The 106,343-nt window shown below is 63.2% G+C and carries 88 protein-coding genes; 56 read left to right on the top strand and 32 right to left on the bottom strand.

Going from position 1 to position 106,343, the window contains the following annotated elements; translation table 11 throughout:
- Positions 1-322, bottom strand: a 322-nt coding sequence (locus IYX23_RS04240) for a transposase (protein ID WP_196398825.1), incomplete at its 3' end; no start/stop codon positions are given.
- Positions 323-545: 223 nt separating this feature from the next.
- Positions 546-2,561, bottom strand: a complete 2,016-nt coding sequence (gene parE / locus IYX23_RS04245) for a DNA topoisomerase IV subunit B (protein ID WP_196392049.1) — start codon at positions 2,559-2,561, stop codon at positions 546-548.
- A gap of 193 nt (positions 2,562-2,754) precedes the next feature.
- On the opposite strand from parE, the gene IYX23_RS04250 reads away from it, so the two are divergent.
- From IYX23_RS04250 to IYX23_RS04280, 6 genes are all read left to right on the top strand, one after another.
- On the top strand, positions 2,755-4,305 hold the full coding sequence (locus IYX23_RS04250; RefSeq protein ID WP_196392050.1) for an alpha/beta hydrolase: 1,551 nt from the start codon (positions 2,755-2,757) through the stop codon (positions 4,303-4,305).
- Positions 4,302-4,787, top strand: a complete 486-nt coding sequence (locus IYX23_RS04255) for a DUF6790 family protein (RefSeq protein WP_196392051.1) — start codon at positions 4,302-4,304, stop codon at positions 4,785-4,787. Before IYX23_RS04250 ends, IYX23_RS04255 begins: the two co-directional genes overlap by 4 nt.
- 61 nt (positions 4,788-4,848) lie before the next feature.
- Positions 4,849-5,592, top strand: coding sequence for an MBL fold metallo-hydrolase (locus tag IYX23_RS04260; RefSeq protein WP_196392052.1), 744 nt, complete (start codon positions 4,849-4,851; stop codon positions 5,590-5,592).
- 611 nt (positions 5,593-6,203) lie between these two features.
- Positions 6,204-7,184 carry an ABC transporter substrate-binding protein gene (locus IYX23_RS04270; RefSeq protein ID WP_196392053.1) on the top strand — a complete coding sequence of 327 codons (981 nt, stop codon included), beginning with the start codon at positions 6,204-6,206 and terminating at the stop codon, positions 7,182-7,184.
- Complete coding sequence (locus tag IYX23_RS04275; protein ID WP_196392054.1) at positions 7,181-7,936, top strand: ABC transporter permease; 756 nt, start codon at positions 7,181-7,183, stop codon at positions 7,934-7,936. Before IYX23_RS04270 ends, IYX23_RS04275 begins: the two co-directional genes overlap by 4 nt.
- Positions 7,878-8,642 carry an ATP-binding cassette domain-containing protein gene (locus IYX23_RS04280; protein WP_196392055.1) on the top strand — a complete coding sequence of 255 codons (765 nt, stop codon included), beginning with the start codon at positions 7,878-7,880 and terminating at the stop codon, positions 8,640-8,642. Before IYX23_RS04275 ends, IYX23_RS04280 begins: the two co-directional genes overlap by 59 nt.
- 18 nt (positions 8,643-8,660) lie before the next feature.
- On the opposite strand, the gene IYX23_RS04285 is transcribed toward IYX23_RS04280, so the two are convergent.
- Positions 8,661-9,338, bottom strand: a complete 678-nt coding sequence (locus tag IYX23_RS04285; RefSeq protein ID WP_196392056.1) for an SDR family oxidoreductase — start codon at positions 9,336-9,338, stop codon at positions 8,661-8,663.
- Positions 9,339-9,467: 129 nt separating this feature from the next.
- On the opposite strand from IYX23_RS04285, the gene IYX23_RS04290 reads away from it, so the two are divergent.
- Both IYX23_RS04290 and IYX23_RS04295 read left to right on the top strand, forming a co-directional pair.
- Entirely contained in the window at positions 9,468-10,628 is a 1,161-nt protein-coding gene (locus IYX23_RS04290) for a DUF898 family protein (protein ID WP_196392057.1), read from the top strand.
- A gap of 4 nt (positions 10,629-10,632) precedes the next feature.
- Positions 10,633-11,697 (top strand): M48 family metallopeptidase, encoded by a 1,065-nt coding sequence (locus tag IYX23_RS04295; RefSeq protein WP_196392058.1) that lies wholly within the window; start codon positions 10,633-10,635, stop codon positions 11,695-11,697.
- Positions 11,698-11,703: 6 nt separating this feature from the next.
- On the opposite strand, the gene rpoH is transcribed toward IYX23_RS04295, so the two are convergent.
- Both rpoH and IYX23_RS04305 read right to left on the bottom strand, forming a co-directional pair.
- Positions 11,704-12,591, bottom strand: a complete 888-nt coding sequence (rpoH, locus tag IYX23_RS04300) for an RNA polymerase sigma factor RpoH (protein WP_124737539.1) — start codon at positions 12,589-12,591, stop codon at positions 11,704-11,706.
- Positions 12,592-12,845: 254 nt separating this feature from the next.
- A complete protein-coding gene (locus IYX23_RS04305; RefSeq protein ID WP_196392059.1) occupies positions 12,846-14,366 on the bottom strand; it encodes a helicase HerA-like domain-containing protein in 1,521 nt (506 codons plus the stop codon).
- Between the two features lie 165 nt (positions 14,367-14,531).
- On the opposite strand from IYX23_RS04305, the gene IYX23_RS04310 reads away from it, so the two are divergent.
- From IYX23_RS04310 to yidD, 15 genes are all read left to right on the top strand, one after another.
- Entirely contained in the window at positions 14,532-14,885 is a 354-nt protein-coding gene (locus tag IYX23_RS04310; RefSeq protein ID WP_196392060.1) for a hypothetical protein, read from the top strand.
- 71 nt (positions 14,886-14,956) lie between these two features.
- Positions 14,957-15,604: an SCO family protein gene (locus tag IYX23_RS04315; RefSeq protein ID WP_196392061.1), complete on the top strand. Its 648-nt coding sequence runs from the start codon at positions 14,957-14,959 to the stop codon at positions 15,602-15,604.
- A gap of 116 nt (positions 15,605-15,720) precedes the next feature.
- The gene (locus IYX23_RS04320) at positions 15,721-16,488 is read left to right on the top strand and encodes a SprT family zinc-dependent metalloprotease (RefSeq protein WP_196392120.1); all 768 of its coding nucleotides are present in this window, start codon (positions 15,721-15,723) and stop codon (positions 16,486-16,488) included.
- On the top strand, positions 16,485-17,012 hold the full coding sequence (locus IYX23_RS04325; protein ID WP_196392062.1) for a DUF3280 domain-containing protein: 528 nt from the start codon (positions 16,485-16,487) through the stop codon (positions 17,010-17,012). Before IYX23_RS04320 ends, IYX23_RS04325 begins: the two co-directional genes overlap by 4 nt.
- Positions 17,013-17,081: 69 nt before the next feature.
- Positions 17,082-18,020, top strand: a complete 939-nt coding sequence (locus IYX23_RS04330) for a bifunctional enoyl-CoA hydratase/phosphate acetyltransferase (RefSeq protein WP_196392121.1) — start codon at positions 17,082-17,084, stop codon at positions 18,018-18,020.
- A 211-nt stretch (positions 18,021-18,231) separates the two neighbouring features.
- Positions 18,232-19,311: a phenylalanine--tRNA ligase subunit alpha gene (gene pheS / locus IYX23_RS04335; RefSeq protein ID WP_196392063.1), complete on the top strand. Its 1,080-nt coding sequence runs from the start codon at positions 18,232-18,234 to the stop codon at positions 19,309-19,311.
- A gap of 3 nt (positions 19,312-19,314) precedes the next feature.
- On the top strand, positions 19,315-19,551 hold the full coding sequence (locus tag IYX23_RS04340) for a DUF4160 domain-containing protein (protein ID WP_196392064.1): 237 nt from the start codon (positions 19,315-19,317) through the stop codon (positions 19,549-19,551).
- On the top strand, positions 19,532-19,807 hold the full coding sequence (locus IYX23_RS04345; protein ID WP_348643627.1) for a DUF2442 domain-containing protein: 276 nt from the start codon (positions 19,532-19,534) through the stop codon (positions 19,805-19,807). Before IYX23_RS04340 ends, IYX23_RS04345 begins: the two co-directional genes overlap by 20 nt.
- Positions 19,808-20,052: 245 nt before the next feature.
- The gene (gene pheT / locus IYX23_RS04350) at positions 20,053-22,467 is read left to right on the top strand and encodes a phenylalanine--tRNA ligase subunit beta (protein WP_196392066.1); all 2,415 of its coding nucleotides are present in this window, start codon (positions 20,053-20,055) and stop codon (positions 22,465-22,467) included.
- An 86-nt stretch (positions 22,468-22,553) separates the two neighbouring features.
- Positions 22,554-22,850, top strand: coding sequence for a hypothetical protein (locus tag IYX23_RS04355; RefSeq protein WP_246716469.1), 297 nt, complete (start codon positions 22,554-22,556; stop codon positions 22,848-22,850).
- A 500-nt stretch (positions 22,851-23,350) separates the two neighbouring features.
- Positions 23,351-23,866, top strand: a complete 516-nt coding sequence (gene rplJ, locus IYX23_RS04360) for a 50S ribosomal protein L10 (protein ID WP_014892374.1) — start codon at positions 23,351-23,353, stop codon at positions 23,864-23,866.
- 42 nt (positions 23,867-23,908) lie between these two features.
- Positions 23,909-24,286, top strand: coding sequence for a 50S ribosomal protein L7/L12 (rplL, locus tag IYX23_RS04365; protein WP_029648694.1), 378 nt, complete (start codon positions 23,909-23,911; stop codon positions 24,284-24,286).
- A gap of 177 nt (positions 24,287-24,463) precedes the next feature.
- Positions 24,464-28,600: a DNA-directed RNA polymerase subunit beta gene (rpoB, locus tag IYX23_RS04370; RefSeq protein WP_196392068.1), complete on the top strand. Its 4,137-nt coding sequence runs from the start codon at positions 24,464-24,466 to the stop codon at positions 28,598-28,600.
- 157 nt (positions 28,601-28,757) lie between these two features.
- Positions 28,758-32,939 (top strand): DNA-directed RNA polymerase subunit beta', encoded by a 4,182-nt coding sequence (gene rpoC / locus IYX23_RS04375; protein WP_196392069.1) that lies wholly within the window; start codon positions 28,758-28,760, stop codon positions 32,937-32,939.
- 382 nt (positions 32,940-33,321) lie between these two features.
- Positions 33,322-33,678 carry a membrane protein insertion efficiency factor YidD gene (yidD, locus tag IYX23_RS04380; RefSeq protein WP_196392070.1) on the top strand — a complete coding sequence of 119 codons (357 nt, stop codon included), beginning with the start codon at positions 33,322-33,324 and terminating at the stop codon, positions 33,676-33,678.
- Here yidD and IYX23_RS04385 read toward each other — a convergent pair.
- The 3 genes from IYX23_RS04385 to IYX23_RS04395 form a co-directional block, all read right to left on the bottom strand.
- The gene (locus tag IYX23_RS04385) at positions 33,675-34,244 is read right to left on the bottom strand and encodes a L,D-transpeptidase (RefSeq protein WP_124737527.1); all 570 of its coding nucleotides are present in this window, start codon (positions 34,242-34,244) and stop codon (positions 33,675-33,677) included. The two genes, yidD and IYX23_RS04385, sit on opposite strands and share 4 nt — an antisense overlap.
- Before the next feature lie 103 nt (positions 34,245-34,347).
- Positions 34,348-35,019 (bottom strand): phosphoribosyltransferase family protein, encoded by a 672-nt coding sequence (locus IYX23_RS04390; RefSeq protein ID WP_196392071.1) that lies wholly within the window; start codon positions 35,017-35,019, stop codon positions 34,348-34,350.
- A 7-nt stretch (positions 35,020-35,026) separates the two neighbouring features.
- The gene (locus IYX23_RS04395) at positions 35,027-36,076 is read right to left on the bottom strand and encodes a hypothetical protein (RefSeq protein ID WP_246716470.1); all 1,050 of its coding nucleotides are present in this window, start codon (positions 36,074-36,076) and stop codon (positions 35,027-35,029) included.
- Positions 36,077-36,382: 306 nt separating this feature from the next.
- Between IYX23_RS04395 and IYX23_RS04400 the strand changes: the two genes are divergently transcribed.
- The 3 genes from IYX23_RS04400 to IYX23_RS04410 are packed head-to-tail and all read left to right on the top strand — an operon-like array spanning position 36,383 to position 38,996.
- Complete coding sequence (locus IYX23_RS04400; protein WP_196392072.1) at positions 36,383-37,027, top strand: alpha/beta family hydrolase; 645 nt, start codon at positions 36,383-36,385, stop codon at positions 37,025-37,027.
- Between the two features lie 47 nt (positions 37,028-37,074).
- Complete coding sequence (locus tag IYX23_RS04405; RefSeq protein WP_196392073.1) at positions 37,075-38,100, top strand: ribose-phosphate pyrophosphokinase; 1,026 nt, start codon at positions 37,075-37,077, stop codon at positions 38,098-38,100.
- Positions 38,101-38,153: 53 nt separating this feature from the next.
- Positions 38,154-38,996: a GNAT family N-acetyltransferase gene (locus IYX23_RS04410; protein ID WP_196392074.1), complete on the top strand. Its 843-nt coding sequence runs from the start codon at positions 38,154-38,156 to the stop codon at positions 38,994-38,996.
- Here the strand turns inward: IYX23_RS04410 and IYX23_RS04415 are convergent.
- Both IYX23_RS04415 and IYX23_RS04420 read right to left on the bottom strand, forming a co-directional pair.
- Positions 38,966-39,703 (bottom strand): SOS response-associated peptidase, encoded by a 738-nt coding sequence (locus IYX23_RS04415; RefSeq protein ID WP_196392075.1) that lies wholly within the window; start codon positions 39,701-39,703, stop codon positions 38,966-38,968. The two genes, IYX23_RS04410 and IYX23_RS04415, sit on opposite strands and share 31 nt — an antisense overlap.
- An 18-nt stretch (positions 39,704-39,721) precedes the next feature.
- Positions 39,722-40,006 carry a hypothetical protein gene (locus IYX23_RS04420; RefSeq protein ID WP_109026154.1) on the bottom strand — a complete coding sequence of 95 codons (285 nt, stop codon included), beginning with the start codon at positions 40,004-40,006 and terminating at the stop codon, positions 39,722-39,724.
- Between the two features lie 402 nt (positions 40,007-40,408).
- Between IYX23_RS04420 and IYX23_RS04425 the strand changes: the two genes are divergently transcribed.
- From IYX23_RS04425 to IYX23_RS04435, 3 genes are read left to right on the top strand one after another with little or no spacing between them, the layout of a single operon-like run.
- On the top strand, positions 40,409-40,648 hold the full coding sequence (locus IYX23_RS04425; RefSeq protein WP_246716471.1) for a hypothetical protein: 240 nt from the start codon (positions 40,409-40,411) through the stop codon (positions 40,646-40,648).
- Positions 40,649-40,680: 32 nt separating this feature from the next.
- Positions 40,681-40,986, top strand: a complete 306-nt coding sequence (locus IYX23_RS04430) for an antibiotic biosynthesis monooxygenase (protein WP_246716472.1) — start codon at positions 40,681-40,683, stop codon at positions 40,984-40,986.
- Positions 40,987-41,015: 29 nt separating this feature from the next.
- Positions 41,016-41,573, top strand: coding sequence for a peroxiredoxin (locus IYX23_RS04435; RefSeq protein ID WP_196392079.1), 558 nt, complete (start codon positions 41,016-41,018; stop codon positions 41,571-41,573).
- Here the strand turns inward: IYX23_RS04435 and IYX23_RS04440 are convergent.
- Both IYX23_RS04440 and IYX23_RS04445 read right to left on the bottom strand, forming a co-directional pair.
- Positions 41,557-42,462, bottom strand: coding sequence for an arginine deiminase-related protein (locus tag IYX23_RS04440; protein ID WP_246716473.1), 906 nt, complete (start codon positions 42,460-42,462; stop codon positions 41,557-41,559). The genes IYX23_RS04435 and IYX23_RS04440 overlap by 17 nt on opposite strands.
- Before the next feature lie 32 nt (positions 42,463-42,494).
- Positions 42,495-43,562 carry an ornithine cyclodeaminase gene (locus tag IYX23_RS04445; RefSeq protein WP_196392081.1) on the bottom strand — a complete coding sequence of 356 codons (1,068 nt, stop codon included), beginning with the start codon at positions 43,560-43,562 and terminating at the stop codon, positions 42,495-42,497.
- A 133-nt stretch (positions 43,563-43,695) separates the two neighbouring features.
- Here IYX23_RS04445 and IYX23_RS04450 point away from each other — a divergent pair, with 133 nt between their 5' ends.
- The gene (locus IYX23_RS04450) at positions 43,696-44,112 is read left to right on the top strand and encodes an Lrp/AsnC family transcriptional regulator (RefSeq protein ID WP_036241384.1); all 417 of its coding nucleotides are present in this window, start codon (positions 43,696-43,698) and stop codon (positions 44,110-44,112) included.
- 60 nt (positions 44,113-44,172) lie between these two features.
- Here the strand turns inward: IYX23_RS04450 and IYX23_RS04455 are convergent, their stop codons facing one another.
- Positions 44,173-45,612, bottom strand: coding sequence for an ATP-binding protein (locus IYX23_RS04455; RefSeq protein WP_196392082.1), 1,440 nt, complete (start codon positions 45,610-45,612; stop codon positions 44,173-44,175).
- Positions 45,609-46,334, bottom strand: coding sequence for a response regulator transcription factor (locus IYX23_RS04460; protein WP_196392083.1), 726 nt, complete (start codon positions 46,332-46,334; stop codon positions 45,609-45,611). The genes IYX23_RS04455 and IYX23_RS04460 overlap by 4 nt, the downstream gene beginning before the upstream one ends.
- Positions 46,335-46,597: 263 nt before the next feature.
- On the opposite strand from IYX23_RS04460, the gene IYX23_RS04465 reads away from it, so the two are divergent.
- The 8 genes from IYX23_RS04465 to IYX23_RS04500 all read left to right on the top strand — a co-directional run bounded on the left by IYX23_RS04465 (position 46,598) and on the right by IYX23_RS04500 (position 57,511).
- Complete coding sequence (locus tag IYX23_RS04465; RefSeq protein ID WP_210330486.1) at positions 46,598-48,418, top strand: SulP family inorganic anion transporter; 1,821 nt, start codon at positions 46,598-46,600, stop codon at positions 48,416-48,418.
- Between the two features lie 60 nt (positions 48,419-48,478).
- Positions 48,479-50,476 (top strand): hydrogenase 4 subunit B, encoded by a 1,998-nt coding sequence (gene hyfB, locus IYX23_RS04470; RefSeq protein WP_196392125.1) that lies wholly within the window; start codon positions 48,479-48,481, stop codon positions 50,474-50,476.
- On the top strand, positions 50,473-51,426 hold the full coding sequence (locus IYX23_RS04475) for an NADH-quinone oxidoreductase subunit H (protein ID WP_196392084.1): 954 nt from the start codon (positions 50,473-50,475) through the stop codon (positions 51,424-51,426). Before hyfB ends, IYX23_RS04475 begins: the two co-directional genes overlap by 4 nt.
- Positions 51,426-52,088 (top strand): hydrogenase-4 component E, encoded by a 663-nt coding sequence (locus IYX23_RS04480; protein WP_196392085.1) that lies wholly within the window; start codon positions 51,426-51,428, stop codon positions 52,086-52,088. The genes IYX23_RS04475 and IYX23_RS04480 overlap by 1 nt, the downstream gene beginning before the upstream one ends.
- A complete protein-coding gene (locus tag IYX23_RS04485; RefSeq protein WP_196392086.1) occupies positions 52,085-53,533 on the top strand; it encodes a hydrogenase 4 subunit F in 1,449 nt (482 codons plus the stop codon). Before IYX23_RS04480 ends, IYX23_RS04485 begins: the two co-directional genes overlap by 4 nt.
- 17 nt (positions 53,534-53,550) lie before the next feature.
- Entirely contained in the window at positions 53,551-55,068 is a 1,518-nt protein-coding gene (locus tag IYX23_RS04490; RefSeq protein ID WP_246716474.1) for an NADH-quinone oxidoreductase subunit C, read from the top strand.
- A gap of 12 nt (positions 55,069-55,080) precedes the next feature.
- Positions 55,081-55,596: an NADH-quinone oxidoreductase subunit B family protein gene (locus tag IYX23_RS04495; protein WP_196392088.1), complete on the top strand. Its 516-nt coding sequence runs from the start codon at positions 55,081-55,083 to the stop codon at positions 55,594-55,596.
- A 322-nt stretch (positions 55,597-55,918) separates the two neighbouring features.
- Complete coding sequence (locus IYX23_RS04500) at positions 55,919-57,511, top strand: hypothetical protein (RefSeq protein WP_246716475.1); 1,593 nt, start codon at positions 55,919-55,921, stop codon at positions 57,509-57,511.
- Positions 57,512-57,550: 39 nt separating this feature from the next.
- On the opposite strand, the gene IYX23_RS20115 is transcribed toward IYX23_RS04500, so the two are convergent.
- The 3 genes from IYX23_RS20115 to IYX23_RS04510 all read right to left on the bottom strand — a co-directional run bounded on the left by IYX23_RS20115 (position 57,551) and on the right by IYX23_RS04510 (position 61,539).
- Positions 57,551-57,823, bottom strand: a complete 273-nt coding sequence (locus tag IYX23_RS20115) for a hypothetical protein (RefSeq protein WP_246716477.1) — start codon at positions 57,821-57,823, stop codon at positions 57,551-57,553.
- A gap of 98 nt (positions 57,824-57,921) precedes the next feature.
- Entirely contained in the window at positions 57,922-58,575 is a 654-nt protein-coding gene (locus tag IYX23_RS20120; RefSeq protein WP_246716478.1) for an HAD family hydrolase, read from the bottom strand.
- 681 nt (positions 58,576-59,256) lie between these two features.
- Positions 59,257-61,539, bottom strand: a complete 2,283-nt coding sequence (locus tag IYX23_RS04510; protein ID WP_196392090.1) for a PAS domain-containing protein — start codon at positions 61,537-61,539, stop codon at positions 59,257-59,259.
- Positions 61,540-61,701: 162 nt separating this feature from the next.
- On the opposite strand from IYX23_RS04510, the gene IYX23_RS04515 reads away from it, so the two are divergent.
- Positions 61,702-62,472, top strand: a complete 771-nt coding sequence (locus IYX23_RS04515; protein ID WP_348643628.1) for a hypothetical protein — start codon at positions 61,702-61,704, stop codon at positions 62,470-62,472.
- Between the two features lie 121 nt (positions 62,473-62,593).
- Positions 62,594-63,424 (top strand): SAM-dependent methyltransferase, encoded by an 831-nt coding sequence (locus IYX23_RS04520; protein ID WP_196392092.1) that lies wholly within the window; start codon positions 62,594-62,596, stop codon positions 63,422-63,424.
- Positions 63,425-63,802: 378 nt separating this feature from the next.
- Here IYX23_RS04520 and IYX23_RS04525 read toward each other — a convergent pair whose 3' ends face one another.
- Together IYX23_RS04525 and IYX23_RS04530 are read right to left on the bottom strand one after the other, a co-directional pair.
- The gene (locus tag IYX23_RS04525) at positions 63,803-65,179 is read right to left on the bottom strand and encodes a tryptophanase (protein WP_196392093.1); all 1,377 of its coding nucleotides are present in this window, start codon (positions 65,177-65,179) and stop codon (positions 63,803-63,805) included.
- A 317-nt stretch (positions 65,180-65,496) separates the two neighbouring features.
- Complete coding sequence (locus IYX23_RS04530; protein ID WP_196392094.1) at positions 65,497-66,840, bottom strand: hypothetical protein; 1,344 nt, start codon at positions 66,838-66,840, stop codon at positions 65,497-65,499.
- Between the two features lie 364 nt (positions 66,841-67,204).
- Here IYX23_RS04530 and IYX23_RS04535 point away from each other — a divergent pair, with 364 nt between their 5' ends.
- Positions 67,205-68,008, top strand: a complete 804-nt coding sequence (locus tag IYX23_RS04535) for a lytic murein transglycosylase (protein WP_196392095.1) — start codon at positions 67,205-67,207, stop codon at positions 68,006-68,008.
- 73 nt (positions 68,009-68,081) lie between these two features.
- On the opposite strand, the gene IYX23_RS04540 is transcribed toward IYX23_RS04535, so the two are convergent.
- Entirely contained in the window at positions 68,082-68,831 is a 750-nt protein-coding gene (locus IYX23_RS04540; protein WP_196392096.1) for a hypothetical protein, read from the bottom strand.
- A 462-nt stretch (positions 68,832-69,293) separates the two neighbouring features.
- Between IYX23_RS04540 and IYX23_RS04545 the strand changes: the two genes are divergently transcribed.
- The 9 genes from IYX23_RS04545 to IYX23_RS04585 all read left to right on the top strand — a co-directional run bounded on the left by IYX23_RS04545 (position 69,294) and on the right by IYX23_RS04585 (position 84,823).
- Entirely contained in the window at positions 69,294-70,061 is a 768-nt protein-coding gene (locus tag IYX23_RS04545) for a Bax inhibitor-1/YccA family protein (RefSeq protein ID WP_196392097.1), read from the top strand.
- A gap of 122 nt (positions 70,062-70,183) precedes the next feature.
- Positions 70,184-70,912: a cytochrome c biogenesis protein CcdA gene (locus IYX23_RS04550; protein ID WP_124737499.1), complete on the top strand. Its 729-nt coding sequence runs from the start codon at positions 70,184-70,186 to the stop codon at positions 70,910-70,912.
- Complete coding sequence (locus tag IYX23_RS04555) at positions 70,870-72,087, top strand: heparan-alpha-glucosaminide N-acetyltransferase domain-containing protein (RefSeq protein ID WP_246716479.1); 1,218 nt, start codon at positions 70,870-70,872, stop codon at positions 72,085-72,087. The genes IYX23_RS04550 and IYX23_RS04555 overlap by 43 nt, the downstream gene beginning before the upstream one ends.
- Before the next feature lie 152 nt (positions 72,088-72,239).
- Positions 72,240-74,834, top strand: coding sequence for an MMPL family transporter (locus IYX23_RS04560; RefSeq protein WP_196392098.1), 2,595 nt, complete (start codon positions 72,240-72,242; stop codon positions 74,832-74,834).
- 67 nt (positions 74,835-74,901) lie between these two features.
- Complete coding sequence (locus IYX23_RS04565; RefSeq protein WP_196392099.1) at positions 74,902-75,468, top strand: DUF2147 domain-containing protein; 567 nt, start codon at positions 74,902-74,904, stop codon at positions 75,466-75,468.
- A 280-nt stretch (positions 75,469-75,748) separates the two neighbouring features.
- Entirely contained in the window at positions 75,749-77,308 is a 1,560-nt protein-coding gene (locus IYX23_RS04570; RefSeq protein WP_196392100.1) for an efflux transporter outer membrane subunit, read from the top strand.
- Positions 77,305-78,579, top strand: a complete 1,275-nt coding sequence (locus IYX23_RS04575; RefSeq protein WP_196392101.1) for an efflux RND transporter periplasmic adaptor subunit — start codon at positions 77,305-77,307, stop codon at positions 78,577-78,579. The genes IYX23_RS04570 and IYX23_RS04575 overlap by 4 nt, the downstream gene beginning before the upstream one ends.
- Positions 78,576-81,716, top strand: coding sequence for an efflux RND transporter permease subunit (locus tag IYX23_RS04580; protein ID WP_196392102.1), 3,141 nt, complete (start codon positions 78,576-78,578; stop codon positions 81,714-81,716). The genes IYX23_RS04575 and IYX23_RS04580 overlap by 4 nt, the downstream gene beginning before the upstream one ends.
- Complete coding sequence (locus tag IYX23_RS04585) at positions 81,713-84,823, top strand: efflux RND transporter permease subunit (protein ID WP_196392103.1); 3,111 nt, start codon at positions 81,713-81,715, stop codon at positions 84,821-84,823. The genes IYX23_RS04580 and IYX23_RS04585 overlap by 4 nt, the downstream gene beginning before the upstream one ends.
- A gap of 1 nt (position 84,824) precedes the next feature.
- Here IYX23_RS04585 and IYX23_RS04590 read toward each other — a convergent pair whose 3' ends face one another.
- The 6 genes from IYX23_RS04590 to IYX23_RS04615 form a co-directional block, all read right to left on the bottom strand.
- A complete protein-coding gene (locus tag IYX23_RS04590; RefSeq protein ID WP_196392104.1) occupies positions 84,825-85,112 on the bottom strand; it encodes a hypothetical protein in 288 nt (95 codons plus the stop codon).
- 147 nt (positions 85,113-85,259) lie between these two features.
- Positions 85,260-85,985, bottom strand: coding sequence for a 5,6-dimethylbenzimidazole synthase (gene bluB / locus IYX23_RS04595; RefSeq protein ID WP_196392105.1), 726 nt, complete (start codon positions 85,983-85,985; stop codon positions 85,260-85,262).
- Entirely contained in the window at positions 85,975-87,003 is a 1,029-nt protein-coding gene (gene cobD / locus IYX23_RS04600) for a threonine-phosphate decarboxylase CobD (RefSeq protein WP_348643629.1), read from the bottom strand. Before cobD ends, bluB begins: the two co-directional genes overlap by 11 nt.
- Positions 87,000-88,457 carry a cobyric acid synthase gene (locus IYX23_RS04605; protein WP_196392107.1) on the bottom strand — a complete coding sequence of 486 codons (1,458 nt, stop codon included), beginning with the start codon at positions 88,455-88,457 and terminating at the stop codon, positions 87,000-87,002. Before IYX23_RS04605 ends, cobD begins: the two co-directional genes overlap by 4 nt.
- Positions 88,454-89,269 carry a cobalt-precorrin-6A reductase gene (locus IYX23_RS04610; protein WP_348643630.1) on the bottom strand — a complete coding sequence of 272 codons (816 nt, stop codon included), beginning with the start codon at positions 89,267-89,269 and terminating at the stop codon, positions 88,454-88,456. The genes IYX23_RS04605 and IYX23_RS04610 overlap by 4 nt, the downstream gene beginning before the upstream one ends.
- Positions 89,270-89,443: 174 nt before the next feature.
- Positions 89,444-92,959, bottom strand: a complete 3,516-nt coding sequence (locus tag IYX23_RS04615; RefSeq protein ID WP_196392108.1) for an indolepyruvate ferredoxin oxidoreductase family protein — start codon at positions 92,957-92,959, stop codon at positions 89,444-89,446.
- Positions 92,960-93,163: 204 nt separating this feature from the next.
- Between IYX23_RS04615 and IYX23_RS04620 the strand changes: the two genes are divergently transcribed.
- From IYX23_RS04620 to IYX23_RS04630, 3 genes are all read left to right on the top strand, one after another.
- Complete coding sequence (locus IYX23_RS04620; RefSeq protein ID WP_196392109.1) at positions 93,164-93,877, top strand: DUF1007 family protein; 714 nt, start codon at positions 93,164-93,166, stop codon at positions 93,875-93,877.
- A gap of 14 nt (positions 93,878-93,891) precedes the next feature.
- On the top strand, positions 93,892-94,878 hold the full coding sequence (locus IYX23_RS04625; RefSeq protein WP_348643631.1) for a high frequency lysogenization protein HflD: 987 nt from the start codon (positions 93,892-93,894) through the stop codon (positions 94,876-94,878).
- A 146-nt stretch (positions 94,879-95,024) separates the two neighbouring features.
- A complete protein-coding gene (locus IYX23_RS04630) occupies positions 95,025-96,785 on the top strand; it encodes an AMP-binding protein (protein ID WP_196392111.1) in 1,761 nt (586 codons plus the stop codon).
- Positions 96,786-96,793: 8 nt separating this feature from the next.
- Here the strand turns inward: IYX23_RS04630 and IYX23_RS04635 are convergent, their stop codons facing one another.
- The 4 genes from IYX23_RS04635 to IYX23_RS04650 are packed head-to-tail and all read right to left on the bottom strand — an operon-like array spanning position 96,794 to position 100,189.
- Positions 96,794-98,065 carry an adenosylmethionine--8-amino-7-oxononanoate transaminase gene (locus IYX23_RS04635; RefSeq protein WP_196392112.1) on the bottom strand — a complete coding sequence of 424 codons (1,272 nt, stop codon included), beginning with the start codon at positions 98,063-98,065 and terminating at the stop codon, positions 96,794-96,796.
- Positions 98,062-98,697, bottom strand: a complete 636-nt coding sequence (gene bioD, locus IYX23_RS04640; protein WP_196392113.1) for a dethiobiotin synthase — start codon at positions 98,695-98,697, stop codon at positions 98,062-98,064. Before bioD ends, IYX23_RS04635 begins: the two co-directional genes overlap by 4 nt.
- On the bottom strand, positions 98,694-99,827 hold the full coding sequence (locus tag IYX23_RS04645) for an 8-amino-7-oxononanoate synthase (RefSeq protein ID WP_196392114.1): 1,134 nt from the start codon (positions 99,825-99,827) through the stop codon (positions 98,694-98,696). Before IYX23_RS04645 ends, bioD begins: the two co-directional genes overlap by 4 nt.
- A gap of 17 nt (positions 99,828-99,844) precedes the next feature.
- Positions 99,845-100,189 (bottom strand): ClpX C4-type zinc finger protein, encoded by a 345-nt coding sequence (locus IYX23_RS04650; RefSeq protein WP_196392115.1) that lies wholly within the window; start codon positions 100,187-100,189, stop codon positions 99,845-99,847.
- Positions 100,190-100,341: 152 nt separating this feature from the next.
- Here IYX23_RS04650 and IYX23_RS04655 point away from each other — a divergent pair, with 152 nt between their 5' ends.
- From IYX23_RS04655 to IYX23_RS04665, 3 genes are read left to right on the top strand one after another with little or no spacing between them, the layout of a single operon-like run.
- A complete protein-coding gene (locus IYX23_RS04655; protein WP_196392116.1) occupies positions 100,342-100,827 on the top strand; it encodes an isoprenylcysteine carboxylmethyltransferase family protein in 486 nt (161 codons plus the stop codon).
- Positions 100,828-100,865: 38 nt separating this feature from the next.
- Positions 100,866-103,619, top strand: a complete 2,754-nt coding sequence (locus IYX23_RS04660) for a heavy metal translocating P-type ATPase (protein WP_196392117.1) — start codon at positions 100,866-100,868, stop codon at positions 103,617-103,619.
- Between the two features lie 43 nt (positions 103,620-103,662).
- Positions 103,663-104,550, top strand: a complete 888-nt coding sequence (locus IYX23_RS04665) for an NAD(P)-dependent oxidoreductase (RefSeq protein ID WP_196392118.1) — start codon at positions 103,663-103,665, stop codon at positions 104,548-104,550.
- A gap of 2 nt (positions 104,551-104,552) precedes the next feature.
- Here the strand turns inward: IYX23_RS04665 and IYX23_RS04670 are convergent, their stop codons facing one another.
- Positions 104,553-105,509 carry a nickel/cobalt efflux transporter gene (locus IYX23_RS04670; RefSeq protein ID WP_196392119.1) on the bottom strand — a complete coding sequence of 319 codons (957 nt, stop codon included), beginning with the start codon at positions 105,507-105,509 and terminating at the stop codon, positions 104,553-104,555.
- Between the two features lie 436 nt (positions 105,510-105,945).
- Positions 105,946-106,343: methane monooxygenase/ammonia monooxygenase subunit B (locus IYX23_RS04675; protein ID WP_246716480.1), on the bottom strand; the 398-nt coding region annotated here is incomplete at its 5' end.

The raw sequence follows: 106,343 nt of genomic DNA on the forward strand, positions 1-106,343 counted from the left end.
CTTGCGCGAAGCGGGCGATGACCGCGGCGTCGATCGGATCGGTCTTGGCGCGCCGACCAAGCGCCTGCGCAAAGTGACGCACCTGCGCCGGATTGACGACGACGATGGGCAGAGAGGCGGCGGCAAGCGCCGCAGCGACCACGGTCTCGAAGCCGCCGGTGGCTTCGAGCGCGATCAACGCGGGCGACAGCCCTTTTAGCCGTTCGACGAGCTGCGCAACGCCTTCGCCATTACGCGCCACCATAAAGGCCGCGCCTTGCGGAAGCGCATGCACATCAAGCCGGTCTTTGGAAACATCGATCCCGACATATACAGCGTCCATCATGTCCCGTCCTTGCCTAAGCGGGCTTCGCTTCGCGCGGCCCAAGCGACTGTTCGGGTTCGATGGAACGGCAGACGGGCGGCCAAGCTGAGGAACGGGCTCGATCGCCCGAGGATGAGCCGGCGTCCCGTCCGCCACCGCAGCGGCAATGTTAGCCGATCCGGCACGGTTTAAGTTACAAGGATGAGGGTGAGGAAACAATTCTTCACCCGATCGCCCTGAGCTAGATGTCCACGAGTTCCGTCGCGAACGCGGCGCGCTCCTGGATGAAGGCGAAGCGCGCTTCCGGCCTGTTGCCCATCAGCCGCTCGACGCAGTCCGCGGTCTCCTCGCGGTCTTCCGGCTCCACGACGACTTTGAGAAGCGTGCGCTTGCTCGGGTCCATCGTCGTTTCCTTGAGCTGAGCCGCACTCATCTCGCCCAGCCCCTTGAAGCGGCCGGTCTCGATTTTTCCCTTCCCGGTCAGTTCCTTGGCGATCAATTCCTCGCGATGTTCATTGTCGCGCGCATAGACGGTCTTCGCGCCTTGCGTCAGCTTGTAGAGCGGCGGCTGCGCCAGATAGAGATGGCCGTTCTCGATGAGGCGCGGCATCTGCCGATAGAAGAAGGTGATGAGCAGCGAGGCGATGTGCGCGCCGTCGACGTCGGCGTCGGTCATCACGATCACCTTCTCGTAGCGCAGATCCTCATCGCGGTAATGCGCGCCCAGTCCGCAGCCGAGCGCCTGGGTGAGATCGGCGAGCTGCTGATTGGCGAGGAGCTTGTCCTTCGTCGCCGAGGCGACGTTCAAAATCTTGCCACGCAGCGGCAAAATGGCCTGCGTCGTGCGGTTGCGCGCCTCCTTCGCCGAGCCGCCGGCGGAGTCGCCTTCGACGATGAACAGCTCCGAGCCCTGCGCCGAATTATTCGTGCAGTCGACGAGCTTGCCGGGCAGCCGCAGCTTGCGGGTCGCGGTCTTGCGGGCGATGTCCTTCTCGGCGCGGCGGCGCAGGCGCTCCTCGGCGCGCTCCACGGCGAAATCCAACAGCTTATTGGCCTGCGAGGGGGCGCCGGCGAGCCAATGGTCGAAGGCGTCGCGCACCGCGCTCTCGACGATGCGCGCCGCCTCGGCGCTCATCAGCCGGCTTTTGTTCTGGCCCTGGAATTCCGGCTCGCGCATGAAGACCGAGATCATCGCGGCCGACTGGCCCATGAGATCGTCGGCGCCGATGTCCTTGGCGCGCTTCGCCTGTCCGACCCGCTCGGCGTGATCCTTGAGCGCCTTTAGGAGCGCGGCGCGAAACCCCGCCTCATGCGTGCCGCCGTCCGGCGTCGGAATCGTGTTGCAATAGGAGTGGACGAAGCCGTCATCCTCGGCGAACCAGGAGACCGCCCATTCGAGCGAACCGTGCCCGCCTTCGCGCGTGATCTTGCCGACAAAGGGCTGGTCGGTGACAAGCGCCTTGCCGTGGATCTCGCGCGCCAGATAATCCTTCAGGCCGCCGGGAAAGCGCAGCACCGCCTCATGCGGCGTATCGGCGCCAGGCTCGATCAGCGAAGGATCGCAGCGCCAGCGGATTTCGACGCCGCCGAAGAGATAGGCCTTGGAGCGCGACATGCGGAAGAGCCGCGCCGGCTTCCAATGCGCGCCGGCGCCGAAAATCTGCGCGTCGGGCTTGAAGCGCACCTTGGTGCCGCGCCGATTGTTGACGCGGCCAAGCGTCTCGAGCTTGCCGAGCGGCAAGCCGCGCGAAAACTCCTGGCGGTAAAGTTGGCCGGCGATCGCCACTTCGACTTCAAGCTTTTCGGCCAACGCATTGACGACGGAAACGCCGACGCCGTGCAGGCCGCCCGAGGTCTGATAGGCGCCTGAATCGAACTTGCCGCCCGCGTGGAGCGTGGTCATCACCACTTCCAGCGCCGACTTCTTGGGAAATTTCGGATGGGACTCGACCGGAATGCCGCGGCCATTGTCGATGACCGTGAGCCAGCCCTCCGTTTCGAGCGTCACTTCGATGAAGGTCGCATGGCCGGCCACGGCCTCGTCCATGGCGTTATCGAGCACCTCGGCGAAGAGGTGATGCATCGCCGCCTCATCGGTGCCGCCGATATACATGCCGGGGCGCCGGCGGACGGGCTCGAGCCCCTCCAGCACTTCGATGGAGGCGGCGGAATATTCCGCCGGCCCGCGCTTCGGGGCGGGTTTCGACGCGGGCGCCTTGCGCGGCGCGCCGCTGAACAGATCGGGTTTTGAAGCCATGAGCGATCTTAGCGCGATTCGCGACAAGGTGGGTCGGTTCGGCGCACGCGCATTCGCGTGGCCGACATAGGGAATTCACAAAAAAGGCAGACGAGGCTTGCGCTTGTCGCACAGGCGGCACTGAGGCATGCTCGGACCCGGCTAAATACTCACTTAAGGATTTTTGCTCAACCGAAAAAATTGGAGCTCATCCATGGCGCACGACGAAGCATTAGCCGTGTACGAGGTCACCCCTCCACCTGCCGCCGTAGCTTTCACGCCCGCTTTCTTCGTCGAAAGCACAGCGCCCGACAATATCGACGACAAGGAAAGCGCTCCGTCAACTCCTGAAAATTGCGAATCTTCGGACATCGAAAAGATCGTCAAGGTATTGGCCAAACAGGAGAAGCCTAAACTCCTGATTACCGTCCACGGCTTCAACACGCCGCGAAAGAAAGTTCTTGAAACTTTCAAAGAATCTTTCATCGCGTTGAACGACGACGATGAGCTCAAAAACCGCGGCCTCGTTTGCATCGGTTATCGTTGGCCGTCGGAAGCGATGGGAACCCCTTGGCGAAGCGGTTTGAACGCCGCGCCATTATTCCTCCTTGGCATTCTCTTCGTCTCGCTCGCCGCCGTATATCTCGTGAACTTCTCTTTCGAAATTTGCGACTGGTGGAAGCTCACGCGCGTCGTCGTGACGGCCGTGACGGCGGCGATGGCCGTCATTCCCCTCACCCTTTTTGGCTTGCGGCTCATCGTCTATTTTCGTGACGGCTTCCGGGCGACGAATTACGGCGTGCCGGACCTCGTCAATCTTATCCGAGACATCGACGACAGACTTCCCAAACGGCCGAACGATGACCCCGACGATCTTATCGGAAGGGTTGAGCTGTCTTTTATCGGCCATAGCATGGGCGGCTTCGTCGTCACCAACGCCGTGCGCATTCTCTCCGACGTGTTTTCCCCACTCGCGATCGCCGCCATGCGCCATGGCCCGGAGACGCTCGGAAGCGACGAGGAGCGCAGGCAGCGCGAGCTCAGATCGAAAATTGGAAAGAATTTTGTGTTACGCCGCCTCGTTCTCGTCTCGCCCGATATTCCCTCGGAGGTGCTGCTGTCGGGTCGAAGCAATGCGCTGCATTCGTCGCTGATCCGCTTTCAGGAGGCCCATCTTTTTTCCAACGAAGGCGACGAAGTTTTGCGCGACATTTCGACGGCGGCGAATTTCTTCTCGCTGCCGACGAAGAGCCGCAGGTTCGGCTATCGGCTCGGCAATGTCGGCGTGCTGACCGGCTGGGGACTTTCCGAACAGCTGACGCTCGGCAATCTGCGCGTCGGCGCGTGCACCCTTTACGAGCTTTACGCTGAACTCGACGCCGTGCAGTCGGAAGAGTCATTCGCTCAACGGCTGACCTATTTCGACTGCACCGACAGCATCGACGCCGAGGGCCGTGGGGTGGTGACCGACGCCGCGCCTGGCGTATCGCCGAACTTATCCTGGCTTGGACATCTGCGCCTGCTGTGGGTCTATGTCAGAGGCGAGGTTGACGTCCACTCCGGCTATTTCCTGAAGCCCAGCCTCGTGCGCGCGCTGATTTATCGCTTCGCCGCCATCGGCTATGGCGACGCGGAGAAGCTTTACGGCGGTCTCGGAGCGCTAAGCGCGGAATGTGAAAAATATCAGATCAAGGCGCTGAAGCCGGGCCAGCGCAGCGTCGCGGCCGCTGCGGCGGAAGACGCGAAAGCAGCCGCCTCGCCATGATCGGCCTCATCGTCGCCCTCTTGAGCGTGCTGCTGCCGCTGGCGCATCTCGCGCTCAGCAAGACGCCGATGACTCGCGCGCGCGTGGTTCGCGTGCTGCTGCTTTACGCGCTGGTTCTCGACGTCGGCGTCATCGGCCTGCCGCTCGGCTTCGTCCCGCATGTCTTCTTCCCCGATCAGACGGCGCGCAGCATCGGCTGGGCGCCGGGCAGCCCGTTCCAGTTCGAAGTCGGCGTTCACGACGGCGCCTGGGGCGTTCTGGGTTTTCTCTGCATTTGGATCCGCGGCGCCTTTTGGCTCGCCACCGGACTTGGATGGTCGTTGTTCATGCTCGGGGCGACCTATGGGCACATCGAGCAAACGCTTCGCGCCGGCGATTATGCGCCCTACAACTTTTTGACGATTTTCTCCGACGGCTTTATCGCGTTCTGGCTGCTCCTGCTGCTCTATCTCCGCCATCGCTGGAACGCGGAGAAAGCCTAGGCGCAGATGGATGGCCGCGCCGATTCGCGCATGCGGCGACTGAATGCCGTCAGAGGGTGAGATGGAAACGAAGGTCGATGAAATCGCCGAGCGCATCTATCGCCTGTCGACGTTCGTGCCGGAGATCGCGGCGCCGGCCGGTTTCACCTTCAACCAGTTCCTCATCGACGCCGACGAGCCGCTGCTGTTTCACTGCGGGCCACGTGCGCTGTTTGCGAGCGTATCGAAGGCCTTGGGCGCGATCATGCCGATCGGACGGCTGCGCTGGATTTCCTTCGGCCATGTCGAAGCCGATGAATGCGGCGCGATGAATCTCTGGCTCGCCGCCGCGCCGCAGGCGCAGGTCGTTCACGGCCAGACCGCCTGCATGGTGTCGCTGAACGATCTCGCCGACCGGCCGCCGCGCGCTCTAGGCAATGGCGAGATCATGGACATCGGCGGAAGGCGCGTGCGCTACATTGATACGCCGCATGTGCCGCATGCGTGGGAATCGGGGCTGATCTATGAGGAGACGACCCACACGCTCTTTTGCGGCGATCTCCTCACGCAAATCGGTCAGGGGCCGGCCATCACGCGCGACAGCGTGCTCGAAGCGGCGATGACGGCGGAGAACGCCTTTCAGGCCACGTCGCTGACGCCGATGACCGGCCCGACGATCCGCCTGCTCGCGGCGCTGGAGCCCCGCCGTGTCGCGGTGATGCACGGCTCCAGTTTCGAAGGCGACTGCGCCGCCCTGCTCTCGCAGCTCGCGGATTTTTATGACGCGGCGCTTGCAGCGAAAAGTTCGCGCTCACCCTCCCCTTGAGGGGGAGGGTCGCATTGCGCAGCAATGCGGGGTGGGGTGATACTGGGATGAATCCGTCAACAGGCGCGCGTCGAGCCGTCCGCTTAACGACGATCCTTTACGATGCGGCTCCACCCCACCCCGGCGCTGCGCACCGACCCTCCCCCTCAAGGGGAGGGTGGGTAAAGCGCCGTATGGATCGTGTCCAACACGCCATCGATATTGTCGAAGACGTCTGCGTTCCAGAAACGAAGAACACGGTAGCCCTCGTTGTCCAGCCAAGCCGTGCGCGCAGCGAGACGAAATCGACGACATACGGGCCGATGGGCGCCTGACGACGAAAATGCGTCTTGACGAGCGGCACGCGGTCGAGCGCGCGCCACAGGCGATCTTCGGCGCTGGTCGCATTGGCGCGAAGTCGTTTTGCGTTGGCGCGACGAAAGCCGCTAAGCCCGTCATTAGTTTTCATCGAGCCTCATTCTTACGCTTCTTTGGGCAAAGGGCGTAACCTCACCCTCCCCTTGAGGGGGAGGGTCGCATTGCGAAGCAATGCGGGGTGGGGTGAAGGCGCAAACGCATCGACGCCATGTCCATCCTGGGGTAAGACATTCAGCCAAAACTGTAAGGAAAACATGCAACGCTTCTTCGTCGCTCTCGCCGCCGGTCTCGCCAGCGTCTGCCTCCTCGCCGCGCCGGCGCAGGCTGAAAAACTGCGCATCGCGCTGCAGAAAACCGGCACGCTCGGCTGGGAACTTGCCGTCGCTAAGGCGTTCGGCCTCGACAAGGAGGCGAAGCTCGACATCGACGCCACCGAACTCGCCTCGACCGACGCCGGCAAGATCGCCATCCAGGGCGGCGGCGCCGACCTCATCCTCTCCGATTGGCTGTGGGTCGCCCGCCAGCGCGCGCAGGGCGCGAAGCTGACCTTTTATCCGCATTCGTCGGCGATCGGCGCGGTGATGACCAAGAACCCCGCGATCAAAAGCGTCAAGGATCTCGCCGGCAAGACGCTTGGCGTCGCCGGCGGGCCGCTCGACAAGAGCTGGCTCATGCTTAAGGCCTATGCGCTGAAGAACGGCGTCGATCTCGACAAGTCCGCAACCGTGCTCTACGGCGCGCCGCCGCTCATCGCCGAAAAGGCGCTGCAAGGCGAGATCGACGCGGCGCTCGAATTCTGGAATTTCGCCGCCGATCTTGAAGCGCAAGGCTTCACACGCGCCGTCGAACTCGCCGATGTCGAACGCGCGCTCGGCGCCACGGGCGACGTCGTCGTGACCGGCTATGTCTTCGACGAAGGCTTCGCAGGCAAGAACAGGGACGCGCTCGCGCGCTTCTTCGCGATGAGCAGGAAAGCTAAGGAGCTGATCGCCACGTCTGACAAGGCCTGGGCCGCCGCCGCGCAGCGGCTTCGCGGCAAGGACGCCAGGACGCTCGAGATTTACCGCAAGCGCTATGTCGCCGGCGCGCCGAAACGCTCGATTGCGCAGGAGGAGACCGACGCGCGCACGCTCTATGGCGCGCTCGCCGCGCTGGGCGGCGAAAAGCTCGTCGGCCCGAGCCAGACGCTTGATCCGGGGACCTTCTACAAGGGCGCCGAGGTCAAGCCGCATTGATCCGTTTCATCTCGCTTGCGGCTCTGCTTCTGCTTTGGCAAATCGGCGCATGGCTTTCCGATCCGCGCCGAATTCCGGGACCGATGGCCGTTTTCGAGAAGATTTATGAAGAGGCGGTCTCCGGCGCGCTGTTCTCCAATCTCGCGGTCACGCTGGCGCGCGTCGTCGCCGCCTTCGCGCTCGCCATGAGTTTCGGCGCGGCGATCGGCTATGTCATGGGTCGCAACAAGCTCGCCGACCGGCTGCTCGATCCCTGGCTGGTCACGCTGCTCAATCTGCCGGCGCTGGTCGTCATCGTCCTCGCCTATGTCTGGGCCGGCCTCACCGAAGTCGCCGCGATCGGCGCCGTCGCGCTCAACAAGCTGCCTAACGCCATCGTCGTCGTGCGCGAAGGCGCACGGGCGCTTGATCCGCATCTTGAGGACATGGCGGAGGTCTTCCGATTTTCGCCCGCCGCGCGTCTGAAGCATCTCATCCTGCCGCAGCTCGCGCCCTATCTTGCGGCGGCGACGCGCTCCGGCCTGTCGCTCGTCTGGAAAATCGTTCTCGTCGTCGAACTGCTGGGGCGCTCAAACGGCGTCGGTTTCGAAATCAACATGGCCTTTCAGCTCTTTGACATGAAGCTTCTGCTTGCTTACGCGCTTCCCTTCGTCGCGCTGATGCTCGGCGTCGAAACGATTCTGGTGCAGCCTCTTGAACGACACGTCTCCCGCTGGCGGCGCGGCGTCTCTCGACGTCTCGATCGCGTCTAAGGATTATCATTCCGCCAGCGGTCGGCCGCTTCGCGCGCTGGAGGGGCTGCGGCTGACGCTGCCCGCGGGACAGGCGGGCGCGGTCGTCGGCCCTTCCGGCTGCGGCAAGACGACTCTGCTGCGCCTCATCGCCGGACTCGACAAGGACTATTTCGGAACGATCGTCCTGCCCGAACACGGCCGACTTGGCATGGTCTTTCAGGAGCCGCGATTGCTGCCCTGGCGCAGCGTCATAGACAATATCCGCGTCGCCGCGCCGCAAGCGCCCGAAGACGACATCGCCGCGCTTCTCGACGAACTCGGTCTCGCCGAGCACGCGGCGCATTTCCCGCGCGAACTTTCGCTCGGCCTCGCGCGGCGCGTCGCGCTTGCGCGGGCGCTCGCCGTCAAGCCGGACCTGCTGCTGCTGGACGAACCGCTGGTTTCGCTTGACGCGGCGCTTGCCCGAGATCTGCGCGAGATGATCGCAAGGCTCATCGACGAGCGGCGCATCACCACGCTGATCGTGACGCACGATCTGCGCGAGGCGATTGCGCTTGGAGACAGACTGTTCCTGTTGTCGGCGCGTCCCGCGCATGTCGTCGCCACGATCGATGTGCCGGCGCCGCGAAGGACGTTGGCGAAAGAGACGGCGGAAAGGCTTGAAGCGCAGGCGAGAGACGCGCTTGCCGCGGCGCACGCCGGGTCGCAGCCGGGACATCCTTAGCGCTCGAGCGTGTCCTGCTCACCAGGGAATATCTTCGCCGCGGTAGTCGAGATAGCGGCGCGTGTCGGCGAGCGTCAGCGATTCGGCGACACGAATGATTCCGGCCACGCTGTCGCGCACGTCGAGCGTGGCGTCCGCCCCGCCCATGTCGGTGCGCACCCAACCGGGGTGCATCGCGACGACGATGACGCCTTCCGCCTTCAGATCGGCGGCGAGACATTGCGCGATCTTGTTCAGCCCCGCTTTAGATACGCGGTAGGCGACATTGAATGTCCCCTCGAGCGACATCGAACCGAGTATGCTCGACATCATGACGATGCGGGGACGAGCGCCGCGCTTTACAAGCGGCAGAAAGGCCTGGACGACGCGTAGCGGACCCAGCGTATTGACCGAGAGAAGATCGAGCGCGCCCTCGAAATCCATGTCGGTGGAGGATTGACGCTGCGGCCCATAGGCGCCGGCGTTGACGACGAGCGCATCGATCGGATCGGAAACCCGCGCGGCGGCGGCCTCGATCTCGGCCTCATTGCGAACGTCGAACTGCAGGATCGCCGCCTCGGGCGCGGCCGCTTTCAGCGCCGCCACGCCCGCCGCGCTGCGCGCGCTCGCGGTCACGCGCTCCCCTCGCGCTGAAAGCTGACGCGCAGCCTCCAATCCAATGCCGCGGCTCGCGCCGGCGATGAGCCAATGGGACATGTCCTGTTCCTATGCGTTTGCATAAAATATTTTTGCTGCTTGGGAATATAGCGTCGACGCGCTGCGGGACAGGCTTGCCCAGACGTCATGTGGCGGTGCAGTATTCGCCCGTTCAAGGGGGCCTTTTTCATGAACGACATGACAATTGAGGCGTCGCGGCGCGCGCCTGAACTGAGCGACATTGTTTTCACTGGCCGAGACGACGAATTTCGCGACCTTCTGCGCAAAGGCGCGCTTCTCGAGATCGTGACCTTCGGCTTCTACCGCTTTTGGCTGGCGACCAAAATCCGCCAGCATCTGTGGTCGCATACAATGCTGGACGGCGACGCCTTCGCCTATCTTGGCACGGCGCGCGAATTGCTCATCGGCTTCCTATTCGCCATCGCGATTCTGGCGCCGATCTATCTCGCCTCCTTCCTGCTCGGCGTCGAAGCCGAACGCGCACAATCATTCGCATCGTCCGTGTTCGGCGTTTTCTTTCTGACTTTTTGGCAGTTTGCGATCTATCGGGCGCGGCGCTATCGCCTGCATCGCACGGCCTGGCGCGGGCTGCGCTTTCACATGGACGGCTCCGGCGTTTCCTATGCGCTGCGCGCCATGGGCTGGGGCTTTGTCAGCGTCGTCACGCTCGGGTTAGCGCTGCCGTGGATGCAGGCTGCATTGGAACGCTACAAGATGCGCCATACCTATTACGGCGATCTTCGTGGGGATTTCATTGCAACCGGCGGCCGTTTCTTCAAACAGGGCTGGCTGCTTTGGATCGGCGCCGCCTTCACGGCGGCTGCTTACTTCGTCGGGCCTGTCCTCTATGAACTCACGAAGCAAGGCGCTTGGTTCCTGTTGATGCTGCCGACCCTTCCAGCCTTGGTCTTCATATATGCGCGGTTTAAGGCCCTGCAGTGGAAGTGGTGGCTGGAAGGCGTGCGCATCGGCGACGTGCGGGCGGCCTCGACCCTGCAGCGCCACGCGCTGACTAGAAATTATTGGATTTTCGTCGGCCTTTTCTTCGCTTCGCTGCTGGCGGCGGGGATCGGCGCGGCGCTCGCCATCGCCTTCCTGCCCAAAATCCTCGGCGTCGTCTTGGCTGTATTCTTCTATCTAGCGCTGATCGTGCAATATTCGATTCTGTGGCGGACTTACTTCATCCAGCGGGTGTGGCGGATCGTCGTCAATTCGCTGACGATTCATAATCTGCACACGGCGCAAGAAGTCGCGATGCGGCTCGACGCGTCATCGCCCACCGCGCTCGGCGAAGGCTTCGCAGATAGTCTCGACGTCGCCGGGTTCTGACGGCGTGAACGAAAAATTCGAGGCGATCTATTTCGACGGCTTGGTCAATAAAAAGCGCCGAGTCACGCTAACCTTCAGCGACGCGCTGGAAATATGCGAGGACGGCGCGGCTCTCTCGGCATGGTCGTACACAGACGTGCGCCGCATCCCCGCGCCAGCCGACGTGATGCGGCTACGGGCGATTGGCGCCGCGCAATTGGCGCATCTCGACATCCGCGATGACGACACTCAGCGCGAGGTCGAACGCCATTGTCCGAAGCTCGCGGATGACGCGGCGCACGACGGTTCGACGCTTAAAATTGTCGGCTGGTCGCTCGCCGCGACTGCTTCGATCATCGGCCTCGTTTGGTTCGGCGTTCCCTTCGCCGCGGACCGCTTGGCGCCGCTCGTGCCCATTTCATGGGAAAACCGTATTGGCGAAGTGGCCGAACGGCAGATGCGCCAAATGTTCGACGGCAAGAGCTGCACAACGCCCAAGGGCTCGGCCGCGCTCGTGAAGCTCTCCAAACGCTTGCAGGACGCGTCCGGCCTTCGCGTGACGGCGACCATCGAGGCGCTCTCCGAAAAAACGCCAAACGCCTTCGCCCTTCCAGGGGGTAAGGTGTTCGTCCTTGCGGGACTATTGGAGAAGGCGCAGTCGCAAGATGAAATCTTGGGCGTGTTGGCGCATGAACTCGGTCATTTGCAGAACCGCGATCATCTGCGCCGCATCATCGCCGATGGCGGAACCGCCTATCTCTTCGGCCTGCTGTTTGGCGACGTGGCCGGCGGCGGCGCGGTGGTTTTCGCCGGCAAGACCTTGCTCAACGCCGCCAATTCGCGGGAAGCAGAGGCGCGGGCCGACGCGTTCGCGGCGCAGACGCTCGCCCGCCTCGGCCGGCCCGCGAAACCGATGGGCGAATTGCTGCTGCGCGTGACGGGCAAGGAGAAAGACGGCTTCCTCACCATCCTCCACGATCACCCCTTGAGCGAAGACAGACTCGCCAAGCTGTCGGCCGCGGACAAAGCCACGGCCGATCCCGTGCTCACAGACGACGAATGGAAGGCGCTGAAGACGATCTGCGACTAGCCCTATCTACGGCGCCGCGGGCGCGGGCGCCGCTTCGATCCGCGCGACGCCGTCGCGCACCGCCGCCTGCACCTTCTCGAAGGCGCGCACCTCGATCTGGCGCACGCGCTCACGTGACACGCCGAATTCCTCGGAGAGCGTTTCGAGCGTGACAGGATCGTCGGACAGTCGGCGCGCCTCGAAGATGCGCCGCTCGCGCGGATTGAGCACGTCAAGCGCGCCGCGCAGCGCCTTCAGGCGATTGTCGCTTTCTTCGTGAGCGACGAGCAGATGCTCCTGATCGACGCTATCGTCGACGAGCCAGTCCTGCCATTCGCCTTCGCCCTCCTCGCGCAAAGGCGTGTTGAGCGACGCGTCGCCGCCCATGCGGCGATTCATGTCAATGACGTCCTGCTTGGACACGCCAAGCCGATGCGCGATCTTTTCGACGTTCTCGGGCTTCAAGTCGCCTTCTTCGAAGGCCGAGATGCGGCTCTTGGCCTTGCGAAGGTTAAAGAAGAGCTTCTTCTGGCTCGCGGTGGTGCCCATTTTGACGAGCGACCAGGAGCGCAAAATATACTCTTGGATGGAGGCGCGGATCCACCACATTGCATAGGTCGCAAGGCGGAAGCCGCGCTCGGGCTCGAAGCGCTTGACGGCCTGCATGAGGCCGACATTGCCTTCGGAAACGATTTCCCCGATCGGCAAGCCGTAGCCGCGATAGCCCATGGCGATCTTCGCCACGAGACGCAGATGCGACGTGATCAGCTCCTGCGCGGCTTTCGCGTCTTCATGTTCGCGCCAGCGCTTGGCAAGCATATATTCCTGCTGCGGCTCCAACATTGGAAACCGCCTAATTTCAGATAGATAGCGGGCTAGGCCGTCTTCTGAGACGATTGGCAAGGCATTCGCCATAAGTCCCTCCTGACGAACCCCCTGAGTATGGCGGGTCCGCGAAGCGCGGCCACAAAACGCCGGCCGCGACAGGGGGACATTATAGGGCGCCCCTAGTGGGCTGGAAAATGACAATTGCGTGAAGGGACGCTAAAGCACGGATTAAGATTCAGCAATGTGAATGACGCGTTTTCAGAGGCTCGGCCGCGCAAGTTTGCCGCGCAAGATTGGCGAAGATTCTGCCCGTTATGATTTCGCGATCTTCTGGCGAGAATTCACTTCGACATGCCGCCCAGCACGCCGCGCAGAATTTGGCGCGCGATCTGTGTCCCGGCGGAACGCGCCGCCGATTGGATCGCGGCGCGCGCCGCGAGTTCGGCGGGCGACATGCGTTTCTTGTCGCCCTTGCCAAAAATGCCGCCCCATATGCCGCCCAGCGTGCCGAGCAGACCGCCGCCCGCGCCGCTTTCAGCCTCACCCTTGCCCTTCGCGCGCGCCTGCAGCATTTCGAATGCGGACTCGCGATCGACCATCGTGTCGTATTTTCCACCATAGGCGCTCGCGGCCATGACGGCCTTCCGCTCCTGCGGCGATATCGGTCCCACGCGGGCGGAGGGCGGCGCGATCAACGTGCGTTCGACGACTTCCGGCGTTCCCTTGGCGTCGAGCATCGACACCAGCGCTTCGCCGACGCCAAGCTGCATGATCGCTTCGGCTTCCTCGATGGCGTGATTGTCGCGAAAGGTCTCGGCGGCGGCGCGCACCGCCTTCTGATCGCGGGGCGTAAATGCGCGCAGCACATGTTGAATGCGGTTGCCGAGCTGGCCCAGAACCGTATCCGGCACGTCGAGCGGATTTTGCGTGACGAAATAGACGCCGACGCCTTTCGAGCGGATAAGACGCACGACCTGCTCGATCGCGGACAGCAGCGCCTTCGGCGCGTCGCTGAACAGAAGATGCGCCTCGTCGAAGAAGAACACGAGCTTCGGCTTATCGAGATCGCCCACTTCCGGCAGGGCTTCGAACAGCTCCGAGAGCATCCACAGAAGGAAGGTGGCGTAGAGCCGCGGCGCGCGCATCAACTTGTCCGCGGCGAGGATATTGATCACGCCGCGGCCGTCGCGATCGACTCGCAGGAAATCCATGATGTCGAGCGCCGGCTCGCCAAAAAATTTGTCGCCGCCCTGCGTCTCCAAGACCAACAGCTGCCGCTGAATGGCGCCGACGCTCGCGGGCGCCACATTTCCGTATTTCTGCTTATATGTCGCGGCGTTCTCCGCAACATGCGCGAGCATCGCCCGCAGATCCTTCAAATCGAGCAGCAACATGCCCTGCTCGTCCGCAACCCTGAAAACGACATTCAGAACGCCCTCTTGGACGTCGTTCAAATCGAGCAGGCGCGACAGCAGCAGCGGCCCCATTTCCGAAATGGAGGCGCGAACAGGGTGTCCCTGTTCGCCGAAGACATCCCAAAAGGCGACGGGAAATCGGTCGGGCTCGTAAGCAACGCCAATCTCCTTGGCGCGCGCGACGAACGCCGACTTGCCTTCGCCCGCCTGCGACAGTCCCGCGAGATCGCCTTTGACGTCGGCGAGAAAGACGCAGGTCCCGGCGTTCGAGAAGCCTTCGGCGAGCAGCTGCAGCGAAACGGTTTTGCCGCCGCCTGTTGCGCCCGCGATCAAGCCATGACGGTTGCCAAGCGCGAGCAGAAGGTAGTGGTAAGCGCGCGGCTTTCCGTCCTTCATGCTTGCGCCGACGAGGATTTTGCCTGCAACGGCGCTCGGAGTTTCGCTCATAGTTAAAGCGCTTTCACAGTCAGGAATCGCAATTGCGCGAAGCTACACCATCGGCGCGGGACGCGCATGTCCAGCCCCTTCGGCGCCGCACAGGCGGCGACAGCGCTTGGCGAATGCAAAAGGGCGAGATAAGTTCCCGCCGGGAGAAGCTCCGGAGAAGGTCCAATGAAGCTACGCTGGGCGATGATCGGCGTCGTCGCCGCCGCCGGCGTCGCGCAGGCGGTCGGCGCGACGAAGCCGCGAACGGCGCCGGCGAAGCTGGCGCAAACCGTCGATCTGGAGAACCAGCGTCCCGTGCCGCTGAAAAGCTTCGAGATCGTCATGGCGGCGACAGACAAGACGACGCCGGAAGCCATCGTCGGGAAGCTTGATCAGCCGCTGGCCGCCGGAGGCCGCACGCGGTTTCCCATCACGGGCGCCAGAGGTTGCCGCTTTGAGGCGCGCTGGACGTTCGACGATGCGAAAGACTCAGGCGACGTCGACTTATGCAATGACGCCCATATAGTTTTCGCGGATTAATCCTATTCGCGGTCCGCTCAGCGGACCCGCTGCGGCGCGCGCCGCCCATGACAACAATCAGGAAACGCACGATGGCCAACGGATCGAAGGGTGGCGCAAAGGGAGTCAAGCGCGGCGTAAAGGGCGCACAAACCGCCAGCGGACCAGGAATTTCGAGGCCGCTGCTGATCGGCGTCGGCGCTGTCTTCGCGCTCATGTTCGGCGCCTTTGTCTATTTCACCAGCGGCAAGCCGACGACGTCGACGGATAACATCGGCGGACCTTTTCAGCTCACCGCGCATACCGGGCAGCAGGTGACAGAGCAGGATTTTCTGGGCCGGCCCTTCCTCGTCTTCTTCGGCTATACGCACTGTCCCGACATTTGTCACACCACGCTCTTCGAGATGTCGGAGATCTTGCGGGCGATGGGGCCGGATGCGAAGGTCGGCGCGCTGTTCGTCACCGTCGATCCGGAGCGAGACACGCCCGAGGCTCTCAAAGATTATCTCTCCAATTTCGATCCGCGTATCATCGGCGTCACCGGTCCGCGCGCGTCGCTCGATCCCGTATTGCGCGAATATCGCATCTTCTCTAAGCGCGCGCCCGGCAAGGACGAGGACTATTCCGTCGACCACACCACTGTCGTCTATCTGATGGACAAGAACGGCCGCTTTGTGAGCCCGTTCAACGTGGCGCGACGCCCTGCCGAAGCCGCACGTGAGCTTGAACGCCATCTGTAGCGCGCGCCGTCGCCTGCGTCGGAGAGCGCTCGAAAAAGCAACGCAAGGGAAATATTTTCATCAGCTGCAATTTTGGAACTCGCGACTCATATGGCCTTTGCGCTAGCATGAGCGTTATGCTTCGACTCCTGCGCGAAGGACCGGCGCCAACTGGCGGCGCGTCGATTCTCACATTGGTCCACGCCGGCGAAACAATTCTCGTCGCTTTGCGTCGGTCACAGAATGCGCGGCGATTCACTTTGCGCGTGCGCTTCGCCGCACGCGATGCGGTGTTGACGATGCCGAAGCGGGCGTCGTTGCGCGATGCGCGAGATTTCGCTCAGCGCCACGCCGCTTGGATCGCTGCGCGTCTCGACAGGCTTCCTGCAACCATTCCCTTTGCGCATGGTTCGGTCGCGCCTCTTCGCGGCGTCGATCATATGATCGCACATTATCCGGACCGCCGCGGGGTCACCTGGATCGAGCCAAGAGACGATGCCGAGGCTCCCTTCGCGCTTTGCGTCGCCGGCCAGACCGAACATGTGCACCGCCGCGTTCAGGATCACCTGAAGCGGGAGGCGCGACGCGACCTCGAAGAGGCGGTCGCCCGCCATACCGGCGCACTCAGTCTGCCGCCCCGCGGCGTCGGCCTGCGCGATCCGATCAGCCGATGGGGATCGTGTTCGGCCTCCGGCTCGCTGAACTTTTCCTGGCGGCTGATCATGGCGCCGCCGTTCGTCCTCGATTACCTCGCCGCCCATGAGGTCGCGCATCTCGTGCATCTCGATCATTCGTCGCGATTTTGGAAGCTGACGCGGCGGCTCTGCGCCGACACGGATCACGCCGAAGCCTGGCTCTCCGCCCATGGCGCGCACCTTCACAAATATGGAGCCAAAGCGCGATGATCGACCGCCGCCGCCTGCTCGGACTCGCCCTGCTCTTGCCCCTGCCGCTGTCGCAAGCCGCGACGGCGCTGGCCGAAGAGCCGCGCAAACGCCTGCTCGTTCTCGATTTCGAGCTGGTCGACACGTCAAACGAGCCTGTCGACCAAAGCGCCGAACATGCAAAAAGACTGGCGCGGGCGCGTGACGACATCGGGGCGGGACTCGCCGCGCGGGGCGTCTATGACGTCGTCGACCGGGCTCTCATTGCGGCGGATCTCGACGCGATCTTGAAACAAACCTACATTCGCACCTGCAACGGCTGCGAATTGTCGCTTGCCCGCAAGGCCGGCGCCGATCTCGTTCTGACGGGCGTCGTCAATAAGGTCAGCACGCTGATCCTCAGCATGGGCGTTTCAATCGCGCGCGTTTCGACGGGCGAACTGATCTATCATCAGGGGTTCGATTTTCGCGGCGACAATGATCAATCCTGGGCGCGCGCGACGAAATTCTTCGTCGATCGTATCGCCCGCGATCCGCTGAATTGAGCCAAGGAGGCCCGTATGAGCCAGAGCGCTGGCTGTGAACCGACGGCGGCGTCGCGCCCACCCTGGTCGATGGTGGCGCAAGCCCGCGCGCGCGGCGCCTTGCTCGACGCGCTCGTGCGGCGGGCGCAGGCGCTGCCGCCCATCCGCATGGGCGTTATCCACCCTTGCGACGCGCGCTCGGTCGAAGGCGCGATCGCCGCGCGCGACAAAGGGCTGATCGTCCCCACCTTCATCGGACCGCGCACAAAAATCGAGGCGGCCGCGCGCGCGAGCGGCGTCTCGCTCGAAGGCGTCGAAATCGTTGACGCGCCACACAGCCACGCCGCCGCCGATCAGGCGGTGGAGCTGGTTCGTCGCGGCCGGCTGCACGCGCTGATGAAAGGCGCGCTGCATACGGACGAACTGATGACCGCGGTCATACGCGACGGCGCCGGCCTGCGCACGGACCGGCGGATCAGCCATGTCTTTGTGATCGACGCGCCGTACTACCACAAGTTGCTGCTCGTCACCGACGCGGCGATCAATATCGCGCCGACGCTCGACACCAAGCGCGACATCGTGCGCAACGCCATCGATCTCGCGCATGCGATCGGCATCGAGCGTCCCAAGGTGGCGCTGCTTTCGGCCGTGGAGACGGTCGAGGGGAAAATCCCCTCGACCATCGAGGCGGCGGCGCTGTGCAAGATGGCCGACCGCGGCCAGATCGCCGGCGCCGAGCTTGACGGACCGCTGGCCTTCGACAACGCCATCTCGCGCGAAGCGGCCGAAGCCAAGCACATAGAGTCCGAGGTCGCCGGCGACGCGGACATTCTGGTCGCGCCCGATCTCGAGGCGGGCAATATCCTGGCGAAGCAGCTCGTCTTCCTCGGCGGCGCCGATACGGCGGGGCTGGTCCTCGGCGCGCGCGTCCCGATCGTGCTGACGAGCCGCGCCGACGACGTCGATTCGCGCGTCGTCTCTTCGGCGCTGGCGCAGATTTTCACGCATCGGCCGCGCGCCGCGCCTTAGCGTTCTCGACAGAACGCCCCCCGCGTGGCAGAACGCGGCGCAAGATTTCCCGAAAAGGGCGGCTGACCTTCGCCCACATGCTTCGAGACGGCTCCTGCGGAGCCTCCCCAGCATGAGGGCGCAAGCGGCGCGCTTTACGTTTCCTCATCCTGAGGAGCCCGCGGAGCGGGCGTCTCGAAGGACGAGGAAAACGTCCACATTAGAAACCAATATGACCGACCTCGCCAAACTCGAAGAAGACACGCTGCGCCAGATCGACGAGGCCGCCGACGAGGCGGCGCTCGAAGCCGTGCGCCTCTCCTCGCTCGGCAAGAAGGGCGCAATTTCGGCGCTGCTCGCAACGCTCGGAAAAATGTCGCCCGAGGAGCGCAAGACCGAGGGCGCGAAGATCAATGCGCTAAAAGACAAGGCGGCCGAGGCGATCGCCGCGCGACGCGAACGGCTTGCTGAAGCGGCTTTGGAAGCGCGCCTTACGGCCGAGACGCTCGATATGACGCTGCCCGCGCCGGCAAGTCCGCTGGAGCGCGGTCGCATCCACCCGATTTCGCAGGTCACCGACGAACTCTCCATCATCTTTGCCGACATGGGCTTCGCGGTCGCCGAGGGGCCGGACATCGAGAGCGACGACTATAATTTCACCAAGCTCAACTTCCCCGAGGGGCATCCCGCGCGGGAGATGCAGGACACGTTCTTTCTGACCGCCGAGTCAGGCGAAAAGCGGCTGCTGCGCACCCATACGAGCCCGGTGCAGGTGCGCACCATGCTGTCGCAGGCGCCGCCGATCCGGGTCATCTGCCCGGGCCGGGTCTATCGCTGCGACTTCGACCAGACGCATACGCCGATGTTCCATCAGATCGAAGGACTCGTCATCGATGAGACGACGCATCTTGGGCATCTCAAATGGACGCTCGAAGAATTCCTAAGGAGCTTCTTCGAAGTGAAGGGCGTAAAGCTGCGCTTTCGTCCCTCCTTCTTCCCCTTCACCGAACCGTCGATGGAGGTCGACGTTCAGTGCCGGCGCCAGGGCGGCGAAATCCGCTTCGGCGAGGGCGAGGACTGGATGGAGATTTTGGGCTGCGGCATGGTGCATCCCAATGTGCTCAGAAATTGCGGCATCGATCCCGACCGCTATCAGGGCTTCGCTTTCGGCGTCGGCGTCGACCGGCTGGCGATGCTGAAATATGGCATGTCGGATCTGCGCGCCTTCTTCGACGCCGATACGCGCTGGCTGGAGCACTATGGATTCAGGCCGCTCGACTTCCCGACGCTCGCGGGCGGGTTGAGCAGCTAGAATATGCCGACGGTGCTGAGGTGGAAGGGATACCGCTTCTTCTTCTATTCTGCGGATGGTTGGGAGCCGGCGCACGTCCATGTGACGAAAGACGCGAAGGAAGCGAAAATCTGGCTTGAGAACGTTAGCGTCGCCGTGAACATGGGCTTCACCGCCCAGGATCTGAATGAGATCGTCAAGAAGACGCGCGAGGAGCGTGGGTCCTTTCTGAGGTCGTGGAATGACTACTTTGCAAATTGAAGTCGAAGACGCCCGTCCTACCGAGGCGTCATGCGACGACAGCTTCCTCACCGTCACGCTGGCCGACGGTCGCATATTGCGCGCGCCGCTGTGGTGGTACCCACGTCTTGCTCAGGCTTCGCCGGAGGCGCGTCGTTCCGTGGAGCTGTCTCCTTTGGGGATGCACTGGCCGCAGATCGACGAAGATATCAGCGTCGCGAGCATGCTGCGCGGGCAGAAGGCGCCAGGCGCGGTCTCGCCGGAAAGGGCGCTCTGACCACGTTCAAGAACGGGCGCTCAACCTGCTGACGCCGGCAAGTTGAACAGCTAGCGATAATCTCTCCGCGTCATGGCCGGGCTTGTCCCGGCCATCCACGCAAAGATCACCAGTAATAGAGACGCGAAACGAATGACGCCGCTCACTTTCATTATTCCGCAGCCTCACGGCGTGGATGCCCGCGACAAGCGCGGGCATGACGAGCCCTTGGCGCCGGCGCTCGACAACTTCAAAGTTCTCAACAAATGAAATTTACCCTCTCCTGGCTCAAGGAACATCTCGACACGTCGGCCTCGCTCAGCGAGATCGTCGAGACGCTGACGCGCATCGGCCTCGAGGTCGAATATGTGCACGACCCCGCCGCGCAGCTCAAAGACTTCACCATCGCGAAGGTGATCGAGGCGAAACCGCATCCAAACGCCGATCGTTTGCGCGTCTGCATGGTCGACACGGGGAGCGGCGCGCCGGTGCAGGTCGTCTGCGGCGCGCCCAACGCCCGCATCGGCATGAAGAGCGTCTTTTCGGCGCCGGGGACATATATTCCAGGAAAGAAGATCACGCTCGGCAAGGGCGTCATCCGCGGCGTCGAGTCGCTCGGCATGCTGTGCTCTGCGGCCGAACTCGAACTTTCCAACGACCATGAAGGGATCATCGATCTGCCCGACGACGCGCCCGTCGGCGCCGTCTATGCGCAATGGGCGGGGCTCGACGATCCGATCATCGAGATCAATCTGACGCCCAATCGCCCCGACGCCGCCGGCGTTTACGGCATTGCGCGCGACCTCGCCGCGGCGGGCCTCGGCGTTCTCAAGAACAAGGACATTGCGCCAATCGAGGGCAAGTTCCCCTGCCCCGTCCGCGTGACTCTGGACTTTTCGGAAGAGCACAAGCATCTCGCGCCATTCTTCGGCCTCCGCCTCGTGCGCGGCGTCAAGAACGGACAAAGCCCCGCCTGGCTGCAGGCGCGCTTACGCGAGATCGGCCTTCGTCCGATCAACGCGCTGGTCGACGTCACCAATTTTTTGACACTCGATCGCGCGCGGCCGCTGCACGTCTTCGACGCGAAAAAGGTGAAGGGCGATCTCGTCGTGCGCCTTGCGCGAAAAGGCGAGAGCCTGCACGCGCTCGACGGGCGGACATACGAACTCGACGAGAGCATGGTCGTCATCTGCGACGAGGCCGGACCGGAATCGCTTGCGGGCGTCATGGGCGGCGAGGCTTCCGGCTGCGATGAATCGACGACTGACGTGCTGATCGAGACGGCGCTGTGGGACCCGATGAATATCGCGCATACCGGCCGCAAGCTCGGCATTGTCACGGACGCGCGCTACCGGTTCGAGCGCGGCGTCGATCCGGCTTTTGCGCTGCCGGGGATCGAGCTTGCGACGCAGCTTGTGCTGGAATTCTGCGGCGGCGAGCCGTCCGAACTCACGCTCGCGGGCGAACTGCCGCTGCTCTCGCGCGCGATCAATTTCCCCTGGAGCGAAACCAAGCGGCTCACGGGCCTCGACGCGCCGCGTGAAGACGCCGCGAAGATTCTCGAGCGCCTCGGCTTCAGCGTCGAGAGCGCCGGCGCCGACGTCGCCCATGTCGCCGCGCCGAGCTGGCGTCCGGATATCGAGGGCAAGGCGGACATCGTCGAAGAAATCGTTCGCCTGATCGGCGTCGACAATGTGCCCTCAAGGCCGCTGCCGCGCGCCGAGGGAGTCGCGCCGCCCGTGCTGACCATGATGCAGAAGCGCGCCCGCAACGCGCGCCGTACGCTCGCCGGTCAGGGCCTCGTCGAGGCGGTGACCTGGTCCTTCGTCTCCAAGGAGCAGGCGGAGGCGTTTGGCGGCGGCAAGCCGTCGCTGGCGCTCGCCAATCCGATCGCCGCTGATCTTTCCGACATGCGGCCGAGCCTGTTGCCGGGCCTCGTGGCGGCCGCCGGCCGCAACGCCGCGCGCGGACTTGGCGATCAGAACCTGTTCGAAGCCGGCCAGATCTTCTTCGATGCGACGGAGACCGGCCAGCGCCTCGCGGCGGCGGGCGTGCGGCGCGGATTGGCGGGCGCCGGGCGCCACTGGTCAGCGCCGGCGCGGGAGGCCGGCGCTTTCGACGCCAAGGCCGACGCCATGGCGCTGCTGAATGCGCTCGGCGTCGCGACCGGCGGTCTGCAGATCGTTTCCGGCGGCCCGCCATGGTTCCATCCCGGACGCTCGGCGACGCTGCAATTCGGACCCAAGAACATCGTCGGCCATTTCGGCGAATTGCATCCGCGGGCGCTGAAAATCATGGACGTCGAGGGACCCATCGCGGCTTTCGAGATTATTCTCGACGCGCTCCCCGCGCCCAAGGCGAAGCCGACGAAGATCAAGCCGAAGCTGGACATTTCAGATCTGCAGCCGGTTTCGCGCGATTTCGCCTTTATCGTCGATCGCACAGCGGCGGCCGGCGATCTGGCAAAGGCGGCGCAGGGCGCCGATCGGACTCTGATCGCCGGTGTCGCTGTCTTCGACATCTATGAAGGCAAGGGCGTTCCCGAGGGCAAAAAATCCATCGGTGTGGCCGTCACGCTGCAGCCGCGCGAAAAGACCCTGACCGACGCGGAGATCGAAGCGGTGGCCCAGAAGATCGTGGCGGAAGCGCAAAAAAAATGCGGCGCGGCGCTGAGAGGATGAGGGGCCGTCGTCTCCAGCGACATGAAGGGAGCCGTGACGCGGCCGCTGGATGGCTTTTCCGCGAAGCCCCTCGCCCCGGCTTGACCTTGGCGATTGCGGCATTCCTTGCTGTCCTCGCCACCCCCGCCCTCGCCGCGCCGCGAAGCATCGACGAGTGCGAAGCGATCAAGGAAGCTGACGCCTACAACCGCTGCCTCGCCTCCTTCGGGCCGACGCGCGGCCAGCATGGGGCGACCTACCCCGGCGTCGCCGCCGAAGGCGGCCACAGCGGGAAAGCTTCGAACCGCAGCGCCTCTCGCCCGCCGTCTCGCTCTGGCGCCGCGCGGCTTTCCGCCAGCCGGGGCGGCCGCGTTCGGATGGAGTTCACGCCGGGGCGGCGGTAACGCCGCTGAATGGGGCGACAAACATGGTTTTTCCCCTTGGCAAACTGCTCCACTCCCCTTAAATAGACGATCCGGGGCTGGCCAATCGACCTGCGGCCCCCTTTTCAGTTTTGAGCTTCCGCCTCGACTCAAGTCCTTCCAGGGCTTAGGAAAAGGCGGTGGATAGGCCGGCGGACCCGGGGGTTCTCCCTCGTGTCCCGTCCGGCCATGTCCTGTCCGAGACTGCCGGCGCACGCAAGGGGCTTCAACCCTGTAGCGGCTCAATCGGCCCAAGGAAAGGCGGAGCGATCCGTCTTCTCGAAGGCGGCCTGCACAGACGGGGAAACCGGAATTTTAGAGGCCGCAAACGGGGTTCCCGCGTGCGTCCTTCGAATTTGGTTCGCGCCCCTTCAACCGCCGCGGCGTTGCGCCGTGACGGGGACAGGATCTACGGCGCCGCTCGCCTCAAGCGAGCGGCATGTCGCAACCGGCGGGATTTCCCGCCAGTAGAGAGAGCAACCGTGGACAGAGCGGAGAAAAAGGAAGCGGTCGCGGCGTTACGCGAAGTCTTTTCGAAGACCGGCGTCGTCGTCGTCGCTCACTACTCCGGCCTGACCGTGGCCCAGTTGCAAAACCTGCGCAAGCAGGCCCGCAATGCTGGCGCGACGGTCCAGGTCGCGAAGAACCGCCTCGCCAAGATCGCTCTCGATGGCGCCGACGTCGCCTCCATCGCGCCCCTGCTCAAGGGGCCGACCCTGATCGCCTATTCGGACGATCCGGTGGCGGCGCCGAAAGTCGCCGTGGCCTTCGCTAAGGACAACAACAAGTTTGTGATCCTCGGCGGCGCCATGGGCAAGACTGCTCTGAATCCGGACAGCGTCAAGTCGCTTGCGACGATGCCGTCCCTCGACGAACTGCGCGCCAAGCTCGTGGGCCTCATCCAGGCGCCCGCGACCAAGGTCGCCCAGCTCTCGACCGCGCCAGCCGCCAAGCTCGCGCGCGTCTTCGGAGCCTACGCCAATCGAGACGCGGCCTAAGAGGCCGAGAACCAGACAAACCAAATTCAAAGGACGCAACAAATGGCAAATCTTGAAAAAATCGTCGAAGACCTCTCGGCGCTGACCGTCCTCGAGGCGGCTGAACTCGCGAAGCTCCTCGAAGAGAAGTGGGGCGTTTCCGCCGCCGCCGCCGTCGCCGTCGCCGCCGCTCCTGGCGCCGCCGCCGCCGCGCCGGTCGCGGAAGAGAAGACCGAGTTCAACGTGATCCTGGCCGCGGCCGGCGAGAAGAAGATCGAGGTCATTAAGGAGGTCCGCGCGATCACCGGCCTCGGCCTGAAAGAAGCCAAGGACCTGGTCGAAGGCGCGCCCAAGCCCGTCAAGGAAGGCGCGACGAAGGACGAGGCCGAGAAGATCAAGGCCGCCCTCGAAAAGGTCGGCGCCAAGGTCGAACTCAAGTAACACCTCTGCCGCCTTTGGCGGCGTTGCGATCGTCGCAGCCCCGGCGCGCCGGGGCTGCGACCAATAGACAAAAGGCGCTCACGGACGCGGGAACCCGCCGCAAGACGAGCGCCTGACGGGCAAGGACCTCTCGCAGCGGGACGGTCGGCCAACGAAGAAAGAGGCTCGAAAAGCGACATGGCTCAGACGTCGGCGAGAAAGTTCACCGGTCGCAAGCGCATCCGCAAATTCTTCGGACATATCCGCGAAGCGGCGGAAATGCCGAATCTGATCGAGGTCCAAAAGGCCTCCTATGATCAGTTCCTCCTTGTCGACGAGCCGAAAGGCGGCCGTCCTGACGAGGGGCTGCAGTCCGTCTTCAAGTCCGTCTTTCCGATCTCCGACTTCTCGCAGGTCTCCCTGCTCGAATTCGTGCGCTACGAGTTCGAACAGCCGAAATATGACGTCGACGAATGCCGCCAGCGCGGCATGACCTACGCTGCGCCGCTCAAAGTGACGCTGCGCCTCATCGTGTTCGACGTCGATCCCGATACGCAGGCGAAGTCGGTCAAGGACATCAAGGAGCAGGACGTCTACATGGGCGACATGCCCTTCATGACGTCGAACGGCACCTTCGTCGTCAACGGCACCGAGCGCGTCATCGTCTCGCAGATGCATCGCTCGCCGGGCGTGTTCTTCGACCACGACAAGGGCAAGAGCCATTCTTCGGGCAAGCTGCTGTTCGCCGCCCGCATCATTCCCTATCGCGGATCCTGGCTCGACATTGAGTTCGACGCCAAGGACATTGTCTATGCGCGCATCGACCGCCGCCGCAAGATTCCGGTGACGTCGCTCCTGTTCGCGCTCGGCCTCGACGGCGAAGAGATTCTGTCGACCTTCTACAAAACCATCATGTACACGCAGGACGGCGAGAACTGGCGCATGCCGTTCGACGCCGAGCGCATCAAGGGCGTGAAGGCTGTCGCCGATATGGTCGACGCCGACACGGGCCAGGTGATTCTCGAAGCCGGTAAGAAACTCGCGGTGCGCGCCGCGCGCCAACTCGCCGAAAAGGGCGTGAAGGCGATTCGCGTCGCGCCCGAAGAGCTCTACGGCCAATATCTCGCGCAGGACCTCTTCGACCCCGCCACCGGCGAGATCTTCGCCGAAGCGGGCGAGGAGATCACTGTGAAGACGCTGCCGCTGCTGATCGAAAAAGGCTTCGACGAGCTGCCGGTGCTCGACATCGACCACATCAATATCGGTCCGTACATCCGCAATACGCTCGCCGTCGACAAGAACTCGATCCGCGAAGAGGCGCTGTTCGACATCTACCGTGTCATGCGCCCGGGCGAGCCGCCGACGATGGACACGGCGGAAAACATGTTCCACTCGCTGTTCTTCGATCCCGAGCGCTATGATCTCTCGGCCGTGGGCCGCGTGAAGATGAACATGCGCCTCGATCTCGACGCGCCGGACACGACGCGGACGCTGCGGCGCGAGGATATCCTCGCGGTCGTCAAGGCGCTCGTCGATCTGCGCGATGGTCGCGGCGAAATCGACGACATCGACCATCTCGGCAACCGCCGGGTGCGCTCGGTCGGCGAGCTGATGGAGAATCAGTATCGCCTCGGCCTGCTGCGCATGGAGCGCGCCATCAAGGAGCGCATGTCGTCGGTCGATATCGACACGGTCATGCCGCAGGACCTGATCAACGCCAAGCCGGCGGCGGCGGCCGTGCGCGAATTCTTCGGTTCGTCGCAGCTGTCGCAGTTCATGGACCAGACCAATCCGCTGTCGGAGATCACGCATAAGCGTCGTCTCTCGGCGCTTGGCCCGGGCGGACTCACCCGTGAAAGAGCGGGCTTCGAGGTGCGCGACGTGCACCCGACGCATTACGGCCGCATCTGTCCGATCGAGACGCCGGAAGGTCCGAACATCGGCCTGATCAATTCGCTCGCGACCTTCGCCCGCGTCAACAAATACGGCTTCATCGAAGCGCCGTATCGCCGCGTGCGCGACAGCAAGGTGACCGGCGAAGTCGCCTATCTGTCGGCGATGGAGGAGGCGAAATATCACGTCGCTCAGGCGAACGCGCAAGTCGACGAGGACGGCAATCTGACGGAAGACCTCGTGCTCTGCCGCCACGCCGGCGACGTCATGCTCGTGCCGCGCGAGAAGGTCGACGCGATGGACGTGTCGCCCAAGCAGCTCGTGTCGGTGGCCGCGGCGCTCATTCCGTTCCTTGAGAACGATGACGCCAACCGCGCGCTGATGGGTTCGAACATGCAGCGTCAGGCCGTGCCGCTCGTCAAGGCCGATGCGCCGCTCGTCGGCACCGGCATGGAGGCGATCGTTGCGCGCGATTCCGGCGCCGCCATCTCGGCGCGCCGCACCGGCGTGGTCGACCAGATCGACGCGACCCGTATCGTCATCCGCGCGACCGAAGAGCTTGATCCGGGCAAGCCCGGCGTCGACATCTATCGGCTGATGAAGTTCCAGCGCTCGAACCAGTCGACCTGCATCAACCAGAAGCCGCTCGTTCGCGTCGGCGATCTTGTGGTGAAGGGCGACATCATCGCCGACGGTCCGTCGACCGACCTTGGCGATCTGGCGCTCGGGCGCAATGTGCTCGTCGCCTTCATGCCTTGGAACGGCTACAACTTCGAGGATTCGATCCTCCTGAACGAGCGCATCGTCAAGGACGACGTGTTCACCTCCATTCACATCGATGAATTCGAGGTGATGGCGCGCGACACGAAGCTCGGTCCGGAAGAAATCACCCGCGATATTCCCAACGTCTCGGAAGAGACGCTGAAGAATCTCGACGAGGCGGGGATCGTCTATATCGGCGCCGAAGTGCAGGCGGGCGACATTCTCGTCGGCAAGATCACGCCCAAGGGCGAAAGCCCGATGACGCCGGAAGAGAAGCTCCTGCGCGCCATCTTCGGCGAAAAGGCCTCCGACGTGCGCGACACGTCGCTGCGCGTGCCGCCGGGCGTTCAAGGAACGATCGTCGAAGTGCGCGTGTTCAACCGCCACGGCGTCGAGAAGGACGAGCGCGCCCAGGCGATCGAACGCGAGGAGATCGAGCGTCTTGCCAAGGACCGCGACGACGAACTCGCGATCCTGGACCGCAACGTCTATACGCGTCTGTGTGAAACGCTGATCGGCAAGGTCGGCATCGCCGGCCCGAAGTCCTTCAAGAAGGGCGAGAAGCTGACTCAGGCGATCCTCGACGAATATCCCCGCTCGCAGTGGTGGACCTTCGTCGTCGAGGACGACGCGCTGATGGCGTCGATCGAAGCCGTGCGCAAGCAATATGACGAGTCGAAGAAGGGGCTTGAGAACCGCTTCCTCGACAAGGTCGAGAAACTGCAGCGCGGCGACGAACTGCCGCCCGGCGTGATGAAGATGGTCAAGGTCTTCGTCGCGGTGAAGCGCAAGATTCAGCCCGGCGACAAAATGGCCGGCCGTCACGGCAACAAGGGCGTCGTTTCGCGCATCGTGCCGCAGGAAGACATGCCGTTCCTCGAGGACGGCACGCCTGTCGACATTGTGCTCAATCCGCTCGGCGTGCCGAGCCGGATGAACGTCGGACAGATCCTCGAGACGCATCTCGGCTGGGCCTGCGCCGGTCTCGGCAAGCAGGTCGGCCAGGCCGTTGACGCGTATTATCGCAGCAAAGACGTCAAGCCTTTGCGCAAAGCGTTGACGGAAATCTACGGCGACGATCCGGAACTCGCCTCGCTCAGCGAGACGAGCCTTGTGGAAGTCGGCAAGGATCTGAAGCGCGGGGTTCCGATCGCGACGCCGGTGTTCGACGGCGCGCGCGAGAAGGACATCGTCGAAATGTTGGAGAAGGCGGGACTGGCCTCGTCAGGTCAGGTGCGGCTCTTCGACGGACGCACCGGCGAGACCTTCGACCGTAAGGTGACCGTCGGCTACATCTACATGCTGAAGCTGCACCATCTCGTCGACGATAAGATCCACGCGCGCTCCATCGGCCCCTACTCGCTCGTCACTCAGCAGCCGCTGGGCGGCAAGGCGCAGTTCGGCGGTCAGCGCTTCGGCGAAATGGAGGTCTGGGCGCTCGAAGCCTATGGCGCCGCGTACACGCTGCAGGAGATGCTGACCGTGAAGTCGGACGACGTCGCCGGCCGCACCAAGGTCTATGAGTCGATCGTGCGCGGCGACGACACCTTCGAATCGGGCATTCCGGAGAGCTTCAACGTGCTCATCAAGGAGATGCGTTCGCTGGCGCTGAACGTCGAACTGACCAACGCGGAGCCGGAAGAGGAAGCGCCGCCCACGGCGGCCGAGGCGGCGGAGTAATCCCTGCCGATGAAGCTGCAGAACGTCATTGCGAGCGAAGCGAAGCAATCCCCGATTGCTTCGCCGTTTCGCGTCTTGCGGTGACGGTCTGAATGAGGATTTCACGGCGCGCGGAAAAAGGCTCGAAGCCGCATTCGCAGCGCCCTAGGAGAAGACCATGAATCAGCAAGAGGTCATGAATCTCTTCAATCCGGTCGTGGCGACGCAGGCCTTCGACCAGATTCAGATTTCGATCGCAAGCCCGGAGAAGATTCTTTCCTGGTCTTACGGCGAGATCAAAAAGCCCGAGACGATCAACTACCGCACGTTCAAGCCCGAGCGCGACGGTCTGTTCTGCGCGCGCATCTTCGGTCCGATCAAGGACTATGAGTGCCTGTGCGGCAAATATAAGCGGATGAAATACAAGGGCGTCATTTGCGAGAAGTGCGGCGTCGAGGTCACCCTCGCGCGCGTGCGGCGCGACCGCATGGGCCACATCTCGCTCGCCGCGCCCGTCGCTCACATCTGGTTTCTGAAGTCGCTGCCCTCGCGCATCGGCCTGTTGCTCGACATGACGCTCAAGGATCTTGAGCGAATCCTCTATTTCGAGTCGTATATCGTCCTCGACGCCGGCCTGACGCCGCTCAAAGAGCGTCAGTTGCTGTCGGAAGACGAATATATGCGCGCGCAAGACGAATATGGCCAGGACACGTTCACGGCCATGATCGGCGCGGAAGCGATCCGCAAACTTCTTGAGTCGATGGACCTGGAAGCGATCGCCGCGTCGCTGCGCATCGAGATCTCCGAAGCGAAGACCGAGCTCAAGCCCAAGAAGCTGGCCAAGCGCCTCAAGATCATCGAGGCTTTCCTGCAGTCGGGCAATCGTCCCGAATGGATGATCCTCAAGGAAGTTCCGGTCATTCCGCCGGATCTGCGTCCGCTCGTGCCGCTGGACGGCGGCCGTTTCGCGACCTCGGATTTGAACGATCTCTACCGCCGCGTCATCAACCGCAACAATCGTCTGAAGCGGCTGATCGAATTGCGCGCGCCCGACATCATCATCCGCAATGAGAAGCGGATGTTGCAGGAGGCCGTCGACGCGCTGTTCGACAACGGCCGCCGCGGACGGGTGATCACGGGCGCCAACAAGCGTCCGCTGAAGTCGCTCGCCGACATGCTGAAGGGCAAGCAGGGCCGCTTCCGTCAGAACCTGCTCGGCAAGCGCGTCGACTATTCCGGCCGCTCGGTGATCGTCGTCGGTCCGGAGCTGAAGCTGCATCAGTGCGGCCTGCCCAAGAAGATGGCGCTCGAGCTGTTCAAGCCCTTCATCTATTCGCGTCTCGACGCCAAGGGCTATTCGGCGACCGTGAAGCAGGCGAAGAAGCTCGTCGAAAAGGAAAAGCCGGAAGTCTGGGACATCCTCGACGAGGTCATTCGCGAGCATCCGGTGCTGCTGAATCGCGCGCCGACTCTGCACCGTCTCGGCATTCAGGCGTTCGAGCCGGTGCTGATCGAGGGCAAGGCGATCCAGCTGCATCCGCTCGTCTGCGCCGCTTTCAACGCCGACTTCGACGGCGACCAGATGGCCGTGCACGTGCCGCTGTCGCTCGAAGCGCAGCTCGAAGCGCGCGTGCTGATGATGTCGACGAACAACATTTTGCACCCGGCCAATGGTCAGCCGATCATCGTGCCGTCGCAGGATATCGTTCTCGGCCTCTATTATCTCACGCTCGAGCGCGACGGCGAACCCGGACAGGGCATGGCTTTCTCGAGCCAGGGCGAGATCGAGCACGCGATCGCCGCCAAGGCGGTCACGCTCCACACCAAGATCAAGGGCCGCGCCTGGACCTATGATGAGAGGGGCAAGCGCGTATCGAAGATTTTCGACACGACGCCCGGCCGCATGATGCTCGGCCAGCTCATGCCGAGACACGACAAGATTCCCTTCGACGTCGTCAACAGACTGATGACCAAGAAGGAAATCTCGAACATGATCGACACCGTCTACCGCAACTGCGGTCAGAAGGAGACGGTCATCTTCTGCGATCGCATCATGTCGCTTGGCTTCCGCGAAGCCTTCAAGGCGGGAATCTCCTTCGGCAAGGACGACATGGTCGTGCCGGAAAACAAGGAGGCGATCGTCTCCGAGACGCGCGCGGCGGCCAAGGAATATGAGCAGCAATATAACGACGGCCTGATCACCCAGGGCGAAAAATACAACAAGGTCGTCGACGCCTGGATGAAGTGCACCGACAAGCTTGCCGAGGAGATGATGCAGCGCATCTCGTCGGTGAGCAAAGACGAGCATGGCCGCGACATGCCGATCAACTCGATCTATATGATGTCGCATTCCGGCGCGCGCGGCTCGCCGCAGCAGATGAAGCAGCTCGCGGCGATGCGCGGACTGATGGCCAAGCCCTCGGGCGAGATCATCGAGAGCCCGATCATCTCGAACTTCAAGGAAGGCCTCACCGTCCTTGAATACTTCAACTCCACGCACGGCGCCCGCAAGGGTCTCGCCGACACGGCGTTGAAGACCGCGAACTCGGGCTATCTCACGCGCCGCCTCGTTGACGTCGCGCAGGATTCCATCATCTCGTCGACCGACTGCGGCTCCCAGAACGGCATCCGCATGCGCGCGATCATCGACGCGGGACAGGTCGTCGCCTCGCTGACATCACGCATCCTCGGCCGCACCGCGGCGGAGCCTCTAATGTCGCAGGACGGCAAGACCGTGATCGTGCCGGCCGGCGAGATGATTCAGGAGCAGCACATCGAGGCGATCAACGCCGCCGGCATTCAGGAGGTGAAGATCCGCTCGGTCCTGACCTGCGAGGCCAAGAACGGCGTCTGCGGCAAGTGCTATGGACGCGATCTCGCGCGCGGCACGCCCGTCAACATGGGCGAAGCCGTCGGCGTCATCGCGGCGCAGTCGATCGGCGAACCCGGCACGCAGCTCACCATGCGCACCTTCCACATCGGGGGCGCGGCGCAGCTGGCTGACCAGTCGTTCATCGAGTCGAACTTCGAGGGCAAGGTGCATGTGCGCAATCGCCATCTCGCCCGCAACTCGGACGGCGACCTCATCGTCATGGCGCGTAACGTCGCCATCGTGATCCTCGGCCCGAATGGCGAGGAGCGGGCGGTGAACCGCCTCCTCTATGGCGCCAAAATGAAGGTCGACGAGGGCGACAAGGTGAAGCGCGGCCAGCGACTGGCCGAGTGGGACCCTTACACGCGTCCGATCATCAGCGAAGTCGACGGCGTCATCGGCTTCGAGGAACTCGTCGAAGGGCAATCGATGTCGGAGACGGTCGACGAATCGACCGGCATCACCAAGCGCATGGTCATGGACTACCGCCTCAACCTGCGTTCGGCCAGCCTGAAGCCGTCGATCGTCATCAAGGGCCCCGACGGCAAGATCGTCAAACTGGCTCGTGGCGGCGACGCTCGCTATTTGCTGCCCGTCGACTCGATCATCGCCGTCGAACCCGGCGGCACGGTGAAGGCCGGCGACATTGTCGCGCGTATTTCGGTGGAGAGCGCCAAGACCCGCGACATCACCGGCGGTCTGCCGCGCGTCGCGGAGCTTTTCGAGGCGCGCCGTCCGAAGGATCACGCGATCATCGCGGAAATCTCCGGCACGGTCGCCTTCGGCAAGGACTACAAGAACAAGCAGCGCATCACCATCACGCCGACCGAGGAAGGCGCGGATCCGGTCGAATATCTGATCCCGAAGGGCAAGCATATCCATCTTCAGGATGGCGACGTCGTCGAGAAGGGCGATTACATCGTCGACGGCAATCCGGCGCCGCACGACATTCTGGCGATCAAGGGCGTGGAGGAGCTTGCGGCTTACCTCGTCAACGAGATCCAGGAGGTCTACCGGCTGCAGGGCGTCAACATCAACGACAAGCACATCGAAGTGATCGTGCGTCAGATGTTGCAGAAGATCGACATCGTCGATCCGGGCGACACCGGCTTCCTCGAAGGCGAGCAGGTCGACAAGCTGGAGCTCGAGGAAGCGAACGCCAAGGCGCTCGAGAATGGCGGCAAGCCTGCGACGGGCACGCCGGTGCTTCTCGGTATCACCAAGGCCTCGCTGCAGACGCGCTCCTTCTTCTCGGCCGCCTCCTTCCAGGAGACGACCCGCGTCCTCACCGAGGCCGCCGTCAACGGCAAGATCGACCCGCTCGTCGGGCTCAAGGAAAACGTCATCGTCGGCCGGCTCATTCCGGCCGGCACCGGCGCTGCGATGTCCAAGTTCCGCGCCGTGGCGGGCGGGCGCGACGAGCTCATCATCGAGCAGCGCGGCGCCGAAGCGGCCGAGCCTGCGCCGGCGCTGCCGCCTGCGGAATGAGATCGCCTACACACTGAGACCGAAAAGGCCGCCCTCCGGGCGGCCTTTTTTGTGGGACGCACTGGGGTTTACATTGAGAGTTCCCGCCCTGCGACCCAGGGCGATAAAGTGGAGGGCTCCTCATCCTGAGGAGCGTGCGCAGCACGCGTCTCGAAGGACGAGGAAGCCCGTTTTCGCATATTTTTCTCACCCTCGTCCTTCGAGACGCCGCCTTCGATCTCGGGCCTGCCCGAGATCGACATTAAATCCGCAAGTCGGGTAAACCCGACTTGCGGGCGGCTCCTCAGGATGAGGGTGAGGAAGACAATCCTTCACCCGATTCCCCTGGCCTGCGACCGCTCCACCCTTCCGATCGTGTGGCCGACGCCATAGATTGCTGTCCGTGTCCTCCCTGCTGTCCTCCTCTCTGTCCCTCCCCGCTCGCGCGGCGCGCGCGCTGATTTTCGTCTACCGCGTCACCTTCTCGGCCTTTGCGGGACGCTTCTGCCGCTATGCGCCCACCTGCTCCGAATACGCCGACGAAGCCATCGCGAAACATGGCTTTTGGGCTGGCGGCTGGATGGGGTTCGCGCGCATCTGCCGCTGCCGTCCGGGCGGCGGCGCGGGATTCGACCCCGTGCCCAAGACACTGCGCGCCGACGCCAGCCCGCTCACGCCCTGGCGCTATGGCGTCTGGCGCCAGCGCCCGGTTTGCGAAGCGATCGAGTCTGAGCGCGAGACAGACTCCAGCTCACTTTAATTGAGCACGACGACTTTCGTCCCGACCTTAACGCGACTGTAGAGATCGACGACGTCCTTGTTGGTCATGCGGATGCAGCCCGATGACACGGCGGCGCCGATCGTGTCCGGCTCGTTGGAGCCATGGATGCGATATTGGCTCGAGCCGAGATAGAGCGCGCGCGCGCCAAGCGGATTTTCCATGCCGCCGGCCATATGGCGCGGCAAATCCGGTCGGCGCTTGAGCATCTGCGGCGGCGGACTCCAGTCCGGCCACTCGCGCTTGCGCGAAATCGTTTTCACGCCGGACCAGGTGAAGCCCATTCGGCCAACGCCGACGCCATATTCAATCGCGCGTCGATCGCCGAGCACGTAATAGAGCCGACGGTCCTTGGTCGAGATGACGACCGTGCCGCGCTTGAATTCCGGATGACGCCAATAGACGGCCTGCCGCGGTATCGCCTGCTCGCGAAACACATTGAGGAAGTCGGCGAGCGGACCGCGATTGATCGGGCTGTCGAACGCCTGCGCCGGGGCCGCCGTGAAGAGAAGCGCGGCAAAAATGATCGATCCGCTGTTTTGGCGCATGGTTGATCTCCCAAAAGCCGCGGAGAGAGCTTTTTGGGCGATTACGGCTGATTTCGGGTCGACGACATCGACGACATAGGTCAGATACGTTCGGTTCGGCCGCTCAGATCCTCGCGTTCGACGCGTCCCCGGCCTTCTTTGCGCATCGATTGAGGATCTCGATCACTTCATCATCGCTGATCTGGCGAAAATCACGGTAGAAAAAGCCGATCGCGCCGAATGCGCGATGCGTCTCAAGACAAACGATCTCATCGACTTCAGCGCCAAGAGACTCCAGCGCATCTGGAGGCGCGACCGGCACAGCCAGCACAAGCTTCTTCGGCGCGCGGGCGCGGACGGCGCGCAGCGCCGCGCGCGTCGTCGCGCCGGTGGCGACGCCGTCGTCGACGACAATGGCGATACGCCCTTTCGCCTCCGGTCGCTCGCGGCGGCCAAGATAGAGCTGCCGGCGCCGCTCGATCTCCTCCAGCTCACGCGCGCACACCCTCTCAAACTCTTGTTCGCTCACATCCGCCATGGCGATCACGTCCTCATTGCGCACGATGATCGGCGCGCCGCCATCCGCCACGGCGCCCATCGCCAGCTCCGGCTGGAAGGGCACGCCAATTTTCCTGACGAGCACGAGATCGAGAGGCGCCTTCAACAAAACCGCGATCGGCTCTGCGACGGGCGCTCCGCCGCGCGGCAGAGCGAAGACGACAACATCCTCGCCCTTGAATTTCTCAAGCTCGGCGGCAAGGCGATGGCCAGCGTCGGTTCGGTCGTAAAAAGTCATGGCGCCCTCACCTTCGATTGTCGGCGGCGAGCGCCGATTGCGCAAGATCGAGATAGCGCGTCGCCAGCGGCTCCCACTTCCTTGGCTCACGTGGAGAATCATCGAGAAGATGCGCCACAGACTGCCGCGCGCGCAGCACCGCGCGCCAAGCCGCGTAAAGCGACACCAGGCGTCGCGGGGGGTCGCAGGAGAGGCGCTGCGCCACTTTATCGACGAGTTCGACGCCCAGCGTGTTCGCGCCAAGCAGCGCACATTCGACGCCAAGATAGGCAAGCTCGTCGAAGGGATCGACTTGGCGCAGTTCGGCGTTGAACTCCAGACAGTCGAATATGGCGATGGGGTCGCGAAAGCAGATATGCTCCGGGCGCAAGTCGCCATGCCCGTCGACGACCCGGCCCTGAAAGGCGCGCTGCTGCAATTCTGATCGGCTGGCCGCCAGTCTTGCGTCGAGAAGGTCGAGCAGAACGGGCGTGCGCCCATGGTCGAGCGCGAAATCCCGCCGCGTCAGAACGTCTCGATTCTTTTCCTGCTCGCGAAAAAACCGCAGCGCATAATCCTCGGCGCTGATCGAGGAGCGTTCCACGCCGCGATAAAAATTCCCCAATGTGTCGCAAAGCGCGTCCATCTGCGCCGCGCTCAAGCGATCTTCGGCGATCAGCCGGTCGAGCATCGCGTCGCGCGGCAGGCGGCGCATCTCGACAAGCCAGTCGATGACCGCGCCATTGCCGCCAAGCGCAATGCCGCCTTCCGCGCTATAAGTCAGCGGCGCGACGCCCAAATACACATCGGCCGCGAGCCGGCGATTGAGACGCACCTCCTCGCGACAATTATGTTCGCGAGCATCGATCGTCGAGAAGTCGAGGAAGGGATAGCGAACCGGCTTCTTGAGCTTGTAGACCTTTTCGCCTGCCAGAAAGACATAGGACATATGCGTTTCCAGCACGGCCACCGACGCCGGCGCATGCGAATAGGCTCCGGGCGTACTGAGAAATCGAACCTTCTCGGCAGTTGCGGGCGAGCCCGTGTCGCCAATGGCGCTCGCTCCGCTATCGGGCATCGACTCCATCGCCGCGGTCGATTTGCTGCGGGCCGCGGCCTTCGACCAAGCCGTGGCAGGCTGTCCCACGTTCAAAGCGAACTTCGAGCTTTTCGATCATGCGCATGATCCTCTCTTGCGCTCGGATGGCCGCTCAAGGCCCTGAAAATCGATCTGCCGCTGCGTTAGCATGAACCTCCCTCTCACAAGCGAGCGTCCTTAAGGGAATATGGCGAGGGCTGAGCGGTTTCTCCAGAAGAAGATTCATACTGCGGCGCCATGTAGGACGCCATGTAGGCTGAAACGTCCAATCCGCACGAGGTCCCTATGACGCGCGACTTTACGACCGCCGACGTCGCAATCGGCCCCCATCGATTGGAGGGTTCGCTGTACCTGCCTCAATCGCCACTGGGACTTGTCATTTTTGCGCATGGCAGCGGCTCCTCGCGCTTTAGTCCGCGCAACAGATATGTCGCCGAGCGACTCGTCGCGCAGGGATTCGCCTGTTTGTTGTTCGACCTCCTCACCGCCGAGGAAGGCGAATTCCGGCGCAACGTCTTCGACATTGAACTGCTCGGCGCGCGCGTCGGCGAGGCGATCGCCTGGACGGCAGAAAGTGACGCCGCTCGCTTGCCCATCGGGCTGTTCGGGGCGAGCACGGGCGCCGCCGCCGCGCTCGTCGCCGCGGCCGACGAACCACGCGTCGCCGCCGTCGTCTCGCGCGGCGGTCGGCCTGATCTTGCAGGCGACGCGCTGCGGCGGGTTCAAGCGCCGACATTGCTGATCGTCGGCGGATTGGACTATGGCGTGATTGAACTCAATCGCAGCGCGCAGCAGCTGCTCAGATGCCACAACCGTCTCGACATCGTCCCCGGCGCCACCCATCTCTTCGAGGAGCCCGGCACATTGGAAAGCGCCGTCGAGCGCGCGACCAAATGGTTTGTCGAGAATCTTAGCGCGCCTCAGGCGTGACCCAGGAATAACACATGCCAAATTTTTCTTAAGCAGAAGGTTTGAAAATGATGACGATGGCGCTGACCGAACCGCCGAGCGAAGCGGAGAGCAGCCTCGCGCTATTCGCGCTCGGCGCCAGCATATCCGTTGGCGAAGACGTCGCACAATTGCTTGGCGCTGAGCTCGCGCCGCTGGAAGACCGCGAGTTCGAAGACGGCGAATATAAGATCAGGCCGCTCGAAAATGTGCGCGGCCGCGACTGCTACGTCGTTTTCACCCTAAATGGCGACGAGGTCGCGAGCAGCGCCGACAAGCTGTGCAAACTGCTGTTCTTCATCGGCGCGCTGAAGGACGCGGGCGCTCAGCGCGTCACCGCCGTCACGCCCTATCTGTGCTTCGCGCGCAAGGACCGGCGCACCAAGCCCCGCGATCCGGTCACCACGCGCTATGTCGCGCAGCTGTTTGAAGCGCTTGGAACAGACCGCGTGGTCTGCGTCGACGTACATAACATCGCCGCTTTTCAGAACGCCTTTCGTTGCGAGACGATTCACCTTGACGCTCAGGCGCTGTTTGCGCGTCATGTCCTGGCCAATATCGGGGACAGGCCTGTCGCCGTCGTCTCTCCCGATCTTGGCGGCGAGAAGCGCGCGGAGATTTTTCGGCTGCGGCTTGAACGCATGCTGAAGCGGCCGGTCGCCAAGGCTTTCATGGATAAATACCGAAGCGAAGGCCATGTCGTTGGCGATATTTTCGCGGGCGACGTCAAGGATCGCACCGCGATCATCATCGATGACCTGATCGCCGGCGGCGGCACGGTGGCGCGCACCGCTGCGGCCTGCCGCGGCAATGGCGCGGCGCGCGTCTGGGTCGCGGCGACGCACGGCGTCTTTTCGCAAAAGGCTGCGTCCGCGCTAAAGAACGCGCCGATCGATCAGCTCATCATCACCGATACAGCGCCGCGGCAACCGTCCATGGCGGCCGAGCTTGGCGACCGGTTGATTGTGGTCAGCGTCGCCGGTCTCCTGGCCGAAGCGATCAGACGCCTGCACGCAAATGGTTCGATCACGCAGCTTCTGGAGGACGGGCCCTAGCCGCCGGGCGCGCTTTGGTTGCGTCCTGCAGCGACTCGCGCCACAAGCCTCGCATGAACTTGGAAGACATCGTCATTCGCCGAATGTCCAAGAGCGAACTTGATCGCGCGCTCGATTGGGCCGCGGCCGAGGGCTGGAATCCCGGACTTTACGACGCGGAGAGTTTCTACGCCGTCGATCCGACAGGATTCTTCATCGCCGAACGCGCGGGCGAGCCTCTGGGCTGCGTCTCGGCCGTCGTCTATGACGAGTCCTTCGGCTATGTCGGGCTCTTCATCGTTCGTCCGGCTCATCGTGGACAGGGCGTCGGCCTTCGGCTCTTGAACGTCGCACTGCGGCATGTGCAGGGGCGCAATGTCGGGCTCGACGCCGCGATCGACCTTCAGCAGACTTATGCGCGATACGGATTCAAATTTGCCTATCGCAACATACGTCATCGATGCGTCGGCGGCGGCGAAGCGCCTCCCGACGTGACTGAATTGGCCGACGTCCCCTTCGACGAGATCGTGCGCTATGACCAAACGGTCTTTCCGACGTCGCGGCCGAATTTTCTTTCGCGCTGGATCGCTCAGCCGCAGAGCGCGGCGCTTGCAATGGTGAAGCAAGGCCGGCTCGCCGGCTATGGCGTGCTGCGCGCGTGTCGCGACGGCTACAAGATCGGGCCGCTGTTCGCGGATGATTTGCAAATCGCCGACGCGCTGTTTCAAGGCTTATGCGCGCGAGCCGCGCGTGCGCCGGTGTTTCTCGATACGCCCGAAGCAAACGCCGCCGCCATCGCGCTGGCGCAGCGACGCCGGATGACCGCCGTGTTCGACACCGCGCGCATGTATACGGAAGGAACGCCGCCGGGACGCATCGAGCGCTGCTACGGCGTCACGACCTTCGAGCTCGGGTAATCACCGGACAGGGCGCCGAGGCGATCGATAAGATCAGAGGCTGTGACGCTCGGCGCAATCAGCGTCGGATCGTCGTCGGCTTCGCCCGATCGGTTGACGCGCGGCGACACAATCCATTCCCGCAGAGCCTCGTCGGGCGGCGCGCCGAGCAACGCCCCGGGATCCTCGCCCGACATCCATGCATTCGCGTCGCGCCAGTCGAGAATGACCGGCATGCGATCATGGAAACGGCGCATCCAGCCATTCGCTGGACCGACGATGATCGTCGCTGAGTCGATCTTCGCATCGCTCTCGACGTCGCGACAGCTCTCGCACAGGCCGGCGAAGGCGAGCGGGCGGCCGTCGGGCGCCGTGAAATAATGCGGAGTCCTGGCGCCTTTCGCTCCGGTCCATTCATAGAAGCCCGACGCCGGGATGATGCAGCGCCGCGATGCGAAGGCCGAACGGAACATCGGCTTTTCGGCGACCGTCTCGGCGCGCGCATTGAAGGTTGCAGGCAGTTCGCGCAGGGGCTTCTTCCACCAGGAGGGCGCGAAGCCCCAGCGCATCTGGACAAGTTCGTTTCCCGCCGGCGTCGGCCGGATGACCTCGATCATCGTCGTCGGCGCCACATTGTAGCGGGGCTGCAGATTGCGCGGCTGGCCGATCAAATCGGCAAGCCGCTGGAGTTCCTCCCAGGAGAGATGCTGCGTGAAGCGCCCGCACATAGGCGAGACCGTCCTGTCTCAGTAGTAGTGCCGGTGACGGCGGTAATAATATGGGCGCGGCGCCGTCGCGGCGCCAATGATCGCGCCGCCTGCTGCGCCGACCGCCGCCGTGGCGAGCGTCGGGCCGGCGAGTCCGCCTGAGGCAAGCGCGCCGATGCCGGCGCCGCCCAGACCGCCGATGACGCCGCCGCCGAGCGCGCGTTCCGCGGGCGTGTAGCAGCCATAAAGCGGCATTGAGGCCGTCAGAAGCGTCGCAAGGACGAGGGCTTTCTTGACCCGGCGGGGCGTGGCGATGCTGTGCATTTTCATTCCCTTGTTCACACTCTTCTCGCTGCGTTGGCGCTGAAGCCAAGCCTTCGCGGCGCATCGCCGAATGAACCCAGATTTGCGCCAGAACGATGGCCCTGTCGTGAAGCCACCGGCCAGAACGAGGCCTCGATAAGGCCACAGCCGGAGCGCTCGATGACGACGCGCAGCACTTGTTTCGTCTTCCTTCTAATTGGAATATTTCGCAAATAAGAACGCTGCAAAGAGCACTTTCTGAAAGACTTCCGATGAATGATCAATTGTATTGACGCAGGAAGTCGCCTGTTAAATCTTTATACCATGCACGCGGCGCCGCTGAGACTTTCAGCATCGAACCCTCGAGCAAAAATCAGGCGCGCAACCCCACGCGTGATGTTCCGTGCCCTCAAGGAGAGAATGATGTGCGATCTGGCGCGAGAGAGAAAACGCATTGATTCGATCCTCGCCGACGCGATGAACCAAAACTCGGTTCGACTGTCGATCGATGAAGTCGAACTCGCCGGCTATGGGCTCGCGGCGCTGCGCAGCCACTATGCGCTTTCCTGTCCGGATGAATGCATGCGCAAGAGATGTGACGAATTTGCCGCGCTCATCGCGCTGACGCGTCGCGCGCAGCAGCATGCGCTACATGCGCCATGAAATATTCGGCAACAGGAAAGAAGGAGCGCGCGATGTTCATGGCCTCGAACCAGTTCAAGGTCGTCAAGGGCTGCGAGGAAACATTCGAAACGGCTTGGCGAGAGACAAGCGTCCGGCTGCGGGAAGCGGCCGGTCTCATCGGATTTCAATTCCATCGAGGGAAGGAGAGCGGTCCGCACGTGCTCTATTTCTCGGTGACCATGTGGGAGACGGAAGAGCGCTTCCTCGATTGGCGACGCGCCGAACTCTATGGCCCGCCGAACGGCGGCGCTGGACCGCGCTGCGCCTCGAGGCTGGAGGAATTCGACGCGACTGTCTCCAGAAGCAATCCGCAATAGGCGCCGACGGCGTTTTCTAGGAGAAAGACATGTTGGGAATTGGGGACAGCATACCGCCTTTCATTGTGACTGGCGTCAAGCCGGGATTTAACGAGATCGAAGAAAACGGCGAGACAGCCTTCGAAACGCTCAGCGAGACGAGCTTCCCAGGCATGTGGAAAATCATCTTCTTCTATCCGAAGGACTTTACCTTCGTTTGTCCGACGGAAATCGCGGCCTTCGCGCGCTTGTCGAAGGATTTCGCCGAGCGCGACGCCGTCGTTCTCGGCGGCTCCACGGACAATGAGTTCGTGAAGCTCGCTTGGCGACGCGACCACCGTGATCTGAAGAGCTTGCCAATCTGGCAGTTCGCGGACTCGAAGGGCGATCTGATCGATGGGCTCGGCGTGCGCGCGCCTTCAGGCGTCGCCTATCGCGCCACCTTCGTCGTCGATCCTGGCAATGTCATTCAACATGTCTATGCGACGAATCTCGACGTCGGCCGCGCGCCGGACGATACGCTGCGCGTCCTTGACGCCTTGCAGACCGGCGCGCTCTGCCCCTGCAGCCGGCTGGTCGGCGGCGAAACGCTTATCCCTGCGGCGTAACCGCGGACGCGGCGCCCGGCAACTGCAGCGTCAGACATTTCGCGGCGCCGCCCGCCTTCATGAATTCCGAAAGCGGCGTCACGACGGGCGTGAATCCCGCGTCAGTCAGGCGCGAACGAAGATCGTCGGAACAGGCGTTGAGGAACACGCGCCCGGCGACTTCGACAGCGTTGCAGGCGAAAGCGAGCGCGTCTTTCTCGCCGACTTCGATCCGCTTCTCCGCTGGCGCGATGGCGCGGATCGCTTCCCGCGACGCGATGTCAAAGGCATCCGGGTAATACATCAGCCAACCGCCGCTCAGTGGGCAGAAGCAGGTGTCGAGATGATAAAAGCGCGGGTCTACGAGCCTCAGCGCGACGGCGCGTCGGCCGAAGATTTTTTCAAGATGTTTGGGCGCCGCTTCGCCTGAGCGCCAGCCATAGCCGCACCAGACAATGTCCCGCGCGTGATCGAGAAGCGCGTCGCCGGCGCCCTCGAACGGGACGTTCTCCGGCCAGGGCGCGATCGAGTAGCCTTGCGCTTCGAACCATTCGCAAAACAGACGCTCTTCGGGCCGCCGTTCCTTGGCGTTGAAACGACTCACGACGGCCGTGTCGCCGATCGCAAGTCCGGCATTGGCGGTGAAGACCATGTCCGGCAGGCCGGGCGTCGGCGCGACGAAGGCGATATCGCTATGCGCCGCCAGCTTGCCGCGCAAGTTCTCCCATTGCGCCTTCGCGCGCGGAAGCGCCGCTTGCCCAATCTGATTCTCCATCCACGGGTTGATGATGTAATCGACGCCGAAATAGTCGGGCGCGCACATCAGTAGCGCGCGACGCGCAGGCGCAGCCGCGCGCGCCTCCCTCCGCGGCGCGTCGCTCAACACAGCGGACTCAGCGTCGACGTTCATCAGCAAACTCTCTTGCATTGCACGTCCGTCGATCATGCGGGCTGTTCCGTCCTTACGAGAGTTGCGACGTCTTCCTGTTCCGCCTCGAGCGGATGCAGCAATGAGAACAAATCCTTCGGGTCTGCAGGTTCAGCGATCAGCTCGATCTCGCGGCCGACGCCCGTCTCCCGCGCAAGGTCGCGCAGCAGGCGCAACACCGAAAAATCCTCGATGGCGAAACCGACGCTGTCGAAGATCGTGATCGCGTCTTTGGAGGTGCGCCCGGGCCGATGACCGCCGAGAATTTCCCGCAGTTCCGTCACCGGATGCTCTGGGCCGAGTTGCTGAATTTCGCCCTCGCTGCGCGTCTGCGGCGCATATTCGACGAATATTTCGGCGCGCAGCAGCAGGTCGCGCGCCAGTTCGGTCTTGCCTGGACAGTCGCCGCCGACCGCATTGATATGGGTCCCAGGCCCAACCATATCGTCGGCCAGTATCGTGGCGAATTTCTTATCCGCCGTGATCGTCGTGATGATGTCTGCGCCGGATGCGGCGCTGCGCGCGTTGGCGCATCGAATGATCGTCAGGCCAAAGTCGGCCATGTTGCGCTCGAACTTCTCGACGGCGTCAGGGTCGACATCGAAGACGCGAAGCCGGTCAACGCCAAGAACGGCATGAAAGGCGCATGCCTGAAACTCCGATTGAGCGCCAAGGCCGATCAGCGCCATCGTCTTGCTGTCAGGCCGGGCGAGATGCGCCGCCGCCAGCGCCGAAGTGGCGCCGGTTCGGAAGGCGGTGGCGAGCGTCATATCGGCGAGGAGCGTCGGATAGCCGGTCTCGACGTCGGCGAGCGCGCCGAAGGCGACGACGGTCTGCAGATTGAATTGCGTGTTGCCGGGATGACCGTTGACGAATTTAAAGCCGAAGGCCTCGCCGTCGCTCGTCGGCATCAGTTCGAGGACGCCGCGCGCCGAATGGCTCGCGTAGCGCGGCGACTTCTCGAATGCGTCCCAGCGGATAAAGTCCCGACGCAGATAGTCGACGAGCCGCAACCAAAAGCGTCGCGCGCCCACCTCTCCAACAATGCGGGCGATATCTCGCGCGCTGAGAAACGTCACCATACCTTCTCCAATCAGTGCATGGCGGAGAGACTAGAACGCGGCTCCGCTAATCAAAATCGCCATAAATTGGCAAAAAAGCTGGAGTTTTGTCATTTCGGTCATAGATAGTGACCGTTTCGACAGAGATATGAGCATGGACGATCTCGACCATCGACTGATCGCGCTGCTGCGGACCGACGCGCGCGCTTCTTTATCCCAGCTCGCCAAGGCGCTCGGCGTCTCGCGCGGGACAGTCCAGAACCGACTCGACAAGCTCATCGCGTCCGACGTGATCCTGGGCTTTACGGTTCGGCTGAAAAATCCTTCCGCATCCGATCGCATCCGGGCGATCATGATGGTCGAAGTCTCCGGCAAGAATTCCCGTCGCGTCGCTCAGGCGCTGCGCGGGCTCCCGCAGATCCACACGCTGTACAGCACCAACGGGCCGTTCGACCTCATCGCGGAAATCGAGTGCGCCAATCTCGAGGAGTTCGATCGGGTGCTGTCGGGCGTGAGAATGATCGAGGGCATCGCGCGAAGCGAGACGAGCCTGCTGCTTGCGCCCGCATGAACGCCCTCTGGCGCATCGCGCACGCATTGGGGCGCGTCAAGGCGAACGGTTCGATATCGTTCAGAAGAGCGCCGGCGTCGCCTTGGAGCCCGTCGGAACCGGCTTTTCGTCTCCTTCCACTGCGCGAGGCAGACAGACGCGCGCGATCAGCCCGTTCGGCTCCCGATCGAGCAGCGACACGGATCCGCCGTGGTTCTCGACGAGCGAGCGCACAATCGATAGGCCGAGTCCAAATCCGCTGTGCGCGTCGAGCGTTCGTCCCGGCTGACCGCGAACGAAGGGCTCAAATGCAGTGTTCTTGCCGTCCGCTGACATTCCCGGTCCGTCGTCGACGACGTCCACCTCGATGAGCTCTCCCGGGCCGTCCGCGATGTAGATGTCCACGGTCTTCGCGTGATGCGTCGCGTTTTCGACGAGATTGGTGAAAATGCGCTGCACGTCGCAAATCGATCCGAAGACCATCTGGTGGCCATCGCCATGGTAGGTCACATGATGACCAAGGTCGCAGAACTCGTCGGCGACGGTTTGCAGAACGCTGTCGAGATCGACCAGGGAACAGTCGGACGTGTCGTCTCCTTCGGCGCGCAAATACTGCAGATTCTTGAACAGCATGGCGTCCATGAGATCGACGTCGCGCATCATCCGTTGCTGAAGGCTTTGATCTGACACGAATTCCGTTTTCAGCTTCAAGCGCGTGATGATCGTTCGCAGATCGTGACTGACCGCCGCAAGCACATGGGCTCTCGCGGCGATCATCTTGCTGATGCGCGCCTGCATACGATTGAGCGAACGGGTCAATTCGCGAACTTCCTGGGGACCTCGCTCCGGGAGCTGCGCCTTCGTATCGACATCGTTTGGAATCTGCTCAGCATATTTTGCCAGTCGTCGTAGCGGCGCCATGATTGCGTTCAGCGCCCAGAACACGAAGATCGCCGTGAATATGATAAAGGACAGCGCCGTTCGCGCCCCCTGAGTCAGAATAAACGGTTCGTCATCGGCATGTTGCCACAGCCATCGCCATATCGAACCGGGAGATTTTTGATGCTCGGCGATCGAGACCGTCGCATAGCCGCCCTTATGCAATTCGACGGCGAGGACGCCGTAATCTTCGGGCGTTGAACTGTCGACCTTGAACACGTCTGCGCCGTTCCACAACAGTGAGTCGATGTGGCGGATTTCATTGTCAAAGGCGAGATCGCCGCCGCCCGTCGAAGATGTCGCCGCCGGAGGGCGCGACTCCTGAATCTCGATACTGGCGTAGGGAACGGCGTGAGAGAGCGCTGAAATGACATTGGCTCTCTCCGGAAGCGGCGCGACGTCCAGAGCGAGGATTATGCTCGCGATGAAGTCTCCTTGGTCGACGATGTGCCGCCTGCCGAACACATGAAACATGCCGATGACGATGGTCTGGAACGCCACGATCGACACGAAAATCAGCAGCGTGATTTGCACGGCCAGTTTGTTGAGCCGGAAACGCCAGGGAAGGCGAGCAGGATTCATGCGCGCGCCACGTGAGTGGAGAAAATATAGCCCTCGGAGCGAACCGTCTGGATGAACGCGGGCTTTCTTGGATCCGCTTCTATTTTCTGTCGAAGCCGGCTGATCAGAACGTCGATGCTGCGCTCGAAGGGCCCGGTCGTCGGGCCATGCGTCATGTTGATCAATTGCTCGCGCGTCAACACCCGATTAGGATTTTCGCACAAAGCGTGCAGCAGATCGAATTCGGCGCCGGTCATGGCCACCTTTATGCCGCATGGCGCCACGACCTCTCGAGCGAGCACATCGACGCGCCAGCCGGAGAAAAGATACGCTTGCCGTGCGGCGCGCCCGTCGACGGCGTTCGCGTTCGGGGTTTCAGTTCGCCTCAAAACGGCGCGGATGCGCGCCAGCAGCTCGCGCGAATTGAAAGGCTTGACGATGTAATCGTCGGCCCCGAGCTCCAGACCCAATATCTTGTCGATGTCCTCCGACTGCGCCGTCAGTATGATTATAGGGATGCGTCTCTCGGATCGCACCCGCCGGCAGATCGACAAGCCGTCTTCGCCGGGCAGATTAAGATCAAGGATCAGCAGGTCATAGGCGCCGGCGCTGAACGCAGCGTCCATTGCCTGGGCGTTTGCGGCTACCTTCGTCTGAATGTCGTGCGCCGCGAGATAGAGGGAGATGAACTCGCCGATTTCGGCGTCATCCTCGACGATCAGAATTGAAACGGGAGGGGTCAAGGGAGGCGCAATCGCTTTCGTTGGAGCTCGCCGGAAACTAATAATGCAGTGTTTCTAGAGTGTTTCCATCACAAAAAAGACCCCGCCCCGCGACGCTTCAGTAGCTCTGGTCTGATCTCGTCGGATTTTGGAAATAAATCAGAAACAATCTCTGTGGCCTGAAAAACTGGAGAAACACCACAGCCACTGGCCTGTCCTATGTTGCGGCCGCGCTAACCGGTCGGCGCCAAGGTTTCGACTGCGCGCGACTGCAAGGACAACATATGAAAAGCAAGGCTCAGGCTGTCACCCACGACCTCGAAGCGAGCGCGGCAGACGCGAACGCCTCTCAGCGCGCCGGATCGTCGGCGCAGGACGGATGGCTGGGCTTAGGCGGATCAGACGGAGATTTCGCCGGCGCGACAGGACCAAGTCACATCGCCGTGGACGAGAATCATGCACAAGGGACGCTTCCAACAAGGTTCACGCCGAAGACCGGCCTCGCCGGATTGGCCCAAAATTGGCGCGCGGACGTTCTGTCCGGCTTTCTGGTGTTTCTTATCGCGCTGCCGCTATGCCTTGGCATTTCGATGGCGTCGGGCTTTCCGCCGCAGGCGGGCATCATCACCGCCGTCGTGGGCGGCCTGCTGGTGTCGCGCATCAACGGATCTTTCGTCACCATCACCGGCCCGGCGGCGGGCCTCATCGTGGTCATTCTGGATTCGGTGCAGGCGCTCGGCGGCGGCGACGCGAAAGCCGGTTACCACTACACCTTGGCGGCCATTGTTTGCGCCAGCGTCATTCAGATGCTGATGGGCGTCATGAAGGCCGGCAAGATGAGCGCCTTTTTTCCGTCCTCGGCCGTGCATGGCATGTTGGCGGCGATCGGCATCATCATCATGGCCAAGCAGATTCACGTCATGCTCGGCGTGAAGCCGGACGCGCAGACTCTGTTCGAGACGATTGGCGCAATCCCCGCAAGCATTCGCGACATGAATCCGGAAGTCGCCATCATCGGCGGCCTTGGGCTTTTGATCTTGATCGCCTGGTCGCTGGTGAAGAGTCGCCGACTAAAAATGATCCCGGCGCCACTCGTCGTCGTGATCATCGGCATGGCGCTCGCGCAATATTACGATCTCGACGATGAACATATCTATCTCTTCCTGCCCGACACGCCGTTCCTGCCGCATCACGAATTCACGATCGGTCCGAAATTCCTTGTCTCCATTCCGCAGAACTTCCTGTCCGGCTTCGCCTTCCCCGACTTTTCGCTGATTCGCTCCAGCGTATTCTGGCAGCAGGTCTTCGCCATCTGTCTCGTTGGCAGCCTGGAAAGCCTGCTCAGCGCGGCGGCGGTCGATAAGCTCGACCCCTATAAGCGCACCTCAGATCTCAACCGCGACCTCGCGGCGGTCGGCTTCGGCAATATTATATGCGGCCTGATTGGCGGCATGCCGATGATCGCTGAAATCGTCCGCAGCTCCGCCAATGTGAATAACGGCGCGCACACAGGGTGGGCGAATTTCTTCCACGGGTTGTTCCTGCTGATCTTCGTCGCCCTTTTCCCGAGGGTCATTCACGAGATCCCGCTCGCCTCGCTTGCTGCGCTGCTGGTGTTCACCGGCTACCGACTTGCCTCGCCGCTCGAGTTCAAGAAGACGTTGGCGATCGGCTGGGACCAGCTCACCGTTTTCGTGATTACCATCATCGGTGTTCTGGCGACCGATCTCTTGATCGGCGTCGCCATCGGCATCGCCGCCGAGTTCCTGTTCCACTTCTGGCGCAGCGTCAATTGGGGGCAGGTCTTCAAGCTGCATCGCGACGTCTTGGAGAGCGAACCCGGCGTCTATCATGTCAGGATCGGCGGCGCGGCCTTTTTCGCCAATTACCTCGCGCTCAAGGGCGATCTCGCCAAGCTTCCAAAGGGCAAGACGGTCATCTTTGATCTCTCAGACTCCTGGTGCGTCGATCATACGGTGATGGAGAACCTTCATCACTTTTGCGAGGACTATAAAGCAAACGACGGCCACGCAGAGATTTGCGGACTGGATCAACACGTCGCGACGTCGAAGCATCCTCTCGCCCCGCGCAAGCGCACCGCCTGATCCGTAAAGTTCACGCAAGGCGCCGCTGACGACCGCCGCGCCGATTCGAAGGTGACACGTATGCCGCTCTATCTGGCGCTGACCTGTGTCAGCGCCCTGCTCGCCGTCAGCGTCTACGCCATCCTCGACAGGCGGAACCATGACGTCAGCCGCAACGTCTATCGCCTTTGCATCGGCCTCTGCGGCGTCCTCTTCCTTGCAGCGGTCATGCCCAGGGGCGCTCATGTCGTTTCGACGGCTTTGCCGCTCGGACTGCCGTGGATCGGCATGCATTTTCGCATCGACGTCCTGACCGCCTTTTTTCTCGCTGTCGTCAATCTGGGCGGCGCGGCGGCGAGCGCCTATGCGATCGGCTATGGCGCGCATGAGAAAGAGCCGATGCGCGTGCTGCCGTTCTACCCAGCTTTTCTCGCTGGCATGAACCTCGTCGTGCTGGCCGACGACGCCTTCACCTTTCTCGTCGCTTGGGAGTTCATGTCGCTTGCGTCATGGGCGCTCGTGCTGACGCACCATCATGAGGAGGAGAACAGGCGCGCCGGCTTCGTCTATTTGTTGATGGCGAGCTTCGGCGGTTTTGCGCTGTTGATGGCGTTTGGCGTTCTCGGGGGCGTCGGCGGCGCCTATGACTTCGCCTCGATTCGCGAGTCGACCAAGGCGGGATGGACGTCGGGCCTCGTCCTGGCCCTCGCCATTGTCGGTATGGGGTCCAAAGCCGGACTCGCGCCCTTACATATCTGGCTGCCGCTCGCCCATCCGGCGGCGCCGAGCCACGTATCGGCCCTGATGAGCGGCGTTATGACGAAAGTCGCCGTCTACGGCTTCATTCGTGTCGTGTTCGATTTGCTCGGACCGCCGGCCTTCTGGTGGTCGGTCGAGCCCATGACTTTTGGCGCAGCGAGCGCCCTCATCGGCGTTCTGTTCGCGACGATACAGAGCGATCTGAAGAAGCTGCTCGCCTACAGCACCATCGAAAACATCGGCGTCATCTTCATCGCGCTCGGACTTGCCCTGGCGTTCAAGGCCAATGGCATGGCGCTGCCGGCCGCCCTCGCCTTCACTGCCGCGCTCTTTCACGTTTTCAATCATTCGCTGTTCAAGAGCCTGCTGTTCTTTGGCGCCGGCGCGGTGCTGAACGCGAGCGGCGAAAGAAGCATCGAGCGCCTCGGCGGTCTTATTCACTCCATGCCGAAAACGGCGTTCCTTTTTCTCGGCGGCTGCGTCGCCATCGCCGCCCTGCCGCCGCTGAACGGCTTCGTCTCGGAGTGGCTGGTCTTTCAGGCGATCCTGCTGAGCCCGTCGCTGCCGCAATGGACCGTGAAGCTCCTCGTTCCGGCGGTCGGCGTAGCGCTGGCGCTGAGCGCAGCGCTCGGCGCCGGCTGTTACATACGCGCCTATGGGATAGCTTTTCTGGGACGGCCCCGCAGCGAAGCGGCGCGCCAGGCGCATGATCCAGATCGCTGGTCGCTCGCGACCATGGCGGTTTTGCTGACGCTGTGCCTCATCGCCGGTCTGCTGCCGGGCCTCCTCATCGACACGATCTCACCCGTGGCGAAAGATTTTGTCGGCGGCCGCATGCCGACCCAGGCTGAACTCTCCTGGCTCTCGATCGCGCCCGTCGCCGAAAGCCGCAGCTCCTACAATGGGCTTCTGGTCTTCCTGTTCATTCTTTTCTCCGCCTGTTCGGCGAGATGGGTCATCCACAAATTCGGCACGGCGCGGTCGCGGCGCGCGCCGGCCTGGGATTGCGGCTACTTCGAAACCAGCCCCACGACGCAATACACAGGCAGCAGCTTCGCGCAGCCGATCCGGCGCACCCTTGGCGTCATCGCCTTTTCGGTGCGGGAGCGCCTCGACATGCCGGTGCCTGGCGATACGCGAGCCGCGCGCTTGAGCGTCGAAATCAAGGATCGGATCTTCGACTATCTCTATGCGCCCCTCACGCGCGCGGTTGAGTCCTGCGCCGCCGGGCTGAACATCCTCAGTCTCCTGACGATCCAGGAATATCTCGCGCTGGTATTCGCGGCGCTCGTCTTCCTCCTGGTGCTGGTGGCGATATGACGCTTCTTTTCAACCTTATGGCGCAGAGCGTCCAAATGCTTTTGGTGCTGGCGCTGGCGCCGCTGCTTATCGGCTACGTTCGAAAGCTGAAGGCGCGTCTCTTGCGCCGCAAAGGACCGCCGATCATTCAACCCTGGCTCGATCTCATTCGGCTGCTGCGCAAGGAAGTCGTCCTCGCCGAAAACGCGTCGTGGCTGTATCGCGCGGCGCCCTATCTGATCTTTGCGATGATCTGGGTCTCCGCAGCGCTCGTGCCGACATTCGCCACGGGACTGACGTTCAGCTGGTCGGCCGATCTCATCGCCATCATCGCCCTGCTCGGCAGCGCCCGTTTTTTCCTTGCGCTCGCGGGCATGGACATTGGAACGAGTTTTGGCGGCATCGGCTCGAGCCGCGAGGCGATGTTCGGCTCGCTCGCGGAGCCGGCGATGATGATGATCGTCTTCACCGTCTCCTTCGTCGCCGGAACGACGCAGCTTTCCGAAATCGCCGCTTATATGGCCGGAAATCTGGAATTGCGCGCCTCCGTCGGCATGGCGCTCGTCGCGCTCCTTATCGTCGCCATTGCGGAGAATGGCCGGATTCCCGTCGACAATCCGGCGACCCATCTCGAGTTGACGATGGTGCATGAGGCGATGGTTCTCGAATATTCCGGGCGCTATCTCGCGCTCATCGAACTCGCCTCCGCGCTCAAACTGCTCCTTTATCTCTCGCTCATCGCCTGCGTTTTTTTCCCCGTTGGACTCGCGTCGCATGATGCGGGCGCGGAGGCGATGATGATCGGCCTTTGCGCATACGTCCTCAAGCTGGCGATCGGCGGCGGCGCGCTCGCGCTATTTGAAACATCCACGGCCAAGATGCGCATCTTCCGCGTGCCGGACTTTCTCGGCGCGGGGCTGATGCTTGGCCTCCTCGCGACGCTGCTGGTTTTCGTGACACGGAGCCTCTGATGGAGCTTTTGACAATCGACATCGCCCATGTGCTCGCGGGCGCGCTCCTCCTGACGAGCTTCATGCTGCTGTATCAGGACCGACTGTCGGGGCTCATCAATATCTACACGCTTCACGCCGTCATTCTGTCGCTGTCGGTCGCCTGGCAGGCCTATTACCAGGATGCGCCGCACCTCTATCTCACGGCCGCCATCGCAGCGATCTTCAAGGCGCTGATCATTCCCTTCAGCCTTCGCCACATCATCAAGCGCTTGCGCATCCACCGCACCGTGGAGGTCGTTGGCGGCGTCGGCATAACCATGCTCATCGGCATATTTCTCGTGGCGCTGTCGCTCGTCGTCATGCTGCCGGCGACCGCCTCCGCCGATCCGCTGTCGCGCGAAGACATTGCATTCGCCTTGGCGATCGTGCTGCTGGGGCTGTTGATGATGGTGACCCGACGCAACGCCGTGAGCCAGATTATCGGTTTCATGTCGCTGGAAAATGGTCTGGTTCTGGCGGCGGCAGGGGCGAACGGCATGCCGCTCGTCGTCGAGATCAGCGTCGCCTTTTCCATTCTCATCGCCTTCATCGTGATCGGCATCTTCCTGTTTCGCATTCGCGAGCGATTCGACAACGTCGACCTTTCTGAACTCGATCGCGTGCGCGGAGGACGTTCATGAGTTCCGATCTTTTCATGGTCTCGAACGCGCTTGTCGGCATTCCCGCCGTCGCGGCCATCGCCGTTGCGCTTGAACCGGCCTACCGACGCTCGGCGATCATCAATCTCTGCGCCTCCGGCGCGACGTTTCTCTTCGCGCTTGTGCTTTTCGTCGTCGAACCCGAACGCGGCGGCTATCTCTTCGTCGACGACCTCAACATCGTCTTTATTGTGCTCTCGACCTTCATCGGCTTCACCACGAGCGTCTACAGCGCGAGCTATATCGACCATGAGATCGAAACTGGCCGGTTGACCACGAGAAACGTCCGCTTCTATCACGCGATGTATCAGTCGCTGATGTGCGCGATGAATCTGGCGCTGCTCGCCAGCAACATCGGCCTCATGTGGGTCGCGGTCGAAGTCGCGACGCTGACAACCGTGTTGATGGTCGGCATGTACCGCACGCCGCACGCTCTCGAGGCGGCTTGGAAATATTTCATCCTCGGCAGCGTCGGGATCGCGCTGGCGCTCTTTGGCACGATCCTCATTTACATGGCGGCCGAGCCAGTGCTGGGACAGGGCTATGACGCCATGGTCTGGACGACGCTGATGTCGCAAGCGCCGCAGTTCAATCCGCGGATGCTCAACGTCGCCTTCGTGTTTCTGATGCTCGGCTACGGCACCAAGGTTGGGTTGGCGCCGATGCACGCCTGGCTTCCGGATGCGCATGCGGAAGGCCCGACGCCGATCTCGGCGGTCTTGTCCGGCCTCCTTCTGAATGTCGCGCTTTATGCGGTGCTACGGTTCAAGATGCTGCTGACGGCCAATGCGGCGGCGATTACGCCAGGCCCGCTGATGATCACCCTCGGCCTCGCATCTCTCATCATGGCGGCTTTCATGCTTTACCGCCGCGGCGACATCAAGCGGCTGTTCGCCTACTCCTCCATCGAGCACATGGGCATTATCGCCTTCGCGTTTGGCATGGGCGGACCGCTCGCCAACTTCGCCGGTCTGCTGCACATGACGATGCACAGCCTGACGAAGTCCGCGATCTTCTTCTCGGTCGGCCACATCGCGCAGGTCAAGGGCACGCAGAGAATCGCCGACATCCGAGGTCTGACGCAGAGCCAACCGGCGCTCGGCTGGTCCCTCGTCGCTGGCGTCGTCGCGATCATCGGTCTGCCGCCGCTGGGCATCTTCATGAGCGAATTTCTCGTCGTGAGTTCGACCTTCGCGCGCCAGCCGCTCCTCGCTATTCCGCTGGTTTTCGGCCTCCTGCTGGCTTTTGGCGCCTTGCTGTTGCGGCTCACCGGGATGGCGTTCGGCGAGCCAAGCCGTGACCAAGGCGAGGTGAAGGCTTCCATGTGGCCTGTCTACGCGCATCTCTCGCTTGTGCTGCTGGCGGGAATCTACCTTCCCTCTCACGTCGTGACCTGGTTCCAGAACGTCGCGCGGCTCTTGGGTTGAGTTCAAAGGATGAAAAGATGAACTTCGCCAGCAAACAGATGCCGGCCCCGCCATCGCCGCCGACGTGTCTGCCCTGGCCGCGTGAGATCGTCGACAGAGCTGGTTGGCTCGCTTTCGCCGAAAGTCTTTCGAAGGGCGAGCGCGAACTCCTCAGCCTGTGGGGCGAACCTTCGAGCGTTCACATGGCGGTGCTCGAAGAGCGGGAGCCGCGCCTACGCATCATCACATTGGAGTGTCTTGAAGGCTGCTTTCCATCCGTCGGGCGATTGCATCCGCCGGCGTTGAGGCTCGAGCGCGCGATCCGCGATATTTATGGGCTGAGGGCCGAAAACGCGCCCGACGCGCGGCCCTGGCTCGATCATGGCCGTTGGGGCGTGCGTCATCCTTGCAACGACCCCGAAAAGATCGACTCCACCAAAGACAGCTACGAATTCCTTCCCGCGGAAGGCGAACCGCTCCATCAGATACCCGTCGGACCCGTGCATGCCGGCATTATCGAGCCGGGCCATTTCCGCTTCTCAGCCAATGGCGAAACCGTCGTGCGGCTTGAGGAGCGGCTCGGCTTCGTTCACAAGGGCGTCGATCACCTGATGACCGGCGCCTCGATCGAGCGCGCCGCGCGTCTCGCGGCGCGCGTGTCGGGCGACAGCACGGTCGCCTACAGCCTCGCCTTTTCGCAGGCGGTTGAGGCGGCGTTCGACGTCAATGTTCCGCCGCGCGCGACATATCTGCGCGCGCTGATGGCCGAACTGGAACGCCTCGCCAATCATTTCGGCGATATCGGCGCCATCTGCAACGACGCGGCCTTCGCATTGATGCATGCGCAATGCGGCATCGTCCGCGAACGCATTTTGAGAGAAGCGGCAAATTGCTTCGGACACCGCCTGATGATGGATCGCATCGCGCCGGGAGGCGTCCTCGTCGATCTGGCGCGAGAGAAAGTCGCGGCGCTCTTCACGCTGATCGAGTGGATGGAGCTGATGACTCCCCGGTTCATCGCGCTCTTTGGCGACACGACGTCGCTGCAGGATCGGACCGTCGGAACCGGCGTCGTCAGCGAGGCGCTCGCAAAGCAATATGCGAGCGGGGGCTATGTTGGACGCGCCTCGGGCCGGACGTTCGACGCGCGCAAGGCGATCGGTTACGCCCCCTATCCGCAGCTGAAGTTCGAGATCGGCGCCTCGAAGGAAGGCGACGTCGATGCGCGCGTCTGGGTCCGCTTCGACGAAATCAAAGCCTCGCTGCGAATCCTCAGACAGATTCTCGACGAGGCGCCGGAGGGGCCGATCATCGCCGCCTGGGCGCTGCCGGAAGACTGGACGCGCGAAGGCGCCGCGCTCGTTGAAGGATTCCGCGGCGACATCTTCGTTTGGCTGCGCATGCGCGCGGACGGCGTGGTGCAGCGCTGTCATTTGCGCGATCCGTCCTGGTTCCAATGGCCGCTGCTCGAAGCGGCGATCAAGGACAACATCGTCGCCGACTTCCCCCTCTGCAACAAATCCTTCAACTGTTCCTACTCGGGGCACGATCTCTAGGACACGCGCGCGATGCAGAAATTCTTGCTTCAGGGCCTGCTCCGCCGCGCTCTGACCGAACCGGCGCCCATTCCCAATGCGACGTCGATCGCTGAACTCGGCTACACGCTCGGCCGAACGGCGCGCCAGAAACTGGGACGCAGCCTGTCGATCCGCGAAGTCGACGCGGGGTCCTGCAACGGCTGCGAACTGGAAATTCACGCGCTCAACAACGCCTACTACGATCTCGAAAGATTCGGCCTGCGTTTTGTGGCGTCGCCGCGCCACGCCGACGTCTTGCTCGTCACGGGTCCAGTGACGAAAAACATGCGCGAAGCGCTTGAACGAACCTATGCGGCGACGCCCGATCCAAAATGGGTGATCGCTGTCGGCGACTGCGCATTCGATGGGGGAATTTATTGCGAGAGCTACGCATGTGTTGGCGGCGTCGCGAAGGTCGTCCCCGTCGATCTTCATATTCGCGGCTGTCCGCCTGATCCGACGACGCTGCTCAAAGGGCTGATCGCCTTCGTTGAAACGATGAGCTGAACGACGCCAGCGAGCGTATTGAACATGGCCGCCGCCAGAAAAATGGTGACGGCCATTTTTGCGAAATGCGCGAGCAATATTTGAGGGCACAGAGATAAACTCGGGAAAAACCTGCGCATAAAAACTTGGCTAGAACGCAAGCGTGCGAAATGTAGAGGACGCACCAATGCAGACGCGCCAGAATGCCAAGATTTTTCGAGCTGAGCCTCTCTGGAGCGGCGCAAAGGCGAAGATCCATTTACTTAAAGACGTCAAGCGTTCGGCAATTGCGCTTACGGCTGCTGGCGTCGTGGCTCTATTGCCGCCACATCGCGCGATGGCCATGACGGACAAGGAGCAGCTGCAAATGCTCCTTGGTCAGGTGATGCAACTTAAAGCCCGCATGGATAAAAAGGACCGAGATGAGCAGGAGCGTCGCCGGGCCGAAACAGTAAATGCTCGCAGCGCGAACGTCAGGGAAACGGCGCTGACGCCGGTCGCCGCCGTCGCCATGCCAAGGATCCCAGATAGGTTCGTCTACAAGGGTCTGGAGATTATTCCCGGCGGCTTTCTGGCGCTTGAGTCGGTCTGGCGCAACCACTGGGTCGGCGCCGACGTCGCCACGCCCTTCAACGCCATTCCCTATGGCTTCGCGACGGCCGGACATACGGACGAGTTTCACTTCAGCGCCCGCGCGACGCGCCCCGCGCTCCTCGTGCGCGGCGATCTCAGTCCCACGACGCATATCCAGGGCTATTTCGAAACGGACTTTCTCGGCGCGGCCCAGACGGCGAACGCGAACCAGAGCAATTCGTACAATCTCCGCGTTCGACAGGCCTATACGAATATCGACAATGACGATTATGGGCTTCATTTCACGGCAGGTCAGACCTGGTCGCTCATAACTATGAATTCAGCTGGCACCCGGCCCGACACGTCGTTGCAGCCGCCGACGATCGATCACAATTATATGCCGGGCTATGTCTGGGACCGAAATCCTGGCGTCCGCATTTACAAGGATTTCGGAAAGCAATTCTGGTTGGCTTTGGCCGCGGAAGGTTCAGCGAACACGTTCGCAGCGCCCGGCCCAGCGTTCGGCCCTGTCTCCACTCTCCTTCCCAACAATCTCGGGATCCCCGCGCCCGCTCTACTCGCCTTGGCGACGAACGGCGGCTCGCTCAACACTTTGGATACTTATTCCTTTAATCGACTTCCCGATCTTGTCGGCAAGGTCGCATGGGATGCGCCACTCGGCGACCGGACGGTGCATCTGGAAGCGTTCGGGGTGGCGCGTGAGATGACCGAGCGCCTCTATTTCGGCAATCATCGTATTTGGTCTGGCGCCGTTGGCGCCGGCGCAATTATCCCGATCATTCCCAAGCTCCTGGAATTCCAAGCGTCGGGCATGATCGGGCGTGGCGTCGGCCGCCTTGCATCGAGTCAGCTTCCCGATGCGACCTATTCAGTTTTCGGCGCGCTCCAGCCGCTCCATCAGCGAAGCCTCCTCGTCGGCGCAACGCTGCATCCGACGCCGCAAACCGATGTTTTCGCTTTCGCGGGCGGCGACATCGCCGGTAAGAACTCGCAAGTCGCAGCCATCAATGGCACGATCTACGCGGGCGGATATGGCAATCCGCTTTATAACAATATCGGCTGCGGCCTGGAAAATCCGATATCGCAGATTACGCCGGGGGTCTCCGCCGCCGTTCCGCTCGCCGCGCTCGGCAATCCCCTTTTCGGTTGTTCCGGACAGACCCACGCGCTACGCGAAATCACCACTGGAGCCTGGCACACCTTCTACGAGGGACCGGCCGGCAAAATCAGAGTCGGCGTGCAGTTCGCCCATATCATTCGTAACGGCTTCACCGGGGTCGGCGGCGCGCCGCACGGCTCGGAAAACACCATCTTGACGAGCTTCCGCTACTTTCCCTTCTAGGTCGGTCCTACGGCTTTAAGGGCGCTTCTCCCATGCGCTTCATTGTTCGAAAGCCCATATCCGGTTCCAGTCGCTCTTCATGCTGACGACGAACCAACCCTGCCGCTGCGCCTCGTCATACAAAGACTGCGGAAAAGTCCCGATTCTGGTGTCGGGCAATCCGAGCGCCGGGCCATAGGCGTATTCGCGCTGGACGTCGTCGTGCAAAACCAACATGCCAAACCGCGCGCCGTCCCCGGACGTCGTGTATTCGAGCATCTGCCGGTCGCCCGTTGAGTTGCCGAATGCGGCGCGCGGCCGACGACCGATCATCAAATGGATGGCCTCGGGCTTGCCGGAACCAACGTCGCTGAGCAGCGTTTCGGGGCCCTCGATCAGAACGGGACGCCGGAGCTTGTCGTAACGATAACTTACGCTCTCCAGAGTCCGACAACCTGCTCGGGCGGAACGCCATAGGTCTTCTCTGCGTAGACCCGCACGAAATCTTGCCCGCCTCCGGTGACGATATACGTCTTGTAGCCGTTGGCGCGCAGATGCTTCATCAGCTCGAGCATCGGCAGATACGTCAGCTCGGTGTAGCGGCGGCCCCAGCGCGGGTGTCTTGCTGTCTCAAGCCATTTCTCCGCATCGGCTCTAAACCGCTCTACGCTCATGCCGCTCAGCGGCGCGGCCATGATCTTGATGAGGTCCCTCGTGGAAAGCTTCGATATCGCCGCCATGTTGCGAGAGAGCGCTGTCTTGAAGGGCTCGATCTTCGCAAGCGCCGGTCTTGCCTTTACGACGGCAGGCAGGCGATCCAGACAATACATCAACTGCGGGTATATCGGATGGGACGCCCAGAGCGTGCCATCCTGATCGAAGACCGCGATGCGCTCCTCGGGCGGCACGAATGTCATACTTGATGGATCGGTCGTCGCTCGAATCAATTCGACGATGGCATGTTTCGCCGGACCTTCGTTCCATGACGGAAGCGGATCGCTTCCCGCCCTCACAGATGATCCCGCCAACAGGAATGTTGTGGCCATCACGGCGAGAAGGAATCCCAATCGAACCAGCGCTTTCATCATTCCTCCCGAGAGGCCGACAGGTCGTCCATAGAGCGCCTCCGACGAGGTCGGATGTCTGCACGACGAATGGTCGACGGCAGACGATGGGCGCGGCCATTTATAAGCGATTTGCGAGATCGGCTATGGGCGCTGTCGCCATCGGCGAACATGAGTTTCCGCTGAGGAGCTAATTCGCAGAAGATCAATTGAGAGACCGAAGCGCGCGACAAATTTGCAACGCTCGGCGCAATTCGATGGCGAAAGACGCCAGAAGATCGGAACAGAGATTGATTTCAGTCGTTGTTAGGATGACGTTCTAGACAGGTTGTTCAGTGGTCCGTCTCTAAAGAAGGAGATTTCCGATGACCACCAGAAAGCTTCAGCGAAGGCGAAACGCTATCCGATTGATTCTCCAGAACCTGGAGACTCGTCCGTTCTGCGAGGATCATCTGCCGCACTCTGGCGGATGGTTGAGCCAGCCTCGACCCAGGCTGTCGCGCAACTCCTCGTCCAGCGGCGGCACTCAAGGCGATCGCCGCTAGAAATTTGCGGCGGCGGCGCGTGAGCGCCTCTCCGCAGCGCCCGCAATGGGGACGCGTCAGCGTTCCGGCGACGAACGCCCCGACCGTGGATGTAACGGCGGGGCGTTCTGCGTTTAGCCTGGAGGCGGATTGGAGGGCAGCAGATCTTGCCGCGGAATTACTTCTCGGCTCGGGGGGATTCCGGCGCCTCCAGCACATTTTCAATCGGGCAGTCGAAGTCCCAGACGACGCCTGTGCTGTCGTATTGGAGCCTTGCATCCCCTCTAAGGTTCAATCTGATCATGTCCCGAATGACTGTGGACCCGAAGCCCTTACGCGCAGGCGGAACGACAGTGGGACCCTCCGTCTCACGCCAGCGCATCGCGAAGCGCCGGCCTTCGCCATCGCGCTCGCGGACGCCCCATTCGATGTCGACGCGGCCATCCGAGTTGGACAGCGCGCCATATTTGACGGCGTTGGTCGCCAGCTCATGCAGCGCCATGCTGAAAGATTGCGACGCCGCGGCCGAGATGGTCAGCGGCGGGCCTTTTAGCGTGATGCGATCGTCGATCAAATCCTCCAGATGCGCGAGCTGCGCGCGCACGAGATCGCTTAGCGTGACGCCTTGCCAATCGCTGGCGACCAGCAGGTCCTGGTTCGCGGCGAGAGACAAAATGCGCTCCTGAAACGTTTCCTCGAAGTCGCGACCTGGATCGCCCGCGGTCGCTCGTGCGATGGCCAGCACGATGCTCAACATGTTTTTCGAGCGGTGATTGAGCTCTCTCATGAGAAGAGCGCGCTGTTCCTCAGCGCGCACGCGCTCAGTCACGTCCCTCGACAGCACGGCGACTCTTGGGCTTTCCGCTTCCTCGATGCGAAAGACAAAGGCGTCATAGATCTTGCCGAGCGCTCGCGCTCTGCGGACGACGCGTTCGGCGTTCCCGGATGCCGCGACTCTGCCGATCGTATCGATCCAGTCCTTTTCCAGGCTGGGCACAAGCTCGCGACCGCTCCGCCCTTCAACGTTCTTCAGTCCGGTGGTAGCCTCAAATGCTGGATTGACTTCAAGGAAGCGGTAGTCGATCGCATGACCGTCCTCGTCATAGAGTGGCTCGACCACCGTGAAGCTTTCGTCAATGGATTCGAACAGCAGGCGATACCGCGACTCGCTCTCGCGCAGCGCCTCTTCCGCGCGCGCCCGCTCGATCGCCGACCACGTTCGCTCGGCGACATCTTCTGCGACGGCCGCCTGAGCGGCGCTCCAGGTCCTCGGTAGCCGCGAATGAACGGTAACCACCGCGACCAGCCGGTCGTCCTTGACCAGCGGCGCGGCCAGGAAAGCGGAAACCGAACGGTTTTCGAATGACCTTAGGATCTCAGGCGCCGCCGTGCGCGGGTCATTGCGGACGTCGCTAACGGCGATTGTTCTGCCGCGCTTGAGGTCTGCGAGCAGGGCCTCTCCCCAACTCTCGAGACGATGGCGCCCGGCGTTGCTTGGCGCCGCGCCGTCGTTCCAGTCATGCTGAACAGTTGCGTGTTCGCCGGTCTCGTCGATCTCCGCATAGGCCGCCTCGTTGGCCTCGAGATGACGGCCCAGGACCTCGCTCGCCGCAGCCTGAATGGCCAGGGGATCCGCCAATGGGCGCAAACGGTCGTTGAGATCGATCAGGAGGTTTTGCCGAGCCTCGCGGTCCCGACGGCTCACCTCGCGCGTCCGCTGCTCTGTCGTGTCGCGTATGGCGAGAAGGATCAGGTTAAGCTGGTCGAGCCGACGGCCGTTCAGCAGCATCACCCGAGGACCGAAGCCTTGGTAAACGCGTTCGATCCGGTAGTCGTCGAAACTCTGGCGGCGAGGGAGAATGTCCTCAAGCAGCCGTCGCAGCTCCGGGGTGTCCCACTGGCCATTGCCAAGCTCGTAAACGAGACGTCCTTCCGTCTCCTTGGGATCTCCACCGAAAAGTTGGTAGAAGGGCCGATTCGCCGAGTGAACCGTGAGGTCCCCGTGGAGAATCAGCAGCGCTTCACGCACGCTGTCGATCAGTTTCTCGGCGAACTCGATTCGGCCCTCGAGTTCATGACGGAGCCGCTCACGCTCGGTGTCATCGGATATCGCAAGCAGGATGCGATCTTTTTCATCCGGCCGGCGGATGCGCTTGGCGTTAAACCACATGACGCGACGGCCGACACGTTCGAAGTCATGTTCAACGCGGCAATCCTCGATCGCACTGTTTCGCTCAACAATTTGCTCTAGAAGCCGGCGCAGCTCCGGGATGTCCCACAGCCCGTCGCAAAGCTCATAAACCGGTCGGCCGACTGTCTCCTCGCGCGTCACCTGAAACTGACTGAGGAACGCGTCATTGGCGAACTCGACCGTGAGCTGTGAATCGAGCGCCAGCAGCGGCAGGCTCACGGTCTCCAGGATTGAACTCGCATAGGCGGAAATGTCCGTCTCGGTTGTCATGCCTACTGAACTCAGATCGACGATCAGCCTTGCTGAAGGTAACGCGTTTGGACGCGAGAGGAACCCCGTAGTGCGAAAGGCATGCGCAGAGGATACGATCGTCTGGCGAATCTCGATTATGATGCCCTTCAATCGCCATTGACTGTCGATTCGAGGGAACACGTGCTTTTAAAATTCTGGATGTCGCAGACGACGCTCGTCATGGCGCTCATGCTCACAGGCGCCATGGCCGCTGTCGCGCTTTTCCTGTGCTGGCTCAGCTTCGCCTCGCGCTTTGCCGCCTATGCACAGAGCTGGAAAGGCGTCGTGCCGCCCTTCGTGGCCGTCCCGGCGACCCTGTTTGGCCTGCTGATGACGTTTCTCTCGCAGGACGTCTGGGACGCGAATCGCAGCGCCTATCGCGCCATCGCCATGGAGCGCGAACAATTGGCGACGCTCGCAGCGCTTTCCGGCAATCACGGAGACCACGCGGACGATATTCCGCGCGCCGTGCGTGACTATGTGGAAACCGCCGTTGGCCTCGAATGGAAAACCATGGAAGACGGCAAAGAATCGCCGGAAACCGAGGCCGCGCTGAACAGACTCACCCGCGCGGTCGCCAGCGCGAGAATCGAGGCGGCCTTCCAGCGCGCGCTCGTCGATACGGTGATGCGTTTGCGATCGGCGCGGGAACAACGACTCGCGATTGCGGGGGCCTTTCCCGACGATCGCAAATGGGCGGCGGTGATCATCATCGCCTTCATCACGCAAATCGCCCTTGCCGTCGTCCATCTCGACCGCCCCAGGCCTCAGCTTCTCGCGCAGACAATTTTCGCTTTGGCGGCGATCGTCCCTATATCGCTCGTCGCCTCCGTGGACGAGCCCTATTCGCCGCCCAATGCGGTGAGCTCCGAGCCGCTGACACAGCTGCTGGAGCGCTATCCTCAAAAGTGACCGGCTCACCTTTGATAGCGCCCTGCAGACGCAGCTAAGAGTTCCAAGAAAGTTGCATTAACCTTCAACGAACGCCGGAACGCGTTCCGGCGCCGAACCCGAGTCCGATCGAGACGAGCCAATGATCAAAACTCAAAAAGTGGTTGGCACCGCTTTTGTCGTGGCGGAATTCCGCAATGACGAAAACACGCAAGCTCATCCGCTCTACCGCGATCCCTTTGTCCACCTGTTCCTCGATCGGGAAACGAAACAGGCGGCGGATCGCATTTCCCAATCGTTTCCGCCGATCAGGAACAATGTGCGCCTGAGGACTCGCTACTTCGACGACCGGCTTCGTCATCAGATCGACCAAGGGCGTCGGCAGATCCTCATACTTGGCGCCGGTCTCGACACAAGGCCGCAGCGGATCGCAGCCGAAGGAGTCGCCTATTTTGAAATCGACGCTCCTGAAACCCAGGCGTTCAAAAAGGCGAAGCTTGAAGCAAGCAATGTCGATCCCAACACGACATATATCGGGGCGGATTATGTGACGGATGGAATGATTGATCTCCTTAGACGAAACGGATGCGATTTCCGGCTTCCCACCCATGTCATATGGGAAGGCAACACAATGTATTTGAATGAAACTTTTGTGTGTCAGATCCTGACGAGTCTCATGCGCCAAATCGAGAGCTGCTCGGTGTCCTTCGACTATATGGCGGAGGATGTGATCAGCAACGCCACCGGCGATCCTGAGATCGCCAGCGTTGTCGCGAGATTCGCCGCCATGGGCGCCCCTTGGACGTACGGAATCGACGATCTTGCCGCACTCGCCGCGCGTTGCGGCGCAAGCGTGCTCGATCGGGCGACGCTCGCCGACCTTCATCGAACCTATTGGCCGGATCAGCCGTTAACCTCGCCCCTCTACGGGTACTATACGCTTTGCACGCTGCAGAACGCGGTGGCGTCGTAATAAGCGCGTCGCGGCGCCGGCCGGGGAATAAGCGCAAAGATCGTCAGGGAGACAGACCAGCGCTACATGAATATCAAAAGTTATAAGACAGGAGACCCCCATGCCAAAAGGCATTCAGTTCACCGGCGATTTCGAGGTATCCGCGATGCCGGCGCTCATCCCTGGCAGCTGGTATATTGGATTTGCGTGCAAACAGTGCCGACAACGCTTTGCTTTTCTGAGCGAGCTGACAGGCACGGGCGCTCTGGAGATATCCGGGCCCGCCACATTTAAGGTGACGTGCCCGAACTGTGGCGCGCGCGGAGAATATTCGGCCACCGAAGTCATACAGTTTCAGGCGGCTCAGGGCGGCCCATCGTCGACCGCCTAGCTCGCGGCTCAACCGGCCCGCTCGTAATGGGCGGTGAAGTGCCGCAGAAATGGCGCCTGTTCTGTGATCCGGTAGGCTTCGATTGACTCGCGCCGGCGGCCAATGGCGTCGAGCACTTCGATCAGATAGTCGAAATGGCTCTGCGTATAGACCCGGCGAGGGAACGCCAACCGCACCAATTCGTGCGGCGCTGCGATCTCCTCTCCCCCTCCCGGCGCAGGCTTTCCGAACATGACGCTGCCCAGCTCCACGGCACGAACCCCGCCCTCTAGATAAAGCGCATTGACGAGCCCGATGCCGGGATAGTCGCTGGCCCTCAAATGCGGGCAGAACGCGGCCGCGTCGATGAATATGGCGTGGCCGCCAGCTGGGCGCACGATCGGTATGTCGCGCGAGATCAGCGCTGACGCCACATATTCGACGGTCGCATGCCGATAGCGCTGATAGTCATAATGGAGCGCTTCCAACAAGCCGACGGAGATTGCTTCCAGATCACGGCCGGCGAGACCGCCATATGTCGGAAACCCTTCCGTCAGAATGAGCAGGTTACGAAAGTCATCGGCCCAAGAATCATTGTTGCAGGCGAGAAATCCTCCGATATTTGCGAGCCCGTCCTTCTTTGCGCTCATCGTCGCGCCATCGGCGAATGAAAACATTTCCCGCGCAATCTCTAACAGCGTTCGATCGGCGAAGCCTTGCTCACGCTCTTTGATGAAGAATGCGTTTTCCGCAAAACGGCAGGCATCGATGATCAGCGGAATGTTGTGCTTCTGCAAGATTTCCTTGACGCTCCGAACGTTTTCCATCGACACCGGTTGGCCGCCGCCGGTGTTGTTGGTCACCGTGAGCATGCAGAAAGGAATGTTCGCGGAGCCTTCGGCCTCGATCAATTGTTCGAGTTTGCCTAGGTCCATATTTCCTTTGAACAGCTTCTCGGAATGGAGTTCGCGCGCTTCGCTCGACGGCAAGTCCGTCGCAATCGCGCCGACATATTCAATGTTCGCGCGCGTCGTGTCGAAGTGACCATTGTTGGGAACGACGTTGCCCTTTTGCAAGCGTGTCGCAGCCAGAATGCGCTCGGCGGCGCGTCCCTGATGCGTCGGAAAAATGCGTTTGAATCCGGTAATCTCGCGCACGGTTCGCTCGAATCGTCGCCAGGAGCGGCTGCCGGCATAGCTTTCGTCGCCGAGCATCAGAGCCGCCCATTGGCGATCGGACATGGCGCCCGTGCCGCTGTCGGTCAGCAAGTCGATGGTGACGTGGTCGGCGTCCAAAAGGAAGACATTGTTGAACGCGCTTGCGAGAAGCGCCTCACGCTCGCTGCGCGTGGTGATGGGCAGCGCCTCGGTCATCTTGATGCGAAACGGCTCGATGATCGTCTTCACGGGAATGCTCGCGCTTGAAAGCCGAAACCGACTGGGCTGTCGGCCACGTGCTCTTCAAATGGGCCTCATCGCAGGGCTGGTCCACTTCCAAGCGCCAACGGCAGGCATCGCCGCTCTTTTACAGCGCCTGCGAGCTTATCGCTCTTTCGTGGATTTAATCTTCGGGATCGTCGGGCAGTTCCGCGCGTTCCAGCGTTCGCGCGTTTGACGCGGCGCGTGCATAACGGCGACTGGACGCGAACCGATTGCGCCAAGACTGGTCGCGGCGCCGGGAGCAGCCATCGATTGTGGGCGACTGCGCCGATCAACTGCGATTGTTACTGCTTCTCCCCGAGCCGTCCGAAAAACTTGCGAACCGAATTCGCGGTGCGCTTCAGAAAGGTGGAGAAGCCGTCGGGCTTCCGAGAGGTTTGATGGCTGGCGTTCCTGTCCTTGGCTTGATGCTTGGGTTTGGCGTCCGCGCCGGTATTGACGGCTCCGCGTTTGGACTCAGAGGCGTTTTGCTCTTGTTCGGGCCTGATCTGCTCACGCGATCTTTCCGGGGCAACGGTTGCAGGCTCCGCAGTTGAATTCTTGTCCGGCTTTGCAGGCGCGGCGGCTTCCGGCGCGGCGGGCGCAGCCGGCGCCGGCAGAGTCGCCGCTGGCGCAGCCTCATTGCCATGGAGCGCCTTGTCTCCCTGCTCACGCTCCTGGGATGGAGAGCGCGCTTTGCCTCCTTGCTCGCCGCCCGGCGCAACAGGATTCGGTTTCGAGCTTTCTGGCGTTGCGGCCGGAGGCGCGGCGATGATCGCGGCGTCGCTCGGCCCTGCCGGCGCGGCGCTGCTCGGATGTGGCGTCGCGTCGTTTGTCGGCGCGCGCTCCTTCTCCATGGACTTTGCCGCCGGGGCGCCCGTCTCCGCCTTGGGCAATGCGCTCTGGCTGGGATTGACCTTTTCCTGTCTGGTCGGCGGCGACGCGCCGGGCGCGCCTGCGCGTTTGGTTGAATCAACAGAGCCAAAGAGCAATGTTTTGACGCCAATGACGGAAACCAAACCGCCAACAACGACCAGACCGGCGATCATGATGGTTCGGCCAGCGCGGCGCGCCGGCTTGTCGAGAACCGTTCCGTCGTGGCGGCTTACAAGAGGCGCAAGGGCTGTTGCGGAAGCTTCATTATTGGCGCCTATCGCGTCTTCGTTCGCAGACCCGCGATCCTCGGACAGGCTGATGCGCTCCACGACGACGCCGCCATCTGACGGCGACGAGTCCAGATCTGAAAGGGAATGATCGTCGCCGACATTCCGCGCTTCTGCTTCATCAGGTCTGGCGATCGTTTCTCGTCGCCGTTCTTCCTGCTGGTGACGCTTGAAGCCTTCGATGAGCCAGTTATCGACGGGAACTTCCTTGCTGGCCGCATGCATATGTGGGCCGCGGGATTGATGGCTCGCCGCTTTTGCGCGCTCTTCCTCTTGCCGCCGCCTGAAGGCTTCAGCGACCCAATTATTGCCGGATCCATCGTGAGCGCGGCGCGTTACGCCGACGTCGGCGCCGCCTGGGGAAGAGCCGCGCTCGCTGCTTCGCCGCGCGTCTTCGCGGCGTTTCAAGGCGCCGAGCGTCCAATCGCTTTCGAGAATTTCTTGCAAAATCTTATCCCCACTCACCGGCTCCGCTCCTGCGCTCATGGCTGCAGCGATGATCATCCGGGAACGCATGAGGTTTACACGAATGATCGATGCTAGCTGACTGACGGCGTGCGTCAATGATCCTGACGCTGGACACAACTTGGTCAGGTCGGAGGCGCGCGAAATCTGCGCGCGAACAACCTCCTAACGCAAGCGTCGCTCGAACAAGAACAGCCGCGGCATGCCCTTCAATGCCGAGCTTACGACGCGCCATGAGACGCGGCATGTGACGGTGGCGCTGAAACGGCTATTCGAGGTAAGCTCTCGCTAGCGGAAAGAGGTGAGAGAAGCTGGAACGCCGCAGCGGCCGGCCTGACGCCACGACGGAAGCGAGTCCAAAAATTTAGACAAAAGGAAACAGACTATGCGGACTGTCCTCAAATTTTCTATTGCGCTCGCCTTTGTTGGAATCTCGTACCCCGCACTTGCTGCCCAGTGCGGACACTCAGCGGCGGGCTTCGACAATTGGAAGCAGGAATTTGCCCAGGAGGCGCGCGGCCAAGGCATCGGTCAGGCGGGCATCAGCGCGCTCATGAGCACCCATTACAACGCGCCGACGATTTCCGCCGATCGCGGCCAGAAGAGTTTTCGCCTTTCGCTCGACCAATTCCTCGCCAAGCGCGGCGGCCCGGCCATTGTGTCGCGCGGCCGCGCGCTCAAGCGCTCCTACGGCGGGCTCTTCGCCCAGATCGAGCAGCGCTACGGCGTGCCGCCGGGACCTCTTCTCGCGATCTGGGGGATGGAGACCGGGTTTGGCGCGGTGCATGGCAACCAGCACGCTCTGTCGGCTGTCGCGACTTTGGCATATGACTGCCGCCGCTCCGACTATTTCACCGATCAGCTCTATGCCGCGCTGACGCTGGTCGATCGCGGCGCGCTGTCGCCGAGCGCCCGCGGCTCGATGCATGGCGAAATTGGCCAGACCCAGTTCCTCCCGAAAAACATCCTCAATTACGGCGGCGGGGGCAATCTCGACAACTCGGCCGCCGCCCTCAACGCCACCGCGAATTTCCTTCACGCTCATGGCTGGCGCGCCGGCGGCGGCTATCAGCCGGGCGAAAGCAATTTCGGCGCAATCCAGGCCTGGAACGCGGCCACGGTTTATCAGCGCGCGATTGCGCAGATCGGCCGCCAGATCGACGGCGGCGGCGCGTCGCGGGACCAATGACGCGCGAAGCCCCAAAAAAACGCCGGCGCAATTGGCGCCGGCGCGATTCCAAAACGCCTAAAGCCAGGCGCCATCACTCAGCCGGTGTCGCCTCCGGTCCATGATCCTCATCGGGCGCACTCGGCGGCGGAGGCGGCGGCGGCGGTTTGTGCGCCTTGGCCGCGGTCGTCGTGTCACGACGGCGATGGACGAGATAGATTAAGAAGGCGGCGATCGTGCCGAGCCCGAGCGTCAGATAGACCGGCAGATCCCGCATGAAGCTCTTTCCCACCGAGAAGGGGAATCGAGACACCCATCGCTCACCGTGATCGCCAGTAACCGTGACGATGCCGACGAAATAGCCCGGCTCATTGAACGTATGTTCAAAATTGATCGTGCCTGTCGGGTAGCTCTTGGGTTCCCGGTAGGCGACGGTGACGGCTTGGAGATCCTCGTTTTCTTTCTCCTCCCCGCCGATATCCTTGACGATGCGCAGCTCGACCTTCATGTCGCGCAGCTCTTCCTGCTCCGCGTCGAAAACCATGATAATCGGCCCGGTGGCGGGAATGTCTTCGCAGAATTCGTTCTTGGACGCTTCCGGCAGATAGCCAGTGAAATTCATGATGTCCGGCCCAATGAAGAGCCGGCACCGGCCTTCGGCCGCCCCCAAGCGCCCATGCGCCTCTGCCGGAGCGGGCGCGCCGGCGACCATCGTCACGACAACAGCCGCGGCTGATAAAACAGCGAGGCGAAAGCCTCTTGTGAAACGGCAAGGCTCCCGCGGGGCGAGGCGATCTTCGCCCACGTCCGGCGCGGGATGCGCTTCCGGATTTCCATCACGCATGATGACCTCCTGGGTCTTCGTGTGACAAGAACACGCGACTCTCAGAAATGTTGCCTTCGCGCCGCACAGCCACTCCCGCCAAGCTTACGCTTGGGGAGTCGCTCCTGACAACGCCTGAGGCTTGATGTTAGCGGATTCCGGCGCATCAGCAAGGGTGCGACAATCGGTCGCTGTTTCCGCGGTGCGCAATGCGCACGCCCTCTCCGCGCGCAGGGCTCTCGGGAATCCCCCGTAGCCGAACGAACGCCGCTCGGAAGGAGCGGATTTTGCAATGCGAAACAAAATTGACCAAAATCAGAAAAAATATTCCGCGCCGGCTTCTTCGTCGTGAAACCACCTTAACAAGAGTTCATCAGCGGGAAGCTTGCCACCCAATTAAGGCGGAGCCATATTCAGCGCGAGGCTGGGAGCGCTTTTCTCTATCGCGAAGCGCGGAACAGCCAACCAGACCATGAGGATCAAATGTCCAACTTCGACCGCAACACCAGCTTCGGCTACGGGCGCGGGGTCGCGCGGCCGACCACAGCTGAGATCGACCAGGGCCTGCGCGCCTATATGCTTGGCGTCTATAATTATATGACGCTGGGCTTGGCCGTGACCGGGCTCGTCGCGCTCGGCGTTTATATGCTCGCCGTCGCCAAGGTGGCGCCCGGCGCGATCGAACTGACGTCCTTCGGCCACACGCTCTACGCCACGCCGCTGCGCTGGGTGGTGATTCTGTCGCCGCTGGCGTTCATTTTCTTCATGGGCGCGCGGGCGAACGCCATTTCGGCGGCGACGGCCCGCAATCTCTTCATCGCCTTCGCGGCGGTGATGGGATTGTCGATGTCCTCGCTTCTGCTCGTCTTCACGGGCGTATCGGTCGCGCGGGTCTTCTTCATTACCGCGGCGGCGTTCGGCGGGCTGAGCCTATACGGCTACATGACGCAGCGGGATCTGTCGGCCTTCGGCTCCTTCCTGGTGATGGGCGTCTGGGGGCTTGTGATCGCCGGCCTCGTCAATCTGTTCCTGCAGTCGACCGGACTGCAGTTCGCGCTGTCGATCGTCGCGGTTTTGGTGTTCGCCGGCCTGACGGCCTGGGACACGCAGAACATCAAGGACATGTATTACAGCAGCGACAGCTATGAAGTCGCGCAGAAGAAGAGCGTTTTTGGCGCGCTCTCGCTCTATCTGGACTTCATCAACATGTTCCAGTCGCTGCTGTTCCTGTTCGGCCAGCGCAACAACTAAACGGGGACCCGCCCGAGAAAAGCCCCGCTTCGGCGGGGCTTCTTCTTGCGTAATTGCGTAAGCCTTTGCGGGCCGACCCGCCTGTGGCAGAAAGCCGCCGAGCGACCTAACGAGGAGCCTTAATGGCGGACGTCACATTCCCGGCTGCTGCGGCGGCGGGACTACTGTCTTTTCTCTCCCCCTGCGTCCTGCCTCTGGTGCCGCCCTACCTGACCTATCTCGCAGGCGTCAGCATGGAGGATCTCGAACTCGAGACGCGCTCCGCCGCGCGGCGCGACATTCTGCTGTCGTCAATTCTGTTCGTCCTTGGCTTTACGACGGTCTTCGTCGCGCTTGGCGCAACGGCCAGCGCCTTCGGCGGCGTCCTGCGCGCCAATATGCATATTCTGTCCTGGGTCGCGGGCGGCATCATCATTCTGATGGGCCTGCACTTCATCGGACTCCTGAAAGTCGACCTGCTGTATCGCGAGAAGCGCGCCGAGATCGCCAAGCCCATGGGACTCTTCGGCTCTTATGTCATGGGGCTCGCCTTCGCGTTCGGCTGGACGCCCTGCATCGGGCCGATCCTCGCCGCCATTCTCGCCGTCGCGGGGACGCAGGAGACGGTGCCGCTCGGCGCCGCCCTGCTCGCGACCTATTCGCTCGGCCTCGGGCTGCCTTTCATCGGGGCTGGCTTGGCGCTCGGCCGCTTCCTCGCCTTCGTTGCGCGTTTCCGCCGGCATTTCGGAAAAGTTGAAAAAGTCGTCGGCGTGTTGCTCGTCTTCACCGGCGTCGCATTTCTCACGGGCGGCGTGCAGGAGATGTCCTATTGGCTACTGGAACTGTTTCCTGGCCTCGCCAGGCTCGGATAGGCGGCGCGCGGAACCCGCTCTATGACGAGCGCCGGCTGCCGGAGATCGACCGGCTGCGCGGCCTTGTCATGGTCCTCATGGCGCTCGACCACATGCGCGACTTCTTCGACGCGGACGTCATGCGCTTCTCGCCGACCGATCTCGATCACACCTATCCGCTTTTGTTCTTCACGCGCTTCATCACGCATTTCTGCGCGCCGACCTTCACCGTTCTCGCCGGAGTGAGCGCCTATCTCTATGGCGTGAAGGTGAAAGACCCTGTCGCGCTTTCGAAATTTCTGGCCGCGCGCGGCCTGTGGCTCATCTTGCTCGACGCCGCCGTCATAAGCCCGATCTGGGGCATGGGCTGGGGCCGGATCGAGCTGGCGACGCTTTGGGCGATCGGCTGCAGCCTTGTGGCGCTCGCCGCCTTCTCGCGCCTGTCGCCGCGAATTGTGCTGCTTATCGGCGTCGCGATCATCTTCGGCCATAATCTCCTCGATGGAATTCATGCCGCCGACCTCGGCGCGTTCGGACCGTGGTGGTCTCTGCTGCATGAGCGCGGCAAACTGCCCTTCGACGTGCCGGGCGGCGTCCTCTATCCGGCGCTTCCCTGGATCGGCGTCGGCGCGCTGGGTTACGGAATCGGGCCGCTGTTCCTCAAGCCGGCGGCGCTGCGCGACCGCACGCTTTACCTCGCTGGCGGCGCGGCGCTGGCGCTTTTTGTCGTGCTGCGCTTCTCCAATCTCTACGGCGATCCGCGTCCCTGGAGCGTGCAGCGTGACTCCGTCTTCACCCTGCTCTCATTTCTCAACGTCACGAAATATCCGCCCTCGCTGCTCTATCTTCTGGTGACGCTTGGCGGCGCGGCGTTGACGCTGCCCGCGTTGGCGCGCGCCGGAAAAAGAATCGGCGACGCGCTGACGGTCTTCGGCCGCACGCCATTGTTCTTTTATGTCCTGCATCTTTACGTCGGCGCCCTCGCGGCGCTGGCGCTCACCGTCGCGCGCGGCTATTCCCTGGCGGACATCGCGACCTGGTCAAGAGGCGGGGGGCCGCCGCCGGAATTTGGCGTTGGGCTCGCGGGCGCTTACGTCGCCTGGATCTTGATTGTATTGGCGTTGTATCCGCTGTGCTGCTGGTTTGCGGAGGTGAAGCGCCGACGCCTCGATCTCTGGTGGCTGACGTATTTGTGACGCGGCGTCAAATTGGCGCGCGGCGCCGCCATTAAGGTTTCGGCGTAAGCCGCCTTGGTGGTCGCGCAGCGCGCTTGTATAGAGGAACCCGACCCAGGAGCGCAGGTTCCCGCTCATATGAGGTCTTACGCCAGAAGGCGGGAAAAAACGGAATGCTTGAAAAGCTGGTCGCCTTTTGTCTCCGCTGGCCCTGGACAGTGGTTTTGCTCACTCTCTGTCTGACGGCGGGGGGCGTCTATGTCACCGCTGAGCGGTTCGCCATCGATACTGACACCGGAAATCTTTTCTCGCCAGATATCCCTTGGCGCAAGAATGAAGCGGCGCTCTACAAAGCCTTCCCGGACCTCCTCGACGTCATCGTCATCGTCATCGACGGCAAAACCAGCGAAGCGGCCGACGACGCCGCGAAGCGGCTCAACGCGGCGCTGCAGGACAAGCCTCTCCTGTCGCGCGTATGGCGCCCGGACGAGCACGAATTTTTTCGCAAGAACGGCCTGCTGTTCCTGCCGGTCTCCGACATCGAAAAAAATGTCGGCGTGATGATCGGTCAGCGCGACGTTCTCCAACCGCTCGCCGAAGATCCAAGTTTGCGCGGCCTGTCGAGCGTGCTCGTCGGCAACTTCAAGTCCGCTTCCGGCAGCGACCGCGCGATGAAAATGTACATCAGCGGCGTCAAGGAGTTTTCCGCCGGGATCGAGCAGGCGCTCGCTGGAAAAACGGCGGAGGTCGACTGGGGCAAGCTGCTGGCGTCGGGCGGCAGCGCGCCCGCCGCGCCTGAAATGGACAAGCGACGCATCGTGATCGCCAAGCCGATCGTCAATTATTCCGACCTTGAGCCGGGCGCCGACGCGATCAGGCTGGTGCGAAAGACGGCGGCCGAACTTCATCTCGACGAAGAACACGGAGTCAACCTGCGCTTGACGGGTCAGGTGCCGCTCGCGGACGACGAATTCGCGACGATCTCGGAAAACATGACACTGAACACCGTTGGCACGCTCGCCGTGGTGACGCTCATTCTGTTCGCCGCGCTGCGCTCGCCAAAGCTCATTCTCGCCGTCCTCGCCACCCTGCTCGCAGGTCTCGCCATGACGTCGGGGCTTGGGATCTTGATGATCGGCCGCTTCAACCTGATCTCGGTGGCCTTCGCCGCGCTGTTCATCGGACTTGGAGTCGACTTCGGAATCCAGTTTGCGACCCGCTATCGCGAAGAACGGCACAGCGACGACCATCTCGAACGCTCGCTGCTTTCAGCCACTCGGGGCATCGGCAGCTCGCTGACGCTCGCCGCGGTGTCGCTGCTCGCCGGCTTCTTCTGTTTTCTGCCGACCTCGTTCAGCGGCGTGTCGGAACTCGGACTCATCGCGGGCGTCGGCATGATCGTCGCCTATGTCGCGACCCTCACGTTCCTGCCGGCGGCGATCAAATTGCTGCGCCCGCGGGCGGAGCATGTGCCGATCGCGACCACGTCGCTCGCCGCCGTGGACCACTGGATCGCGCATCACCGGGCCTTCGTGCTGATCGCCACGGCGATCGTCGTGCTCGCCGGCATGCCGGCGCTGATGCATCTGACCTTCGACTCCAATCCGATGAATCTGCGCGATCAGAAGGTGGAATCGGTCGCGACTTTTCTTGATCTCTCCAAGGACCCCAAGACGGCGCCGAATAAGATCGAGGTGCTCGCGCCCTCGATCGAAGCCGCGCGCGAACTGGAAAAGAAGATCGAGGCGCTGCCTGAAGTCGATCACGTCGACTCGGTCGACTCATTGGTCCCCAAGGATCAGGACGACAAGCTCGCCCTCGTCGACATGGCCGTTTCCCAATTGCGCGGGGTGCTGAATCCCAAGCTGAAATCGCCGCCAAGCGACGCCCAGACCGTCAAGGCGCTGACGGACGCCGCCAAGGCGCTGCGCCGCGCGACGGCGAAGAAGCCCATCCCGGCCGTGACGCGCTTCGCCAACGACCTCGACGCTCTCGCCAAGGCGAGCCCGGAGACGCGCGCGGCGGCGCGCCAAGCGGTGTTCGGCGGCTTCGACAAGATGCTCGGCGAAATCCGTCAGGCGCTGCAGGCGCAGCGCGTGACGGTCGAAACGCTGCCCGAGGATTTGCGTAGCGACTGGATTTCCAACACCGGCTTGGTGCGCGTCGAGGTGACGCCCAAGGGCGACAGCAATGACCGCGTCGTCATGACCGAATTCGCTCAAGCGATGCAAGCAATTGCGCCGGACGCGAGCGGTCCGCCGGTGATCGTGTCGGAAGCGCAAAAAACCATTACGCGCGCGTTTCTCGAAGCTGGACTCTATGCCTTTATCGCGATCTTCATCATCTTGGCGGTGGCGCTGCGCAATCCGCTCGACGTCGCCTTGACGCTGGGCCCGCTGGTGCTCGCCGGCATCATGAGCCTTCAGGCCGCCGACTTACTTGGCATGTCGCTCAATTTCGCCAACATCATTGCGCTGCCGCTGATGTTCGGCGTCGGCGTCGCCTTCCACATCTATTATGTGATCGCTTGGCGAAAGGGCGTCGTCGACATGTTGGCGTCGAGCCTGACTCGCGCCATCTTTTTCAGTTCTCTAACGACGGGCACCGCTTTTGGCAGCTTGATCCTGTCGAGCCATCCCGGAACCGCGAGCATGGGCCAACTTCTCGCCATTGCGCTGTTCTTCACATTGCTCGCCGCCTTCATTATCGTGCCGGCGTTTCTTGGCCCGCCCCGCGCTCCCGCGACGGATGAGGGGGACGTGGCTTGACGGAGTCGGCGTTCCGCCGTTCGCTACTCGAATCGTATTCATTGCAACCGAACAGAGGTCCGGCGTCATGAGAAAAGCATTTCAACGCATCGCGATGGCGACGGCCCTCTGCGCCCCCACGGCGGCGTACGCCGCCGCCGACGCGGTTTACGGCGTCTGGGTTCGCGAAGGACATCCGAACGACAAGCTGGAATTCTACGACTGCTCGGGCAAGCTCTGCGCCAAGGGGATCGAGGCGATGCCCGATGGCTCGCCGGCCCCTCAGGTCCTGCGTAACGCCGCAAAAACAACGCCCAACCACTGGGAGGGCGAGATAAATGATCCCGAAAGCGGCAAGACCTACATCGGCAAGATCGCGCTTGATTCGCCGACGACGCTGACGATGACCGGCTGCCTGGTCTCCTTCCTGTGCCAAAGCGAGACCTGGACGAAAGTTTCCGGCCCGACCAAGCCGGCGGCCGCCGCTGGACAGCCTGCCGCCAAAACGGCCGCGCCCGCACCGGACGCGAAGGAGCCTGCCGCCGCGAAACCCGCAGCCCACGAACCCGCGGCCAAGGAGACGGCGAAGCCTGCCGGCAAGGCGGCGAAACCGGCGAAAGGCAAGACGACAGCCCCGCCAGCCGCAACGGAATAGCGGCCCGATGGGGCGCGCGGCAGGCGGTCCTTACCGATAGGTAACTTGACCGTCGCAGCGCGCCGCGCGAGCTTAGACCTCACAGCTTTCGCGCGTTGACGGCCAGCGCGCACCCTCCCCGCCGCCGCTCCGAGGCCCGCAACTCGCTGCTCGTTAAGTCTTCGGACGAGCGAAAACGAGCCGCAGAGACGAGCGAGAGGCCTTCCCGGCGCCTTCGCCGGCGCTTAAGGAAGGGGACGCTCGCGGCCGTTCTCGCGATCCTTCCGGAGACGTCTGCTACTTGACCGCGCCCGCTCTGTCTCGCTCTTTTCGACCAGCGCTGGCGGCCGCCGCAACGCTCGCGGCGGCGCTCGCCGGCTGTGATCTCGAGTGGGACAAGCCGAATCTTTCGGCGCCGCCGCCCGCGCGCTTCAAAGAGGCGAAACCGCAGCCGCAGCCGCCGATCTCCGGCGGACGGGATTTCGCCGCCAAATTCGGTTCGCGGGAGCTGACGGAGCTCGTCGAGCGGGCGCTCGACGATAATCTCGACATTGCGGCCGCGATCGGCCGCATCGCCCAGGCCGACGCGCAGGCGCGCGTCTCAAGCGCCGCGCAATGGCCATCGATCTCGATGACGGATATCGCCCGCACGACGCGCACGCCTGGCACGACGATCAACGTCGGCTCCGCAAGCGGCGGATTTAATCCGGCCACCACGTCGAGTTCGAGTTCGACCGCTACCTCGAGCTCCGGCTTCCGTGCGCGTAACTTCGGCTTTTTCCAGCTTGGCCTGACCGCGAGCTACGAAGTGGACTTCTGGGGCAAGAACGAGGACGCCTCCAAGGCTGCGCGCATTCTCGCCAACGCCTCGCGCTTCGATCGCGACGTCGTCGAAATCTCGACCGTCGCGGCCGTGCTGAACGCCTACTTCCAGGTGCTCACGGCGCAGGACCGTCTGCGCATCGCCAATCAGAACGTCGCGATCGCGCAGGGAGTCATGGACGCCATCAACGCGCGGCTTGAAGTTGGGACGGCGACCGTGCTCGACACCTCGCAGCAGGAAACGATCCTGGCTCAACAGCGCGCGACGATTCCGCCGCTCGAACAGACCTTGCGCCAAACGCGCAACAACCTCGCGGTATTGCTGGGACAGACTCCCGAGAGCATGACTGTAAAGGGCGGCTCTCTCGTAAAGCTGAAGTTTCCGCAGATCGCGCCAGGGCTGCCCTCCGAGGTGCTGCTGCGCCGGCCCGACGTCGCCGAAGCGGAAGCGCGACTCGCATCACAGGAATTTTCGGTGTTGCAGGCGCGAGCGGCCTTTTTTCCTTCCTTGACGCTCACCGGCCTCTACGGCTTTCAGAGCGCCATGCTGTCCACGCTTGTTTTGAGGCCTGACGCCGTCGCCTGGCAGGTCGCCGGCACGCTCACGCAGCCCGTATTCGACGGCTGGAACCTGCAGGGCCAATATGACCTGCAGAAGGGCCGCTATTCGGAACTGGCGGCGATTTATCGCAAGCAGATTCTAACCGCTCTGTCCGATACTGAGAACGCGCTGATTGCAATACGCGAAACGGACCGCCAGATGAAGTTCCTCGGCGTCGCCGTTTCTGCGGCTCGACGCGCCTTGGACGCCGTCGAGATGCGTCTGCGGGAAGGGACAATCGATATCGTGCAGCTGGCGCAGACTCAGACGACCTATTTCCAGACGGAGGACCAGCTCGCGATCGCGCGTCTCTCCCACTTCCAGGCGGCGACGAGCCTGTATCAGGCGCTCGGCGGCGGCTGGTCGCCGACGACTCGCGAAATCGAGATCGCCCGCTCCAACGCCGCTTATGAGGCCGACAGAGGACCATGGCCATGAACCGCGTCAGCCGAAGAGTGCTGCTTGCGGTCGGCGCGCTCGCGCTCGCCGGCGCCCTTGCGTGGGCGTATCAGACGGACAGGCTGCCCGGGTTCGCCGCCAAGGACGCCGCCAAGGACCAGGGCCCCGTCGCGGGGCGTTCCGGCGGCGGGCGCAGCGAGGGGACCGTCACCGTCACCGCAGCCAAGGCGCGCATCGAGGACGTGCCCGTGACGATTGACGCCGTCGGCACCGTGCAGGCGCTCAACACGGTGACAATTCGCACGCAGGTGGATGGGAGGCTGTTGCGCCTCGCCTTCACGGAGGGACAGGACGTCCGCAAAGGCGACATATTGGCCGAAATCGACCCGGCGCTCTATCAGGCCCAATATGATCAGGCGGTGGCCAAGAAGGCGCAGGACGAGGCCAATCTCGCCAACGCTCGCGTCGATCTCGCGCGCTACGAAAGACTCCTGGTCGGCGCCTACGCCTCGAAGCAGCAACACGCCACTCAAAAGGCGTCCGTCGCCCAGCTCGAAGCGCTGGTCCGCGCCGACAAAGCGGCGATCGACAACGCCAAAACGACGCTGGATTATGCGACGATCCGCTCGCCGATCGACGGGCGCGCCGGCATCCGCCTCGTCGACGTCGGCAATATTCTGCACGCCTCCGACCAGACCGGCATTGTCGTCATCACGCAACTGAAGCCGATCTATGTTGTGTTCACATTGCCTCAGCAGGCATTGCCGGCGGTGCAGAAGGCTCAAGGAAAGGCCAAGGTTTCGGCGCTCGGTCCGGACAACGCCACGCCGATCGAAGTCGGCGAGCTGACCGTCATCGACAATCAGATCGACCAGCAGACAGGCACGGTGCGTTTGAAAGCGACCTTCGCCAATCCGAACCTGGCGCTCTGGCCCGGCCAGTTCGTCAATGTGCGGCTGATGCTCGACACGATGAAGAATGTTCTCGTGGCGCCGAGTCAGGCCGTGCAGCGCGGGCCGAACGGCGCCTTCGTCTATGTCCTGGGGCCCGATAACGTCGCCACGATGCGCCCGGTGACGACAGGCCGACAAGATGAGACGATCGCCGTCGTCACTTCGGGGCTCGAGCCCGGCGAAGTCTTGATCACAAGCGGCTTCTCGCGGCTGTCGGACGGCGCGAAAGTGCGCGTCATGAATGCGCCGGAAACCGCCAACGCCGAAAAAAATGGCCCTGGCGCCGAAGACCGGCGCAGCGCGCCAAGCGACGGCGCGCCTGCGCCTGCGATGCGAGGTAATCGAACAAAAAGATGAACGTTTCGGCGCCCTTCATCCAACGGCCGGTGGCGACGTCGCTCTTGGCGTTCGCCGCGCTGCTGTTTGGCGTGATGGGCTATCTGCGGCTTCCCGTCTCGCCGTTGCCGCAGGTCGATTTTCCGACCATTCAGGTGACGACGCAGCTTCCGGGCGCCAACCCCGACACGATCGCCTCACTGGTGACAGCGTCGCTCGAACGGCAGTTTGGCCAGATACCGTCGCTGACCAGCATGTCGTCGCAAAGCTCTTTCGGGCTTTCGCAGATCACGCTGCAGTTCGACCTCGACCGCGACATCGACGCGGCCGCGCAGGACATTCAGGCGGCGATCAACGCGGCCGCCTCGACGCTGCCCCGCAACCTTCCCTATCCGCCGGTCTACGCCAAGGTGAACCCTGCGGATACGCCGATCCTGACGCTGACGTTGCGTTCAAAGACCGCCACGCTGCGCGATTTGAGCGATCGGGCCGACACCTTGATCGCGCCGCAGCTCTCGCAGGTCACGGGCGTCGGGCGCGTGTCGGTGCAGGGCGGCGTCCGCCCCGCCGTGCGCATTCAGGCCGATCTCGGCCGGCTCGCCGCCAATCGCATCGGCATGGAGGATCTGCGCCTCGCCATCGCCGCGGCGAACATCGCCGGCGCCAAGGGTTCGCTCGACGGCAGGCGGCAATCCTACACGCTCGACGCCAACGACCAGATTCTGCGCGCCAGCCAATACAGTGACATCATCGTCGCGTGGCGCAATGGCGCGCCGGTGTCGCTTCGCGACGTTGCGCAGGTTGTCGACGGGCTCGAGAACTCCCGGGTCGGCGGCTGGCATAATGGCGAGCAGACGGTCGTTCTCGACGTGCTGCGACAGCCCGGCGCCAATATCATCAACACCGTCGAGCTGGTGAAGAAGGAGCTGCCGCAGATGCAGCGAGCGCTTCCCGCCGGCATGTCTCTTGAGATCGTCAACGACCGGACCGTGACGATCCGGGCCTCGATTTTCGAGGTGCAGCTGACGCTCGTCATCGCCGCGGCGCTCGTCGTGCTGGTCGTGTTGATGTTTCTGCGCAGCTGGCGGGCGACGATCATCGCCGGCGTCAGCCTGCCGCTCTCGATCATCGCCACCTTCTCGATCATGTGGGCGGCGGGCTTCTCGCTCGACAATCTGTCGCTGATGGCGCTGACCATCGGCACCGGCTTCATCGTCGACGACGCGATCGTGATGATCGAGAACATCGTGCGCAATATCGAGGAAGGCAAAGCGCCGCGTCAGGCCGCACTCGACGGCGCGCGCCAGATCAGCTTCACGGTCGTATCGCTCACCGTCTCGCTTATCGCCGTTTTCATACCGCTGCTGTTCATGACCGGCATTGTCGGGCGGATGTTCAGCGAATTCGCGCTGACGTTGACGATCGCCGTCGTCGTCTCGGCCGTGATCTCCTTGACCCTGACGCCGATGCTCTGCGCGGCCCTGCTGCGTTTTACGCCGCCCCGGGGCCCCTCCCGCTGGGAGACGCTTTCGCTTGCGATCGACCGTGGCTATTACGCGTCGCTCGATTGGGCGCTCAAGCGCGAAAAACTCATGCTCGCGATCACCGTCGCGACTCTCGCGCTCACGGTCGCGCTCTATGTGGTGATTCCCAAGGGCTTCCTGCCGCGGCAGGACACCGGCGTGCTGTCGGTGGTTCTCGAGGCCTCGGCGGACGCGTCCTTCGACAAAATGACCGCGCTGCAGGCGAAGATCTCCGAGGAGTTTCGCCGTGACCCGGACGTCAGGGCGGTGACGTCCGTGCTCGGCGTCGGGCCGCTCAATGCGACGACCAATGTGGCGCGGCTCACGGTGATGCTGCGCCCGCATAGCGAGCGCCACGAGAATGCTGAAAAGATTGCGGACCGGCTGAAAGCCGCGGGGCAAAAACTCCCTGGCGTCGCGCTGTACGTCCAGCCGGTGCAAGACATCCAGATCACGACGCGGCCGAGCCGGTCGCAGTATCAGTATACGCTGACCTCCCCCGACCGCGAGGAATTGCTGACCTGGTCGAATCGATTGCTCGACAGCCTGCGTAAGACCCCGGGGTTGCGCAATGTCGCGGCCGAAACGCAGGACGGCGGCCTGCGCACGCTGATGCGCATCGACCGTGAGAAGATGGGGCGGCTCGGCATCACCGCGCAGATGGTCGACGACGTGCTCAACGACGCCTTCGGGCAGCGGCAGATCTCGACAATCTACACGCAATCGAACCAGTATCGCGTCATTCTCGAAGCCGCCGCGCAGTATCAGCGCGATCCGTCGGCTTTGGAAAAGCTCTATGTCGCGCCGCTTGGCGGCGGACCGCAGACGCCGCTTGCGAGCTTCGTGAAGCTGGAAAATCTCTCGGCGCCGCTGACCGTCGCGCATGAGGACCAATTTCCGGCGTCGACGATCAGCTTCGACCTTGCGGAGGGCTATGCGCTTGGCGACGCGGTGAAAATGATCGCCAGCGCGGAGGCCGCGATCGGCATGCCGTCGTCGATCCTCGGCGTATTCAGCGCCGACGCCGCCGAATTCAACAAGTCGCTGGCGAGCGAGCCCTGGCTCATCCTTGCGGCGGTCGTGTCGATTTACGTCGTGCTCGGCGTTCTCTACGAGAGCTTCGCCCATCCTTTCACCGTTTTGACGACTCTGCCCTCGGCGGGCGTCGGCGCATTGGTCGCGCTTCTCTTATTTCGAATTGAGATGTCCATCGTCGCGCTGATCGGCGTCGTTCTGCTGATGGGCATCGTCAAGAAGAATGCGATCATGATGATCGACTTCGCGTTGGACGCCGAGCGCGACGATGGACTCTCCGCGCGCGACGCGATCGTGCGCGCCTGCCATCTGCGCTTCCGTCCCATCATGATGACGACGCTTGCCGCGCTCTTTGGCGCGCTGCCGCTCGCGCTCTCGCATGGGCCGGGCAGCGAGCTGCGCATTCCGCTGGGCGTCGCGATCATCGGCGGCCTGCTGCTCTCGCAGGCGCTGACGCTGTACACGACGCCGGTCATCTATCTCGCCGTGGAGCGGCTGCGCGTGCGGCTTTCGCCGTCGGCTGAACCGCCGGTCGCCGAGAAGGAGTTTGAGCCGGTCGGCGAACTGCCGAAGCCGCCCGCCCGGGAGGCTGCCGAGTGAACGTCTCCGCGCCCTTCATCAGGCGGCCGGTCGCGACGACGCTGCTGGCCAGCGCACTCTTCCTCATCGGCGCCGTCGCTTATTTTTTTCTGCCGGTGGCGAGCCTGCCAGCGGTGGACTTTCCGATCATCGGCATTTCCGCGCTGCGGCCCGGCGCCGATCCGCAGACCATGGCGGCGTCCGTCGCGGCGCCGCTCGAACGGCGCCTGTCCAGCATCGCCGGCCTCAACGAGCTGACGTCGTCAAATTCGCTTGGCTCGACGCAGATCATCGCGCAATTCGACATTTCGCGGCCGCTGGACGCAGCGGCGCGCGACGTTCAGGCGGCGATCAACGCCTCCATCACCGACCTGCCGGCGGATCTGCCGATGGCGCCCGTCTATCGAAAGGCGAGCCAGTCGAGCATGCCCGTGCTCGTGCTGGCGATGACCTCCGACACATTGCCGACAAGCGCGATTTTCGATGCGGCCGATTCCGTGATCGCGCAGAGGGTTTCGCAGATTCCAGGCGTCGCCGAGGCGCGCCTCGCGGGCGCCGAGCAGCCGGCGATCCGCGTCCAGGTCGACAGCGCGCGTCTCGCCGCCATGGGGCTGGGCGTCGACGCCGTCGCCAACGCGCTCAACGCCGCCAACGCCCATTCCGCCGTAGGGGCGCTCGGCGGCGATGCGCGGGAGATTACGCTCGCGACGACCGACCAGCTGTCGACGCCCGAAGATTATCGCAACATCGTGATCGCAGCGCGCGGCGGGGCGGTGGTCAAGCTCGGCGACGTCGCCTCGGTCGAACTCGGGGTTAAGAACCGCAACGCCGCCGGCTGGTTCAACGGCAAGCCGGCCGTTCTTCTTATCGTCACCAAGCAGCCAAACGCCAATGTGATCGAAACGGTCGATCAGATCAAAGCGATGATGCCGCAATTTCAGGAGTGGATTCCGAGCGGCGTCAAGATCGATGTGCTTGCCGACCGCACCCAGACCATTCGCGCCAGCATTCACGACATTCAGCGGACGCTGGCGATCTCCATCTTTCTGGTGATGATGGTCGTTTATGTGTTTTTGCGCCGCGCGACGCCCGTCATCGCCGCCGGCATCACCGTGCCTCTCTCTCTGGTCGGCACCTGCGCCGCGATGTGGGTCGCGGGCTTCTCGATCGACAATCTGTCGCTGATGGCGCTGACGATCTCTGTCGGCTTCGTCGTCGACGACGCCATTGTCATGATCGAAAATATCCAAAGCAACGCCGAGCGCGGTCTGAACCGCCTCGAAGCGGCGCTGGTCGGCTCCAAGCAGATCGGCTTCACCGTCGTCTCGATCAGCCTCTCGCTCGTCGCTGTCTTCATTCCGCTTCTTTTCATGGAAGGCGTGATGGGCCGGCTGCTGCGCGAATTCTCCTGGACGCTGACCTTCGCCATTGCGATCTCAACGGTCATCTCCCTAACCGTGACGCCGATGGTCTGCGCGCGCCTGCCGGCGCCTCGCGAAAGGGCGCCTTCGCGCTTCGACCGGCTTATCGAAGGCAGTCTCGATCGAATCGTCGATCTCTACGCGCGCAGCCTGCGGCCGGTGATCGATCATCCCTGGGCCACCCTTATTGTCGTGGTCGTCTCGATCGGCTGGACGGTGCGACTCTACCAGACGATCCCCAAGGGCAACCTGCCGCAAGACGACATCGGCCTGATCAATGGAACGACCGAGGCCTCGGGCGACGTTTCTTTCACGGAGATGGCGCGTTTGCAGCGGCTCGCCTCCGACGTTCTGGTCGCCGATCCCGACGTCGCCAATGTCGGCTCATTCATCGGCGCCAGCAGCCTGACCGCCTCGACGAATCAAGGCCGGCTGTTCGTCGCCTTGAAGCCGGCCGACGAGCGGCGCGCTTCGAGCAAAGAGGTGATCGCGCGCCTGCGCGGCGAATTTGCGAAAATTCCGGGCCTCAGCGTGTTCATGGTGCCGTCTCAGGATCTGCGAACGGGCGGACGGCTGAGCAAGTCGCAATATCAGTTCACCCTGTCGAGCCCGTCCATCGAGATTCTCGAGACGTGGCGCGACAAGGTGCAGGAGCGCCTGAAGCAGGCGCCCGAACTCATCGACGTGGCCTCCGACCAGGAACGCGGCGGGCTGCGCGCCAAAGTGGTCATCGATCGCAACGCCGCCTCCCGAATGAATGTGCAGATCGCCGCGATCGACGCCGCGCTGAACAGCGCTTTCGGCCAGAGACAGGATGCGATCGTCTATACCCAGCGCAATCAGTATCGCGTGATTTATGAGACGCCGCTCGAACGTCAGCGGGACATTCGCGACCTCGCCGGAATTTATGTCTCCTCGGTCACCGGCGAGCAGATTCCGCTCACCGCAATGGCCCATATCGAGCGCAGCTCAATGCCTCTTGTCGTCCATCATCAGGGCGTCGTGCCGGCGACGACAATCTCTTACAATGTCGCGCCAGGCTACAGTCTCGACGCCACCGTCGCGGCGATCGAGCAGGCGATCGCCGAACTCAATCCGCCGGGCGGCTTGCGCGCCGAATTCGCGGGCGACGTCGCGGATTTCCGCAAGGTGGCGGCGGGAATGGCGGCGCTGATCCTCGCCGCGCTGGTTTCAGTCTACATCATTCTCGGAATTCTTTACGAAAGCCTCGTCCATCCGATAACGATCATCTCGACGCTGCCCTCGGCGGGCCTGGGCGCGCTGCTGTCGCTCGAACTGTTCGGCGTCGAATTCACCATCATCGCCTTCATCGGCATTTTGTTGCTGATCGGCATCGTCAAGAAGAACGGCATCATGCTCGTCGACTTCGCCTTGCAGGCGGAGCGCGACAGCGGCATGTCCGTGCATGACGCCGCGCTCGCGGCGGCGCGCGAACGCTTCCGTCCGATTCTCATGACGACGCTTGCGGCGACCTTCGGCGCGCTGCCGCTGGCCTTCGCGACCGGAATCGGCGCCGAGCTACGGCGCCCGCTCGGCATCACCATCATTGGCGGATTGCTGCTCAGCCAGGCGCTGACGCTCTACACGACGCCGGTGATCTATCTGTTGATGAGCAAGCTCCGTCGCACGAAGCCGGCCGCGCCCGCGCAAGCGCGGGTCACGCCGTTAAAGGTCAGCGGAGCTTAGCTCAGTGCGCCGGCGGTTGTGGCGCCGCGAAGAAGAAGCGCAGCACCTGGGCCGCGCCGCAATCCTCAATCGGAACGTGCCAGAACTTGGAATCGAGATCGGGAAAGCGCTCCATCGGCAGCTGGATTTGCGTGAGCCGCGCGTGACTGTCGAAGCCTCGGAGCATGGCGCGTTCGAACAGTTTCAACAGCTGCTCTTCGCAGTCTGGCACTTCCGTGACAGTGAGAATGGTGTTGTTGGCGAGGGGGAAGTCTTTCTCGAACAGCTGTTCCAAATTAACCGGCGCCATGTTCGCGTCTCCGACGCCCCCTAGATGGAGCTTCGACTATCCTGGAAGTCCTAACGCCCAACCCTTAACATCACGCCAAAAGATGAGTGACGCTAACAGGTTGGCGATAGGAGTCCACACGAAAGCCGGGCTCAGCCTTTCAGTTATTTAAGGCGGGTTTGTGGAAGCGACCAGTTCTCCCCAGCTGTCCTCGAAGATCAGATTCTCCAAAGGCAGACGCGAGGCCCAGCGTTTCGCTTCGAGTTCCGGCAGCTTATAGGCCTGCGCGACATAGCCGACGCAGAGATAGGCCACGATGGCGATCTCTTTGGGAATTTTAAAGATCTGGCGCAGATCGGTATCCCGGACGATGCTCACCCAGCCGACGCCGACGCCTTCGGCGCGCGCCGCAAGCCAAAGATTTTGAACGGCGCAGGCGGTGCTCAGGATATCGGTGTCGGGCTGCTGCGTGCGTCCCAGCCCGGTCGCGCCGAACCGCGCGCGATCGCAGGTGACGCAGATATTGAGCGGCGCTTTCACGATGCCCTGCAGCTTGAGGCTGCGATAGAGCGAGCGACGCTCCGGCTCCAGCGCCTGTTCCTCGGCTTCGCAGGCGCGCTGAAAGGCCGCATAGGCGGCGCGTCGCTTCTCGACGTCCCGGATGACGATGAAGTTCCATGGCTGCATAAAGCCGACCGAGGGCGCATGATGGGCCGCGTCGAGGATGCGCAGCAGAACGTCGCGCGGCACGTCTTCGGGAAGGAATTCGTCCCGCACGTCGCGGCGCGCGTGGATGACGCGGTAGATCGCGGCGCGCTCGGCCTCGCTGAAGGCGTCGGCAGGCGCCAGATCCGCTGGCTTCTCGTCCCGCTCGTTCGGCGCTTCAGCCGCCATCGACGCTCTCCAGCGCTGCGGCAAGCCGCGCCCAGGCGGATTCGTTTGGCGGCAAACCGAACCGCAGCCAGTCTGGCCTTTCGGCGAAGGCTCGGGTCAATATGCCGCGCGCGGCGAGATGCGCAAACCAGCGGGAGGCCTGCGGACTCGCCGCCAGCCGAAACAGCGTCGTTCCGCCCACGATGTGAAAACCGGCCTGCGTCAAAAGCGCGTCGAGGCGCGCAGCGTCGCCCGCGCTGGCCCGCGCGGCGTTCGCGCGCCATGCGTCATCCGAAAGCGCGCGGGCGCCAATAGAGAGCGCCGGACCGGACACGGCCCAGGGTCCGAGCGCGGCGCGCAGCTTCGCCCCGCGCGCACGCGAACAGAGCGCGAAGCCGAGCCGCAATCCGGGAAGCCCGTAAGCTTTGCCGAAGGAACGCAGCACGACGAGGCCGTCGTTATGCGCGAAACGCACGACGCTGCGTTCCGGGGTGAAATCCACGAAGGATTCGTCGACGATCAGCAGACAGCCACGTTGCGACATCTGCGTAGCGGCGGATAAAATGTCCTGCGGCCCGACCACGCGTCCGTCCGGATTATTGGGATTGACGATCACGCCAACGTCGGCGTTCGCAAGCGCGTCCAATGTTTCCACCGTATCGACCTGCGCGCCCATTGCCGCCCAACAGGCGGCGTGCTCGGCGTAAGTAAAGCCGAGAATCGCGACGCGTTTCGCCGGGAAAACGCGCGGCAGCATCTGAATGAAGGCTTGCGCGCCGCCGCCCGCGACGATTTCCACGCCAGACGGCGCGCCATAAGCGCGCCGCGCGGCGCTGTCGAGCGCGGCGAAAGCGTCATCGTCGGGAAGCCGCGTGAACGCCTCATCGGCAAGCGGCGGCAGCGGATAGGCGCGCGGATTGACGCCCGTGGAGAGATCGAGCCAGGGCTGCGGCGCGTCCGGATAGAGTCGGCGCGCGGCGTCGAGTCGCCCGCCATGCGCCACGACGGGCGGCGCGCCGATTGCCGAATGCGCCGTCACCGCGCCATCTCCCACAGCGCGTCGAGATCGATATGCTGCGCGCAATGCGCCGCCAGCGCATCGAGCGTCTCTTCGATTGAATCTTCATACCGCAGCGAAGATTGCGGCGCGCCAAGCATGCGCAGCAGCGACGCGCGCAAGCAATCATCCGCGAAAATCCCATGCGCATAGGCGCCCGCCACACGGCCGTCGCGCGAGATCGCGCCATCCGCGCGCCCATCCGCCAGTTGCAGCGCCGGCCGCGCGCAGTCGGGACCGTTGGTTGCGCCAACATGCATTTCGTAGCCGCAGAACGGCGCGTCGAAAATCGTCGCATGGCCGTTGACCGGGCTCAGCGTTTTCTCTCCCGTCAGCGTTGTTTCAATATCGAGGAGACCCAAGCCCTGCGCTTCGCCCGCGGCGCCTTCGACGCCGAGCGGATCGCGGATCACGCGGCCGAGCATCTGATAGCCGCCGCAGACGCCGAAGACGCGGCCGCCGCGACGGACATGCGCGAGAATGTCGATATCCCAGCCATTGGCGCGCAGCGCCGCGAGATCGGCGATCGTCGCTTTCGAACCCGGCAGCACGACGAGTTGCGTTTCCGGCGGCAGCGGCTCTCCGTCCTTGAGGAAGACCACGCGCACGCCGGGTTCGGCTTTCAGCGGATCGAGGTCGTCGAAATTGGCGATATGCGGCAGAAGCGGAACGGCGATCACCACGCCGTTGCGCTGATCGTGGCTTCGCATGCGCAACCCGAATGCGTCCTCCGCCGGAAGCCGCGCCGCGCCGTCGAAAAAAGGCACGAGGCCGAGCGAGCGCCAGCCCGTCCGCGCTTCGACAAAGCGCAGACCATCGTCGAACAGCGAGGCGTCGCCGCGAAATTTGTTGACGATGAACCCTTCGATCATCGCCGCGTCATCCTCGCCCAGCGCCGCCTTGCAGCCGACGAGCTGGGCGATGACGCCGCCGCGGTCGATGTCGCCGACCAGCACAACCGGAACGTCGGCTTCGCGAGCGAAGCCCATATTGGCGATGTCGTTCTGGCGAAGATTGATTTCGGCGGCGCTGCCGGCGCCTTCGACGATGACAAGCTCGGCTTCAGCTTTCAGCCGCGCGTAGCTCTCGAGCACAGGCTGCATCAGGCGCGGCTTCAAGTCCTGGTAGTCGCGCGCCTTCGCCTGGCCGACGACGCGTCCCTGCACGATGATTTGGGCGCCCGACGCGCCTTGCGGCTTGAGCAGCACGGGATTCATATCGATGCGAGGCGTAAGCCGCGCGGCGCGCGCCTGCAAGGCCTGGGCACGGCCGATCTCGCCGCCGTCGACCGTGACCGCGGCGTTGTTCGACATGTTTTGCGGTTTGAAAGGCGCGACGCTGACGCCGCGCTTGACGAAGGCGCGCGCGAGCCCGGCGACGAGCAGCGACTTGCCGACGTCGGAGCCCGTGCCCTGGATCATCAACGTGCGGCTCATGAAGCGAGGAAAGCCATCGCCGCGTCGATGCTATGCGTCGTCGCGGCGTCTCCACTCGCGGGACGCGCAATCATGACGACGTCAAGCCCGAGCGTCCGCGCCGCTTCGATCTTGGCGTAGGCGAGCGCGCCGCCGCTGTTCTTGGTGACGACGATCTCGATGCGCCGCTCGCGCATCAGCGCGATCTCATCCTCGAGCGCGAAGGGACCGCGGCCGAAGATCACCTCGCAGGACGGCGGCAGGTCATCGGAGTCGGGCGGTTCGATCACCCGCAGGAGGTAGTCGTGCTGCGGCGCGGCGCGAAAATCGGCGACGCCCTGCCGGCCGATCGCAAGAAAGACCCGGCGCGGCGCGACGCCGAGCGCGCGCGCCGCCGCGGCGTTGTCGTCGACGTCGATCCAGCGATCGCCCTGCGCAGAGACCCATGGCGGGCGCGTCAGGACGAGCAGCGGCACGTTGGCGACGGCGCAGGCGGCGCGGGCGTTGGCGGAGATGCGCGCGGCGAAGGGATGCGTCGCGTCGATGACATGCGAAATGCGCTCTTCGATGAGATAGCGCGTCAATCCTTCGACGCCGCCGAAACCGCCGACGCGAACCGGCACATCATGCGCGAGCGGCGCGCTGGTGCGTCCGGCGAGCGAAATGACGCCCGCAAGACGCGGGTCGGCGGCGATACGCGTCGCCAGCGCGCGCGCTTCGCTCGAGCCGCCGAGCACGAGCGCGCGGCGGCGCTCTATCGAAGCGGACGAAGGAAATCGCGTCGACTCCGCACTCTTGGCGCCGTTTTCCATCAATCCATTCACGCGCGTCACACAACCCAATCGAAGTTTTCACGAATGTCATTCCCGACGCACGCATCGCGGGGGATCGGGAATCCAGACTCTTATCTCGATACTGGAGTTCCGGTCGGACCTTCGGTCCGCCGGGAATGACAGCCCCGAGCGCTGGCGGTGGGATTTATATCACCGCATCATTCAGAGCGGTGCTCACTCGGCGGCGAGTTTCACCGCGCTTGGCTGGCGATATTCGGCCATGAGCCGTTCGCGCTCAGCGTCCGCCGCCGCGATGTGGCGGGCCTTGATGTGGCCAAATCCGCGGATGTATTCCGGCAGACGCGCCAGCGCGACGGCGCCCGCATGATTTTCCCGCGTCAGCGAAGCGGCGAATTCGTCGAGCAGCGCTTCGTAGTCCTTCAGCAACCTGCCCTCGACCACGCGATCGTGGTCGAAGCGGAAGACGTCGAACCAGGTGTTGCGCAATGTTTTCATTCTCGCCAACAGGCGCAGCACCTTGAACATCCAGGGTCCGAAGGTGATCTTGCGCGAGCCGCCGAAGTCGGTCTTGCGCTGAAGGGACGGGAAGTTGGGCGCAAGATGCAGTTCGAGGCGAAGATCGCCCTCGAAAGTTTCCTTAAGCTGACGTTGGAAGGCGCCGTCCGTATAAAGCCGTCCGACTTCATAATAGTCTTTCGCCGCCATCAGCTTGAAGAGATAGCGGGCGACCGCCTCGGTGAGTTCACGCGAGCCTGGCGCGCGCGCGGCTTCCAGCCTCGCGATCTTCTCGACGCGCGCGCGATAACGCGCGGCGTAGGCTTCGTTCTGGTAGCCGACGAGAAAAGCCGCGCGACGTTCGATGATTTCCTCGAGCGTCTTCGCTTTTTCGCGTTCGCCATTGGGCTGACGCAGCGACTTGACCGTGGCGAGCACGCTGCTCAGATCATGCGCGGCGCGTCGGCCCCACAGAAAGGCCGATTGATTCATCGGCACGGATTCGCCGTTCAGTTCGATGGCGCGCAGGATCGCCGCCTCCGACAGCGGCAGATAGCCCTTCTGCCATGCGTAGCCGAGGATGAAAATATTTGCTGCGATCGAGTCGCCGAGCAGCGCCTGCGCCAGCGCCGTGGTGTCGATGAAGGTCGACTCCGGTCCGCCCGCACGGCGGATCGCCTGCTTGATCTCTTCCGACGGCAGCACGAAGTCGGGATTGCGCTCGATATCGCCGGGAAACACTTCGGCGCTGTTGACGAGCACCGCCGTCTTGCCCTGCTCGACGGCGGCGAGCACCTGCTTGGCGCCGGCGACGACGAGGTCGCAGCCGAGCAGAAGATCGGCTTCGCCCGCAGCGATGCGGATGGCGTGAACCTCCGCCGGCGTGCGGCCGATCTTCACGTGGCAATAGACCGCCCCGCCCTTCTGCGCGAGGCCGGCCATGTCGATGACGCCGACGCCCTTGCCCTCGAGATGCGCAGCCATGCCGAGAATGGCGGAAACCGTGACGACGCCCGTGCCGCCAAGCCCGGCGATGAGAACGCCGTAAGGCACGGCGCCGATCTTAGCGATCGCAGGCTCCGGCAACGCCGGCAGTCCGCCGTCGTCCTGCGTCGAGGGCAGCGGCGCCTTTTTCATGCGCCCGCCATGTACGGTGACGAAGCTCGGGCAGAACCCCTCGAGACAGGAAAAGTCCTTGTTGCAGGCGGACTGGTCGATGCGCCGCTTGCGGCCGAATTCAGTTTCAACCGGCTGCACCGCGACGCAGTTCGACGCCGTGCCGCAGTCACCGCAGCCCTCGCACACGAGTTCATTGATGATGACGCGCGAATCCGGATCGCTCATCAGCCCGCGCTTGCGCAGGCGACGTTTTTCGGTGGCGCAGGTCTGATCATAGATGAGGACGGTGACGCCGTCCGTTTGCGCCAGATCGCGCTGCACCTCATTGAGGACATTGCGATGATGGATCGTCAGGCCCGGCGGCCAGCCGATCGTCGGCGCATATTTGCCAGGCTCGTCGGAGACGAGCGCGATCTTCTGCACGCCTTCGGCCGCGACCTGCCGCGCGATCGTCTCGACGGTCAGCTCGCCTTCATGCTTCTGGCCGCCGGTCATCGCGACGACGCCGTTGAAGAGAATCTTGAAGGTGATGTTGGTGTTGGTCGCGACCGCAAAGCGGATGGCGAGCGACCCCGAATGATTATAGGTGCCGTCGCCGAGATTTTGGAACATATGCTTGCGCGTCGAGAACGGCGCTTCGCCGATCCAGTTCGCGCCTTCGCCGCCCATATGGGTGTAACCCTCCGTCGAGCGGTCCATCCACTGCGCCATGTAATGGCAGCCGATGCCGGTATAGGCGCGCGAGCCCTCGGGCACATGGGTCGATGTCGAATGCGGGCAGCCGGCGCAGAAATGCGGCACGCGGACGGTGACGTCGGTCATCGTCCGGCGGCGATCCTGCAGCTTCTCGAGCCGGCGCACGCGCGCCTCCAGCTCGTCGAGCGAATGATATTTCAACAGCCGCCGGCCGATGGCGATGGCGACGTCATTGGAGTCGAGCGCGCCCTTGACCGGGAACAGCCATTCGCCGCGCTCGTCCTTCTTGCCGATGCAGAGCGGCTGATGCGGCGCGCCGTACAGTTCCTCGCGCAGCTGCACTTCAATGAGCGAGCGCTTCTCCTCGACGACGATGATGAGGTCGAGGCCCCGGGCGAATTCACGCAGACCCTGCGGCTCCAGCGGCCAGGGCGCGGCGATCTTGTATAGGCGCAGACCGAGATCGTTCGCCTTCACCTCGTCGAGGCCGAGATCGTCCATCGCCTGGCGCACGTCGAGATAGGACTTGCCGACGGTGATGACGCCGATCTTCGGATTGGCGCCGCCGGAGGTAATGATGCGGTTCAATCGATTGGCGCGGATGAAGGCGAGCATCGCGTCGCGCTTGCTCTCCTGCATGCGCGCTTCCTGCGAAAGGACCGGATCGCCGGGACGGATGTTGAGGCCGCCTGGCGGCATGAAGAAAGATGGGGGCGCGATCGGGCGGATGCGGTCGAGCGAACCGTCGATCGAGGCCGTCGACTCGACCGTATCCTTGAGGAGCTTCAGGCCGACCCAGACGCCCGCGAAGCGCGACAGGGCGAAGCCGTAAAGCCCGTAATCGAGAATTTCCTGAACGCCGGCCGGCGACAGGATCGGGATCATCACATCGACGAAATGATAATCGGACTGATGCGCGGTGGTTGAGGATTCGGCGGTGTGATCGTCGCCCATGAGGGCCAGCGCGCCGCCGTGGCGCGAGGTGCCGGCGAGGTTGACGTGGCGGAAGGCGTCGCCGCTGCGGTCGATGCCTGGACCTTTGCCGTACCAAAGCGAGAAAACGCCGTCGTACTTGCCTTCGCCGCGCATCTCAGCCTGCTGCGCGCCCCAGACGGCGGTCGCGGCGAGATCCTCGTTGAGCCCGGGCATGTACAAGATATTATTGGCGTCGAAGAGCGCCTTGGCCTTGTGCATCTGCGCGTCGACGCCGCCGAGCGGCGAGCCGCGGTAGCCGGTGACGAAACCCGCAGTGTTCAGTCCAGCGCGGCGGTCCGCCTCCTTCTGCATCAGGAGCATGCGCACGATCGCCTGGGTGCCGGTGATCAGAACGCGCGACCTGTCGAGATCAAATCGATCGGAGAGCGACGCCTCGGCGAAGGCGGAGCCGGTCTTTGCGTCGCCGGCGGCGATGTCCGCCATTACTGCTCTCCTGCGAGAAATCGGGGCGAAGCGCGCTTGGGACTCTTGCGCTCACACGCTAAAAGCAAGGATCAACCCGTGAACGAATCCGGTTCAAAGACCCAGCTGGCGGCCTTCCGCCGCAGAGGCGCCCCACTAGCGCCGATTCTATATCCGTCACCTTATGCCACACGGAAGCGCCTTTTCAAGGACGGATCTGCTAGCATGCACAGGCTCGAAGCGGGAGCCTGCGCCGCGTTTTCGCCGCCTTCGCCGCCTAAGCGCGAGACTCGCATGAAGCTGAAAATAAACTCGATTCTCATCCTTTTGACGACGGCGCTGGGAATTGGCGCGGCCTTCGCGCACCCCCATGTCTGGGTGGCGGTGCGCAGCGAGGTCATATTCGCGCCAGACGGAAAAATCGCGGGCGTTCAACACGCTTGGGAGTTCGACGAAATGTATTCGGCCTATGCCGTACAGGGGCTCGGCAAGGACGGCAAGCCGCCCACCCGGGAAGAACTCGCGCCGCTCGCCAGGACGAACGTCGAGTCGCTGGCCGAATTCGAGTTCTTCACCTTTGCCAAGCAGAATAGCGCCAAGCTTGCGTTTAAGGAGCCGGAGAATGTGACGCTCGAAGCCAATGACAAGAAGATCGTCACGCTGCGCTTCTTCCTGCCGCTGCAGACGCCGGTCGCGGCGAAGAAGCCGTTCTCCTTTCAGGTCTATGACCCGACCTATTTCGTCTCCTTCGGACTGGAAAAGAAGGATCCCGTGACGCTCGCGGGAGCGCCGGCCGGATGCTCGCTCAGCCTCGTCGAACCTGCGCCGCTCATGGCGAATGAAAACCAAAAACTGAGCGAAGCGTTCTTTCAGAACATGTCGCCGGGAGCCGATTTCGGCATGAAGCTGGCGACGCGCGCGATCGTGGCCTGTCCGTGAAGATTGGGCAGAGGGTGGTTTGGCTGGGCGTAACGGCCGCGGCGCTGGCCGCGATCGCCGCCTCATCGGCCTGGGGCGCGCCGCGCCATCCGTTTGCGGTCGGCGCGCAAGAATCGACCGCGGCGGCGACAGGAATCGCCGGGCTGATCCTTGCTTGGCAAAGCAAGTTCCACGCTGAGCTGCACGCCGCCGTGCGCGCGCTGAAGACCGATCCGTCTGCGTTCTTCGCGCTCGCGGCGGCGAGTTTCGCCTATGGCGCCTTTCACGCCGCCGGACCCGGCCACGGCAAGGCGGTGCTTGCGTCCTACATGCTCGCCAATGAAACGGCGCTGCGCCGCGGTCTGCTGCTTGCGGCGCTGGCCGCGCTGCTGCAAGGACTTGTCGCCATCGCCGTCGTCGGCGCGGCCGCGATGTTTTTTCGCGCGACCGCGAGTCAGATGAACGACGCGACCCGCCTTATCGAGCTTGCGAGCTATGCGGCGGTCGCGGCGCTCGGCGCGCGGCTCGCCTGGGTGAAAGGCCACGCGCTGGCGGCGGCCGTCCGCATGCCCGCGATCGCCCCAACGGCGCGCGGCTTCGTTTGCGAGGCCATCGACGATCCGACGCATGTGCATGACGCGACCTGCCGCCACGCGCCGGACCCTTCGACATTGGGAGGAGCGAAGTTTCGCCTCGCCGACGCGGCCGCGACCGTCGTCGCCGCCGGCCTGCGCCCCTGCTCGGGGGCCATTCTGGTGCTGGTCTTCACCCTGTCGCAGGGGCTTTTCGCCGCCGGGGCCGCGGCGGTCATCGCCATGTCGGCGGGAACGGCGATTACGACGAGCGCCCTCGCCGCGACGGCTGTTTACGCCAAGAGCGCCGCGGTGCGGTTTGGCGCGAAGGATTCACGGCGCGCAATCATCATCGCCCGCAGCGGCGAGTTCATCGCCGCAATCCTCGTTCTGGCGCTCGGCGTTTCGCTGCTCTTGGGCCTCGGGCTGGCGCCACCCGGGACGGCGTGACGCCGCTCGCGGCGACGCAACATAATGATTGCTGTTGGACATGGCCTCATTCGACGCGAGACGCGCTATCTTGGATATAAGCACATAGGCGGAGCGGACGATTCGCAATGCGAGATCGACGCCGCCTCGCGGAGGTCCAGGACGACATGACAAGCGCGGAACAACAACGAGAGGACCCCTACGTCAAGCGTCCGTGGCTTTCGTCCTACCCCGCTGGCGTCCCGGCGGACATCGACGAATCTTCCTATTCGACGCTGGTCAATATTTTCAACGCGAGCGTTGCGGAATTCGCCGAGCGGCCGGCGATGGAGAGTTTCGGCGCCACGCTCACCTTCGAGGAGCTCGGCCGCGCGGCGGTCGCCGTCGCCTCCTGGCTGCAGACGCGCGGATTAAGAAAAGGCGATCGGGTCGCGATCATGTCGCCCAACGTCCTCGCCTATCCGGCGACGCTCTTTGGCGTCCTGCTCGCTGGCGGCGTCGTCGTGAACGTCAATCCGCTGTACACGCCGCATGAGCTCGAGCACCAGATAAACGACTCCGGCGCGCGCTTCTTATTCGTGTTCGAAAACTTCGCGCATACGGCCGCCGCCGCCTGGCCGCGCATGAAAGTCGAACGTGCGGTGATCATGAAGCCCGGCGATCTGATGGGGCTGCGCGGACTGATCGTCAATTTCGTCTCGCGCTGGGTCAAACGCATGGTCCCCGCCTATCGGCTGCCCGGCTGCGTCGGCTTCGCGCATGTGTTGCAGGCGGGCGCCGAGGAGCCGTTCAAGCCGCCGCCAGTCGGGCCGGACGACATCGCCTTTCTGCAATACACCGGCGGCACGACCGGCGTCGCCAAGGGCGCCATGCTGCTGCATCGCAACGTCGCCGCCAATGTCGAACAGTCGTGGACCTGGCTGAAGCCCTATCTCGAAGGTAAGCCGCTGATCATGGTGACGGCGCTGCCGCTCTACCATATTTTTGGACTTACGGCCTGCCTGCTGCTTGTGGTGAAGACCGGCGGTTGCTGCCTGCTGATCGCCAATCCCCGCGACATCAAGGGCCTGATCGCGACGCTGCGCAAATCGACGTTCACGCTGTTCTCCGGCGTCAACACGCTTTATGCGGCGATCGCCGACCATTCCACCGCCGGCTCGGTCGACTATTCCAATCTTCTCCTGACCATCTCCGGCGGCATGTCGACTCAGGAAGTCGTGGCGAAGAAGTGGAAGGCGCTCACCGGCAAGCCGATCGTCGAAGGCTATGGACTGACCGAAACGTCGCCGATCGTGACGGTCAACAAGCCGACGATCGCCGAATTCACCGGCGCGATCGGCTATCCGGCGCCGTCGACGGAAATCTCGCTGCGCTCGCCCGATGGCGAGCCGGTTCCGCTCGGCGAGCGCGGCGAACTCTGCGTCAGGGGACCGCAGCTGATGGGCGGCTACTGGCGCCGGCCGGATGAGACGGCGAATGCGCTGACCCCCGACGGATTTCTCAAGACCGGCGACATTGCGGTGATGGCGCCCGACGGGCTGATCAAGATCGTCGATCGGTTGAAGGACATGATCCTCGTCTCGGGCTTCAACGTCTATCCGAACGAAGTCGAATCCGTCCTGGTCGAACACCCCAAGGTGAAGGAAGCAGCTGTCATCGGCGTGCCGAACGAACATTCCGGCGAAGCGCCCATGGCGTTCATCGTGGCGCGCGACCCGAGCCTCACGCGCGAAGAGTTGCGCGCGTTCGCGCATGAGCAACTGACGAGCTACAAGGTTCCGCGCTATTACGAATTTCGCGAGAACCTGCCCAAGAGCAACGTCGGCAAAATTTTGCGGCGCGCGCTCAAGGACGAATTTCTCGCGCGCAAGAATACCGTCGCCGATGAGGGACGCGGCAAGAGCGTGCGCACCGAACTCAAAGGCTAACGATCGCTTTACGTAGAGCCGCCGAAGCAGTCGGCCGCCTCGCTGATCGCGTCATAGACGAGATCGAGTTCGGCCGCCTCGACGCAGTATGGCGGAAAGACATAGATCGTCGGGCCGAGCGGACGCATCAGAAGTCCGCGCGCGTTGAAGAAGCGCATGAGATCGAGCGCGATCGTCGCCAGATAGCCGCCCTGCACGATATTGAGATCGAGCGCCGTGACGATTCCGAGCTGGCGGACGTTAGAGAAGCGCGCATCGGACGCAAAGCGCGCAAGCCGCGTCGCCTGCATGTCGCACAGCGCCGCGACGCGGGCGGCGGGTTCGCCCGTCGCCCAGACGTCGAGATTGGCGAGCGCCGCGGCGCAGGCGATCGGATTGGCGGTGTAGGAGCTCGAATGAAAAAAAGCGCGCGCGCGCTCCGGCGATAGATGCGCCTCGAAAATTTCGCGTTTGCACATGGTGACGGCAAGCGGCAGCGCGCCGCCGGTGAGGCCCTTGGCGTAGCAGGCGATGTCCGGAACGACGCCCGCCTGCTCGCAGGCGAAGAGCGTTCCCGTGCGGCCGAAGCCGGTCATCACCTCATCGGCGATGAACAGCACGCCGTGTTGCGCGCAGATGCGCTGCATCTCCGCGAGCGTATCGGCGCCGTAGAAGAGCATGCCGCCCGCGCCAAGAATGAGCGGCTCGACCAGCAGGGCGGCGGGTCGGTCGCGGCAGGCGCGCTCCAGCGCGTCGAGCGTCTCCTGCTCGCGCCCGCGCGAGGGGAAGGGAATGCGCGAGACCTCATAGAGCAGCGGCTCGTAAGGCGCATTGAAGGGTGATCGCGCGCCGACGGACATCGTGCCGATCGTATCGCCGTGATAGCCGTGTTCGAGCGCGACGATGCGCGTGCGCGCTTCGCCGCGATTGCGCCAGAAGCCGAGCGCCATCTTGATCGCCACTTCGACGCAGGTGGAGCCGCTATCGGAATAGAACACGTAGTCGAGTCCCGGCGGCGTCAGCGCCACAAGGCGCCGCGCCAGCGCTTCCGCCGGCTCATGGGTGAAGCCGGCGAAAATGATCTGGTCGAGTCGCTCTGTTTCGTCGCGGATCGCCTGCATGATGGCCGGGTGGCGGTGGCCGTGCGTAATGACCCACCAGGATGAAATGGCGTCGAGAAAGCGCTTACCGTCTTCGGCTTCAAGCCAGGCGCCTTCGGCGCGCGCGATCTTGAAGGCGCCTGGCTGCAACGCATGCTGCGTAAACGGCCGCCAGACCGGAGAGTCAGTGACGACGCTCATGCGTCGCTCCCGAAAGCGTCGCGCGCGATCGCGGCGCTAAACGCCGCGCCGAGCGTTTTTTTATTCAGAGGATCGAGCTTCGGCAGTCGGCCAAGAATGCGCGCGCCGCCGATCGTCTCGATCGAATGTTGCGCATCGGCGTCGGCGTCGCCGACGAAAATAATTCCGGTGATCGAGATTCCGCGTCGGCGCAAGGCTTCGAGCGTGAGCAGGCTGTGATTGATCGTGCCAAGGCGCGTGCGCGCGACGAGTATGACCGGCAAGCGCCAGCGTTCGAGCACATCGATGGTCAATGCGCGGTCGCTGAGCGGCGTCAGCACGCCGCCGGCCGTCTCTATGATCAGAGGACCGTCGCATGGCGGGGGATTCAGCGCGGCGGCGTCGATTTCGACACACTCGTCGCGCGCGGCAAGATGCGGCGAGGCCGGTCGACGCAGCCGCCAGGCTTCTGGGAAAATACGGTCAACCGGCGCGCCCGAAAGCCGCGCGACGATCTGCGAGTCCGTCTCGCCATCGAGGCCCGACTGCACCGGCTTCCAGTAATAGGCGTTGAGTGCGCCGACGAGCGCGGCGGAGACGACAGTCTTGCCGACGTCCGTATCGGTTCCCACGATCACGAAGCGGCGGTTCATGGTTCGAGCCTCGCGAGTTCTGCTTCAAGATGCGCGATCATGCGCGCGACGTCATCTTTGCTCGTATTAAGCGTCAGCGCGATGCGCAAGCGAGCGGAGCCGTCCGGCACGGTCGGCGGACGAATGGCGCGAATGTCATAGCCATGCGCCTGCATGCGCGACGCCAGCGTCGTCGCGCGGATATCGCCCCCGACGACGATCGGTTGAATCTGGGAGCCTGAAGGTTCGATCGCGCAGAGCCGCCGCAGCTCGGCGCCGGCGAAATCGATGCGCGACATCAGTTCGGCGCGCCGATCGTCGGCCGCTTCGATGATCTTGAGCGCGGCGCGCACGCAAGCGGCGATAACGGGCGACGGCGCGGTCGCAAAGATAAAGGACCGGCAGCGGTTGATCATGAAGTCGCGCAGGACCCGCGGCAAACAGAGCAGACCGCCCGCGACTCCCATCGCCTTACCGCATGTATGCAAAGTGACGACGTTCTCCGCGCCTTCAAAACGCGCGGCGAGTCCGCGGCCGCCAGGGCCATAGACGCCCGTCGCATGCGCTTCGTCGATCAGCAGAAAGGCGTCGTTCCTCGCGGCGAGCGCATAGAGATCATCGAGCGGCGCCTTGTCGCCGTCCATGCTGTAAAGACTTTCCACGACGATCCAGATTCGCCCGCCTCCGCCCTTTCCCCGCCAAACGCGGATCGCGGCCTCGGCGGCGCCGACGTCGTTATGAGGGAATTTCGCATTCGGCGCGCGCGCCAATCGCATGCCCTCATGAGCGCTGGCGTGCGCGAGCGCGTCATAGAGAATGAGATCGTCACGCTGCGGCGCCGTGGAAAGCAGCGCTTCGTTGGCGGTAAAGCCGCCACTGAAATACAGCGCGCTTTCCGCACCAAAAAAGCGCGCCGCGTCCTCTTCCAGCGCTTCATGCTCCGGATGATTGCCGCGCAACAGCCGCGAACCGCCGGCGCCCACGGGAACGCCGCGCGCGAGCGCCGCCGTCACGGCCGCGGCGAGTTCCTGCGACTCGGCGAAAGCCAGATAGTCATTCGACGCGAAATCCAGTCCGGCGCGCGAAGCGAGCGCGCGCAGCCTGCCGCGCGCGGCGAGGCTCGCAAGATCTTGCGCGTAGCGCTCAAGCATGGAAGATCGACGCTCGATCAGGAGAAACGCTCCCAGGCGGCCTGGCGGGAAACGCCCAGGACCTTGCCGATCGCGGTCCAGCTCACCTCGCGTTTGCGAAGCGCCGCGACTTGCGCGTGGATGAGTGAATGCAGCGCCGCCACGCTGGCCTCGCTCGCCTTGATCGAGGTCAGCAGCTGCTCGTCGGTGAGATCGTCCCAGCTTTTGAACGGCGAAGGCGCGGCGTCAAGAATCGTGTTGCAGACGCCGACGCAATCTTCGCAAATATAGCCTCCGGCAGCGCCGCCGATGAGCCGCGACACCTGCGTCTCCGACTTCTTGCAGAATGAGCAGCGTAGCTTACGTTTGGCGATGGCCAGCATGACAGCTCTCGCATGTCCAGGGCGATCGGATGTCAAGCCGATCTTGACAGCCCGCAAGACCACCGTCAAGTCATCCTTGACAAGGGCGCACTTGAAACGAGCGCCCGCAACCGCGATCTAAAGAGAAGCGTTTTCCACCGATAGGAGCCGCAATGAACGCGCAGCTCGGCGCAAATGCATCTCCCTCCCGCATTCCGTGGCCGCCGATCCTGATGGCGATGACGCTCGCCGCCGGGCTGGCGCTCGACGCCGCGACAGGGGCTTCGCTGATCGATCGCGCCTCTTCTTCTATCACTCAGGTCGCGGGCGCAGCCATTGTCGTCCTCGCGCTGGCCAATGACGTCTGGTGCTTTCGCATCCTCTCTCGCCATCAAACGACGATCATGCCGCATCGCGCCGCGTCCTTTCTCGTGACCGAGGGGCCGTTCGGCTTTTCGCGCAATCCGATCTATGTCTCGCACGTGGCCCTGATCTTTGGCCTCGGTCTGTTCCTCGGCTCGCCGTTTACGCTGTTGTTAACGCCTGTTCTTGCTTTTGGACTGACGAAGCTGGCGATCGAGCCCGAGGAGCGGCATCTTCTTGGCAAATTTGGCGATGACTATCGGTCCTATATGGCGCGCACGCGGCGGTGGCTTTAAACTGACGCATTGAGGGCGTTGTGAATGAGGCGGCAAATATGAACGCTCAAACTCCGTTACCGGGCGGCGAACGCATCGACTTCACCGTGCGGGGCATGACCTGCGCCTCCTGCGTGTCGCATGTCGAAAAAGCGCTCGCGCATACGCCCGGCGTTAACGCCGCCAGCGTCAATCTCGCGACTGAACGGGCGGAGGTTTCTCTGGCGCCGGGGGCGAGTCTCACGCAACTGGTAAAGTCGGTCTCGGACGCGGGCTACGAGGCGGTCGTCGAGACGATCGAGATTGGCGTCGGCGGCATGACCTGCGCCTCCTGCGTCTCGCATGTCGAAAAGGCGCTCAGCGCCGTTCCAGGCGTGATGGAAGCGAAAGTCAATCTCGCGACCGAACGCGCCACCGTGCGCGCGCTCGCCGGGCCTGGCCTGACAGACCGCCTGCGCCGGGCGATTTCACAGGCCGGCTATGAGCCGCGCGCGATCGAAACCGATTCCGGCGGCGCCGATCGCGAGAGGCTGCGACGTGAGGAAGAGATGCGCGCACTGCGCTTCCGCCTCATCGTCGCCGCGACTCTGACGGCGCCGATCTTCGCGGTCGAAATGGGCGGGCATCTGATCCCCGCCGTCCATCACTGGACGATGGGCGTGATCGGTGAGGCGAGGATCCGCGAGATTTCCTTCCTGCTCGCCAGCGTCGTGCTGTTTGGACCGGGCCTGGTTTTCTTCCTCAAGGGGATTCCGTCGCTGTTGCGGCGCCAGCCCGACATGAACGCCCTTGTCGCCACGGGCACGCTCAGCGCCTATCTCTATTCCGTCGTCGCGACCTTTGCGCCCCATCTGCTGCCGGCCGGCTCGGTGCATGTCTATTACGAAGCGTCGGTCGTCATCGTCACCCTCATCCTGTTCGGCCGCTATCTCGAGGCGCGCGCCAAGGGCCGCACCTCGGAGGCGATCCGGGCGCTGGCGCGGCTTCAGCCAAAGACCGCCCGCGTCGAGCGCGACGGCGCGACCGTCGACGTCGATATCGATGACGTGCGCGTCGGCGATATCGTGCTGGTGCGGCCGGGCGAGCGCATTCCGACGGACGGCGTCGTCACGCAGGGCTCGTCCCATGTCGATGAGTCGATGGTCACAGGCGAGCCGACGCCGGTTGCAAAGAGGACGGGCGCCGCCGTCACCGGCGCGACCGTCAACGGCTCCGGCGCATTCTCGTTTCGCGCCACCCGCGTCGGCGCCGATACGACCCTCGCCGGCATCATCCGCATGGTCGAGCAGGCGCAGGGCGCCAAGCTGCCGATTCAGGCGATGGTCGACCGCGTCACCGCCGTCTTCGTCCCGGCCGTTTTCGCCGTCGCGGCGCTGACCTTCGTCGTCTGGATGCTGATCGGTCCGGAGCCGCGACTGACGTATGCGCTGGTCAATGCGGTCGCCGTGCTCATCATCGCCTGCCCCTGCGCCATGGGGCTGGCGACGCCAGCGGCGATCATGACCGGCACCGGCCGGGCGGCGGAGCTCGGCGTGCTGTTTCGCAAGGGCGAAGCCCTGCAGACGCTGCGGGATGTGACCCTCATCGCCTTCGACAAGACCGGCACGCTGACTTATGGCAAGCCGCGCCTGACCGATCTCGTCGCGACGCCCGGCAAGAACGAGAATGAGCTTCTGCGGCTTGCCGCGAGCGTCGAGGCGCAGTCGGAACATCCCGTCGGCGCGGCCCTGGTCGCCGCCGCCAAGGCCGCTGACCTTTCGCTTTCGACTTGCGCCGATTTCAAATCGATCGCCGGCATGGGGGTCACGGGACTCGTCGACCGAAAGACCATCGCCATTGGCGCCGAGCGCTTCATGGCGTCGCTCGGCCTCGACGCTTCGCCTTTCGCGCAGGACGCCCAGAGGCTCGCCGAGGAAGGCAAGACGCCGCTTTACGTCGCGGTCGACGGGAAGCTTGGCGCCATTCTCTCCGTCGCCGACGATCTGAAGCCGACGAGCCGCGCCGCGATCGACGCGATCCATTCGCTCGGCGTGAAAACCGCGATGATCACCGGCGACGACGCGCGCACGGCGAAGGCCATCGCCGCGAGACTAGGAATTGACGAGGTCGTCGCCGGCGTCCTTCCTGATGGGAAGGTCGCGACGCTCGAGCGCCTGCGCGAGACCAACAGGATCGCCTTCGTCGGCGACGGCGTCAATGACGCGCCGGCGCTCGCCGCCGCCGACGCGGGGATCGCCATTGGCACGGGAACCGACATCGCGATCGAAGCCGCCGACGTCGTGCTGATGTCGGGCGATCTCGCCAAGGTGCCGGCGGCGCTCGCGATCTCGCGCGCGACGATGCGCAACATCCAGCAGAATCTGTTCTGGGCGTTCGGCTATAATGTCGTGCTCATACCGGTCGCGGCGGGCGCGCTCTATCCCGTCAACGGCATGCTGCTCTCGCCAATGTTCGGCGCGGCGGCCATGGCGCTGTCGAGCGTTTTCGTGCTGACCAATGCGTTGCGCCTGCGCCGCTTCAAGGCTCCGGTTATCGCAAGCGCCGATGCCGGCGCGGAGGCGGCGCCGGTCGAAACGGAAGCGACGGAAAAAGACTTTAAGGAGGAAGCAATGACGACATTCAATGTGCAAGACATGACCTGCAATATGTGCGTGAAACATGTCACCAAGGCGGTGCAGGCCGTCGAGCCGAACGCCGACGTCAAGGTCGATCTCGCCACCGGCAAAGTCGACGTGACGCCCGCGCCGAAAGACGCGCAGGCGCTCGCCAAGGCGATCAGCGAAGCGGGTTACCCGGCGCAGGTCGCCGCGTGAGGCGGCGCGCGCTTTCCATGATGAATCCCGGCGGGAGCGCGCGATGACGCCTGCGACGACGCGCTCGCTCACCGGAAAGACGCTCTTCATCACCGGCGCGAGCCGAGGAATCGGACTCGCCATCGCGATGCGCGCCGCGCGCGACGGCGCGAATGTCGTCGTCGCGGCGAAGAGCATCACCGAAAACCCGAGAATTCCAGGCACGATCTACACGGCGGCGGCAGAGATCGAAGCGGCGGGCGGACAGGCGCTCGCCGTGCCCTGCGACATTCGCTTCGAGGATCAGGTGGAAGCGGCGGTCGGTCAGGCCGCGTCCTGCTTCGGTGGGATCGACATCCTGGTCAACAACGCCAGCGCCATTGATCTGCGCGGAATCGATACGCTCGAGATGAAGCGCTTCGATCTGATGCAGCAGATCAATGGTCGCGGGACCTATCTGTGCTGCAAGGCGGCGCTGCCGCATCTGCGCAAATCCGCCAATCCGCACATCCTGACGCTGTCGCCGCCGCTGGATTTGAACCCGAAGTGGTTTTCGCCCAACCTCGCCTACACAATGTCGAAATATGGGATGAGCCTTGTGACGCTCGGCCTCGCACGGGACCTCGCCGCCGACGGCGTCGCGGCGAATTCGCTCTGGCCGGAGACCGCGATCGCGACGGCCGCCGTCGGCAATCTTCTCGGAGGCGACGAACTGCTGCGCCGGTCTCGAAAGCCCGAGATCGTCGCGGACGCGGCGCACGCCATTCTCATTCGTCCCGCAAAGAGCTGCAGCGGCAATTTCTTCATCGACGTTCGCGTTCTGGCGGAAGAAGGCATGACCGACTTCTCGACCTACGCCGTCGATCCGAGGGTCGACGCCGTGCTCGACTTTTTCCTCGACGCGCCGATCTCCGCCAAGGTGACGAAAACGTCGTTTCACCTTGGGAAATAGCCTTACGCCAGCGCGGCTGCGCCGGTAGCGATCGTATAGGCGCCGACGGCGGCGACGATCGCGCCGGAAAAATAGGGCGCCCGGGCAGCCAGCGCTTCGAATCCGGGCCAGCGCGACGCGGCGTGACGCATGCCGAGCGCCGCCGCCACCCCGACAAGCACGAGAGTCAGCGCCAGCCCGATGCTGAAGCAGAGCACCAGCAGCGCGCCGAGTCCGATGCGGCCGACCTGCAGGCAAAGCAGCAGAACGGTGATCGATGCGGGACAGGGGATGAGCCCGCCCGTCAGGCCGAAGAGAATGATCTGTCCGGTCGTGACATGGCGACTGGCGAAGCGCCGCTCGATATCGAGCGCATGTTCGCGCTCATGCGCGTCAGCGTAAACGGTGGGATCAACGTCGAGGAGCGCGCTCTCGAATTCCTCTTCCTGATGGCTATGCGGCACGCCGCCGTCATGGGCGTGAACATTGCCGTGGCCATGCCCGTGAACATGCGCGTTGACGTGCTCGTGAACATGCCCGTTAACATGCGCGCTGTCGTGCGTGTGGCCATGCGCGACGCTTGCGCCGGACTGTCCGGCGTCATGCGCAGGTGCCGTTAAGGCGCCTTTGGCGCCGATATCGCGCCAGCTTCGCCAAGTCATCCAAAGCGCGACGGCGATGATCAACACGCCAGAGACAATCTGCAGATAGGGTTCGTTCGCTTCGACGTTCAGTTGCGCGCCGAGATAAAGCCCGGTCAGCGCCACGGCCCAGACGATCGCCGTATGGGAAATCGTCGCCGCGAGCCCGAGCAGCACCGCTTGCGCCACGGTGCCGCGGACCGCGACGATGAAGGCAGCCATCATCGTCTTCGAATGGCCCGGTTCGAGTCCGTGCAGCGCGCCCAAAACCACAGCGCTCGGCGCAAAAATCCAGGCGTTCGCCGCGCCGGCGCGGAAGACTTCGGAGAGATCTGACATCCTGCTCGCCGTGGGCTCCTCAGGCGCAAGCCCGAGGCGATGGAAGAGGCGCGGCCCCTTGGCGGCGCTCGAATGCTCCGCCGGTCACGAGGCAGCCTTAACCCCATATTTTATAGTGAGCGTCGCTTGATGAAACAAGCGCCAGTAGAAACAGAGAAATAGAAGCAGCACCGCGCCAAGGGCGCGAAGCGTCGCCGCGCTGGCGCCTGCTGACGCATGTGGAAGATCGGCGAAAGCCTGCGCGCCAAAGAGCGCCTGCGCGCCGAAGACCTTCAAAGCGGCGCTTTGTTTCAGCGACGCCCGCGCATCGCGTGGGATTGCAGGCGCGCAGGCCTTCCTCAGGCGCGCAGGCTCCCCAGGGGCGCAGGCCCTTCCCCAAAAGAAAACCCCCGGCTTTTTGGGCCGGGGGCTTTTTAGTTCAATTCGTCAGTATCGATCAGGGCATATCGCCCGCGACGAACTTCGGAATGACCGGACCGCCGATTTCGGCCGCAAAGCGGCGACCCGTCGGCGAGAAGAACATCAAGAGGCCGCCGATCTGGCTGTCGGTGTCGTAAGCCAGGTCAGACAGACGCTCGATGTCCCAACGCGCGTCCTGCACCTTCACGGCGATTTCCTTCGTCTCGCCCGGCGCGATCGGCGTCGGGTCCGTCGACAGACCGCGGTCCGCCAACAGATAATCCGGGAAGTCGGGCTTCGTCGTGAACACGTCAGGGTTCAGGAAGCGCAGGCCGGCCGCCGTATATTCGCCAAGGCGAAGCGGCTCGGAGGTCGTGTTCGTGACCTTGACGTTGATCGTCAGCTCACGGCCAGGAACCTTGTAGACGCCGCCGT

Origin of the sequence: Methylocystis sp. L43 (assembly GCF_015709525.1) — a bacterium.
Classification (GTDB): Bacteria; Pseudomonadota; Alphaproteobacteria; order Rhizobiales; family Beijerinckiaceae; genus Methylocystis.

What these genes read in the sequence shown, in the direction of transcription:
- bioD (WP_196392113.1), bottom strand. Translation starts at nt 98,697, where the DNA reads ATGAACCGCCGCTTCGTGATCGTGGGAACCGATACGGACGTCGGCAAG.
- bluB (WP_196392105.1), bottom strand. Translation starts at nt 85,985, where the DNA reads ATGGCGGCTGAAGCGCCGAACGAGCGGGACGAGAAGCCAGCGGATCTG.
- IYX23_RS04430 (WP_246716472.1), top strand. Translation starts at nt 40,681, where the DNA reads ATGTTCATGGCCTCGAACCAGTTCAAGGTCGTCAAGGGCTGCGAGGAA.
- IYX23_RS04615 (WP_196392108.1), bottom strand. Translation starts at nt 92,959, where the DNA reads ATGGCGGACATCGCCGCCGGCGACGCAAAGACCGGCTCCGCCTTCGCC.
- IYX23_RS04400 (WP_196392072.1), top strand. Translation starts at nt 36,383, where the DNA reads ATGACGCGCGACTTTACGACCGCCGACGTCGCAATCGGCCCCCATCGA.
- IYX23_RS04320 (WP_196392120.1), top strand. Translation starts at nt 15,721, where the DNA reads ATGCTTCGACTCCTGCGCGAAGGACCGGCGCCAACTGGCGGCGCGTCG.
- IYX23_RS04540 (WP_196392096.1), bottom strand. Translation starts at nt 68,831, where the DNA reads ATGCGTGATGGAAATCCGGAAGCGCATCCCGCGCCGGACGTGGGCGAA.
- IYX23_RS04435 (WP_196392079.1), top strand. Translation starts at nt 41,016, where the DNA reads ATGTTGGGAATTGGGGACAGCATACCGCCTTTCATTGTGACTGGCGTC.
- IYX23_RS04290 (WP_196392057.1), top strand. Translation starts at nt 9,468, where the DNA reads ATGAACGACATGACAATTGAGGCGTCGCGGCGCGCGCCTGAACTGAGC.
- IYX23_RS04545 (WP_196392097.1), top strand. Translation starts at nt 69,294, where the DNA reads ATGTCCAACTTCGACCGCAACACCAGCTTCGGCTACGGGCGCGGGGTC.
- IYX23_RS04665 (WP_196392118.1), top strand. Translation starts at nt 103,663, where the DNA reads ATGACGCCTGCGACGACGCGCTCGCTCACCGGAAAGACGCTCTTCATC.
- IYX23_RS04285 (WP_196392056.1), bottom strand. Translation starts at nt 9,338, where the DNA reads ATGTCCCATTGGCTCATCGCCGGCGCGAGCCGCGGCATTGGATTGGAG.
- IYX23_RS04465 (WP_210330486.1), top strand. Translation starts at nt 46,598, where the DNA reads ATGAAAAGCAAGGCTCAGGCTGTCACCCACGACCTCGAAGCGAGCGCG.
- IYX23_RS04385 (WP_124737527.1), bottom strand. Translation starts at nt 34,244, where the DNA reads ATGCGCCAAAACAGCGGATCGATCATTTTTGCCGCGCTTCTCTTCACG.
- IYX23_RS04475 (WP_196392084.1), top strand. Translation starts at nt 50,473, where the DNA reads ATGACGCTTCTTTTCAACCTTATGGCGCAGAGCGTCCAAATGCTTTTG.
- IYX23_RS04325 (WP_196392062.1), top strand. Translation starts at nt 16,485, where the DNA reads ATGATCGACCGCCGCCGCCTGCTCGGACTCGCCCTGCTCTTGCCCCTG.
- IYX23_RS04655 (WP_196392116.1), top strand. Translation starts at nt 100,342, where the DNA reads ATGAACGCGCAGCTCGGCGCAAATGCATCTCCCTCCCGCATTCCGTGG.
- IYX23_RS04420 (WP_109026154.1), bottom strand. Translation starts at nt 40,006, where the DNA reads ATGCACAGCATCGCCACGCCCCGCCGGGTCAAGAAAGCCCTCGTCCTT.
- IYX23_RS04415 (WP_196392075.1), bottom strand. Translation starts at nt 39,703, where the DNA reads ATGTGCGGGCGCTTCACGCAGCATCTCTCCTGGGAGGAACTCCAGCGG.
- IYX23_RS04520 (WP_196392092.1), top strand. Translation starts at nt 62,594, where the DNA reads ATGATCAAAACTCAAAAAGTGGTTGGCACCGCTTTTGTCGTGGCGGAA.
- parE (WP_196392049.1), bottom strand. Translation starts at nt 2,561, where the DNA reads ATGGCTTCAAAACCCGATCTGTTCAGCGGCGCGCCGCGCAAGGCGCCC.
- hyfB (WP_196392125.1), top strand. Translation starts at nt 48,479, where the DNA reads ATGCCGCTCTATCTGGCGCTGACCTGTGTCAGCGCCCTGCTCGCCGTC.
- IYX23_RS04330 (WP_196392121.1), top strand. Translation starts at nt 17,082, where the DNA reads ATGGTGGCGCAAGCCCGCGCGCGCGGCGCCTTGCTCGACGCGCTCGTG.
- pheT (WP_196392066.1), top strand. Translation starts at nt 20,053, where the DNA reads ATGAAATTTACCCTCTCCTGGCTCAAGGAACATCTCGACACGTCGGCC.
- IYX23_RS04480 (WP_196392085.1), top strand. Translation starts at nt 51,426, where the DNA reads ATGGAGCTTTTGACAATCGACATCGCCCATGTGCTCGCGGGCGCGCTC.
- IYX23_RS04580 (WP_196392102.1), top strand. Translation starts at nt 78,576, where the DNA reads ATGAACGTTTCGGCGCCCTTCATCCAACGGCCGGTGGCGACGTCGCTC.
- IYX23_RS04305 (WP_196392059.1), bottom strand. Translation starts at nt 14,366, where the DNA reads ATGAGCGAAACTCCGAGCGCCGTTGCAGGCAAAATCCTCGTCGGCGCA.
- IYX23_RS04485 (WP_196392086.1), top strand. Translation starts at nt 52,085, where the DNA reads ATGAGTTCCGATCTTTTCATGGTCTCGAACGCGCTTGTCGGCATTCCC.
- IYX23_RS04425 (WP_246716471.1), top strand. Translation starts at nt 40,409, where the DNA reads ATGTGCGATCTGGCGCGAGAGAGAAAACGCATTGATTCGATCCTCGCC.
- IYX23_RS20115 (WP_246716477.1), bottom strand. Translation starts at nt 57,823, where the DNA reads ATGATCGGTCGTCGGCCGCGCGCCGCATTCGGCAACTCAACGGGCGAC.
- IYX23_RS04500 (WP_246716475.1), top strand. Translation starts at nt 55,919, where the DNA reads ATGACGGACAAGGAGCAGCTGCAAATGCTCCTTGGTCAGGTGATGCAA.
- IYX23_RS04535 (WP_196392095.1), top strand. Translation starts at nt 67,205, where the DNA reads ATGCGGACTGTCCTCAAATTTTCTATTGCGCTCGCCTTTGTTGGAATC.
- IYX23_RS04645 (WP_196392114.1), bottom strand. Translation starts at nt 99,827, where the DNA reads ATGCTTGAGCGCTACGCGCAAGATCTTGCGAGCCTCGCCGCGCGCGGC.
- IYX23_RS04255 (WP_196392051.1), top strand. Translation starts at nt 4,302, where the DNA reads ATGATCGGCCTCATCGTCGCCCTCTTGAGCGTGCTGCTGCCGCTGGCG.
- IYX23_RS04565 (WP_196392099.1), top strand. Translation starts at nt 74,902, where the DNA reads ATGAGAAAAGCATTTCAACGCATCGCGATGGCGACGGCCCTCTGCGCC.
- IYX23_RS04390 (WP_196392071.1), bottom strand. Translation starts at nt 35,019, where the DNA reads ATGACTTTTTACGACCGAACCGACGCTGGCCATCGCCTTGCCGCCGAG.
- IYX23_RS04560 (WP_196392098.1), top strand. Translation starts at nt 72,240, where the DNA reads ATGCTTGAAAAGCTGGTCGCCTTTTGTCTCCGCTGGCCCTGGACAGTG.
- IYX23_RS04620 (WP_196392109.1), top strand. Translation starts at nt 93,164, where the DNA reads ATGCACAGGCTCGAAGCGGGAGCCTGCGCCGCGTTTTCGCCGCCTTCG.
- IYX23_RS04345 (WP_348643627.1), top strand. Translation starts at nt 19,532, where the DNA reads ATGACTACTTTGCAAATTGAAGTCGAAGACGCCCGTCCTACCGAGGCG.
- IYX23_RS04445 (WP_196392081.1), bottom strand. Translation starts at nt 43,562, where the DNA reads ATGGTGACGTTTCTCAGCGCGCGAGATATCGCCCGCATTGTTGGAGAG.
- IYX23_RS04650 (WP_196392115.1), bottom strand. Translation starts at nt 100,189, where the DNA reads ATGCTGGCCATCGCCAAACGTAAGCTACGCTGCTCATTCTGCAAGAAG.
- IYX23_RS04260 (WP_196392052.1), top strand. Translation starts at nt 4,849, where the DNA reads ATGGAAACGAAGGTCGATGAAATCGCCGAGCGCATCTATCGCCTGTCG.
- IYX23_RS04510 (WP_196392090.1), bottom strand. Translation starts at nt 61,539, where the DNA reads ATGACAACCGAGACGGACATTTCCGCCTATGCGAGTTCAATCCTGGAG.
- IYX23_RS04455 (WP_196392082.1), bottom strand. Translation starts at nt 45,612, where the DNA reads ATGAATCCTGCTCGCCTTCCCTGGCGTTTCCGGCTCAACAAACTGGCC.
- IYX23_RS04340 (WP_196392064.1), top strand. Translation starts at nt 19,315, where the DNA reads ATGCCGACGGTGCTGAGGTGGAAGGGATACCGCTTCTTCTTCTATTCT.
- IYX23_RS04315 (WP_196392061.1), top strand. Translation starts at nt 14,957, where the DNA reads ATGGCCAACGGATCGAAGGGTGGCGCAAAGGGAGTCAAGCGCGGCGTA.
- IYX23_RS04410 (WP_196392074.1), top strand. Translation starts at nt 38,154, where the DNA reads ATGAACTTGGAAGACATCGTCATTCGCCGAATGTCCAAGAGCGAACTT.
- IYX23_RS04670 (WP_196392119.1), bottom strand. Translation starts at nt 105,509, where the DNA reads ATGTCAGATCTCTCCGAAGTCTTCCGCGCCGGCGCGGCGAACGCCTGG.
- IYX23_RS04605 (WP_196392107.1), bottom strand. Translation starts at nt 88,457, where the DNA reads ATGAGCCGCACGTTGATGATCCAGGGCACGGGCTCCGACGTCGGCAAG.
- IYX23_RS04590 (WP_196392104.1), bottom strand. Translation starts at nt 85,112, where the DNA reads ATGGCGCCGGTTAATTTGGAACAGCTGTTCGAGAAAGACTTCCCCCTC.
- IYX23_RS04530 (WP_196392094.1), bottom strand. Translation starts at nt 66,840, where the DNA reads ATGAGCGCAGGAGCGGAGCCGGTGAGTGGGGATAAGATTTTGCAAGAA.
- rplL (WP_029648694.1), top strand. Translation starts at nt 23,909, where the DNA reads ATGGCAAATCTTGAAAAAATCGTCGAAGACCTCTCGGCGCTGACCGTC.
- pheS (WP_196392063.1), top strand. Translation starts at nt 18,232, where the DNA reads ATGACCGACCTCGCCAAACTCGAAGAAGACACGCTGCGCCAGATCGAC.
- IYX23_RS04490 (WP_246716474.1), top strand. Translation starts at nt 53,551, where the DNA reads ATGAACTTCGCCAGCAAACAGATGCCGGCCCCGCCATCGCCGCCGACG.
- IYX23_RS04495 (WP_196392088.1), top strand. Translation starts at nt 55,081, where the DNA reads ATGCAGAAATTCTTGCTTCAGGGCCTGCTCCGCCGCGCTCTGACCGAA.
- IYX23_RS04405 (WP_196392073.1), top strand. Translation starts at nt 37,075, where the DNA reads ATGATGACGATGGCGCTGACCGAACCGCCGAGCGAAGCGGAGAGCAGC.
- IYX23_RS04635 (WP_196392112.1), bottom strand. Translation starts at nt 98,065, where the DNA reads ATGAGCGTCGTCACTGACTCTCCGGTCTGGCGGCCGTTTACGCAGCAT.
- IYX23_RS04450 (WP_036241384.1), top strand. Translation starts at nt 43,696, where the DNA reads ATGGACGATCTCGACCATCGACTGATCGCGCTGCTGCGGACCGACGCG.
- rpoH (WP_124737539.1), bottom strand. Translation starts at nt 12,591, where the DNA reads ATGGCGAATGCCTTGCCAATCGTCTCAGAAGACGGCCTAGCCCGCTAT.
- IYX23_RS04630 (WP_196392111.1), top strand. Translation starts at nt 95,025, where the DNA reads ATGACAAGCGCGGAACAACAACGAGAGGACCCCTACGTCAAGCGTCCG.
- IYX23_RS04660 (WP_196392117.1), top strand. Translation starts at nt 100,866, where the DNA reads ATGAACGCTCAAACTCCGTTACCGGGCGGCGAACGCATCGACTTCACC.
- IYX23_RS04575 (WP_196392101.1), top strand. Translation starts at nt 77,305, where the DNA reads ATGAACCGCGTCAGCCGAAGAGTGCTGCTTGCGGTCGGCGCGCTCGCG.
- IYX23_RS04395 (WP_246716470.1), bottom strand. Translation starts at nt 36,076, where the DNA reads ATGCCCGATAGCGGAGCGAGCGCCATTGGCGACACGGGCTCGCCCGCA.
- rpoC (WP_196392069.1), top strand. Translation starts at nt 28,758, where the DNA reads ATGAATCAGCAAGAGGTCATGAATCTCTTCAATCCGGTCGTGGCGACG.
- rpoB (WP_196392068.1), top strand. Translation starts at nt 24,464, where the DNA reads ATGGCTCAGACGTCGGCGAGAAAGTTCACCGGTCGCAAGCGCATCCGC.
- IYX23_RS20120 (WP_246716478.1), bottom strand. Translation starts at nt 58,575, where the DNA reads ATGAAAGCGCTGGTTCGATTGGGATTCCTTCTCGCCGTGATGGCCACA.
- IYX23_RS04310 (WP_196392060.1), top strand. Translation starts at nt 14,532, where the DNA reads ATGAAGCTACGCTGGGCGATGATCGGCGTCGTCGCCGCCGCCGGCGTC.
- IYX23_RS04440 (WP_246716473.1), bottom strand. Translation starts at nt 42,462, where the DNA reads ATGAACGTCGACGCTGAGTCCGCTGTGTTGAGCGACGCGCCGCGGAGG.
- IYX23_RS04550 (WP_124737499.1), top strand. Translation starts at nt 70,184, where the DNA reads ATGGCGGACGTCACATTCCCGGCTGCTGCGGCGGCGGGACTACTGTCT.
- IYX23_RS04270 (WP_196392053.1), top strand. Translation starts at nt 6,204, where the DNA reads ATGCAACGCTTCTTCGTCGCTCTCGCCGCCGGTCTCGCCAGCGTCTGC.
- IYX23_RS04250 (WP_196392050.1), top strand. Translation starts at nt 2,755, where the DNA reads ATGGCGCACGACGAAGCATTAGCCGTGTACGAGGTCACCCCTCCACCT.